This window comes from Elizabethkingia miricola (assembly GCF_001675285.1).
Lineage (GTDB): Bacteria > Bacteroidota > Bacteroidia > Flavobacteriales > Weeksellaceae > Elizabethkingia > Elizabethkingia miricola.
In genome coordinates this window covers 1-115,343 of the sequence record NZ_LSGQ01000028.1, presented here as the reverse complement: position 1 = coordinate 115,343, position 115,343 = coordinate 1, and the positions used below count along the sequence as shown (strand labels likewise).

Here is a 115,343-nt window from a genome sequence, read left to right as displayed (position 1 = left end):
ATATAATAGAAAAAATGAATGGCTTTCAGCTATGATTTTTTAAACCTATAAGGTTCCAAACTTAAGAGAAATCAGAAAATTAGAAATATATGTTAAATAATAAAGCCCCTCGAAAGGGGCTTTATATATGAAGCTTTATGATTAAAATTAATCCTTAGCCATTCTTTCTGCACGTTTTCTTTCTTCTTCGCTAAGAATTTTCTTTCTCATACGAATGAAGTTAGGTGTTACCTCGATACATTCATCATGTTGGATATATTCCATACATTCTTCCAATGAGAATAAGATTTTTGGAGCAATACCACCATCTTTATCTTTTCCGGAAGCACGCATGTTGTTTAGCTGCTTAGCTTCAACAATATTTACAACAAGATCTCCTGGCTTATTTTGTTCTCCTACGATCATACCTGCGTAGATTTCCTCACCCGGATCTACGAAGAACTTACCTCTGTCTTGTAATTTTTCAATAGAATATGCTGTTGCTGGTCCTTGTGTCTTACTTACCAATACACCATTGTTTCTTCCCGGAATAGCACCTTTGAAAGGCTTATACTCTGTGAAACGGTGTGCCATAATAGCTTCACCTGCAGTTGCTGTAAGCATTTGAGAACGCAATCCGATAAGACCTCTTGAAGGGATTTCGAATTCCATATGCTGCATTTCACCTTTAGTTTCCATAATGTGAAGGTCACCTTTTCTTTGTGTAGCAAGATCGATAACTCTTGAAGCAAATTCTTCAGGTACATCTACTACTAAAGATTCATAAGGCTCGCATTGTACACCATCAATTTCTCTAAGGATAACCTGAGGCTGACCAATTGTCATCTCATAACCTTCTCTTCTCATCGTTTCAATAAGAACTGATAAGTGAAGAATACCTCTACCAAATACAAGGAATGTATTCGCGTCACCTGTCTGCTGAACTCTTAGTGCTAAGTTTTTCTCTAGTTCTTTTTCTAATCTTTCTCTAAGGTGGTTAGAGGTAACATATTTACCATCTTTACCGAAGAAAGGAGAATTGTTAATAGAGAATGTCATGTTTAGTGTAGGCTCATCGATAGATGTTCTTGGTAATGGTTCAGGATTTTCAAGATCTACGAAAGAATCACCAATCTGGAAAGCATCGAAACCAACTACAGCACAGATATCACCTGCCTGTACTTCACTAACTTTCTTCTTACCTAATCCTTCGAATACATATAATTCTTTAACTTTTCCTTTTACAATTTTGTCGCCTTCCTGTGCAAGACCAATCCATTGACCTTCTTTAAGACTTCCTCTTACAACTTTACCAATTGCAATTCTACCTAAGAATGAAGAGTAATCTAAAGATACAATCTGCATTTGCAGGTTACCTTCTTCTACTTTAGGTTCCGGAACATATTCCAGAATACCATCTAATAATGGTAAAATGCTATCAGTCTGCTCTAAAGAGCTATTGAACCAACCTTGTTTAGATGATCCGTAGAATGTAGGGAAATCTAACTGCTCTTCAGTAGCATCTAGGTTGAAGAATAAATCGAATACCTGGTCATGAACTTCTTCAGGACGACAGTTTGGTTTATCTACTTTATTGATAACCACCATTGGCTTCAGTCCAAGCTCAAGAGCTTTTTGAAGTACAAAACGTGTTTGTGGCATCGCTCCTTCGAAAGCATCAACCAATAGTACAACACCATCTGCCATTTTCAATACACGCTCTACTTCACCACCAAAATCGGCGTGACCAGGAGTATCGATAACGTTTATCTTTACATCTTTATATGTAACAGAGATGTTTTTTGATAAGATGGTAATACCACGTTCTCTTTCCAGATCATTGTTATCCATGATAAGCTCTCCGCTTTCCTGGTTTTCTCTGAAAATGTGGGTTGCGTGGATAATTTTATCAACCAGGGTTGTTTTACCGTGGTCAACGTGCGCAATAATTGCAATATTTCTAATTTGCTGCATAAAGGATTTTTACGGACGCAAAGTTACGATTTTTCTATTTTTTATTTTTAGTATGAATGAAATTTATTTTTACAGTCTAAAAAAAATCATTAAACATTTTATTATCAAACGCTTGACAATGTATTTGATTGCCTGAACTTGGGTGTTTCCAGAAGCGTTGCAGCAAAAATATCCTCCTGATTTGTCAATCATTTTGTCAGATACTCTTAGGAGAAATCTATTTTATTATAACTTGTTTTTCTTTTTTTATTTGGGAGAATTAAATAAAAATCCAGATAAGTACGGATTTATTCAATTCTTTCTTGAGTCGATTTCGTTTCGAATATTTTTCAGATTTTTTAGGTTAAGTGTAACAATCGGAAATAGTGCCAATGCCACAACAAACAATGGTGTAAATCCTTTCTTTATGGTAATATAGATTGATAATACAAATAATAATGTTAAAAGTCCAATAAACACACTTGTTATAAGCTTTGTTACTTTTTCTTTCTTTCGTAAATCATCTGTACTTAATTCACTTAAATTTTCGTTTTTCATGGCTCTATTTCTTAATTTTTAACTGAATATAAACTTAATTATAATAAATGTAAGTGCTATTGTTTTTTTTAATAAAAAAGCACTCAGTATAATTCTGAGTGCTTTATAAAATTTTAGAGCCTGTTTAAATTTTAATTCAAAATAATATTAGACTTCGACAGGCTCAGTCTGACAGTCTTAAAGGAATATTTTTTGGATGGGCAATGTCACTCTGAGCTTGTCAAAGAGTATTTAAAACAGGCTCTTATATAAGTAATATTATAGATTACTTTCCACAGCACCTATCTTTTCACGATACAAATCAACAGGTTTATCCAGGAGAACAGCAATAACAGTAAGATTTTTGTCCAATCTTTCTTTTGGAACATCAATATAAACAATACCCGGAACTGCACTCCAATATAATTTGTTATAAATACGGTGTGGGATGATGGATCCTTCTCCGGCAATTCTTATTCGTGAAATGTTATTTTTCAGTCCCTTCAATGCTATTGGCCCTGTAGGTGTTCCTTCCACAAATAAGTAAAGTGTTTGTTTATCTTTCGACAATGCACTCATCCCAGAATAATGTCCATCCGGAAGACCTGCTCCTGTTTCATACAGAGCTTCAGCATTTTTACTGATCCAGTTCAACACCTCAGGATTTGTTTTGGATGTTTTCTTTATTTTCATATCCATTCCGTCCTGTGTAATTCCTGCATTGTTGAGGAGATTAGTGCCTTTATGCAATTGATTGGCTATTTCGTAAGCAGATTTCTTTGCCTCCGGATTTTCCAGTACATTCTGAAGAGCAGGTACAGGATCTGTTATTTTGTCTGTTACTTTCACCAGCTCATTAAAGTTAAGCTGTACAACAGTTACATCTTTATCAAACTGCGTATTTGCAAATGAAAGTGTAAGGTTTCCGCTTTGATCCTGGTTATAATTTATTTTAGCATTGGTATCTCCGATAACCTGTGCAGAAACAGGAGCTGAAATTAGCCCATAAATTTTCGCAAAATCTTTTGCCTCTTCCAGATACAGGAATAGCTTTTTACCATCAACAGACAAAGAAGATTTTCCTCTGTAGTTTGCAAAAGGCAGACCCTGACGGGTTGTGTATATCGCATCTGAATTTTTCTTTGTCCATCTTCCAAGGTTTTCAAGGATTTTAACCTGTTCTGCAGGAATGCTTCCATCTGCCTTTGGTCCTATATCGATAAGGAGATTCCCCCCCATACTGATTACATCAGCAAGCGTTCTTACAATCATATTAGGTGATTTGTAATTTTTATCGAAAGGCTGATATCCCCAGGAGTCATTCATTGTATAACACAATTCCCAATATTTACTCTGAGGAGCTACTACAGGTATCCCCTGCTCCGGCGTTTCATAATCGCCGTGATTATTCAAACGCGAATTAATAATAATATTCGGATTATATTTTCTGAGGTTAGCTAGTGTTTGCGGTGCCTGCCATTCTGCTGAAGTATGCTCCCAATCCCCATCAAACCATATTAAATCAGGTTTAAACTGTGTCGACAACTCGCTTAGCTGTCCCTGATAATATTTAATAAAATTCTGCCAGCGTACAGGATCCTTAGCAATATCATAACGCTTCTTTGTACGCGTATTAACGTCGTAATAAGGATGACTCCAATCCGGAAGCGAATAATAAAGTCCTGTTTTCAATCCTGCTTTCTTTAAGTCAGCCACAAAAGGAGCAATCAGATCTTCTTTAGCTGCAGCATCTTTAAAACTGGTAATAGCTTTATCCGATTTCGAATTCCATAGAGAAATTCCGTCATGGTGCCTTGTTGTAATCACTGAATATTTGGCACCGGATTCTTTAATCAGTTTTATCCATTCATCCGGATTATAGCGGGAAGCATTGAATCCTCCCAACTGCTTCATATAATTATCATGATTGATGTAATTATTAAAAAAAGACCAGGATTCTGATATTCCGTTTACAGAATAGATTCCCCAATGGATGAATACCCCTAGTTTGGCATCCCGGAACCATTGCATTTTTGCTTCATCGTTGTTCTTCTTTTCCTGTGCTGCTATACTACCTATACTAAGGCTTAATAACAGTAAGCTGGTAATTCTGTTCTTCATGGTTTTACTTTTTCTGCCTAAAAATAAGCAAAATAAAGGGTTTACAAAGTATTTTTACTTGATGAGGCTTGATAAACCAACTTTTTAGATAAAATTTCCAATTTCATTATAGCCTGATATAGAGTATATTTGCCATAAATCAAACGAAAAAACAGATGAAGTACCGGATCACATTAATACTTTCTTTATTATTTGCCCTGAATATTTTTGCGCAAGAAAACAAAAAAGATCCAAGATATATCCAATATGCAGGTGGATATGGCAGTAATGATGGTGTATACCTTTTTGATGATGGTACTTTTATTTTATATGGATATGCCACAGCTGTATTTGGTGAATATCGTTTTGATAAAGACATATTGCTTTTCTTTCCGGAAAAACGGGAATTGTTTGAGGTATATGCTACACAGAATAAATCCTTAGGCTCTGATATCAGGATTAACTACGCAGGGTTTGAAAGAGGAAATAAAACACTAATCCGGTTTAACAATGCTAATACTGTACAAAATATTTTTAATGACAATCCTAATTGCTTCTCCGGGCCTTTTGTATCCGAAATGCAGAAAAATATAAAAGAATTTACACTTTACAGCCTTGCTGATAAGGAATTCAGCGATATGATAAGACCATATAACGCATGGAAGTATAAGAATGATAAAGGCTATAATGATTTCATATTTGTTTATAACCAACCAAGACCCGAATATGAAAATTTCAGCGGCATAATGCAAACTAATGAAAAAGGAACAACGTTAAAGCTATCTAACTTCGGTGGAGAAAATGGCTATCTAAAATATGAGGAAAAACAAAGCCAATGGAAAGAACTTCTGGATATGAAGAACAGCTATTCGAAATACAAAGAGAAAAAAGAGGACTATATCATTGCCAATAAACATTATAATGTAATTCCTAATCCGGACATGTCAGTTTATAATTATGACTCAGGTTCTAATCAATACATTGGTAAGAATATAGATGAAAACGCGGAATATTATAATGATAACCCGTTTATTGATCCTCGTTATGTCCGGAAATTCTCAAAAACACAACCGGAAACGAGATCCTATAGCAGAATATTAGAAAAAGAGATTCTAAACTCTACAGTATTTTTCAGCAAATGTAATGATGCTTCCGATAAAAGCTACCGTTACAAAGGCCTGCCAAAATCCGGATTAGAAACCCAATACGAAAAAATCCCTCTGACAACTACTCCGCCTCCCCCAATGCCGCTTGCTCCAGTAAAGAAATAATACTGATACAAACACAATCAAATTGATACATTTGTTTATTATCTTTATTCAATCATGAATAATTCAAATGGAGAATAATCAATACTTTCAAAAGCTAGCTGATAAATTACCGGAAGATGGTAAGAATGAATTTATTGCAAAATTAAATGACAGGTGTGAAATCCTTCTTCTGGATAAAAATGAATCTTTAATTACCTTTCAGTCCAACAATCGTAAAATTTATTTCATTGCTGAGGGGAGTTTTGTTCGTAATATCATCACATCAAAAGGAGAGGAAAAAACAGTAATGTTTCATACTGACAGTTTCTGTGAATTTTTCAAATCTTATGACACCATTTATTTTCATCAGAAAACGGCATATGAAATAATTGCAAACGAAAAATCGGTAGTACTGGCTGTTGATTATGATTTTCTCATGCAAGAGATGCAAAACAACATCAAATTTCTTCAGTTTTATATACATAAGACTGAAGAGCTATTTTTAGCAATAGACCTTTTCAGAAATTTTCAATTAGGATTGACAAGTGAGGAATACCTTAAATGGCTATATGAAAACTACAGTTTCTTGTTACAGCGTTTCCCCGCTCAGAACATTGCCAGCTTTATGGGAATAACAAATGTATGGCTGAGTAATCTGAAATCAAAAATCACTTTTTAAATTAATTTAAATAAAATCATTATTCTGTTATTGAACTTTGCATCGTCAACATAACAAAAAGACATGCAATGAAAACGATGAAAAATATTCTGGCTCTTGGAATAGCCTTTTTAGCTGTTAAAAAAATTAATGCTCAGAATGAAATTTTACAAACATCAAAAATAAATACAGAAATGAAAACTTATTCATCAAACAGTGCATGGAAGGAGCTAAATGCGCTTCTTCCGGCAGATTTTCAGATTAAAGACAACTACTTACCTGTTGAAGAAGTATGGGAATGGAAAGGTAATAAAATTCACCTCGATCGTTATCCCAATCCTAATGCCAAATACAGAATATTTCTACATCATGGTGTTGGTACAAACGGAAGACAACTGAACATGATTTTTGGTCATAAAATGGCTGAACTGGGTTATGACGTTGTGGCTATTGATAATCTTGGTTACGGAATGACTGAAGTAAATCAGAAAAATATAACCTATGATGACTGGATACACTGCTTTGCGGATTTTGTAAATGCAGAAACTAAAAGGGATTATAAAAAACCGGTTCTTTATGGATTGAGTGCTGGCGGAATGATTTGTTACAATTCGGCTTGCTTTATGGATGAAGTCTCCGGAATAATCGGAATGTGCTTTCTGAAAAATGATGATAAAACAATAGGAAAAGAAACTGCAAAATTTGGATGGGCGAATTGGCTTACTTTTCCCATCATGAATGGGCTTAGTAAGATAGGTTTTAAAAGAGCCAAAATTCCTATGAAAGCCGTTTCTAAAATGAATTATCTTACCAATAATAAAAAGGCTTTAAAGATATTTTTGAAAGATGATGCTTCAGCCGGAGCAAGTGTACAGTTGCAGTTTATGTATGAATATGCTCATTATAAACTACCCATTCCTGTCAATCAGTTTGACATATGTCCAATCCTGTTGACTCAGCCTGAAAAAGACAAATGGACACCTCTTCATCTTAGTGAAATTACCATGAAGGATATTAAAGCACCTTATACTGTGAAAATCCTAAAAGACGGTGGGCACTATCCTATGGAAGAAACGGCATTAAAACAATTAATTAACGAAGCCGATGTGTTTATTAAGTCTCTATACTAAAATGTATCGTAAGTAATTTATAGTTTAGTCTAAAATGCTGACTGTCCTTAAACATACCAGTCAGCATTTTTTATTAATTAAAGAGTTAATCCCAGAGGTATCTCATAATAACCACATCCGAAGTTTCTTGAAGATCATTAGGAATTTCTTCAAATCCGGCTCTCTTATAAAGATTAAAAGCTTTGGTATTGTCGGGTTTTACTTCCAACTCTACTTTTATATTATTAAACCTGCACTTTGCTTCCAGAATAGTTGCCTGTATAAGCTCCATACCTATACTCTTACCCTGAAATCCTTTTCTTACATACATTTGTAAAATATTACCTGTATTATTTCCAACATTCACAAAAGCACATATCCCCGATAATTCATTATCTATAAATACACCTGTTACAAATCTATCCGGCTTTTGATTTTCAATATCTTCTTCCAGTCGGAGTTTTTCCATTTTCACGGACTCTTCATAACTTGCACTAAATGCCTCCGGGAATGCTTTTAGACTTTCCAGGCGAATCATTCTGTAAGCCTTGCTTTCATTTGGTAAAATATTTCGATATTCAATCATCAGCTTCTGTTTACATATTTTCTTAACAATACCAAATATACTGATCCTCTGCCGAGAAACTATTCTTTTTTGCTATCTAAAACTAATTGTACAGATATATTATTCAGAAAGCAGAACAAAATCTATAAATTGTTAACAATAGATTTAAATAAAAATATTTAATTTTACACAAGCATTAATAAATGCACTCTATGAAAGAAAACTATTGCTTCCGTAAACTGTCAAACTTTATAATATGCCGGAATTGAAAATGCAGGATGCCCAATTGCTTTTAAAAAAGATCTATGCTAATCCTAAGAATTATGATCTGAAAAGCATTGATGGTGTGGTTTCTGGCGGAGACGATCAGGTAAGTTTCCGACTTTACAAAACAAAGGAAAAGGTTGTTTTTGAAGTTATTGTAGATGAATTAATTTTTAAAAACAGCACCGGAGACTGGACGAATTCTTTGATTATGCTGGAGAATGCTATCAGAAAAATAGAAGGGGAAGCAGAGAATTCCAAAATAGAACAAGCTATAGATAAACTCAGGAAATACCTGGCCGAAGAATAAATCAATTTTATAAAGCAGACTTTTTAGTCTGCTTTATTTATATTCATAATTAAAAAGCACAGGAATAATACTTAATATTCCGGACAATAAAAATATATTGCTGTAACCTAACACTTCATTTTCCTTAAAATCTTATTGATATTATCTCCTTATCTTTACAGCACCGAAAGGAGTTACAAGATCAGCCTACTCGCTTACTGTAACAAATATTATATAATTTAGAAGTTAGATATGAGCAGTTTTAAAGATCAATATTTTAAAATAGAAGATTTTCTCGCATTAGTAAAGAATAAACAAGAGCGTTCTGAGGATTATGACCCTGATTTTGCTTATGCAATCTATTCGGAACAGGATATCTTCGAACCCGGGATAACGGTTTATATTGGAGTACCGGCTGATGTAGATGTAGATGGTGATTATGACGATGTATTTCCGGATGTTGTATACGAAAATGGTTTGTTGTATATGTGTTCTGATGAAGATATTCAGGATGTGGTAGATCTTGCTCTACGCCAGCAGCCAGTAGTAACAGATGAACAACTTATAGAAGCACTGAATCATTATCTGGAAAGCGACGATTTTCTGGATTTTTAACCAAACTAAAAGCTCTTTTAATAATGAAAGAGCTTTTTTTATGTCCGATTATCTCAATAGGGTAATTTGAAAAGATTTATACTTTTTTAACAGAGATATCGTTACAACAATCCTTAATTTAGTTACTCTGGAATTTATTTCTATACCGAATTTTGTCTCAGAAAACTAAAGAATATGAAAAAGCTTTTATTAGTTGTAACCAATGTAGGAATGTATGAAAGTGGCAAGCTCAAAACCGGATTATGGCTTAGCGAGCTTACTCATATTTATCATAGTGCAAAAGAACAGGCTTGGGAAATAACCATTGCAAGTCCGCTAGGCGGCCACACACCAATTGACCCGGAAAGTCTGAAGCCCCTTGTGCTGGATAAAATATCAAAACAATACTATGAAAGCGAAATATTCATGACTGCATTGGAACATACCAAAAGTCTATCCGAGGTATCCGAAGAAGTCTTTGACTGTATCTATCTGACTGGCGGCCATGCAACCATGTATGATTTCCCGGATAACATTACATTACAACGGCTTATCCGTAATCAGTATGAGCAGAATAAAATGGTTGCCGCTATTTGCCATGGTGTTGGAGGACTATTGAATGTAAAACTTTCCAATGGTGAATATCTGATCAAAGGAAAATTTCTTACCGGGTTCGATTGGTTTGAAGAAACTCTTGCCAGAAGAAAGAGAGAAGTTCCTTTTAATCTAGAAGCTGCTCTTAAAGAAAGAGGTGCTGATCTGAAAAAAGCCTGTATCCCAATGACGTCAAATATTGTTGTAACCGGAAACCTGATTACAGGACAGAATCCGTTCAGTTCCAAAGAAATGGCAAAAGTTGTTATAGAGCAATTGGGTAAATAAGAATCTATCATTATCACAAACAATAAAAATTATGAAACACACAATTCCGGGTGAAAAAGACCCACAAGTTCTTTCAGAAATCAGAGAATTCCTTAATGCATTAAATAACAGCGGTGGTAAACCTATGGAAACTATGACACCACAGGAAGCAAGACAGGTTCTTATAGATGCTCAGAAATCTGTAGAAGTAGATACCTCAGGTATTGCCGAAACAGAAAGAGAGATTACTCAGGATGGCATTAGCGTTAACATTCATATCATAAAACCAGAACATTCTAAGGACCAGGTACTACCTGTCTTTATGTTTATTCATGGTGGCGGCTGGGTATTAGGAGACTACCCTACACACAAAAGGCTGGTAAGAGATCTGGTTGTAAATAGTGGTGCAGCTGCTGTTTTTGTAGATTATACCCCATCACCCGACGCTCACTACCCTGTTGCCATTAATCAGATTTATGCTGCAACAAAATGGGTGGCTGAAAACGGATCCGAAATAGGTGTAGATGGTAAAAACATGGCTATTGCAGGAAACAGTGTTGGCGGAAACATGACTGCCGTAACCTGTCTGATGGCAAAAGACAAAGGCGGACCTGAAATAAAATTCCAGTTGTTATTATGGCCTGTAGCTGATTCTGATTTTAGCCGTGAATCTTATGAGAAATATGCAGAAGGAAGATTCCTTACTACTAATATGATGAAATGGATGTGGGATAATTATGCACCCGATACAGAAAAGCGAAACGAATATTATGCTTCGCCATTAAAAGCTTCTCTGGAAAAATTAAAAGACCTGCCTCCGGCATTAGTACAGCTGGCAGAAAATGATATTCTGCACGATGAGGGACTAGCCTATGCCCGTAAATTGGATGAGGCAGGTGTTCCTACAACAATACAGACCTTCAATGGATTTATCCATGATTATGGTTTACTCAACCCTTTGGATCACATTGAAGCTGTAAAATTTTCTTCGGAGCAGGCAGCTCTGGGACTGCGGAAAGCATTGTTCTCTTGATAAAATTAAAACACCTGCATTTTGCAGGTGTTTTTTGTTCCTATAAACCAAAGAACAAAATATTAAAATAATAACTTTGTCATAAAGAATATCAGTTAGATGGCACTAATTACTATGCACAAGTATAATCAGGATGATTTTGATGTATTCCGATCTTTAACGGATGATGACGATGTGATGAAATATGTTTCCGGTGAGGGGTTGTCAGAAGAAAAAGCAAAAGCAAAGTTTGCTTCCATTCTTCATGTAAACAGTACACAGAATTCTCTGGGCTATTTTAAAATTTACAATGATCAAAATATATTTATAGGTGACTGTAAACTGGAAAAATACAGACACGATAACTCTCTTCTGGAAATAGGCTACATCCTAAAGAAAGAATTCTGGGGTAAAGGTTATGGTTCTTTAATATGTAAGGAACTGCTCACACTGGCAGAAAAAAACGAACCTGATATGAATATAATCGGGAATATTGATCCGGAGAATATAGCCTCAAAAAGACTATTGGAAAAATCCGATTTCAGAAGTTATAAAACCGATACCATAGATGGTATGCTTACAGAAAGTCTGATTCTGGTAAGGAAATCAGAAGTATAATTAGAGAATAGACTATATAAAACAGTTCATTTCGCTTTTTTACCATTATTTTACGCATTTTTATCAAAACGAATGCTAAACAGGATCGTACATTTGCAACGATCAATTAATTGCAATAGCATATCGGGCTTTTCTAAAAGCATATATTGCTATAAAATTTTTTTTCATCATTTGTGTTTTTGGGACCGCATCAGAAGACGCGGTTCTTTCTTTTATATATACATCCTTCTCTATTTTTATTTAGAACGTGGTAATATAATTATCCTATATAATAATATTGCAAAAAATCTGTTTAACATATTTAGCATATTTTTAAATTTACCTCATTATAGGTCAATATAAATAATCATAAACAGATTATGGAAGATTTTTTGATAGAACCATTTCTACATTCTGATGATAGTCAGCAGTATATCAATACCAAAGAAATTGATGAGTTATTGCAGATCAGACCTACAGAGCTCTTTCAGTCACATAAAACGATGTTCAATATTATTCATCTTTTTACTGAAGGAAAAGGCAGGCTAACTGTTGACTTTAATACATTTGACATTGAAGAAAGGCATATTCTGTTTGTTTCTCAGAATCAGATCAGTCAGTTTCATAATCCGGTTCATTACAAAAGCAAGATTCTGATCTTCACTGAAGATTTTTTTGGAAAGAATGTATTCCAGACACAATTCTTTGGACAGACACATTTATTCAACGATCCCTTGCTACTTCCCTATTTTGATTTAGGAGACAGATACGAAGAAGTAGTTTCTTTATTTAATTTTATAAGCACGGAACTGAGAAGACCTTATAATGAAGTCCAGACGACAATACTCAACAATTATTTATTCAATATACTTCTAATTGTAGAGAGTCTTTGTGAAAGAAAAGATATTAAGCTAATGGTAAATGATGAAAAGCTTTTGGTATCGAAATTTAAATCTATTGTCAATGCCAATCTGAACTGGCAGTATAATCTGGATTATTATACTGAGAAATTAAATGTTGGCCTCAGAACCCTCCAAAATGCATTTCAGCTGACAGAAAAACAAACACCTAAACAATGGCTTATTGACAGAATGATTCTGGAAATTAAGCGAAACCTGATTTATAAGGAAGTCGGAATAAGCTCTATAGCTTATAATTTAGGATTTAATGAAGTAACCAACTTTACTAAATTTTTTAAATCCAAAACCGGACTTACACCGACACAATTCAGAGAGCTTTCTTACTGGTAAAATGATTAAATTAAAAAGGGATGCTTTAGCATCCCAATAGTTTTTAATAATAATAACAGACCATACAGTCTAAATAGGATCTGCATACTCCGCCGCCCGGACAAATTGCACCTTCAATTGATCCATAACAATCATTTTGACATGGATAAATAGAATCATTAGGCTTTTGTGGACCTCCTCCGTTTCCGGTTGTATTCTTCAATTCTTTTCTGGTTAACTTTTTCATAATATAATATTTATTTTGGTTAGTATGTAAATATAATAAATGTTCACCAAAAAGTGATTTAACATAATGAAAATACTTCCTTTTAACTAACATTTGCTTTGCTCATTGTCTGTTTGTAGCTTTTAGGCGTTGTCCCTGCCTCAGTTCTGAAGAAATAAGAGAAATGGGAAAAATTTCTAAAACCCAATTCGAAAGCAATTTCTTTAATTGACTTGTCGGAACTGTGTAACAATTGTTTTGCTTCCAGCAGAACTCTTTCCTTAATAAATGCGGAAGGTGATTTTTTATATTGCTTTCGGCATAATACTCCAAGATAATTAGACGTAATACATAATTCATCAGCATAAAAGGCAACATTCTTCTGGCTTTTATAATATTTATCTACCAGCATATGAAATCTGAAAGCAAGATTGTTCGTATTAACAAGAGCTGAAGTACCATAAATATGTTCCATCCACAGATTAATCATTAACGTCAGAAGTCTTACTCTGGCATCAATAAGCTCCGGAAATACAGGCTCAGAATTGATTTCCTTACGTATCGCACTAAATTCAGCACTAAGTTTTTGATAAATCTCATTATCCGGAAAAATCATTTCATGTTTGTTCAACGGAGAATAGGTATGTTTCAGTGTTGGCGAAAATGTTTCAAGAATAATATCGCTAACAATCAACCGTCTCCCTAATGTATTGGGTGACAGTTTCCAGTTGTAAACCTTCCCCGGAAGATGAATAAACAGCTGCTTTGATTTCAGGGCGTAGCTATTAATATCCGTAATACATTCACCATCCTCACATTCATCAATAATAATAATTGTAAAAGAATGATTCGGAAAGTTATTGAGTTCGGAAGAGGTAATACTATCCTGATATACTACATTTACATTTCCCGGATTATGCAGGTCTGCAAATTTTGAACTATTTTTTGCTGTATTGTTTTCATATGATGCCTTGTCTCCTTTCATTCTGAATTATTACAAATACTAATTTACAACCAAATATTATACTATAACTACTGGTTGGTTTAATCCGGCAATAATAATCATTCTTACATTTAAAACATTCGATTATAAATATCATGCATTGTGATAATCGTATCATAATTTAAACATGGATATGAAGTTTGATACGCCTCAAGCAAAACAATCAGTATATTTGTTTATATGCTTTTAATCAATGCTGAAAGATAAATTCGGAAGAGACATTAATTATTTGAGACTGGCTGTAGTGGATCGGTGTAACCTTCGCTGCACCTATTGTATGCCGGAAAACGGTCTTTCCTGGATAAAGCAGAAGGAGTTGATGACGGATGAAGAAATGATCCGAATATGTTCTGTTTTTACTGAATTAGGCATCAATAAAATCCGTATAACTGGTGGTGAACCCTTTGTGCGAAAAAACTGTATAAACCTTATTGAACAGTTATCTCAATTACAGGGTTTGGATGATCTAAGCATTACAACAAACGGACTTCTTACCCAGGAGTATATACCCCGGCTGAAATCCTTTGGAGTAAAATCTGTTAATCTGAGTCTGGATACATTAGACCCGGACCGTTTTTTTAGTATAACCCGCCGGAAAAGTTTTGATAAAGTAATGAATACTCTGGACAGCTTGATACAGCATCAGATTAAAGTAAAAATTAATGCTGTGGTTATGGAGGATCATAATATTGATGATATAATACCACTGGTATCGCTTACAAGAGAACTCCCTATTGATGTTCGTTTTATTGAAGAGATGCCTTTTAATGGTACAAATGCAGAAGTTTCACTAAAATGGAATTACACCCGGATATTGGATCATATTAAAACCTATTTTCCCGGAATAGAGAAAATAAAGGATCCAAAAAGTTCTACATCTTATAATTACAAAATTCCGGGTTATGCTGGAGATATAGGTATTATTGCAGCTTATACACGCTCCTTTTGTGGTGATTGCAACAGAATACGAATTACACCCGCAGGTGAGCTCAGAACCTGTTTATATTCAAACAATGGTATAAATCTGAAAGACTTGCTGAGAAAAGGCAAGACAGATCAGGAGCTAAAAGATATTATTATAAACAGCATACAACATAAGCCAAAAGACGGATGGGAAGCTGAAAAGTCAAACATTGCATCATCATTAATTCATCAGTCAATGGCTACAATAGGAGGATAACAATGGATATGATTAGTGTACAACAGGCCGAAGAGATTGTTCTCTCCCAATATCGTGATTTTGGGAAAGAGAATATCCCCTATACGCACTCTTTAGGAAGAATCTTAGTGGAAGACATTCTTGCAGATCGTGATTTACCGCCTTTTCACAGACCAACAGTAGACGGCATCGCTATCGACTTTACTGCATACGAAGAAGGCCTTCGATCGTTTAATATAAAAGCCATTCAGTCAGCTGGTGAAGCTTCTGTTCCGATTGATTCACAAACTGAATGTATCGAAATCATGACAGGTGCGGCTTTAGACAATACGTTAAATGCTGTTATCAGATACGAGGATATCACAATTGAGAATGGAATTGCTCACATCAATATTGAAATAAAAAAGGGACAGAACATACACCTTAAAGGAAAAGATAAAAGCGCAGGCGAGGTTTTGGTTAAGGCTAATCAGTTAATTACCCCTGCCATAATCGGAATTGCCGCATCCGTAGGCAAAACTTCTTTATGGGTTAAAAAGCTTCCTAAAATTGCTGTTATATCTACCGGAGATGAAATGATAAGCCCTGAACTAGCTCCCACAGCTTTTCAGTTAAGACGCTCTAACGGAATTACAATACAATCTGTTTTAGAAAAATATAAAATAACAGTAGATCTTCTTCATCTGAATGACGACTATGAAGAGATAAGAAATGAACTTATCCGTTGTATAGATCAATATGATATACTTCTTATGAGTGGTGGTGTATCAATGGGAAAATTTGATTACCTGCCACAAGTATGTGAGGAATTGGGAATAGAAAAATTATTTCATAAAATAAAGCAGAGACCCGGAAAACCTTTTTGGTTCGGTAAAAGCCAGAATCAAAAGCTTGTGTTTGCATTCCCTGGCAATCCTGTTTCGGTATTTATGTGCCTGCACCGGTATTTTATTCCGTGGCTGGAAAAATCTTTGGGAATCCCCCAAAGCTCTCCCTTGTATGCCATACTCGGTAATGACATCGAATTCCCTTTCTCTCTACAATATTTTGCACAGGTAAAACTTCAGATAAATGAGCAGGGACAACTTATTGCAAATATTGTTGACACTAATGGCTCCGGCGATTTTTCTCATCTTGCAGAAACAAATGCTTTTGTGGAATTGCCTTTAGAACAAAATATATTCAGAAAAGGAGAAGTTTACAAAATATGGAAATATAGTTTCTTAAATTTGTAAGAGGCTCAATACCAGAATTAATCAATTATGAATAATCAGCAATGGCAGACCTGGCATACATAAGTGAAATAAGGAATATTCTTGCACAGGCAAGGATGAAAGCTTATCAGTCTGTAAATTCTGTAATGGTTGAAGCCTATTGGCTTATTGGGAAACGTATTGTAGAAGAAGAACAAAACGGAAAAGAGCGTGCAGAATATGGTGAAGCACTACTTAAGAATCTTTCTGTTGCACTCACCAAAGAATTTGGCAAAGGATTCTCCTCTTCTAATCTGAGAAATTTCCGACAATTCTATCTTACCTATTCTGATCCGGAGATTTGCTACACAGTGTGTAGCAAATTAACATGGAGCCATAACAGGCTCATTATGAGAATTGATAGTAATGCTGCACGCAATTACTATTTGAAAGAAGCTTCAGAACAAAACTGGAGTGTGAGAGTATTGGAACGCCATATTAATACCTTCTATTACGAACGCTTGCTCTCTACACAAAATAAAGAAGAAACCGTTCAGTATAGTACCGGGCAAAATAATGATTTAGCAAGAGATTTTATAAAAGATCCTTATGTATTCGAGTTTCTGAATATTCCGGAGCCAATAAGTGCAAGCGAGAATGATATTGAAGCTGCCCTGATTGGAAACTTACAGCAGTTTTTGCTGGAACTGGGCAAAGGATTTTCTTTTATAGGCCGTCAGTTCAGAATAAGTACTGAAACATCTCATTTTTATATTGATCTTGTATTCTATAATTACATCTTGAAATGCTTTGTATTATTTGATCTTAAAATAGCCAAACTAACACATCAGGATGCCGGCCAAATGGATATGTACATCAGAATGTTTGATGATTTAAAAAAGCAGCCGGAAGATAATCCTACTATTGGAATTATACTTTGTACAGAAAAAGATGAGACAGTTGTTAAATATTCGATTCTCAATGAGCATAAGCAACTTTTTGCCACTAAATACTTACCCTATCTTCCTACTGAAGAAGAACTTACTGCAGAAATAAAAAGAGAAAAATTATTTTTAAAACAAAAGCTGGGTAAAACTAAATAAAGCAATCAGAAATGACAGACTTTTCACACCTTAATCAGAAACTGGAACCCTCAATTGTAAACGTCAGCGAAAAGCCTGTTACAAGAAGAAAAGCTATTGCAAAAGCAACAGTTAATATTCCAGAACATATATTACAGAAGTTAAAAGAAGGAGACTTTAAAACCCCAAAAGGTTCTGTATTTCAAACTGCAATTATAGCAGGTATTATGGCAGCAAAGAAAACAGGAGAATTGATCCCGCTTTGCCATCCCATAGGACTTGAAAATTGTGAGATCAGCGTAGATATTAATGATCAGAATGAAATTGAGATTTATTGTACAGCGGAGGTTGAAGCTAAAACAGGAATAGAAATGGAAGCTCTTACAGGTGCCTCTGTAGCGGCATTAACCATATATGATATGTGCAAGGCTTTAAGTCATGATATTTGCATCAAGGAAATTAAATTAATAGAAAAAACCGGCGGAAAAAATGATTTCAGAAGAACAGAATAGAATCCCTTCTATTAACGGGCTTGTTCTTGCTGGTGGCAAAAGCACAAGAATGGGAACAGCTAAAGACCAGCTGAAATGGCACGGAAAAGAACAGCGCTATTATGCTGCAGACTTACTGGCTCCATTTTGCGATGAGGTTTTTATTTCCTGCAGACAAGATCAGTTAGAAAATTTCGATACCAGCTACAATGCACTCACAGATACCTTTCTGAATATGGGACCATTTGGCGGAATACTTTCTGCTCTGCGTTCTCAAAGAGACAAAGCCTGGCTGGTTGTAGCCTGCGACCTCCCCTTACTGGATAAGAAATCATTACAGTTTCTTACAGAATCACGAGATCCTGAGAAAACAGCAACAACCTATGAAAGTCCGTTTGATAGGTTGCCTGAACCTTTAATCACCATTTGGGAGCCTAAAAGTTACCCCATTTTATTAAACTTCTTAGGAATTGGGAACACCTGCCCAAGAAAAGTGTTAATTAATAGTGACACTCTTATTCTGAACCCTCAGAATCCGGATGCCCTGATGAATGTGAACACACCAGAAGAAGCCACGAAAGCACAGCAATTTCTGAATAAAAAAAATTGACATGGAAGATTATTCTGAACGTTATCAATGCCAGATAGCTTTACCCGGATTTGGTATTTCTTCTCAGAAATTATTAAAAGATGCCCGTGTTCTGATTATCGGAATGGGTGGATTAGGTTGTCCATGTGCCCAATATCTTGCATCTTCCGGTATTGGTACTATTGGTATTGCAGATGATGATATTATATCTGTAAGCAATCTGCACCGTCAGATCTTATATACTCCTGAAGATATTGGATTACCTAAGGTCGAAGTCGCCGCCAAAAAACTACAGCAGCAAAATCCATCTGTAAATATTATTCCTCTTAACTTTCGTGTAACCTCTGAAAATGTAATAAACCTCATCTCAGGATATGATCTGATCATCGAAGGTACCGATAATTTCGAAACAAAGTACCTGTTGAATGATGCTTGTGTTCTTACCGGGAAACCTTTGGTCTACGGAGCGATATATCAGTATGAAGGTCAGGTAAGTATTTGGAATATACATAGAGAAGACGGTACCTATAGCCCTAATTACCGTGATGTATTTCCGGATGTGAATGCATCCCAAATACCTAATTGCCGTGAAGGCGGTGTAATTCCTACATTAGCAGGAGTCGTAGGCTGTATGCAGGCTAATGAAGCTATAAAATACTTAACAGGGTCTGAAGATCTTTTAGCGGGAAAACTCTGGATAATGAATGTGAACAATGGCAGAACCCAGATTATTAAATTAAAGAAATCATCAACAGTTCAGATTACAAACCTGATTCAGACAATACCTCTAATTACTTTTGAAGAATTAACCCGGCATTGGGAAGATTTTGAAATAATAGATGTACGCAGTACAAGTGAACATCAAAATTTTAATATAGGTGGAAAAAATATTCCTTTGGAAGGACTGCAGGATCAGCTTAGTTTTATTTCTTCAACCCTGCAGTCTATTGTTGTATATTGTCAATCAGGAAAACGCAGTATGGATGCCGCTAAAAAGATAAAAGATGTATTTCCTGAAAAAGAAATATTTTCTCTAAAGGATGGCATCAATAATGTAAAGCGTAAATAGTCTGACAATAGTATTTTTAATTATTTTCAGGGGTAAATTTATCAATCGATTCCTTACTGACTGGAGTAAAGAAATTAACCAAATTCCCATCAGGATCTCTAAATAGCAACGATTTATTTCCCCAAGGCATGGTTATAGGTTCCTGTACTATATACGGAGACAAATAATCTTTTAAATGTTCATACACGAATTCCACATCATCGATAAAAAACTCTATTATTGCTGTTTGATTTTTAGCAGCCCGAGCCACTTCTTCCCCACCAAAGAATTGTAATGTTCTTGTACTCCCAATAGCCAGTGTTGCTGTTGAAGTTTTTATCTCAGCAAAATCAGGAGTGTATTGTATTGCCTGAATGCCTGTAACCTGTTCATAAAAGTTTATTAAACTGTCGATATTTTCCGTAATAATACGTACTGATACTAAATTCATGTTCTAAAGATTTTAAATTATAACACAAAGGTATATAGCTCTTATGACAGCAGTCTGTCAGCAGGTTTTACCTTAGATTATTTAGTATTCAGAATAGCTACTAAATACATAAAGTTGTATTAGCATACTACTATTCTTAGAGCACGGAGATTTCATCTAGTAGTAAGAGCCTGTTTAAATTTTATTGTTAATGCTCTTCGACAGGCTCAGAGTGACATTGCTTGTCCAAAATAGCTTCCTTTTAGGAGTGTCAGGCTGAGCCTGTCGAAGTCTAATATTTTTTTAATCAAAATTTAAACAGGTTCTAAGATTATTTAAAACATTTAGAAGATTTAGCCATCGGATCGAATACACTTAATAAGCTTAATCTCTTAATGGTTTTAATTTGATATTTAGCATAATCATAGCATTGTACTATTTATAATAATGTAACCCCCAGACATTCTGCTATAAACTTAACATTTAGGAATTTATGAGATTTAGCTATCTGATCAAATGTGCTTAATAATCTTAATTTCTTAATGGTTTTAATTTAATGTCAGCCCTGTTTTAATAAGCAGCCTATTATAAACTTAAATCGTTCAAAATGCTAGTCAATAATTGTCTGCTTCGTTTTCTGCAAAACATCTACATGCTCTCCTGACATTTCATGAATGGTTTCATCAATCATTATGCACATGCTGTTTAGTGCCAGATCATTGGCATCAGTGCCGAAAGGTTCTTCAATTTCATCGGCAATGGCTTCGAAGGCTACAAAAGTGTAAGCAATAAAAACAACAATAAATGGCATAAACCATCCTAAAGAATCTACTAAAGCAAAAGGTAATAAAAAGCAATAGATATAAACGGTGCGATGTAATAAAACCTGATAACTATACGGAATTGGTGTGGAGACAATCCGCTCGCAGCCCCCTACAACGTCTGCCAGTTTATCAAAATTCTCATCAAAACGGGTTTGTTGGATAGAATCTATTCTGTTTTCTGATCTCGCCTGTTGTACCCATTCCGCCATTAGCCTCATCATAATAACAGGTTTATACTTCGATTCTTCAGCTATACTGAACTGTTCTGCTGTAAGTCTGATCTGCAAATCTTCTTTTGGATCTGTGCCTCTTAACTGATGCTTGAGTGCATAAACAAAGGCGCTGACGAGCTGAACAAATTCCGATACAGAAGCTTTATCTGTATCTCCTAAAGTAAGTGCCTGTCGTACCAGCGAACGTGAGGTATTCAATAAAGCACCCCAGAGTTTTCTACCTTCCCAGAAACGCTCATAGCTAACATTATTACGGAATCCCAGAAAAAGCGCCAGTACAAAACCAAATAATGTTAATGGAGCTGTATTAAGCGGAATCTTGAATGAAAATACAGTTCCGTGAAAATAGGCTACTAATAATGATAAAGCAAATAAAATTAATAGTCGTGGTAATAGTGCCGGCAGCACAGAGCCATGCCAGATAAAGAGCATTCTGAACCAATTTTCTTTCTTACGTATGATCATAATGCTTTTAACTGAATGCTATTTGCTAATTTTTCCGATGACCAAAGCCGCTACCTGATAAGAGCTTCGTGCCGGCTTCTTCTCCCCTTCAGCAATAATCCGAAGCGGACCTTTTGCTTCCGGTAAAGGCTTTCCATCTACTTTATCAGCAATAATTATATTTTTATCAGCTATAGAAGGGTCCAATTCCGCAAGAGAAAATAATACCTGATAGCCATCTGTACATTTTACAAGTAAGTATTTTGAAAGATTCTCACCATGCAATTCCTTGCCGGAAGGTACTCCTGCTTTTAATAGAATGTCCTGCAAAGCAACTCCCGAATAAATATGGGTATTGCCATCTTTGTCTTTTAAAGAAGCATTTTTATGCGGCATGCTTGATAAATCGGATAATGAAAGTTCCAGCGGATGTAAAACATCACCATTCACTTTGAGTTTAAAATCCGATTGGCTGAATGCCCAACTGAAAACAAGCAGAAATATTAAAAGCTGTATTTTTTTCATATATAAATAGATTGTAATAAAGAATTTAAGGCCTTTGAATTGCACCCCGATAAAGCATTTCGTCTACCTTTTTATAAACTTCGGGGTCATGTTTTTTTATTTTAATCTTCACATATTTGGAAGCCGGCATATTGCTTTCTTTCACCACATTATTTACCGACACCAATACATTGGTTTCCGGGAAATAGGTTACGGTATTTTTCTCCGGAATTTTATAAGAAACAATAATGAATAAAGGTGCTACCCTTTCGATATTATCATCATAATTGTATAAGTCGACTTTGTCTCCAGCTTTTAATCCGGCTTTGTCAATATCTTTTTGATTCATAAAAATAACCCGGCGTTCATTTTTAATCCCCCTGTAACGATCATCCAATCCGTAGATGGTTGTATTAAACTGATCATGGGTTCTGGTAGTAGCCATCATGTATTCATCAGCAGCAAGTGTGTTATCAGGAATCTCTGTTAATGTAAATGGAGCACGCCCACCTAGCTCTTTAGAGAAATATTGTTCATCCCGTGCAGCATTTGGCAGGTAAAAACCTCCTTTTTGACGAACGCGGATATTATAATCTTCAAAACCAGGTATGCATTGTTCTATATCATCACGAACAGCATCATAACTATCATGATAACGCTGCCAGTTGACAACTGCCTTTTCACCTAAAGTAGCCATTGCCATACGGCAGACTATCTGAGTTTCATTTACCAGATTATCGGAAACAGCATCCAGCATTCCTTTAGAATCCTGAACAACACCCATAGAATTTTCAGTTGATACAATTTGTATTTCTCCGTTTACAATATCTTTATCACTTCGTCCGTAGGTTGGTAAAATCAGTGCTTCTTTACCATGAACCAAATGCCCTCTGTTTAGTTTCGTAGAAACACATACCAGCAAATTTAGCTTTCTTAGCGCATGAGCTGTATAAGTGGTATCCGGTGTTGCGGAGAGAAAGTTACCGCCCATGCAAAACATCACTTTTATCTTTTCTTCATGGATGGCTTTTATTGCCCGAACAACATCGTAACCATGTTTCCTTGGTACTTTGAAACCAAAGAAATTCTCAAGACGGTCAAGCTGTTCGTCGGTAGGTTTCTCATCAATCATCATCGTTCTGTTCCCCTGAACATTACTGTGTCCACGAACCGGACAAAGTCCGCCTCCCTGTATTCCGATACTTCCTTTAAGCAATATAATATTCAGAATTTCACGTAGCATATCTACACCATTTGGCTGTTGGGTAAGCCCCATTCCCCAGCTGATGATAATCCGCTTTTTAAAAGCAATCATTTCAGCAGCCTGGCATAATGCTTCTTTAGAAACTCCTGAAAGTTCGGCTAACTCTTCAAGTTTATAATGATCAAACTGTTTTAAGAATTCTTCATAACCTATGGTTTTCTCTTCTATAAACTGATTATCGAAAACCCTACCCGGATTATTCTTCTCAAATTCGATTAGTAAAAGTTCAAGCGCTTTCAGAAGAGCCATATCGCCATTTATCTTTACAGGCAGATATAAATCAGCCAGCTGAACACCTCCGGTAATAATTTCTTTAACGCTTTGGGGATTGATAAATCCCATTAACCCTGCTTCCGGTAACGGATTTACCGCTATAATTTTAGCACCGTTCTTTTTCGCTTTTGCCAGAGCACTCATCATCCTTGGTGCATTAGTTCCCGGATTCTGACCTATAATGACAATAACTTCGGAATCATGAAAGTCTTCTAAAGTTACTGTTCCTTTGCCAATTCCTATAGTAGGCCGTAATGCAGATCCTGATGTTTCATGACACATATTGGAACAGTCCGGCATATTATTGGTTCCAAACTCCTTTGCAAACAATTGATATACAAATGAAGCTTCATTACTGGTTCTTCCGGAAGTATAAAAAGCGGCTTCATCCGGAGACTCTAACGCATTGAGGTGTTCCGCAATTTTTTTGAAAGCGTGATCCCAGCTAATTGGCTCGTAATGTGTACCGCCTTCTGGTAAATACACAGGATCGGTAAGCCTTCCCATTTTACCAATCTGATAATCGTCTAATTTAGCAAGATCTGACAGTGAATTTTGCTTGAAAAATTCCGGAGTAACCGTTTTCGTTGTAGCTTCTTCGGCTAAAGCCTTTGCGCCATTTTCACAATATTCACCAAGAGCTGAACGTTCATCATCCGGATCAGGCCATGCACAGCTCGGACAGTCGAATCCGCCCATCTGATTCATTTTGAACAATGCCCTCATTCCGCGGACGGGAGTTTTTTCTTCAAACAAATCACTAAATGCAGCCATTACAGCAGGCACGCCTGCAGCTTTATTTTCTACATGGGTAAGCTTAAGGTCAAGTAAAGTAAAAGGATTCTCGGCACTAGGCTCATTGTGAATCTCTTCTTCAATTTTGTTTTTATCAATTCCTTCCATAGCCTTTTTATTTAAGGACGATTAGCATTTAATATTAGGATTCGGATAATTGTCGCTCTGATCTTCCACGGTATTGTCTATACAAACAAAGTCCTTTTCTATCAGAAGCTTTACAATCCCGGACTCTCCATCAAAACCAACTATGTCTGTCATTACGAGCTCCTCAACCATGGCTTCCGGCATTTTCATGACGATTCTGTTTTCAACAAAATCTGCAGAAAGTTCTGTATCATTCGTTCTTTTTACCATATAAATAAACGGACGATCTGCAAACTGAGTTAAACTGGAAACAATCCCATTTTCTCCTAGCTCGTGAACTTCTGACTGAGTAAGACGAAATCTTACTGAATTATCTTTAATTCTTATTTTCATAATAAGTTGTCGATTTTAAAATTACTGCCTGTATGGTAAATATTGAATCGGTTATCCCTGAGAAAACCTAATAAGGTGATATCGAATTCTTTTGCAAGATCAACAGCAAGACTGGAAGGAGCTCCTATTGCTACAACAACAGGAATCCCTGCCATTGCTGCTTTCTGAATAAGTTCAAAACTTGCCCGCCCGCTTAATACCAATATTTTATCTTTAAGGGGTAACTGTTTTGTAAACAAAGCATGACCAATAAGTTTATCCAAAGCATTATGCCTTCCTACATCCTCCCGTAAAGCCAATAAGTTTCCGTTTGAATCAAACATTCCCGACGCATGTATTCCTCCGGTAGAGCTAAAATTACTCTGAAATGAACGAAGCTTATCTGATAACTGATACAAGATTTCCAGAGACAGATTATAATCTTCTTTATCATTGTTGTTAAAAGGGCTTACTGTTCTTATAGATTCTATAGATCCTTTTCCACATACTCCACAACTAGAGGTTGTATAAAAATTCCGATCTGTCTTCATTAGTTGAGGGATAAAGTCATCGACCAACTCAACTATTATAATATTCTCCTGATTTCTGGAACATTCGGCTTGAGGATGTGTTACTTTTATAATTTGCTGATCGCCGGAAATAATACCTTCTGTGAACAAAAAACCTGCAGCAAGTTCTTCATCATATCCCGGTGTCCGCATAGTAACAGATATATTTTTGCTCTGTTTTTGTTCTTTGGGACCATAAGTCACTCTTATTTCCAAAGGTTCCTCCACAGCAATATCATCTGTATAAGAAAAACCCAGGTTGTCCTTAACTTTGATAATCTCTGCTTTTTTTACGGAATTGCTTTCCAGCATATTAGCTTTCATATCTAAAAGAGACTTATATAGTAAATATACAAATTTTTATTCCTCAAAAATCACGGATGCGCAGAAACCCACTCTTCTCCATCCTCAAAAATTTCTTTCTTCCAGATAGGCACCGTTTGTTTTATAGTATCTATAATATAACGGCAGGCATCAAAAATAGCGTCTCTGTGGCCGTCACTTACAACAATAATTACAGCTTCTTCTCCCGGAAACAGAACTCCTGTCCGGTGATGAACTACAATATTCCGCACTGAAAACTGCAATATTGCTTTATCAGCTATTTTCCGGATTTCTTTAATAGCCATAGAATGGTAACATTCATATTCCAGCCGAACGACAGGTTTGTCTTTGGTTTTATTGCGGACTGTTCCTATAAAGTTTGCAATACCACCACTCCCTAAATCGTGAGCAATAGCAAGGCATTCTGTAATATCCAGTTTCTGTTCTGTTATTTTTATATCAATCATATAGCCTATCCCCCGCTTACAGGTGGTATTATTGCGATTTCGTTTGTACTGATTATAATCTGATCATTTTCTGCATATTCATTGTCTACAGCGATAAAATAAGATCTTAGACGCTTTAGTTCAGTATATTCATTTTCAAGTTTAACTTTTAGACTCTGTACTGTTGTGCCTTCTGCAAGATCAATTTCTTTTTCTGTTCCGCCCAGAATATCTTTTGCAATTCCGAATGCTAATATTTTAAGTTTCATTTTACCAGTATTTTATTAACACATTGATCCCTGCTATCAAAACAAGAATAGCTGTCATTCTCTTTATAATCAAAGGATTCCATTTTAATGACATTCTGGATCCTATTTGTCCGCCTATGAATACAGCCAGACATAAACTCAGAATTCTTATGAAATCTATTTCGGATGGTAATTTTGTTAATTGTCCTACAATTCCGGATATGGAATTCACCAATATAAAAACACTGGATGTTGCTGCTATTTTCCGTGGTGTATCCCACTTCATCAAATTTAATAATGGTGAAAGAAAAATTCCGCCACCAATACCTACCAATCCGGATAAGAAACCAATACCACCACCTAAAAGACTATTTCCGGCAACAGAAGATTTTGATTCTTCCGAAATTGTTTCTTCACTTTTTGTTTCGGTTTTTATCCATAATAATACCGCCGCAATGATTAATGTAATCCCTAAAATCAGAAAAAATGTTTCCTGACTTATTTTTAATACAGCACCTATATAAGCCAGAGGAACGCTGACTAATGTAATGGGTAGTATTTTCCGCCAATTAACCTGATTATTTTTGATATAAATATAAACTCCGCCTGTAACAACAATTATATTACAAATTAAGGCTGTTAAACGCATTTCCTTGTATGGCAGGCTGTACATGGCAAGGACAGCAAGATAACTGGATCCACCACCAAAGCCTACGGATGAATAAACAAAGGCAATAATTAAAAAGAATAACAGAAGCTCCCAATGTTCCATAGTCTTTCCGGAGTATTAATTTTACTCTTACAATAATACTGATTTTTGGTACTAACCTGATTAATTGAATGTAAAAGAATGTGTTATAATTTGTGAAAAGAATATCATGCATTGTTTATCTTACCGAAATCGGTAAATCTATAGATTATATTGTTCTTTAACCGAGGATAAACTCTGAATGGATTCAAATACATAGATAAATTGCACAAAAAAACACTCCCTTATGAAAGTGCTTTATGCTTCTGCGAAATATATTTTAAATTACTTTTTCTTCTGAGATATCTCCGGTTATCAGGTCTATTGTCTTGAATGTATGAAGTAAAATTCTATTTTCAAAATAATTCGTTGCGAATCTTCCGCGATACTGATACCCCTCAATTTGGTTTACAATTTCCCCATTCTTAGATTCAATTACAAAATCAGTTCCCCAGTCATTTGCTTTTACATCCTGTGCTTCCACTGCAATAAAAATATTATTATCAGTTATGTATATGTCTGAGGAATTAATACGTCCTATATCATTAAAATCTTTATTCCACTTAATTTTATAATTTCTGTCAAAACAATACAAAATATTAGCTTCTGAAATAACATAAATAAGAGATGAATCAATAGAATACTTAATTCTGCAAATCTTTTCTCTGATTCCAAATTTTTGAATTCCTGTTTTACCTGTTGTAAAGTCAAATGTATAGCAAGTATCTTTTGCCTTTTCACAAGGCATTATAAAACTATTATGTTCCGAATCCAAATCTCCCTTGTAGAGTCTCAATTCTTTAGGAAGTTCAGCAATTATTTCATTTTTAAATATATCAAGACAGAATGTTTTCATTTTATGTGCAGTAACCAATAGTTTGCTTCCTGCTGCATCAAATGCTGTATCAAGAACAAAATATTTATGAGTGTCAAGTAATACATTTTGATTATTACGGTCTATTACTATCAGATCTGTTTTAGAATACTTTGTTTTTGTTGACGGGTAATTTGTGATTGCAATTTTATTTCCATCAGGTGAAACACTTTCGGGTTTCCACTCCGAATATGCTTTTAAATAGATTCTTTCCTGGGTATTAAAATCAAAAAGAAAGAGACCTTCTTCATTATGTGTATTTTTTTTAAAAAGTCCAATTCCGGCATTTCTATTTAATATCATTTTTTATTTGTATGGAGGAGAGTTATAAGAGTTATTCAAATATAAATATATTTACAGATACTTAAAAGCTCATTTATATAATACTATATCAATAACATATACAATTTATTTAAGAATCTGATTTTGTTATATTGTAAAATTGTACCAGCGACGATAAACATCTTGACAAACAAAAATTCCAGCTAATAAGGCCATCAACAAACAATAGTTTATTATAAATTCTAAGTATATCAAAACCATTAAAATAGACTATTTCAAACCTTTTGACGAAAAGAGCATTAAAATATAGTATAACTTTTTTCCTTCTTTAATTATACTCTTGTAATATATTTAATAGCTTCCTGAATATTTTTATCCAATAATAAGTTTTCGAAATTATCTTCCTTTAAAATTACAATATCCGGGGAGATAGTTTTATAATAATTCCCGTTCCTATCGCAGTCATAAGATGTCGTTAAAGCCATATAGCTGCCAAAAGGCAATGAAGATTTTATATTTCCTGTAGTCGCACCAAAAGTTTCTTGTCCTATAAAGATAGTATTCGCTCTCCCTTTAAATGACAATGCAACAATTTCTCCTGAACTTCCGGTTGCAGCACTTGTTATGACAGCAACTTTTGCCTGATCTAATAGTTGACCATGGGGGGTTATGTAAGATACTTTCTTGGAATTGTCGTAATATACTCCTTTATCTAATTTTACTTTATTGATTTGTTTTTTGTCTATATTTAGAGAGCCATTGATATCATTATTCCCTAAAAAATCATATAAAGCAAGTAGCATTGGCCAAGAGTTTCCGCCTGTATTAAACCTCAAATCGATAATCCAACCTTTTAAATTATTTTTGGATTTTAAATCTGCTATTTCATCATAGAGCGGTTGTGCAATTCCATGGACATTTTTCTCACTAATATCTGAAAAGATAATTTTTGGAATCAGTATATAGCCAAATTCATTATTAATTACTTTTGTTTTAAAACTCGGTTTTGACGCATAGGCTTTTTCCCATTCATCACTTAGTTTTTCATTTATCGATTTTATACTTGAACTATAAACCTTGTCTTTATAATAAATGATACAATGCGTGGCGCCAATTTTGTTAAATAATGGTTCAATCTCACTTAAAGAAGAATTGAAATTATCATATTTAGACAGATTTTGATTTGTTTCAGTAATAACTCCTTTCCAGTTTACATCATTTTTATATAAATAACTTGTCTTTAAATTTTTAAATAATTGATTGTAGAATGTATTGATACTATCTTTAGATGATAATTTATTTTGAGCATAAAATTGAACACATAAGTTTAAAAGGAGAATTAATATAAATGTCTTTTTCATTTTTTAGAATCTGTTATTTAGTGATTATAGTTAATTACCAAAAATAATTAATTTATCTATTCACTAAATATCTTTAATAATTAAAAATAAAAGATTCAAGTTAAAAATTGTTTAATTACAGGATATATGGGACATACTAAATTTAAAAACAATATTATATTATTATTTTAGCACTCACTATCACACTAATATGAAAAAAAAGCTACTTTACATTATACTTTTTCTTTTCGGGGTATTTTGCTATTCCCAAAATTATATAAAACCAGTTATAGGGTATTTCCATGCAACAGATATACTATCCAACAGAGTACAAAAGAAAGTTGATAAACTATCTAAATGCCCAGAGAGTAAAGATAAAAATATAGAAATACTATGCTGCGGAGCAAAAAGAGATGTCTATTTTAAAGAAGGAGGAGCTTATCTGTTTCGATTATTACTGAGCCAATATTTACGGTTTCCTGACAATATCAATTTTGGCGAAAATACTTTTACATTTATAATAAAGAAAAATGGCAGAATCGGATCATTTGAAATGATTAAAGAATCTGATAAAAGAGTTGGCAAAATATTGAAAAATACATTAAGAAAGGATACCTTTCAAAACTGGTCACCCGCCTCCTACTATGGTATGAAAGTAAGCTCCAAAGCCACAATGTCAATTTATATTGATACTAATTACTTGAAATATAATGTTCAATAAACTGAATTAGAGTTACATTAAATATAATTTTTCGTAAACATTAAGTATGAATATCTATTGCTGAATTTATATTTCAGCCTTTAATTATTTGGCTTGGATTTCCCGGATCAATCAACTCCTATCTGCTTTACTACAAAATCCATTTGCCTGTCAAACCCAGTCTTCAAATCATTTGGTTCAATTTGTATTTCTATATCCGGCTTGATTCCTTTTGGGTCGTATTGGAAACTTGGAGTTCTCATTTTATACTGAGAAGTAGGTATCCAAACCAATGTTTTAGAATAAGGCAGCACAAATGCTTGTCCACCAGCATTGCTGTAGTTACTTCCCTGAGAATATTCTCCATAAAGTTTTCCAATCTTATGTTCCCGCATCAAAGCCAGTAAATGCCCCGTGGTTGAAAAGCATCCACCATTAATCAAAACTTTGATTTTTCCTTTATAATAATTGGGTTTGTTTTGCTGGATTTCAAACCACCAATAGTCTTCTGCGTCGGTTTCGGTATAACAATTCAGTTCATTTTTACGTTTGGTTTCGGCTATAATAATTTCCTCAATATTATTAGGATATTGGGCATAATGTTTCCATTGCTTTGTTGTATTATACTTTGCTCCGACATAATCAAAGTAGTAATAAGGTTTATTAGTCAAATAAGAAAATAAGTAGTTTGCAATATCAGCAGAGCCACCTCCATTATCCCGCAAATCAATGATTAGGTTTTCGGTTTTCAGACTATCAAGCCGGTTAAAGAAAACGTCCAATTTCTTTTCCGCAACTTTTCTGTCAGCTTCATTATAGCCATTCTCAAAAGAATGGAATTTCAAAATTGCTAAATTGTCTGTCTTAAATTCAGTAGTTAATGGTTCAATACTTTCTTTAATCTCCTTTGTGTAAGTCTCATATGACACTCCATTTAAGTCAATTTTTTGTTTCTGATTTTTTTGGTCCAGATACTCAATTTCAAATTTATTAACCGGATTATAAATGAAATAATAAAAGGGGAAATTTCTAAACCTGGCATTTAATCCTGTTTCATTTTGGCCTTCAAGATGAACATATTTCTGGATTTCATTCACGATTGAGCTGATTTCTTTTCCATTTATTTTTAAAATTCTCAACCCAGCATAATCCTTGTTTTCCGGTGTTGATTTATCTAAATAATATTGATTTTTAATTTTATAAATGCTGAAAGGGAAAACTGCTCTGTCTTTCAATAAATTGCTGATTTGCGTTCTGTCAGCTGTAGTATGCCCGTCTTTTATTTTCGCCATTAAAGTGGCTGTTAATCTATAATAATCAACAATTGACAAATCTGTTTTGATTGATTTTTTTAAATCTATATATGTTTTGTCAAAATTGGCTTTCGAACAAAACATAAACTGTCCGGGATGAATGGTATTGGTTAAATTATAAAGCTCTGCAAACTCAGCCTTTATGCTATCTTTCTTTAAAGTTTTATCTAATAATAAATCTTTTTTCTGTGCGATGCAGAAATTACAAATCAGAATAGTAATCAGTAACGATCTCATTTGATAAGTTTGTTTTGAATTAAAAATGTCTTGATATCTTTTATCACTTCAGTTGGTCTTTCATCTTTCACACCATGCCAGGTATCCTTATAAATCTTATGAGTAATGTATTGCTGATGGTCATTTGTGAGCGCAGTATTTTCATCCTTAAAATTAAACCAGTCATTTTTACTGACAGGGTCGAAAATGAGCATTGGCTTGTTTAGATTACGGTAAATAATTTTAGGATTAAGCTGATGTGTTGACGCCCCAAAAGCTTTTTTCGCTGTAAATGGTGTATAAATAATGGCAATATTTTCTTCCGCAGAATTCTCTCCAGTCAGTTCCTCTGCGGCGGGATTTATTTCATACTTCCCGGCTTCATTTTTCTTAATCCTTGCATATGATGTAAAGATCTCCTTCTTCAGCTTTTCACCCTGCTTTCCTTTTATCCCCCAATTATTGTACATATACCAGTAGGCATCAAATTCGGTATCAAATACCAATGTTTTTTTATTTTTATAATATTGTTTTGTTTCTGCAATATCTTTCTCAATATCTAAAGCTTTCACACCAAAATCCCAGGCTACTGAACCGCCATCTTCCAGAATAAGCGCCTGGACCATATCCGGATAAGCACTATAAAAAGCTGTACTTATACTTCCTCCTCTTGACCAACCACCAATAATTGCTTTTTTTATATTCAACTTATCTAGCAAAAACTTGATATCATCCGCTACATCATATATAGACACATCCTTTTTGGGGATTGAAGTAAATCCGTGTCCATAATAATCAACAGCTATAACATGTAAGTTAAGCTGAACAAGCTGCTCTATGATTTCGTAAAGTTCATAAGCATTGCTATATGTTCCGTGAATCCAAATAAGGGTAGGATTTTTAGTACTTCCCCATTCCAGATAATGCATTTTTGTATTGTTGGTTTGGATATACTTTCCATGCCGCTTTTCATATTGATCAAATTCTGATTTGTATTGTTTATAAACATTAGATTGGATTATAGAATCTTCTTTGATAGAAGTTTGAGCTTGTACGAATCCAATAAACGAACTGATGAGAAAAAAAAGAGTAAGTACTTTTTTCATTTATATTAATATTTAAATGGGTGGACGCAAATATATTTATAATTCTCAATAAAGAGATATATAACAATTAAATATTAAAGAATAAATCGACAAAAAACTAATATTTTAGCTCAATCATAAGATATAACTATGATAATACCGCACGAATTGTTGGGATTTTCTATTACAATAAATTTTTTACACGTCATTACGGTTTCCCGTAAAAGAAAATAAATTATGTTAAATAAATATGTGGAAAATTATTTATAAGTTTAACGAACTGAAAAACAAAAACTTCATATATGAAAAAACATTTATTTTATCCTGCATTATGGGGAATTCTTACACTATCTGTTTTTATATTCCTGTCGTACAGATAGTACCACAACGGAACAAACAGTAGCTTCAAAAGAGAAAATCGTTGCTTTTGAGAGATTTGAAAGACAAAATAATATAATTCAACCAATTGCAGGAGCAAATCAAACTACAACCCCTCAAAAGTATATAAGCTATGCTAAACCTTTTGCAGAGATTATAGCTAATTTTATACAAAATCATCCCGATTATGCAAAATGGATGGATGAATCTGTGGGAGTAATACGGTTGGATGTAGCTTCTCAAACTTTTGGAGAAGATAAAAAAGCTATAATATTTCCTGTAACAGATGGAAATGGAAAAGTAACATCAGCTTGGTATGGTATTATTAATGAAGAAAGAAGCTATGTTAATTTCTCCTACATGAATGATAATTCTGCTAAACTGGCTGACATTAAAAAAGTTTTTCAGAACTACTATGATAAAAAGAATAAAGGCAGTCTATCTTCTGGAGCAATAGCATCAATATCAAAACAAATAAATCCTGTAGCACTAAAAAATGGTAATGAACAAAAGCCTATAGACATTGAAGAAGTAGTGATAACAAAAAAGAATCCAACAACTCCTCCTCCTGATCAATGGGTTCCTAAATACCCTGATGAACCTTCTGGAGGTGGTGGAGCAGGAAGTAGTGGTCCGGGAACTGGTATGAGTGGTGGTTCTAGTACATATGGAGGTAGCATGGCAATGCCCCCTCCTCCTAAAAATCCTATAAATGATTTAAAAAAATATTTGGAATGTTTAGATTCAAGACAACCAGCAAATATTAAAGTATATGCTAATACTACTGGAATGATAGGACATGCTTTTATATCTATTCAACAAGGATTTAACATTAGGACCTTTGGATTTTATCCAGAACAGAGCTTTCCTCAAAATGTTGATGGACCAGGAATCATGGGTGATAATAGTGGAGATCATTATGATGCAGTATTGAATATGGGGTCAGTCTCTCCAGAACAATTACAACATATACTTAGAAAAGCTTCGGAATATAATGATCGAGCATATAGTTTGTATTATAGTAATTGTGCTAACTTTGCTATGGATGTGATGCAAATTATTAAACCTTCTATACAGGAATCTAAATGGGAGAAACCAGGTACTGTTCAAGATCAAATAGAAAAAAATGGAGGAGCGAAGCAAAGTGGCGAAGGACCTGTAACACATGTAAATTGTAATTAATATTATTTATTATGAAAAATATTTTAGCTTTAATCTCAATCATTTCTTTTTTATTAATACCTGGGTTGCATTATGATAGTCTACCTACAGTTTTTTTCTATGTAGTAGATGTTGTATCCTCTTTATTTATGGAAAGTCCCAAAATAAGTATAGTAATGCAATTGATATTAATTATATGCCTAGTCGGATCTTTTATTGTTTTCTTATCTGAAAAGAAAAATAGATACCTGAAAATATTTTGTTTTGCAGTCCTTATGATATTTGCTGTTTATTTTTCTCATGTATGGGATGGCTCACATATTACAACTTGGTTTGTTGTAGATATTTTAGTATTTATAATAAGTTCGTTACTTATAATAAGTAAAGACTTTAAAAAAGAATTACAAAAAGTAAATGTTCATTAAAACTTCATAAACCCCGATTAACCTCGGGGTTTTTCTTTTCCTTACGGTATTCCGTAAAATTTCAAAAATGTTTCTATATACTTTTGAATAGTATTATAAATTCCCAGAAGATTCTTGTCTAGGAATGTGATTTGGTTGGTTCTGAGAAATCGGGGCCTTTTTTATTTAAAAATAGATTGTAAATAATATTTTCGGGGGTACTTTCGGGGGTAAAAATGAAAAACCGCCCTGTTTATCGGGCGGCTTGTAGCCCCATGAGGAATCGAACCTCAACCTAAAGAACCGGAATCTTTAATTCTATCCATTAAACTATGGGGCCTCCCTTATTCGGATTGCAAAATAAGTACTTATTACGGGAATTTGCAATTATTTTCCTTAAAATTCCAGCTTGATTCCGCCAAGTACCTGAGCTCCCATTACTTTGTAGCCTAAATAGTTCTGATAAGATGTTCCGGTTAGGTTATTCCCCATTACAAAAACGCTGATGTTCTTATGTAATTTGTATTCTGCAGAAAGGTTAAGATCTACATATCCGGATACCTTTCTGTCATTTGTTTCAGTAGTTGCATACTGGTTATTGGTACCTAATGGCTGTACATCGAAAGCATTCGCTTTTCTGTCAGTTACAAAAATACCTTTAAAACCAAGGTTTAACTTTTTGTTCAGCATAGAATACTTCGCCCCTAATGTTGTTTGTACAACAGGCTTATAAAATGCATTGTTAAAGTTTTTAAGTGAATAACTCATGTATTTTAATTCCCCTGTAAAGTTTAAGTTTTCCAATGGAAAATATTGAGCATTGATGGTAACTTCACTTAGATTTCCGTTATCATATACAGTGTTAAAAGTATTCAGATAATCGTAAGCATTTCTTTGGGCGGAAGGATCTGTAGAGAACAAGTTATTCGATTTGTAGAATAACATATCATTCAGCTTGCTGTAACCTGCGTTAATGTCATATTTAAAGTTCTGCTCGATATCACCCTTAATACCGAAATAAATATGGTATTTGGTCTCTGTCGGACGAAGCTGAAGATCTGATACCAGGAATGGATTGTCATGTAGCAAATCTGTATAAGTATTTAGTTTAATACCACCATCTACCCCAGCATAAAACTTAACTTCATCTTTTGGTGCAATTAAGATCTCAGCAGTCGGGAACCAATAAAATTTATTATTTCTGGTTCTATCCGTTGTTGCAGTCTGATATTTGGATGTAAGCGATGTAAAACGCGATCCGATTTTCAAATAGTGATTCCCTTTAAAGAAAGTAACTTCAGGTGTAAAGTTTGCCACAAAATGAGTTGACTCATTTTTATTCAGAATATCAAACTGTGTATTTACACCTTGTATCCCGACGCCTAAATCGGCATTCATGTTAATACCGTCAGATGAACTGATGGTAAGATCGTGTTTTGCAAAATTCACCAATGCATCATAGAAATTCTCTTTAGCATTAAAGTGATCTTTGGTAAATGCCGTTTTTACACGGATATCATTCAGATAATTATTAGCATAAAAATCATAATAAGCATTAACACCAAATTTGGTATAGCTTTGCTTAAGGTCTGCATTGTTAGTTGGTTGAATAACATCCTGGTAATTTCCGTAGTAGTTGTAGTTGTTTAGTTCGATACCTGCATCTACATTCAACTTTCCTACTTCACCGTATGAATTTAAGAATACGTTTGCTTCAGTATTCTGTTGTTTAGAATCCCAGTTATAGTACTTTTTTAATCCGCTTGTAGATATATGATGTACATCTGCACCAACCTCCAGATTAGGCTGTATTTCTCCGGAAACATTTCCGTCTACAAGAAATTTACCATAGTTACCATATCCCAATTGGAAATAGTTACGGTTATAGCCTGTATTGAATTTAGGAGAGATATCTTCACCTTTAATAGTAGAAGTTTTGAAATCTGAAATCAAAGGAATATTAGTTACCTGATATTTCAGAGAGTCCTTCCCTTTTGGCGGGAAGTTTTTTTCTGTAGGAACAGAAGTTTTCTTTTTCTCAATTTTCTTTACTTCAGGCTCACGCTTACGATTAAGAACCAGTTTTTCTTCTTTAATCTGTGCATGGGCAGTTTGTACTCCTGCTACTCCTAAAACACCGATAACTGCTATATATTGAATATGTTTTTTCATTCGTATATTTTTATTTTCCGCATTTAGCGGATCATCGCTGCATTAATTTAAAAACTTACTTTTTGATTTGAGATTTCACCTGTTTAGCTTCTGTTACTACATCCGGGAAATCTTTATAATTAGCAATAATCTGATCTACTGTATAAGATGCCTGGTATTTATCTCCTAGTGCCAAATAATTCTTAGCCATTAATACCAAAGATTTAGCTCCCCAGTACTCTTCAGAAGCATAATTATTGGAAAGCTTAAAGATCGTCTCGTTAGAAGACTTAAACGCTTTTCCTTTGTTCTGATAATAAGCTTTTGCATATAGCGCTTCTGCAGCAACCTCCGGGTTAGCAGATTTTTCAAGAGCAGTATAAGCTTTTCTAGCTTCAGAATCATTACCACGCTTCATAGAACTTCTGGCTTTGATAATCTGAGCCTGCTCTTTTACTGAAGGAGAATTTTTAGTATTGGCTAAAACCTGATCTGCATATTTTTCTGCCTGGCTAAAGTCTTCTGCATCTACAGCAATCTTCATCATTTCTGTAACAGCATAGTTCTTGATGCCGGCATTGGATGAATTCACAAGATTTTGAAGATACTTCTTAGCTTCGGCAGGATTGTTTTGTGCAATGTACAACTGAGCTAATCTTACCTGTGCATCTTCCTGATATTCGTTTTGAGTATTTGCAACCTCATTAAGAACAACAACAGCTTTTGTATTATTCTTAGTCTGGTAATAGCTTTCTCCTAGTTCGTATTGTGCCTGATACAGCTTCTCACCTGTCGGACGCTGAGTCAGGTATTTTTCATAATAAGTAATAGCTCCTTTGTAATCTTTATTAGCATAAAGTTTCTGTGCTGTAGAAAGGTTAATCTCATCCAGCTCACCACTGCTTATTTTAACACCCAGAGATGAAGCAAAACTTTGGTAGCCTGCTGTATCTCCGTTTTTAAGATATACGGTCTTAGCTGCAGCTACTACTTTGTCAGCATAAGCTGTCCCTTTGTAAGTATTTCCTAAACTTTTAAATTCAGCAATAGCTTTGTCTGCCTGTCCCAGATCTGCATAGTTCTGCGCTCTGTAGATGGAAGCATTTGCAACAAGATCTTTATCCGGAGAAGTCTTGATTACCTGATTAAAGTAGTCATTCGCCTCAGCATACCTTTCGTCAGATGCATAAGCTACACCGATTTCATATTGAGCATCGTCTGTATATTCACTGTTCTTATAAGTGGAAATAAGTTTCTTCAGAGCAGTAATTTTAGCTTCAGAGTCCCCTTTAAATCCTAAAGACATTGCCTTTTGGAATTGGGTATAATCTGTGCCATCTGCATTTTGATCATAAATAGCAATAGCATCATTCAGCTCGTTGTTTGCGTAATGTGTATCGGCTAAACGAAGCTCGGCATCGTTTTTAAACTCAGCTTTAGGATTTTGCAGATACAACTTAAAGTATTTCTGAGCATCCTCAAATTTTTTGTTCTTAAAGTATGCATATGCCAAATCATATGGCAATTGTTGCTTTTCTTCGAAGTTTACACCAGAGTTATATAGCTTCTGCAAAGTTTCTGTTGCCGAACCATAATCCCCCATTTGGTATTGACTCTGCCCCATCCAGTATTGTGCACGGGCATTGAAGTCTTTGTTGTAGTTGTACTTCAGTGAATATTCAAAAAGCGTTTCAGCTTCAGTAAAGTTTCCTTTATTAAATTCTTCAGTACCTAATAAGAAAGCTGCTTCCTGCTCAATTTTAGCAGTTTCTGCAGACTGGCTTCCCAACTTTTTAATCGCAGAAAGTGTCTCTTTATAGTTGCCGGAATACAGGTAAGACTTTACCAAAAGACCTTTCATCTCCTGAGAATTTCCTGCATTCGGATATTTAGCTAAATAATTCTGAATAACCTGAGAATTGGATTCAAACGGGTTACCGATATCATAACCCAGTTTAGCATATTGCTCGTAAGCCAATTGTTGAACTCTGGAATCATAGTTCATTTGTGAAGCCGAGCGGAATGCTGATAACGCCTCACGTTTCTTTCCTACTTCCAAATATGCATTTCCTAGCTGGTAATATGCATTTTGTGCCAAAGCAGACTGAGAACTGATTAGCTGATTGTAATAACTAACCGCTTCATCATAACGCTTCATCTGTGCCGCTACGAATCCCATTTCGTAAAGATCACTTTCCGAAGGAACACTTTTGCTGTTCAGGTAAGTTTTCAGATAAGGATATGCAGCAGCATAATCCTTTTTCATAAAGTAAGACTCTCCAATAATCTTATTTACTTCTGCAGTATAGTCTTTGGAAATATTCTCATTCAGTAATGATTTCCCTTCTTCTATAGCTTTGTCATAATTCTTTTGATTGAAATATAACTGTACATAGTAAGGCCGGATGGTTTGTGCATACTTCGGATTATCCTTTATAGTATCGAAATACTGGAATGCTTTTTCAGTATTGCCTTCAGCATATTGTAAATGCCCAAGCATATAGGCTACATCCTTTTTACCATCATCATTAGCATTGGCATAAGCTTCATCCAATGCTTCGATAGCTCCCTTAGTATCACCTGTCATAAATTTGGCATAACCCAGTTTCAGGATATACTGTGTATTTTCCTCTTTGCTCAGGTTATACTGATTTACTTTCTTCAGGCTTTCCAAAGCTTTTGGAAAATCCTTTTTTGCCAGATAATAATCTGCTAAAGGACCATTCGCCAATGCAAAATAAGCACTCTTCGGATACTTTTTTGTAAAAGCTTCCAATCCTTCTTCAGAATGATTCTGATTCAGAATTACGCCTATAATATTATCATAGAAAAGGGATGCCTCTTTCTTGGCTCCCTCCGGATTCTGATAAAAATATTGGCGTGCAAATTCGTATTGTGCTGCTTTATAGATTTTATTCTGGTAAAGCTTCTCTGCTAAGGATGTTCTGTACTCTTCTCTATTCTTAAAGAAGGCCGATTGTTGGGCGAATGCAGGAGTTACTGCACCAAAAAGCCCGGCGTAAATGAGAATGTTTTTAGGACTCATTAATAAAAAGTAGGTGTTAAACGTCTTTTTCTACAACGATAAACCAATAAGATTTATTGTAGTAGTGGTATATTTCGGGTAAAAGTACTAAAAACTTAGTGATTGCCATAAACCGTAGTTGTTAAAAAAAGCATAAATTAACTTTATAAAATTGAGTCTGAATAATTTGTAATTTTAGCTGTATCAAAAATTAAGTGTAATAAAAATGCAGCATCATGAAACAAAGTACCGGCATTGCCAATCGATTACGTGAAGTGCTTCTCAACGGACATTGGATAGCCAATACCAACTGTAAAGAACAATTACAACTGATTACCTGGCAGCAAGCTATCCATAAGATTGGAAATCTGAATACCATTGCAGCACTTACCTTTCATCTTAATTATTATCTTTCAGGAGTTTTGCAGGCTTTTAATACAGGAAAACTTGAAATAAAAGATCAGTATAGTTTTGATCTGCCTCCTGTAGAAAATGAAGCAGACTGGCAGAAGCTTACAGATGATTTTATGAGAAATGCAGAAATGTTTGCTGCCAAAGTGGAAGAAATATCTGATGAACAATTACAGGAAGCCTTTATAGATGAAAAGTATGGTACTAACCTTAGAAATATTGAAGGAATGATTGAACATTGTTATTATCATTTGGGGCAGATATCTCTTATCAGAAAGCTTATTACAAACATTTAATTCAGTCTTACTTTACCTAATCTTTATTTAAAATAGCATCTGCTACTCTGCCATTGATTTCCAGATATTTTCTTTCCGGGAATTAACATTATGTTAATTTTTATTAAAGCTTTATTATATTTTATTTTATTTTTGTGCTTCTCAACTATAAAGTCCAACTTATGAAGCAACTTTTCAGAAGGAAAAATATAATCGACCTGGCGTCGAAAAAAGATGGTGAAGATCCATCTGGTCTAAAAAGAATCCTTAGCGTAAGGGACTTAACATTTTTCGGAATCGCAGCCATTATTGGTGCCGGAATATTCAGTACCATAGGCCGGGCTTCTTATGACGGTGGTCCTGCAGTAAGCTTACTATTTCTAATGGTTGCTGTAGCTTGTATTTTTACAGCGCTGTGTTATGCACAATTCTCATCTATGATTCCTGTAAGTGGAAGTGCCTATACTTATGCTTATGCTTCTCTGGGTGAAATTTTTGCCTGGGTTATTGGCTGGGCACTTATTCTGGAATATGCTGTATCGAACATGGTAGTCGCTATTTCCTGGTCCGAATATTTCACTTCTATGCTTCAGGGATTTGGTATAAAGTGGCCCGATTGGCTGGCAATAGATGCAGGTTCTGCATCACGTGCTTACGAGCAGGTTTTACATGCTAAAGTCGGAGAACACCTGCCAAGTAATATTATTGCTGCAGCCAAAACATATGAAACAGCTCCTGTTATTGGAAATTTACATATCCTTTTCGATTTGCCTGCAGGTTTAATTACTGTATTAATTACTGCATTGGTGTTTGTAGGGATTAAAGAATCCAAAAATGTAAGCAATGGTCTTGTAATCCTAAAACTAGGTATTATTGCCTTAGTTATAGTTGCAGGTGCTTTCTTTGTAAAGCCAGAAAACTGGTCTCCTTTTGCTCCAAATGGTGTGGGCGGAATTCTAAAAGGTGTAGCAGCAGTTTTCTTTGCTTTTATTGGTTTCGACTCAATATCCACCACTGCCGAAGAATGTAAAAATCCACAACGCGATATGCCAAGAGCAATGATCTATTCACTGGTAGTTTGTACTGTTTTATATATCATTATATCTCTTGTTCTTACAGGAATGGTGAACTATAAAGAATTGCGTGTAGATGATCCTTTAGCCTTTGTTTTTGGGAAAGTAGGAATGAATTTTATTGCAGGCGTAATCTCTGTAAGTGCTGTTATCGCAATTACCAGTGCTCTTCTTGTATATCAGATCGGACAGCCAAGAATCTGGATGACAATGAGCCGTGATGGTCTTCTAGGAAAGAAATTCGGAAAAATTCACCCTAAATACAAAACACCTAGCTACTCTACTATTATCACCGGTATTTTGGTTGGGCTTCCGGCTATGTTCCTGGATATGCAGTTTGTGGTAGACTTAACCAGTGTAGGTACATTCTTTGCCTTTATTATGGTATGTTCCGGAATCCTATATCTGGATTACAAAGGATACAGCAAAACTGCTAAATTCAAGATCCCATACATTAATGGTAAATATCTGATAGGAATCTTATTGATAGCAACAGGTATCATTGTATATAATAAGTTTGGCATTGCCCAGATTAAAGAGTCTATTGCAGAGAAGCCCTTGCTTGTTATTTTCATAGCGGTATGGGCAGGTCTTGCTATAGCTGCTCTTAAATACAAATTTTCATTAATCCCTATACTTGGTATTTTATTCAATCTGTATCTAATGACAGAACTTGGCTTGTCCAACTGGACAATGTTCCTGATCTGGCTAGCAATAGGATTGGTAATCTACTTTACTTACGGATATAAAAATAGTAAACTGAATAAAAAATATGAGCAGTTGGTTTAACTACAGGTTTCACGATGAAGAAGGAAATGTTGTATTCCTTCGTGGTAAAGAAAACATTGATGAACACATTGCTTCCGGAAAATATTCTCAGCGTTTAGAGATTGCTTACCGTTTCAGAGGAAATGATAGAACAAATCTACCGGACGAAACTATGCTCGGTAAACTGGATAATCTTGAGCATAAATTTGAAAAGGAATTTGCGAAGGATGGCAAAGCTATTTTAGCCCTATCCTTTACCGGTAAAAACAGAAGAGTATGGTATGTATACACTTCCGATGTACACAGTGCAATTGTTGCCATTAATATGGCTGCTAATGTAGAAACAGAGCTGGATATCATACATGATACAGATGAGAATTGGGAGTTTTATAAAAATTTTTATTCAAAAAAATAGCAGAAAGTATTTTTTATATCAAAAAAATATTTACATTTGCTCCGATAAAATATTAACTGCTCCAAAGCAGATTTATAATACATATGAAATTTAATACTAATAATACTAACTGGTGGTGGCTTTCCAAATCTATGTCGGATCTGGACGCTTCCTCTATGTATTATAATTAGGATAAATAATATTAGAAAAGAGTTTAAGACTTCGGCATATTGTGTCGAAGTCTTTTTTTTAACCATACTTACAATATTAAACCATGAATTTTAACCAAAACATTAACATTACAACCAAACATAAAAATTATCTGAGCGACCTGTATACGCCTATAGGAATCTATCTTCGTCTTCGCGACCGTTACCGCGATACGATTCTGTTAGAGAGTGCCGGAAACCAAAATACAAATAACAACTACTCTTTTATCTGTATAAATGCAATTTCCGGTATTGAGGTTAAAAGCCTTACAGAAATAGAAGTTAAATTCCCTAATCAGGCACCCGAAAAATACGAGTTAGGAAGTGAAAAACTCACACAGGTTTTACAGGAATTTTCTAATTGTTTTATTCCGGAAAAATCTGAGCATCCATTGGCAAATCTGGCACAGGGATTATATGGATACACCAGCTACGATGCTGTTCAATTCTTCGATACTGTCAAATTCAAGCCAGCTTCTCCGGAAACCGATATTCCGCTAATGCGTTACAGGTTATATCAATACGTAATCGCCATCAATCATTTCAATGATGAAATGACAATTTTCGAGAATAAAATCAAAGGTCTGGAATCTGATTTCTCTACTCTGGAAACCTTTATCAATCAAAAAAATGCGCCTGTATTTCCTTTTGAAACAAAAGATGAGGAGAAGTCCAACCTTACTGATGAAGAAATGGCTGAATTAGTAGAAATGGCTAAAAAGCATGCGATGAGAGGCGATACTTTCCAGATGGTACTCAGCCGCAGATTCGAGCAACAGTTTTCAGGAGATGAATTCAATGTCTACAGAGCGTTGCGAAATATCAACCCATCCCCTTACCTGTTTTATTTCGATTACGGAAGTTACAAAATCTTTGGTTCCAGTCCGGAAAGCCAGTTGATTATAAAAGATCAGAAAGCAATCATCCATCCAATCGCCGGAACATTTAAGCGTACCGGAAATGTAGAAACTGATCTGGCTTCAGCTGAAGCACTAAGAAAAGATCCAAAAGAAAATGCTGAGCATACAATGCTTGTAGACCTTGCAAGAAATGACCTTAGCATAATGGGTAAAAACACAACAGTATCCAAATTAAAAGAAATCCACTTCTTCTCTCATGTTATTCATATGGTAAGCGAAGTTACTGCAGACGTTGCTGTAGGAACAAATCCTTTTGAAATGATTGCTACAACATTCCCACAAGGAACACTAAGTGGTGCTCCAAAATATATGGCGATGGAACTTATTGATAAATATGAAAAAACTTCCAGAGGTTACTATGGTGGCTGTATCGGATTTGTAGGATTCGACGGAAGCTGTAATCAGGCTATTATGATCCGGACATTACTTAGTAAGAACAATACACTTTATTACCAGGCCGGAGCCGGAGTTGTTGCAAAATCCGATACTCAAAGTGAAGTGCAGGAAGTGAAAAACAAATTAAATGCTCTAAAATCTGCTTTAAAGAAAGCAAATAAAATGGTTAATTATTAATTGTTAATGCTTATGAAAGAAGATAATATCATTAAACAGAAAAGTTTTGATTTTGCGGTTCGAATCATAAAGCTTTATCAGTATTTATCAAGCGATAAAAAAGAATTTATTTTAAGCAAACAGATATTACGAAGCGGAACCAGTGTAGGTGCAATGATAAGAGAAGGTGAACATGCACAAAGTAAGTCAGACTTCATACATAAGCTATCTATCGCTCAAAAAGAAATTAATGAAACGATTTACTGGCTGGAATTATTTCAGGCTACTGATTATCTTTCAGCCCAAGAATTTGAAAGTATTAATGAAGATGCTGTTGAGATCATAAAATTGATAACAAGCATTATTAAAACCACAAAAAATAACATTAACAATTAACCATTGAGAATTAACAATTATGAAGATATTAGTTTTTGACAATTACGATAGTTTTACATATAACCTTGTACAGATCATTGAAAAAATAGTCGGACATTCTGTAGACGTAATCAGAAATAATCAAATCACACTTGCTGAAGTAGATCAGTATGACAAAATCATTCTTTCACCAGGACCAGGGGTTCCTTCTGAAGCAGGTATACTTCTGGATTTGATCAGAGAATATGCTCCAAAAAAAGAAATCTTTGGTGTATGCCTTGGTCAGCAAGCTATTGCAGAAGCATTTGGCGGAAGCCTTATTAACCTTTCAGAAATATACCATGGTGTGGCTACTGATGTACAGGTTATAAAAAACAACACATTACTGTTTAAAAATTTACCTGAAAACTTTGAAGCCGGAAGATACCACAGCTGGGCTGTAGCTAATGAAAACTTTCCTGAAGAATTGGAAATAACAGCCGTAGACGACAAAGGAATGATCATGGCGCTGCAGCACAAAAACTACAATGTTCACGCTGTACAGTTTCACCCCGAAAGTATCCTTACACCACAAGGTGAAACTATTCTTAGAAACTTTTTAAATGCTTAATAATCCATGAAACAGATATTACAATACCTTTTCGATCATCATACACTTTCACGAGCTGAGGCGAAAGCTATACTTAGTGAAATTGCACAAAACAAGTACAATGAAAACGAAGTCACTGCTTTTGTATCAGTATTTCTAATGAGGAATATTACACTTGCTGAATTAGAAGGTTTTCAGGAGGCATTATTACAATTAGCTGTTCCTGCAGATTTAGGAACTAATGATCTTGTTGATATCGTAGGTACAGGCGGAGACGGAAAAAACACCTTCAATATATCAACATTGGCCAGCTTCATTGTAGCCGGAACAGGACAAAAAGTAGCCAAACATGGTAATTATGGCGTTTCTTCTACAAGTGGGGCTTCAAATGTATTGGAAGAATTAGGTTATCAGTTTAAAAACAATGCTGAAGATCTGAAAAAGGATCTGGAAAAAGCCAACATCTGTTTTATCCACGCCCCACTCTTCCATCCGGCGTTGAAAGCCGTAGGACCACTTCGTAAAAACCTTGGGCTTCGTACATTCTTTAATATTCTTGGGCCATTGGTAAATCCGTCAAAACCAAAATATTCCATGATTGGTGTCTACAACCCGGAAATTGCACGTATATACCAATATTTACTTCAAAAACAAAAAGAGAAGTTTATGCTGGTACACGCTTTAGACGGATATGACGAGATTAGCCTTACACAGGATACTAAAATTTATTCTGAAAAAGGAGAAGAAATTTATTCTGCAGAAGATTTACATTTTAAAACGATCACGGCAGATAGTATATTCGGTGGTATAAGTAAGCAGGAAGCAGCAGAAATTTTCCTGAATATCTTAAAGGGTAATGGTTCTTACGAGCAGAATGCTGTTGTATTAGCCAATGCTGCAATGGCTTTAAAGAATACAGGTAAGTACGGAGACTACGATTCTTGTCTGACATTAAGCAGAGAAAGCTTGGAAAGTGGGAAAGCATTTAGAAGTTTGCAACTGTTGGTTAAGAGCTAAAACTCTTATACTATATAGAGTGAAATAACTAATGGTTAATAATTTAACTAACAACCAATAACTGACAACTAAAAAGATGAATATACTTGATAAAATTGTTACTCAAAAACAGCTGGAAGTAGCAGCATCTAAGAAACTTATTTCAATAGAAGAATTAAAAGACAACGCTTTCTTCTCACGTAAGACTTTATCATTAAAAGAAAGTGTAAAAAATAAAAGCGGCATTATTGCCGAATTTAAAAGGAAATCTCCTTCTAAAGGCATTATCAATGATATCCAAAATCCACTCTCTGTTGTCTCATCTTATGAAAAATATGGAGCAAGTGGTATTTCTATTCTTACAGATAGAGAATTCTTCGGAGGATCAAAAGAAGATATATTAGCCGTAAGAGAACATATTAACATCCCAATTCTCCGTAAAGATTTCATGATCGATACTTATCAGTTCTATGAAGCCAAAGCTATGGGAGCTGATGTAGTGCTCCTTATTGCAGCTTGTTTGTCTCCGGAGCAGGTTTCTGAATTTACAGCATTGGCGCATTCATTAAGCTTGGAAGTTCTTTTAGAAATTCATACTGAAGAGGAATTAAAACATTTCAATTCTGATATTGATCTTGTTGGTATTAATAATCGTAATCTAAAAGACTTTAAAGTAGATTTACAGCATTCTGTTAATCTTAAAAACCTTCTTCCAACAGAAACATTATCCGTTGCAGAAAGCGGAATTTACAATACCGAAGACTTCTTATTCTTAAAGGAGAAAGGTTTCGATGCTTTCCTGATGGGAGAATATTTTATGAAAGGAGAAAATCCCGGACAAAATTTCAAAGAATTTTCATCCAATGTAACTATGAAATAATATAACAGTGTAACTATGGGAAATCAAAACTATCAACCGAAACTTAAAGTATGTGGATTAGCACACCGCAGTCAGATTCAGGAATTACAGAAATCCGGAGTTGATTTTATTGGATTTATATTCTACCCAAAATCACCACGTTATGTTCTGAACCATTTGAATTTGGAACAAATATCAGAAATAAAGCATTTGGGAAAGGTTGGTGTTTTTGTAAATGAAGATGTTGCTATAGTCTCTGATATTGCTAAACAGGCACATTTGAATTACATACAGCTGCATGGTGACGAAAATATAGAATATATACTCAATCTGAAAAAGCTTCTTCCGGAAACACAGATTATTAAAGTATTTCGGATTGGTCAGGAGGTAAATACCGAAGTACTTAAATCTAAAATTTCAGAATTTGAGACTTACGCAGATTTGCTTCTCTTTGATACCGACTCAAAAGCTTATGGCGGAACCGGAGAGACATTTAACTGGTCGGTCCTGGATCACTTAGATTTACAAAAACCATATTTGCTAAGCGGAGGAATTTCTTCTGAAAATATAGCCTCAATAGAAAGCTTAAAAACAAAACCTTTTGCTTTGGACATCAACTCCAAATTTGAAAATAGTCCGGGAGACAAGAACTTAGACAAAATACAAGAATTTATACAACATATCCAACATTTATAAAAACTAAAAATGAAATACAAAAATCCTGATCAATACGGATATTATGGAGATTTCGGCGGAGCATTTATCCCTGAAATGCTTTATCCAAATGTAAAAGAATTGGAAGACAATTATCTGGATATTATCAATAGTGATGATTTCAGAAAAGAATATAATGCTCTGCTTAAAGATTATGTAGGGAGGGCTACTCCACTCTATTTTGCAAAGAATCTCAGCGATAAATACCAGACAAATATATATCTGAAGAGAGAGGATCTGAATCATACAGGTGCTCATAAGATTAATAATGCACTAGGACAAGCTCTGCTGGCAAAACGCTTGGGCAAAAACAGAATTATTGCAGAAACCGGAGCTGGCCAGCATGGTGTGGCTACCGCAACGGCTTGTGCTCTATTGGGACTGGAATGTATTGTTTATATGGGCGAAATAGACATTGCCCGCCAGGCTCCAAATGTTGCCCGAATGAAAATGCTTGGCGCAACTGTAATCCCTGCAACGTCCGGAAGCAAAACACTAAAAGATGCTGTAAACGAGGCTTTAAGAGACTGGATTAACAATGCTTCTACAACCCATTATATCATTGGCAGCGTTGTAGGTCCTCACCCTTTTCCGGATATGGTGGCAAGATTCCAGAGTATTATAAGTGAAGAAATAAGATTCCAACTGAAAGAACATATCGGACGCGAGAATCCTGATTACGTTATTGCTTGTGTAGGTGGTGGAAGTAATGCAGCAGGAACCTTTTATCATTTTGTAGATGAACCCGGTGTTGGTATTATTGCTGCAGAAGCTGGCGGCCTGGGTAAATATTCCGGTGAGAGCGCTGCAACTACCTTTTTGGGAACATTAGGAATTTTACACGGCAGTCAGAGTCTTGTAATGCAGACAGAAGACGGACAGGTTATAGAACCTTACAGCATCTCTGCAGGGCTGGATTATCCGGGTATTGGTCCATTTCATGCGCATTTATTCCAGGAAAAAAGAGCAGAGTTTTTTAGTATAAATGATGATGAAGCATTAAAATCTGCTTTTGAGCTTACCAGACTTGAAGGAATTATTCCTGCATTGGAATCTGCACATGCTTTAGCTGTATTGGACCAGAAAAAATTTGATAAAGAGGATGTTGTTGTAATATGCCTTAGTGGACGTGGTGATAAGGATATGGAAACTTATTTGAAGCATTTAGCTTAACTTTTAATCTCTAAACAATGAAAAAACTCAATATATATTTTACTGCCGGAATTCCTCAGCTGAATGACACAGCACAAATAATGAAGACTATTCAGTCTGCCGGTGCCGATATGATAGAAGTGGGAATCCCTTATAGTGATCCTGTTGCAGATGGTCCTGTTATTCAGAAATCCGATGAATTGGCTTTACAAAACGGAATGACCATTGCTAAGCTTTTTGAACAATTGAAGACCGTAAAAGATGAAATCAACATTCCGGTAATTCTTATGGGATATCTGAATCCTGTTTTAAAATTCGGTTTCGAAAAATTCTGCCAGGAATGTCAAATATCTGGTGTCTCCGGATTAATACTTCCCGATTTACCTCCTATAGAATTTGAAAAGAAATATCAAAAGATTTTGGAGCAATATGGTATCAATTTTACTTTTTTGGTGACTCCGGAAACTTCTGATGAAAGGATTCAGTATCTGGACAGCTTAAGTTCAGGATTTCTCTATGCCGTAAGCAGTTCTTCTACTACCGGTACCAATCAGGAGATCAATAATGATGATTATTTCAAACGACTGAAATCTTTAAATCTGAAAAATCAGGTTCTTATTGGTTTTAGTATTAAAAACAAAGCTGACTTCGATAAAGTTGCGCAGCATGCAGATGGTGCCATTATAGGCTCGGCTTTTGTGAAAATTCTTTTGGAGAATGAAAACTGGGAAAGTAAAGCTGCAGAATTTATCAAATCCATTAAATAAAAATACGTCTCAAAAACACACAAAATATATTTCAGCCACTTCTCAAAATATGAAGTGGCTGAAATTTTATCTATCATAGTCATCTGATTTTAATTAACTTAGTAGTAAATTCTATTATCATGGCCCAGAAAATAGATAACTATAAAGATTTTTATAATTTTTACCTTACTGAGCATAAAGATTATACCTGCAGAATATTACACTTTACAGGTACTGCATTAGTATTTATCCTATTGTTCTATTCGCTTTTTTCAGAGAAATATTACCTCCTTTGGTTTGTTCCCGTCGTTGGATATGGTTTCGCCTGGATTGGCCATGCATTTTTTGAAAAGAACAAACCGGCAACATTTACCTACCCTTTATGGAGCCTGATTTCAGATTTCAGACTCTTCTTTGAATTATTAATAAGCAAACAAAAATTTAAATGTTATCAGAACTAATCACGTCTGAATAACATTTCAAATAGTTAAACCACAGCAATGTAATTAAAAAATTCTGTAAGAATTCGGATGCTCTATTAGAACCAGAATATGGATTATATATGGACTAAAACTTCGAAATATATGTCGATTTATAGGATCTGAATCCTACTAATATAAAAGGCTGCTTTAAAAGCGGCCTTTTATTTTTATTATTTATTACTAATTATTCTCTTCCATAACATCCTGTAATGCCCGAAACAAATTAAGAGGATATTCAGCTAAACGATTACAAACATAGAGATACCACTCCTTTCCGTATACAAAATATAATTTGGTAGGATATCCTTCTTCTTTTAATTTGATTAACTGTTCAGTCTGTATACCATATAAGCTTTCAAATTCATAGGTTTCTTTTCCAGGTTTGTATTTATTGATAAGAGCTTTAGCCTCTTGCTGGATTTCATGGTGATGTGTAGCGATAGAACATAAATGTTGTTGAGAAAGCAATTGTTCAACATAATACAGATATTGATTGTCCAAAGCACTACCACGCGAAAGTGATAAATCTTTTTCTGTTTCAAATGCTCCTTTTACCATACGTATTCTTCCCTTCTCTTTAATGATATCTATAAAATCATCTTTTGTTCTATGGAGATATGCTTGCAGTGTTATCGACAAGTTAGAAAAATCTTTGGAAGCTTTTTTATACAATTCTAGTATTGCATCCGTCCGTTCAGTACCTTCTGCACTTACAATAACCTCCTTATCTCCAGCTGCTTTACAAATAGCTGAAATATTTTCAAAACACAAATCTTCTGAAATTGCGAGCCCTATGTGAGATAAATCCAGTGATATCGTAGAGTTTAAATTTTGGTTATGAATTGTCTGACAAATATTTATAAATTCATCTTTTGCTTCCAATGCTTCTTTTACAGTACGTGTGCTCTCTCCCATAAACTCTATAGAGCACTTAAATCCCATAGAATTTTCTTTGGTAACCTTATTGACCGTTTCAGATAAATTTTCACCACCAATGTATCGATTTGCAGCTTTTTTTAATACTTTGAATAATGATTCATTTTGTAATATATAAGCTTTTACATCTTCATTTAATGCTGCTTTTCGAAGTGATTGAGATCCTATTGCCAGTAATTCTTCCATATTCTATAATTATATACTACCGTTTTAAACTGTAATTACTTCTTTGTAAACATTCATTACCTCTTCAGCAATTTCTTTTTCATTAAACTTCTGAACAAACTGAAAAGAATATTCTGCTCTTCTTTTTCCTTCATCAGGATTTTCCCATAAGTGTAATACTTTAGATCTTATATCTTCTGTATTCGTTGGATTTACATAAAGACTATCCGGTCCTCCTGCTTCAGGAAGACAGCTTACATTACTTGTGATAACAGGTGTTTTAGAGAAAAGAGCTTCTATAACCGGAATACCAAAACCTTCATATAAACTAGGATAAATAAATATGTCTGTCAATTGATAGATCTGTGCCAGTTCAGTCATATTCACATTGGTAAGAAAATAGACCTGCCCTTCCATTTCATTCTGGCTTATGAATCTTCTGATTCTCTGGGAATATTTAGTTTCTTTTCCAACAACAACCAATGGAATATCGGTTCCTTTTATTGCTTTTACAACTGAAAATAAGTTTTTACGTTCCTCCACTGTTCCGACATTCAGAATAAAGCGTTCCGGCAGGTTAAATTTAGCCTTTACAATGGTAAATTCGTCTTCTGAAAAACTCTGCTTAAAAGCTTCGTGACATGTCTGATAAATTACTTTTATTTTGGATTCGGGAGTTTTAAAATACTCTATAATATCCTTCTTGGTCTGCTCGCTAATTGCAATAATAAGATCTGAATCTTTTGTTGCTCTCTTAAACTTCCATGTATGTATTTTACGGTCAAAAAAAGAATAGAACTGAGGATATTTGAGAAAGATAAGATCATGAATGGTTACAATCTTTTTTATCTTTTTATTATTCCATTTCATCGGCAGTTCACCGGATAAACCATGAAAAATATCACATCCTTCATTTTGGGCATCTTCTCCCATTTTCATCTGGCGGGCAAGATTACCCTTGCTTATTTTTTTGAAAATAACATTCCCGCGTTCCAAAAGGCTTTTGGTTCTTTCAGACGGATTTTTGGCAAACAATAAATATTCATTTTCCGGGAAATACTCAGCGAGTGTACGTACTAAATCACGTGAATAATTTCCGAGTCCCGATGTGTTATGAAAGAAGCGTTTCGCGTCGTAGCCTATCTTCATTTTTTAGTTATTTCTAAGAAGTCTTTAAAAGTACCAAATGTATATTGATTTTGCTTCAGCCATTGTACAAATTCATCGAATCGTTGTACCATTTTATCACCTGTATTTACAGATGTATAAGAAGGTAAAGCGTAGGCTTTTTTAGTAATATCCATAAATTCCCAAGGGTGAAAATAAATATTAAGATATCCATCCTTTTTTATAGCACGCTTTGCTAAGTATCTGTAAATATTCACAGGGAAATTATGAAATGACAGCCAGAATAAAGGTACTCTCCATGGCGAAACCGAAGCTGGAATTTGAAGTATATTTCCCTGCGGAAAATATCTTCTGCTAACTTTCAGGTTATTATATCTTCCCGGAAGCCATGTAGGATTGACTGACGAGTTATAAGTATAGCCAGCTTTCTCTACTTCTGCAGCATCTACTTCCATCATCCTTGGCATTCTAAGTCCGATAATATCAGTACCAAAGACTTCCTGAAGTCTTTCTCTGGATTTCTTCAAATCTTCAATTGAAAACGCTGAATGATACCAAGTATGCGATGCCAGTTCATGACCGTCTGAAAGCAGTTGCTCAATCAGGTCTTTATTATTTTCTGCAAAAACAACTGTTGAAAAGAAAGTTGCTTTGGCATTATGTTTTTTTAGAATGGCTAATATATTCTGTAATCCGTTTCTTGAAACTTGTAATTGCTCTTCAAACGGGATTGTTCCCTCATATTCCAGAGGCATGTCAAATTCTTCTATGTCAAAACTTAATAGAATCATTTAAAAATTTTTAGATCTTATAATAAATAGGGGTCTGTCTTTAACCTGTTTGAATACCTTTCCCAAATAAATACCTATAATACCCAACATTACTAACTGCAGCCCTCCAAAGAAGACTATTGTCATGATTAGGGATGCCCATCCGGATATTTCACTTCCATTCATAAATGAATAGATAACATAAGGCACATATAGTAGTGATAAAGCGGAAAAGAAAAAACCCAGGTAAGCAGCAAAATATAAAGGTTTTACACTAAAAGAGGTTACTCCCGTTAATGCCAGCTTAAACATTTTGTTTATGGTATACTGACTGATTCCGTTTTCACGATCAGCAGCAACAAATTTTATTCCTTTCTGTTTGTAACCTACCCATTTTACCAATCCACGTATAAAAAGATCAGACTCATGATTTTGTCTTATTTCTTCTATAACTTTTGCATCCAGTAATCTAAAATCTGCCCCCGCTCCCTTCTCTATAGTAAAATCAGACATTGAGGAGATTATTTTATAATAGATATCTGAAGTCAGCTTTTTGCTTAAAGAAATATTTTCATTATACCTTCTAATGGTATATACGATATCATGTCCGTTTTCCCACTCTTTAATAAGCTGCGGAATCAGCTCTGGTGGATGCTGCAGATCACCATCCATAGAGATCACAGCATTCCCATCAGCATTATCCAGTCCGGCTTTCAAAGCTGCCTGATGTCCGAAATTACGGGAAAGCTCTATATACCTTACCTCAGGATATTGAGCAGCAAGGTCTTCAAGAACCTGCTGGGTAGTATCTCTGCTACCATCATTAACAAAGATGATCTCATAAGTATAATCCTTTAATGAAGAAAATACAGCGGCGATACGCTCCCTCATTATAGGAACATTCTTTTCCTCATTATGAGCCGGTATTACAATATTAATTTTCTTCATTTTGTTGCAATTGATAGTTTTTATTAAAATCCTTTGTCAGTAGTTCATAAGTAATTCTAAACCATACAATGCAGCAAGGTAATGCCTTTAAAGAGTATTTTATGATGTAGTTTTGTTTCACATATTTAGGAAATAAATCTGACATGCTAAAACAGGTTAAAATCAAAACAAATAGCATCAGACTATTTACAAAAGTAGTTTTATCTTTCTGAATAAGATACCAGATCATAACTCCGGCAACTGCAATAATATATGTCGGAGATTCGGAACCGGAACTGAACAGTACAGTGAACAGTAAAGTTGAAGCTAATATCATCAGCTGAAAAGCCTGATTTTTATATTGTTTAATCCGAAGGTATGGCAAAGCAAATAATGGTAACCCAACAGCTATAAACCATAAATTGGATATATTGGCATCTCCCATAACTCTCCTTACAATCCCCATTAAGGATATGTCCTGCATGTTTCCCAGAACCTGATTATCATTATTTTTTTTCACCAGCTCAACATACCAATCGGTATAGGACTGCAGTCCAAAATGTACGGATGAATAAAGCATAGGAATAGCCAGAAATGCAGCAGTACCAATAATCAGTGTTACAATAAACCTCTTTTTATTCCTGACAAAGAAAAATGAACTAAGCCCTACTATACCATAAATTTTCACAAAAGTTCCTAAAAGGATAGCAATAGCCGACTGGCTTTCTTTTCTCTGATAAATAAAACAGGCCGACAGTATAATAAGCCCTGTTAATGCAACATTAAATTGAAAACTTACCATAGCAGTAATAAGCTCCTGAAAGCATAACCAGGCGAAAAAAGATTTCATTTTTTCAGAAAGTGGTAATTGCTTTACAGCGTAAATAAATAAACCTACATTGGCAATATTCCATAAAATCATTCCCAGCCAATCCGGTAAAATAGTAAACGGCGCAATAAGAGCACTGAATATTATCCCATAATGATTTTTGTCAGAATGAAAAAGTGGATATTCTAAATAAAGATTTTGTTGAAGGAGGGTATTTCTGAAAACATTTTTAAAGATCAGATAGTTGTTGTATTTAGACGGACCTCCCCTGTATTTGGCAATAGCAGAAAATACAGCAACCAAAATATAAATACTAAAAATATATTTCGGTTGCTCTATGAATTTTCCGTATTTAGACCAAAGTCTAAAAACAGTATTTCGTATCATGTAAAAGAAATCTATACAGCTACATTATGCTCTCTTAAAGCGTCGTTCAATGACGTCTTAAGATCTGTAGATTCTTTTCTTTTACCTATAATAAGGGCGCAAGGAACCTGGAATTCCCCAGCCGGAAATTTCTTTGTATAACTTCCCGGAATAACTACACTTCTCGCCGGAACCCGACCTTTTAATTCTACTGGTTCATCACCGGTAACATCGATAATTTTAGTAGACGCTGTTAGCACAACATTAGCACCTAACACAGCTTCTTTTTCTACATGAACTCCTTCTACAACAATACAACGGGAACCTACGAAACAGTCGTCTTCAATAATAACAGGAGCTGCTTGTAATGGCTCTAATACACCACCGATACCAACACCACCACTCAGGTGAACATTTTTACCAATCTGTGCACAGCTTCCTACTGTAGCCCATGTATCTACCATTGTACCACTATCTACGTAAGCACCGATATTTACATAAGAAGGCATCATAATAACACCCGGAGCAACAAAACTTCCGTGTCTTGCGATAGCATGAGGAACAACTCTTACACCTTTATCTGCGTAGTTTTTCTTTAACGGGATTTTATCATGGAATTCAAAAGGACCAACCTCAATAGTTGTCATCTTCTGAATAGGGAAATACATTACCACAGCTTTCTTCACCCACTCGTTTACCTGCCATCCGTTTTCAGTAGGTTCAGCTACACGCAGCTCTCCCAGATCCAACTGCATAATTACCTCACGAATGATTTCCTGGTTTTCTTTATCTTGTAGTAAATCTCTGTTATCCCAGATTTTCTCAATTGTCTCTTGCAAACTCATAATGCTTAGTATAGTTTTAGTGAATTTAAAGTGACAAATTTAATAAATTTATAAGACTCTTCTGGCACTTAAATAGGCTTTATTCCAATATTTTTCATTCAGTGAAGAGATCATCACCCCTTTGCTTGTAGAAGCATGAATGAAATTGACTTCTCCACCTGTAATTGTATGGACAATTCCAACGTGAGAAACCCGTGAGCCTCCGGAAGTTGCAAAAAATAAAAGATCTCCTGGAATTACATTTTTTATAGAAATTTCTCTGCCTTCACGAGACTGATCTTCGGATCTTCGCGGAAGGTTTACATCCTGACTGTCATATACCGTAGTAATAAATCCTGAGCAGTCCATTCCTGATCTGGTTACGCCACCAAATTTATAAGGTGTCCCCATATAATCTTCTGCAGTACGCAAAAGCTTGTCTACTTTTCGGGAATTACTTCCGCTGAAATTAGAGTTAAGATTTCTTAAGGCATAGTTCTTACCATAGTTTTTTCCACCCGTAGGTCTCTTGGTAACGACCTTGGAAGAAGAACATGAAATAATGAATAAAGAAAAAATACTGAGTAAGAATATCTTTTTTATCATAGACCTAAAATTAAGAAAAATATAGATTACATAGGATTATAACGTATTTTTTTGTGAAAAATTTTGTACACGTCCAAAAAAATATTTACTATTGCAACTGTATCGGGGGATTGGCGCAGTTGGCTAGCGCGCTACACTGGCAGTGTAGAGGTCATGGGTTCGAATCCCATATTCTCCACATTTAATTACAAACAGCTATAACTAAATTAGTTATAGCTGTTTTTTATTTTACGAACTTTACGATTTTTATTATAGCTATACTCCTTCTTTTATTGCGCTTTTATTGCGAGAAAAGCTTATTAATAGAACTATTCAATTAAAACTAATAATACATATTCAGTGAACTATGATGTTGTATTACTAGTTAATTCAAAATAAATATATCACTTCAATTAGAATTATAATTATATTTACAACTCAACCAAATAAATAAATATTATCATGAAAAAAATTCAGAAATCTGAGTTAAGAAAAATCAATGGTGGCCAAGCTTGTTATATGGCACTTTGTCCACAATGCACCAATAATGATGGACCATATTATGCATGCGTCCCAATAGGTTCGAGACCATTCGAAATATGTTGTCCATATGGATAATTAAAACAGCCCTATTTCTAGGGCTGTTTTTTATTTAGGTCTGTCCGATTTTGTTGGATCTATTGTTTCTGATGGATTCACCAAAACTGTTTTAGCCTCTGCAGTTTTAGCGGGTTGTGTTTTTTTTAGCTTAATTTTATTGGATATATTTTTAATTGATACAGATGCATCAGCAATAACTGAATTCTCATCTCTATCAGTTTTGCAGGCAATAGTAGTGCCTAATACAAAAATTGAAAAAATTAGTAGTTTTATGTTCATGTTTATACATTTTGATCGGACGTAAAAATACTAATTCCAATTATACAATTTATATTTAATTACAACTATTGCTGTTTCTTATATAAAAATAACCTTTATTCAGTATATTATTAATTCCTATCAAAGCCTTTTACTACTGAGCTTCCAGATATATTTTATTTACTTATTTGGCTTAAATTAATGAATAAAATATCTTAGACCAAATTCCAAATTCATATTCAATGGTTTATCTTTATAAATAGTTTTAACATCACTTCTGTCATTGAAATAATAACGCATGCCTGGTTCGAAATAGACACCAAAGTTTTTGTAAACCTTATATTGCACACCTAATCCAATATTCATTGAAGTTTGTAATGAATTTATTCTAATTTTTGAAGATGTACTTTCTTTTACCTGGTGATGAACAATATAATCGGTATTCATGATTCCGGATATTGATTTCTCAATTTGTACACCAGCACCCACATAAGTAGTTAAGTTTCCTTTCTGCCAAATATTATAATTAATCTGAACAGGAACACCAATGTATTTTATAACCTGTTCACTTTTTATCTGATTGGCATCCGTACCCGACAAAAGATCTGAAGTAAGTTTTGTATATATGAGTCCGGTTGTAACAGACCATTTATCATTCAACTGATAAGAAACCGACAATCCAATTCTTATTGGAAGCCTGTGTTTAATATTGGTATTAACTTCCTGATTCATGTTTTCAGTTAATATTTCAGATATTGGGCTTTCAGCTGTTTCAACTCCATCATAGGGTAAAGCTTCAAGAGGGCCATTCATAAGAGTGTAGCCTTTTTGAGTAGAAGAGTTAGAGGCTGTCTGTCTTGAAGTAAAATTTAATGACCATTTACTATCAACAATTGATTTACTCTTTACATCATTATTATCTAACTGAACAAATTCTCTTCCCGAAGGTAATTCTGATTTATAGGGACTTGTATCAATTTTATTTTTAATTACTGAGGTCAAAACCAAATCTTCTGATTTGTTAACTATTTCATCCTTCAGTTTATTTATCTGATTATCAATTTTGTTATCTTGTTTTGTATTTTGTTTTTTTAAGCTTGCTTCAATCCGGTCATTTGAATCATACTTTACTTTATTGAAAATAAAATGCGGATTATTTTCCTGATTAGTCTTATAATTTACATCTGATATATTTTTTTCTAATTTATCAAACAGTAATGGCTCTGAAAGGTCGGACTTTTCTGATTTATTTATTACATATTTCTTCGAAACTCTGTGACTAAAGACTTCATTTTCTTCATAAAAAAATATTACAGAAACTAATAAGGCAACTGTAGCAGCAACACCTATAGCATTTATTATATGATTTAATCTGAACTTTGTCTTTTGTTTATCATAATCATTTACATATTCAGGGAATATTTTATTTTCAATACTATCCCATAATCCCTCTGGTGGATTCTCTTCATGACCTTCAATTTTATTCTTCAGGTCTATTAACCATTTGTCTTTCATAGCCCTTTATTTTTTAATTGTTTGCATGTATTAATTTGATTTACAAGCTTTCTTTTTGCTTTATGTAACTGAGATGCGGATGAGCCTTCACTTATAGAAAGTAACTCTGAAATTTCTTTATGCGTTTTACTTTCAAACACATAAAGATTAAAAACAATTCTGTAACCATCAGGTAATGACCTTATCATTGTGAGCAAATCTTCCATAGAAAAATCGGTTAACTCTGGTTCTTCATCATTATCCAAGATTGTAAGCTCTTCATCAGCTGTCGAAAATTCCATTTTTGAAAATTTTCTTATGTATTGTAGGACCTCATTAATAATTATACGCATTATCCAGGCTTTCAGAGAGCCTGGCCCCATATATTTAAAAGAATCTATATTGTGAAACATTTTTATAAAGCCATTTTGCAATACATCATGTATATCATCCTGCCCTTTCAGGTATCTCCTGCATACAGATGTAAGCTCCCTTGAATAAGAATTATATAATTCCTTCCAGGCTATTTGTTCTTTTATAACTAATCGTTTCACCAGCCTTATTTCTGGGTTATCTTCTTGGGGCATCTACAGTATTCTCAAATATTAATGAGTAAAAAGGGTGTACATATACTAGTATAAGTACACCCGAACAAGTCTTTTTTTATCTTATTTTTTCAGCATTGCAAAATTATATACGATCTGATTAAAAGGAGTAACTGCTGCTCCTTCAACAGTTATTTTAGGAGCTCCTAATTCCAGATTAAGATTTTGTGTATTAGTTTTAGTAAATATTCCTTGTTTGATCTGAGCAAATGTAACTGTTACTTTTTTATTTACCCCATCTATTGGAACCTGAAAAGTAAGATCTTTAGGTGAGAAGGCAAGCTCTACTTCCTTTTTTGATTTACTCAACACCGCCGTATAGCTAACTTCATATTTAACTTTACCAATTGAAGCTAATGCCTGATTGGCTTTAGCAGGATCAGAAATTATTGAAGTAATAATCTCTTTCATCGGGAATTCGGTAAATGTAACCACATTTTTTTGAGCTGTAAAGGAAACATTAATTTCACTCTTAGTAGTACCTTGTGATATTCCCAGTTTTCCGGCATAATTACCATTAACATCTTCAACCTTTGGGTCTCCGGGAACAAGGTTTGGTCTTTTATCATTGTCACTTCTGCAATTTGAAAGAATAAAAGGAATACTTAATAAAATGACAAGCTGTAAAAAAGCTTTCAGATTTATGAACTTTTTCATTTGAATTAATTGTTGATTAAAAAATTTCTACTTTGAGTACTCATTTATATAAATGCAACAATTTTAAATCCTTGCCTGACATTTAATAAAAATATTTTCAAACCATTAATATATGCTTATATAGTAATGATAAGTAGTTGAAAACGTAGCATTTAATTTTTTAATAAAATTATATCCCAATTACTAGAATTATGATTATATTTATGCTTACCCAAATAAATATTAGTATTATGAGAAAAATTACAAAATCTGAACTAAAAAAAATCAATGGTGGAAGTGGCACCGGATGTATCAGGATGTTTTGTCCAGTATGTAATGACGGTAATGGCCCTACCAGCGTATGTCTGCCAAGAGGGACAGATCCATATCCCGTATGTTGTCCAAACGGATAAAATAATTAAGCCCTCTTAACTGAGGGCTTTAATTTTAATAATATATACAAAAGAGATTCTCTCCTACTACTCTATTTTTAATTTATATTTTTAAATAATTTCACATTAATGTGATTTATTGTTATCTTTGCAAAGCAATCCGAATTAACACTTAGGTAGAAAAAATTTTAGCTCCGGAAAATAAAGCCTAAATTTTAATAAAGAATCAATCCTTTCTATTTGTTTATTTTTCCGCATTTACTTTAACTACATACAGAATTAAAACACCAATTTCCAAAGTGCTTTGTATTTTATACAGAGCACTTTTTATTAGACAATTCTTGGCATTTTAAAAGACAGCTATTTTATCTTCTTGAAAATTGTTCCACGCTGGATATCCATTTCTAATTCAGAAACTTCTCCTTTGCTATTTAATCTAAAACCAAAATTAAGATCAGGATTCATTTGCTGCGGGAATTCTTCAGTAAATTTTAACCTGAAATAATCATATTGTATATGTTCTAAAGCAAATCGAAATGCCGGAAAAATAGCGTACAGCTTATCACCTTCTTTAACTACCTTAATTACTCCGTAACCTTTATTTTCATATTCACCACAATATGAATCCATGGCATGAGTTGGCCTTTTATTTTCATTGAAAGGTTTAATCTCCTTTTCCGGTTTTGAAATATCATGTATCTCTTTCTCATACCTATAAGGTTTATTATGATCCAAACTCAGCATTCTAAGAGCAAGCATACTGGCAACAGTGTAGGGCAAATCCGTATTATGCTGATTACTGAGAACTACTATTCCAAATCCATCCGCTGGAAATAAAACTACATTAGATGAGAATCCTGAAACAAGTCCTCCATGATATACTCTGTAATGACCATGGAAAATATTTGTATTCCAACCATAGCCATAACCAAATAAATAGTTAGCCTGATCTTTCTTTGCTGGTGGAGTCCCATCGATTATGGCCTTAGTACTTATTGCATTTCTAATATAGTCTTCAGAAATAATCCGTTTTCCTTCAAAACTTCCATAATTCAACCAAAGTTTCAACCAGTTGGCCATATCATTGGCAGAGCTGTTAATTCCCGCTCCCGGATTATCATTCCCAGTTTTCTGGAATAGTACTTTCTCTACTTTATCCTGGTAGATACCATACGGATAAGAGAAATCTTTTTGTTTCACTAATTCATCAACTGATATAATACTATTATTCATTTTTAACGGGCTGAATATTTTCTCATTTATAAGTTTTTCCCATGTACTGTTATATACCTGCTCTGCAACCACTCCCAGAATAATATATCCGAAATTGCTATATATCCAGCTGTTTTTAGGCTCACCATTTGCTTTTAAATATGGAAGTTTATTCAGAAGGTCAATTCTTTTATCCGAAGGAAAAAATATATACGAACCATCTACAGACCCTAACCCACTCCTATGATCTAGCAAATCTTCAATCGTTATGAGATCATTCATCCTGTCTGTAGAAAATTCCAGATGCGGAATATATTTTGAAGGTTTGTCTTTAACAGACAGTTTATTTTCAGTATTTGATATTCCTATCAACGCAGATGTAAAGGCTTTAGTATTACTTCCTATACCAAATAGAGTATTGGTTGTTACCGGAAGTTTATTTTCAAGATCTCGATATCCAAAACCTTTGGAAAAAATTACTTGATCTTTTCTAACGATTGCTACTGATAAACCAACACCTTTATAGTCCTCTAAAATCTTTTGAATTTCCTGATCAGCTCCTTTCAGATTTTCTGTTTGTCCTTGATATAGTATTAAACCAAATACCAAGAAACTAAATAAATATAATCTTTGCTTCATCTTTTTTACTTGATAAATAGACACTTAAATTTAATCTGTAATTATAGACATATACAGTGAAAATAATTTAATAAAACAATATTTTGTATAAATAAATATTGTAACTTTAGTACAGAGTTATATTTTTCATAATATAATAAATGTGATTTGGTGAGTCCCGAGCAATCGGGACTTTTTCATTAAACCATTTTACTATTTAAATCCTTAGAGCCTGTTTAAATCTTAAATCAAAATAATATTAGACTTCGACAGACTCAGTCTGACACCTCTAGAGGAAGATATTTTGGGTAATCCATGTCACTCTGAGCTTGTCGAAGAGTATTAACTACAAATTTAAACAGCCTCTTATACTCCATGGCAGTAACAAAAAAAGCAACTGACTTGCCTGAAGTAGTTGCTGTTTCCTATATAACTAATTAAAATTAACTTTTTATATGCCCTAATACATTGGAGCATAACATAAATATGTTTTAGGTCCTGCTCCGGCTATACTTCTACAGCCCCCTGGCGCACAGCAAAATCCATCGCCGCAGTTTCCATCTTCAGGACACATTCTATATCCGCCATTAATTGCTCTCAAATTTTCTCTTGAAACTTTTTTTAAATTTTTCATATTCTTAATATTTATTTGGTTATGATAAAATTAAATAATAGAAATTGAATAAAAAATAAATATTTCACTTTTTTGTGATCCCTATATAATGTTTTAATTTTTTATTTCTACATATTAGTGACCTAAATAAAACAGCAACTCACTTTCCTGAAGTAGTTGCTGTTTCTTTATAACAAATTATAACTGTATTTCATTCTAGAGTATTACCATTCAATTGGAAAAGGCTCTATTTTTGGACCACTTGTTGGAGGGCTACATAAATAAGTGTCAGGTCCTGCTCCAGCTATACTTCTACAGCCTCCTGGTCCACAACAAAATCCATCACCACAATTTCCATCTTCGGGACACATTCTATATCCTCCATTAATCCCTTTTAGGCTTTCTCTTGAAAGTTTTTTTAAGTTTCTCATATACTTATATATTTATTTGGTTAGGATAAATTTAAGTAATACAAATCGAATAAAAAACAATTATTTCACTTTTATGTGATAAAATTAAATATTTACAATAAAAAAACCTCTGGAAAAGATTCCAGAGGCCTCAAAAAAGTAAAATTTAAAATTATGAATAAGGGGTTTTAATTGTTATTATATTCTTTTAAATAGCCGTCTATAACATCGAAGGCTTTTTTCTCATCTTTCAGATACACTTTTACTTTTAGGTTTGTTGCAGTTGGTGTAGAGAGAAATGACATATATGAGTTATCAATTTCTGCTTCTATACCTGCTTCTTCCAGTTTAGATTTTATTAACTGTACTTCTTGTGGTTTGTCTCCTTCAAAAACCGACACCTTTGTATTCAAATCCATATCAATTTCATTATTAAATCGGTTTAAAATTAATAAAATCATTTCAAAAATGCAAATGATTTACAAAAAAAATAATATTAAATTTTTGAAATAATAGAATTTATAGCAGATAATACTTTATCCAAATCTGCTTGCTGAACATTAAGATGTGGACGGAAACGTATTGACTTTTCTCCACATGGTAAAATCAGAATATCTTCTTCTGCGAATAACTGTTGCTGCACTTTGTTTCTTAGTTCTTTCGAAGGAAAATCTATTGCACACATAATCCCTACCCCTCTTGCATTCGAAAGGTAATCCGGATAACGGTTTTGCAACTGAATAAGACCTTCTATAAGAAATAGTCCCTGTTGCTGCACGTTCTCTAATAAGTTTTCATTTTCAATGATTTCCAGCATTAGCTTCAGTCGAAGCATATCGACAAAGTTTCCGCCAAATGTAGAATTGATTCTTGAAGATTCTTTGAAAACATGATGCTCCACTTCATCCAGTTTTTCTTTACTGGCCAGTATACCACAAACCTGAGTCTTCTTACCAAAACTGACAATATCCGGAACAACACCTATATGCTGGAACATAAACATTTTCCCTGTAATACCGATTCCGGTTTGTACTTCGTCAAAAATTAACAAGATCTCATTTTCATCGCAGATACGTCTTAGTTCCTGGAAAAATTCCGGACGGAAATGATTGTCTCCGCCTTCAGCCTGGATAGGCTCTATAATAATACAGGCAACCTTATAAGGATTGGCCAGAATAGCTTCCTGTATATGTAATAAAGCTTTTCCTTCCTGTTCAATGGTATAAGCCAGATTTTCTTCTGTTACCGGAAAAGTTAATTTCGGATTGATGATTCTTGGCCAGTCAAATTTTGGAAAATACTGATGTTTTCTAGGATCAGCAGTATTGGTTAATGACAATGTATATCCCGAACGTCCATGAAATGCCTGTTGAAAATGAATGACCATTGAAGCTTCAGTCTTACTTCCCTGCAGCCAGTTCTTTCTTGTCTTCCAGTCAAAAGCCGTTTTAAGTGCATTTTCTACTGCTAATGCACCACCTTCTACAAAGAAACAATATTGCAATTCTTCCGGGATAACCACCCTTTCGAATACTTCTAAAAAATCAGCATATTCCTGAAGGTAAACATCACTAAGTGTAGGCTTATAAGTTGCATGTTTTCCCAGCCAGTCCTGATGCTTTAAAATATATGGATGGTTGTAGCCTACAGCTGCCGAAGCAAACATAGAAAACATATCCAGATATTCTTTACCTGAAAGATTATCTACAATTACAGAACCGTGTGACCTTTCAAAATCCATTACCATATCCAGTCCGTCTGCAAGAATATGTCTGCCTAAAGTTTCTTTTACCTGATTATTATCTACAATATTGTTCATTTGATTTGGGTTATATTTTTCGTTAATTAATTACATATTAGTTTTATCTGTAATGTTGTGATGATAATATTTAGGGTTAAATATTAAATTTAATTCCCTGAGCTAATGGTAAATCCTTACCATAGTTAATAGTATTGGTTTGTCTTCTCATGTAATACTTCCATGCATCCGATCCTGATTCTCTTCCGCCACCGGTTTCTTTTTCTCCTCCGAATGCTCCGCCAATCTCCGCTCCGGATGTTCCGATATTTACATTTGCAATTCCGCAGTCGGATCCTGCGTGAGATAGGAATAGCTCTGCCTCTCTCAGATTTTGAGTCATAATTGCTGAAGAGAGCCCCTGCGGAACATCATTCTGCATAGCAATAGCTTCTTCAAGTGTCTTATATTTCATAATATAAAGAATAGGTGCAAAGGTTTCATGCTGTACTATTTCGTATGCATTCTTTACTTCTGCGATACATGGTTTCACATAACAACCAGAAGCATATTCTTTTCCTTTTAGCAGGCCACCTTCAACAATAAATTTCCCGCCTTCTTTTTTGCATTTAGCAATGGAATTCTCGTATTGTTTTACTGCATGATCATCGATTAGTGGGCCTACATGATTTTCCACATCTAATGGATTCCCTATTTTCAACTGACCATAAGCTTTTACCAGTTTGGTCTTAACTTTATCATATACACTTTCATGGATAATCAGTCGTCTTGTAGAAGTACATCTTTGACCTGCCGTTCCAACCGCACCAAATACAGCACCGATAATGGACATTTCCAAATCTGCATTTTCAGTGATGATAATTGCGTTGTTGCCACCTAACTCTAATATAGATTTACCGAAACGTCCGGCAACTTTGGAAGCTACTTCTCTTCCTACAGCCGTAGAACCGGTAAATGATATCAGCTGGACATCTTTACTTTCCACCATCTTCTGGCCTATTACATGATCGCTGATCACCAGATTGGAAATTCCTTCCGGCAGCTTATTTTCTTTCAGAACTTCGGCCATAATATTCTGACAAGCAACAGCGCAAAGTGGTGTTTTTTCTGAAGGCTTCCATATAATAGCATTACCACATATAAGGGCCAATGCTGCATTCCAACTCCATACTGCTACCGGGAAATTGAAAGCTGATATAATTCCTACGATTCCAAGTGGATGATATTGTTCATACATTCTGTGCTGTGAACGTTCCGAATGCATCGTAAATCCGTGTAGCTGGCGGGATAATCCAACTGCAAAATCACAGATATCAATCATTTCCTGTACCTCGCCCCAGCCTTCCTGAAGAGATTTTCCCATTTCATAAGAAACCAGCTTGCCAAGATCCTCTTTATATTCTCTCAGCTTTAATCCGAATTGTCTTATGATTTCTCCTCTTTTGGGTGCAGGCATTAACCTGAACTCAGAAGAAGCCTGCTGTGCAAGTTTGATAATCTTCTCATAATCCTTTTCAGAAGCTGTTTTTACGCTTGCGATTAGTTTACCATCTACCGGCGAACAAGAGTCAATAGATTTCCCGGTTGCAAAAAATTTGGTCCCGGAAGAAGCACCTTTATTGTCTTTAGAGATTCCAAGATGCTGAAGAGATTTTTCGATTTTAAAGCTTTGATTGGTTTTTGCCATTTTAATTATAATTCAGTGTTCGTTCACTAATATAACTATTTTTGGCGATTCCTAACAGTCGTTTACCGATTATTATACTAAATTTAACATCTTTGTCAGAAGAATTACAACATAAAATAGTTGATATTATAATTTTGTTCTTTGTCCCTAATATATTACAACAAAGGTTTTATAATTTAATTTCTGAAATTAAATCTTTTTAGACTTTGATTCATTTATTCTCTAAAATCTTTTTCCTAAAACATCCCTGATTTCAGCCATTTATCCCCCATATAAAGTCAATTTGTTGGTTGCCAATACGAAGACTGATACATTTGTTCAAAAATATAAAATGAAAATCTTCAATCAACTTTTCATATCCTCTACGCTGGTTGTTCTTGTCGGATGCAATTCTAAAAATGAAATTTCTGAAACGAACAAACCTAAAACTCAGATCACACAAAAAGCCATAACATTTGCCGATTTTAAAAAGATAAAAGGAGTAGATAATATACAGGATGTACCATTTCAGCTATTTACCAAACTGGATTCTGTACAGTTTTTTGTATCTCCAGATAAAAATGCTGCTCATCTTAAAAAAGCTAATAATAAACTCGATAATTATTATGGGTTTGAAGAATTTGATGACTTCTACTCTATTCACTTCAGTATTGATAATAATATTTCGAACAGCATCGAAGCTTTTGTCTTAAAATCGGAATTTAAAGCAGCATTTGAATTGACTTTAAAAGGTGTAAATCTTTATGAAATAAGAAGCAGTACGTTTAAAGAATCTGATGACTTTAAAAATAAATCTTTTAATAAATATGGTACAATTGATGAAGTGTCAGAACAGGAATTTAAAACAGCATCAAAAAAGCGAATTGATGAAGCATTGGTGAAAAATCCACACATAACACTGAAAGACAACAACTGGATATATACTGAAAATGGCAAACAAGAAATCATTACACAGCATAAAGATATATCTACAGAGACTGGACCTCTTGCTAATGAATATATAGGACGATCTTCAGCCTTAAACATGGAGGTTTTTAAAGAAAATTCTAACGAAGTTACAGATCCTTACTATTCTTTTTTCAATGTAAAAGATGCAGTGATGTTTGATTTAGCTACAAGTGGCTATCCACAAATCCTTCCTGTTAAGAACTGGGTTTCCTTTGTCTCATCCAATAATGATGTAGGAAGTAATTTTGTGATCAGTAAATACTTTCCACAAACAAAAAAACAAGACAATCTTTTATATGTGAATTTCACCAACTTCAAAATAGCAGATGAAAAAAAAGCATTTTGGGCGGAAAATGATACTTTCTATGCTGAAGTCTTTCCACTAAATTCAGCATCAGCTAAAGGTAAAAAGCAGAAAGCAGCATTTATAAAAATTCAGTTAAAACCGAATTTGCTTTAGTAAAGAGAATGTTTTAAGTTTTATAGTTAATACTTTTCGATAGTTCAACAGGCTAACATCATTTTGAATTAAAATTTTAGCAGTCTCAAAAAATGCTTTTCATTATTAAATAACTGATAAGAATAAGCTAAAAACCCCTGAAATCAGCCAGTGTATATGGAGATAAACTCCAATATCTTTGCTACAGTTATTTAAAGATATACAATGAAAAAAATAAGTTTAACAATTCTTTTTTCTTTACTAAACCTTATCACTTTTGCACAGTCTTTAAAAGTAGTTATTAAACAAGACGGAAAAGTAGTTCAGCCTGTAAATGATGTTTATGAACTTAGAAAATCTCCTTTCCTGTTCGAAATCAATTCTACAAATCTGGAAGGTTTTCTAATTGGAGCAACTACAGACGAGAATATTTACACAGCGGCCTCAAACACTTACAATCCGGAGGTTGCATGGTTTCAGAATACAGGTATGGCAGAAGAGCTGTGCAACAAAGACAAAGAATTGTTTTTAATGGATACTGCACCATCATATTGGTACTATACAGATGCTAAAGATCACCGATTCGACAAAAACCCTAAAGGAAATTTAAAGCAGTGGACTGCTACACGTACTATTACAAGGTTTTATGATATCATGGTAGACCAGCCCATCAGTCTAAAGGATTTTAACGGAAATGCTTACGTATTAATGTATGAGCCGGTATATAATGACGAATATGATTTAATAGATAAGAAAAATCTATTTCGTGCTACGTTGAAATTCAAAGACTAAATTATCACGCACCGAATTAACTTGATTATATAAAAGGCCTGCTTACAATATGTGAGCAGGCTTTTTTATTTTATTCGATAATCAAACCGTATTCTATCGCAAGTTTAATCGCTGAACTAAGATTGGAAGTTTGAAATTTTTCGATAAGATTCTTTCGGTGACTTTCTACTGTATGCGGACTGATGAAAAGCTTTTCTGCCATTTGGTTGGTCGTAAGTCCTTTCGCTGCTTCGGCTAAAATTTCTTTTTCTCTTCGTGTTAGTTTCGGAACCTGATTTAGCCCATCCAGCGATTTCTTTTCCAGGACAGAATTGGTTTGTGAACACAAAAATTGTTTACCCGCATATACAGTATTAATCCCTTCCAGGATTTCGGAAACCGAAGCGTTCTTCTGGATGTATCCTAATGCTCCTTCAGCCAAAGTACTGTTAATTACAGGCAGCTCATTATGAACACTGAGTATTATAATCTGGAGATTTCCATACTTCTTCTTTAGAGGTTTTATGAGTTCGATACTGTTGGTATCTACCAGATTGATGTCTAGCAATAATATATCGATAGCTTGTTTTGCAAGACCTGCATTCATTTCCGAAACGTTTCGGAAACAATCTACAACATCTATTGTATTGCTATTTCCCAAAATATTCTTCAGTCCTTCTAATAGAAGTGGATGATCGTCTGTTATAGCTACTTTTATCATGTTTTTAATGAATAGGTATTTGAAGTTCTATACTGGTGCCAATATTCAATTCGGATATGATATTCATCGTTCCTTTTAAAAATTGGACTCTTGATTCTATATTATGAAAACCAGCGGTTTTTTTTACGTTTAGTCCTTTGTGATCAAAACCTTTACCATTGTCCTCTACTGTAAGGTTGAGTACGTTTTCTTCCTGACTTACTTGAATAATAATTTCGGAAGCATCAGCATGCTTTATGGCGTTATTCACCAATTCCTGAATGATTCTGTAGATTATCAATTGCTTTTCCTCGGACAAGGAATTACGGTAGTTGATAAATTCGGTATGGATATCTAAAGCGCTATTGGATATACGGGAAGCAAACTCCTGGATAGCAACTTCCAAACCATATTTCACTAATAAATCTGGCATTAAATTATGTGCTACACGTCTTAGTTCTTCTACAGCACCATCAATTTGCTTAATTGATTTTGAAATGCCCTCTTCTATATTTTCAGATTGATGAGGATCTAAATAGGAAAGCTGATGTTTGGTACCCGATAGCAGGCCTCCTAAGCCATCATGAAGATCACGGGCCAAACGGCCACGCTCCTGCTCCTGGCCTTCCAGCAATGCTGTAAGTGTTGATATTTTTGAATTCTGTTTCTCTTTTTCCATAGCCAGAGCATGCAACTCGTCTCTTTGTTTCATAGACTTGGCACGTTGCTTATAGGCGTAAAGTAATAAGAGGATTAAAATGATAAAAATGACAATAAAAATAGTGTAGTAGGTATTGATTTTCTCTTTGAAAGCCAATAGCTTCTTATAGTTATTGATGTCATTATTCTTCTGTCTGGTTTCTAACTTTGCCAGACGGAGTTGTTGTTCTTTTTTCTCTGACTCTAATTCTGAAAATTTTAATCGTTCACGTTGATTTTCTTCTACCAGTTTTAGGTTGTTATAGACCTGTTCACGTTGTGCCCTAAGTATATTTATCAACCTGATTTCCTGTGCTTTTTTATCGCTTTCCAGTTGCAGCTTTATATATTTCTGCTCTTGTCTTTCTTTCTCAAACTGCGATTCCAATCTTTTTGTAATATCCAATTTTTCCTGATCATAGACACTTTTGTATTTATCAACATAACTTTTATAATAAACAAGTGCTTCTTTATAATTACCCTGCTCTTCACTAATTCGGGATAGAGATTCCAGAATAGATAATTCTATATTATGGTTTCTGACAGGACTTTTTCCTATTTCCATAGAGGCTTTCAGAAAATAAGACTTAGCTAGATCGTAGTGCTTATTCTGTATGGCCAACTCTGCCAAAATTCCAAACGAAGAAGCGATATGAATAGCATCACCCGTTTCCAGGCTTACTTTATTGGCTAATTGAGCATATTCCATGGCTTTTTCCGGATTAAACTCAGTATATAAATTGGCTAGATTAATGGCAGCATAAGAAAGATTGCTCTTATTAAGCATAGACCCTTTATTTTTGTTAAAGGCCGTAATTGCCTGCACATAATATTGTTCTGCTTTATTCCTAAACTGTTTATCAGAAGGGTTTTGAACATATTTTTGTTCAAACATATACCCCATTCTCATATAGGCATCAAAGATCAGGTTGGGATCATTCTGTTTGGATGCTAATAATAAAAACTGTTTGCTGTATTTTTCTTCCAGCTGATATTCGTTCAGGTCAGAATAAATTGCAGATAGTTCTTTTGCTGTATTTCCGTATCTTCCGTAAAGTGTAGAAGTTGTTGGTGAATTTTCGTAATAATTAATGGCTTTCAGGTAAGCAGCTACGGCATCAGTAATTTTGTTATTACGGGTGAGAATCCAACCTCTTGCATATTCCAGATATCCTTTTGCCTCGTTACTATTTGTTTTTAAACTATAAACCTTTCCCATTTCCAGACTTTTTGAAGATTCTGCTTCTTTGTTATCAAGTCTGTAATTCATTGCCTGAACGGCATATAAAATCGTGGCATATTTCCCATCAGACAGCTTTGTTGCCATGGAAATATTATTTGCTAAAATCTGATAAGATTTCGGTTTGAGGTTATGGAAAAATAAGGCAGTAGCATATTTAGGAGCTATGTTTAACTGCTCCGTTGTCTTGTCTGAAGCATTATTATATTCCTTTTCTAGTTTGCTCAAAGCATCTTGGGCCTGAACAAAAAACGGACAAATAAATAAAGTGAATATAAGTAATAACCTGTACATCAAATCCTTCTCTCTATTAAGATTTATTATATTGAGGAACGTAAATATAGATAAAATACTTTCTAATCAATTTCGAAATCATTTTGTTCAGCGAAAGACTTCCATTTCTGGTATTTCTTTTCATTTTTAAACTCCAAACTTTCGCCATAGTAGTATACCAAACGTTGTGTAGCATATTCGTAAGCACTATAAGCATTAGCTTGTTCGTAGTACTTAATAGCCTTCTTCAAATCTGTTTTTACACCCAAACCTTGTTCATAGAGAATACCATAATAAATACCGGAATAAGTCTGCTCATAATCTTTCTTCAGGTAATCCAGAAGGTTTTTATAATCGCTTAACTGATAATATATTTCTGATATTTTATCATAGTTATAGTAGTACTTTTTCTCTGCCTTTTGGTAAAAGTCCAAAGCTTTATTGTAATCCTGCTTTACATGTTCACCAAAATAATACAGATCACCTAAATTGGTAAGCGCCATTCCGTCACCAAGCTCTGCTCCTTTTTCGTAGGCTTTAATTGCTTTTTTGATATTAAATGAATACCCGGTGCCGTTGTGGTACAAAGCGCCAATATTATTCCAGGCGACTGCATGGTTTTGTTGTGCTGCTTTTTCATAATAGGCTATTCCTTTCTTGGGATCAAATAATTCTTCAATTTCGGGATCGGTAAGTAACAGACCAATTTCTACCCAACTGTCCAAATCATTTTTTTGAGCAGATAATTCAAACAAACGTAATGCTTCCTTATAATTTTGGTCTTCCTTAGCATCAAGAGCCATCTTTTTAATGGTCTCGGCTTCCATGAATTGCTCAGGATTACTACCTGCCCGATCTTTCCAATTATTATAAAAGGAAATAAAGTATTCTAAATCTTTTCCCCGGAATGAATAGCGATCCAGATAAATAGAACCATACTCGGAGAGTTCTACCAGCTGAATGCTTTTATCTTCATTCATCCTGAACATCTTATTCCCCAGATACAGGAACAACAGTCCTTCTTCCGTTCTATAATTTAAAGGATTAGAAATATACTCGTACAGCTTTTCGGACAAACCATTTTCAAAATCAAATACTTGATAGCCATCTTTTTTTTGAACCGATAAAAATCCATTTTCCAAATAATGAATCTGTTTAATATCAAAATGAGGAGCGATTAGCCAAATATTATTTTCGGCATCAAAAAGACCTAATCCGTTTTGGGTTTCCGGTGTAAAGACATTGTGCTTATATTCGATATTCGGTTTTCCGTTTACTTTTGTAATCCGCTCATTTTCCAACAGAAACTGATGTTTCAGGGTATTATAAATTTTCCAGTTTTTATCTTTACAAACCGCCAGACAATCAAAACGTTCTAATAGCATCAACTGATCTGCCTCCTCTATTACAGGATTACCTTTTTCATCTATCAGCCTGCCTTTTTTATCAAACTTATTTGGTTTAACCCAGAAACAGGCACCCGCTTTTACAATGCTTTCTTCAACAAAATCACCCAGATAATTTCCTTCTTTTGTATAATATCTGCGTTTGCTGGTTCCTTTTTGTTTGGTATAAAAAAGCTCCGGAAAATAATCATATTCATAAGGATTATCACTTTCAACAGGAATAATCATCTCTGCAAAATTAGAAACCCCATATTTCTCACCTGTTTCCACACATAAAAATCCATAAGTAATTACTTCAGTTGAGTCATAATCAGGAGGAAGTATCCAAGTATTTGAATAGACTTTTAGAATTCCTGTCTTTCCTTTTATTTTTATTTCGCCCAAAGGCTCTGATTCAAAATCGAAAACATCAAAGGCTTCTTCATAAACCGGAGGAACCAGTTCTTTACCATTACTCTGCAAATAACCGAAAAGCCCTTCTTTTTGGACTACCGATATACCGTAATAATAATCTGCTTCAAAAATATCATCATAAATAGCCGGAGCCAGAATGGTACCTTTTGAGTCTTTCAAACCAAATTTCCCCTCTTCCTCGAATATAGAAGATGCTATTTTCTTGTAAGCAAGCTCTTCAAAATATCCCAATCCGTAATTGATCCAGTCGGTTTGTAAAATATCGAGAAATGACGAATAACCGTATTGTGAAAACAAAGGGTCTAACAGGGAAAGATTCTGAGTTTCTACTGCTTTTTTATACTGCTTGCTTTTCTGCTGAATCTCCACAAGCCATTCCTTTGCCTGTACTTTGTGCTTTTCCTCGCTCATATTGAAAACATCTGTTGCATTCAGTACAAAGGAATCATAAGGCAATGCTTCCAGGAACTCAAACATTTTGTTAACGGGTTCGTAGTAGGCTTTTTTATAATGCAGCTGATAGGTATCAGCCAGTAGATTGAAAAAGTAACGCAGCTGAACAATCCCCTGCTCTTTGTCAGAGAAAAATTCAACACCTTCTACTCTTATATCTTCTGCGATGAGAGGGTATAATAATACAGGAATTTCATAGTTCCATTCGCCTAAATGGGTATCGAATGACTGATTTGTTTTCTGATCGTAGTTGTATAAATAGATACGGTGTGCCATTCGCTAAAATTACCAAATCCGAAAATCTTAAAATATCCCTGTTTACAGTGATTTTGCAGATTTGTATTATTAGCTTAGAGCAACATTCCTTATACTCCCACCCTATTTTAGCATTGTTGTAATGAGCTTATCTCATAGCCTTGGCAAGGTTTGAAACCTTGCCAAGGCTGTATCTAAAGTTTAAAAAATCAAAAATGCAAACTTTCAAAAGCTGTTAGTTATTTATCGCTTGTTGTACCAAAACTTCCGATTTCGATACTGTATTCCAGATTGGGAATTTTATCGAGAAAAGAAATGTTTTTGTCCATTAATTTACCTTTATTTTCAATAGTGAGCTCTTCCAGACTGGTAAGACTGGCTAAACTTTGTAGGGATTCTATCACACCGCTCTGAAAGATATGGAGGTATTTAAGACTCTTAATTTTTGAAATAGCTTCTGTAATGGCTTCAATATTTTTACAAAGACTTAGATCCAGTTCTTTTAAATTATTAAGGTCTTCCAGCCATGAAATGTCGGTTAATGATTTAATCTCGGACAAATACAAGACTTCTAATTTATTAAAGTGAGTGAGTGTAGACCAGTCACAGGAAATACTGCCATCTACAGACAATGTATTTATTATTTCATTTTTGGGAAACTGATAATTTTCTTCTGTAAATTTTTCAATGAAAATAGTTTTTAGCGTTGGATGTGTAAACAGATTTACAAACCGTTTGGAATAAGGTGTGAAAACTTCTTCTAATCGTGTAAAAACAGTCCAGTCAATCAGTTCTTTTCCTTTGTATGTACATTTCCTTATTTCGAGACGTATGGCATTTTTCAGGGCATACAAAATCTCATTTTTGTCAATATTGAAGTTGGAAAAATAGATAATATTGACATTTCCGAAGACTTCTCTGAACTCAGGAAGTCCAAAAATAGCCGTATCACAGGTTTTTCCATCCAGAATAAGATTGAAAATCTGTTTTTCTTTCATTAATGCTAAAATTTCTGTGGCAGAATCTCCGCTTTCTATCACCACAAAATGATCTGGTCTTTCTTTAGCTGTACTTCCTATATACATCTGATATGCACAATTTTAACAGTTATAATATGCTTCAGGAATTTCAACCACCTTTTTCGTCATTTGCTCCAATTGCTGTGCAAATTGATCGAAGAAATAAGTATCTTCTATAAAAACGTACAGATAATTTCCGGTACTAAGATGAACAATAAGATCTGCATACCCTGCTCCTTTTGCCGGAAGAACATTCTGAAAGGTAAAATGTCTAATTTTTTCAAGGTCTAGAATCAATGCAGTATCTATTCCCGCAAATCCGATTTTATGATTTGTATTGTCGATCCAGATACCACTTTTCTCTCCCAATAGTTCTTTTAACTTTAACGGAATATGCTTAACGCCATCATTATCGATATAATTAACTTTCATATCCAAACTGTTATCGAATGGTATTAATCCGGATATTTCCATCACTTCTTCATATTCTTTATTTTCTAAAAAATACCTGTATTCCCTTTTGTTATAGAAATGAAGTGATGTGCTGCCATCGTCATAAGAATACCCCTTATCATAAGTATAGCAAATAGAGGCATTTATACCGTTTGTCAAAACAAATTGCAGATAACATTGGTCTTCTCTTTCATAACCGTACTGACTAATATCAATATCGTCATCAATCCAAAGTTCTCTCAATTGCTGATAACTTTTATCAGTATTCGTTTCATCATACAGGCTTACGAAAAACTCCTGTACCGGGCGATTAGTACTGATATTGTTGGCATATACTTCTAATTGATCGATAAGAACACCTTCTACTCTAACCGGATATGTGAATCTTAAATATCTGGCACCGAAATCGGTAAAATAGACCTCTACAAAGTCTGATCTTTCCAATTGCTCGTATGTAGTATCCCACGATAACATGTGCCTTGGCTCCGCATAAACTTCATAGCCAAAATCGACATCATCCGGATATTCGTCAAGAATCTGATAATTCCGAAGCACTTTTTTTGCCCAGATTTTTACTTTATCATCTTCTTTTCTGGCTTTACATACTGCAAAAAAGATTTCGGAGTCAAAACCAAACCTATCCGAAAGTTCGCGATATACTTCTTCAAAACCCTTCAGCTCGGTAGATATATAGTGTTGATGATCTGCGAAAACAAACAGAAAGGGTACGTCTCCTAAAATATGTACATATGCATATTGTAGTGAATGAAGATTTGCATTCTCAATATTACCATGATCTCTATAAAAAAGTGTATCTCCTTCTATCCAGGTTTCTTTATTCTCCATTTACTGTTCTTATTGCTTTATAATCCATTTTTCGAAAGTTCAGCATCAATTTAACAATCTTCTACTTATCTTTTCTTGTTAGTTTTAACTGCTTTTCATCTTTTACAAGATCGAAAACCATTTCCTTCGATGGATTGAAAATTTGTGTTGGCCTGTCACAGAAATCGGACTTGCTAATGCTGTCAACTTCCATTTTGATCTGGTTAGCTTCCGTAAAATAATACCTGCCGTGCACCTCAGTAAAGCAATCATTCCCACATTCCCATGCGTCATAGCTTCTGAATTTTTCCTCATTTAAAAAGTTGACAGCATGAAAGTTGAAAATAACTGCAGTATCAATTCTTGGAGACATATAATAAGTTTTCCCGCCATCCGGAGCTATAAGTCCTCCTTCATTAACAATCCAGTTGGTATTTTTCAGATAATTTGGGAAATTTGTTTTTTTTCTTTCCTGCTTTTTACAACTGAAGATGATAATCAACAGAGTACTTAAAAACAGGAAAGCTAAATTCTTTTTCATCATTGTGTTTTTTTATGATTACTAAGGTCTGAATTGGTAAGATTTATTAAGATTTTCAAAACCAATTTCTTTTTCAGGAATAACATTCATTTCATCAAAAGTAAGCAAACCATAGGCTCCAGCTGTCGCTCCGTTTGGTAAAGCATATGAATATTCAAAGATTAGTCCTCAGTTGTTTATATTTTTGCAAAGAAATTAAACGTTTGTTCAGCAATAAGCTTTGGGGTTGTATCAGATAAATTCTTGATTCGATCTTCGTACAATTCAATTTTTATTATTTTAACGTCGTTCGGAATTTTATAAGTTTCATCTTTTGTATAATTATAACCCACTACATCAGAACCTTCTTTACCGGGAATCTTTTTGATCTCTACATAGTATCTCAGCGTCATGCTATTACCATTCTGCTCTCCTTTTTCAAAACGAATTTTCCTAACCTGATTAATGTTGAGTCCATCAGAACTTATATTTCCCTGTATCCGAAATTTCAGTATTTCAGCATTTTTGGAAGTCATAACAATCATGGGGTTAAGGCGCTTTGTAACTTCTTTACGGGTTGTATAGTTATGTACAGCTCCTGTTTCCGAAACTTCTCTTGTACCCCGTTTCGGTTCAGAATAAATAGTCGTAATATTCAGTTTCTGAGCATTTGTTTCACAAGCGAACAAAGTCAGAAATGAAGCTAAAATCATGAATTGTTTCACCACTTTATTTTTAATAAATCTTTGATTTAAAGATAATCAAAGCTGTTGTATGAAAATATCCCTGAAAATGGTGGTTTTATAAAATTCCACCAATGATCATATTCTATTGTATTCCTTTTTTGGCGTCTTTCAATATTTTTTCAGCTTTCAGTCTTATTGCTTTGGGTAATAACTTGAAACTTGCATCACTTTCTTCGTGATACTTATCTTCTTCCTGGTATGGAATCCATCCGGTAATTTTTGATTTTGAAAGTGTTTTTTGACCTCTCTTTGTATAGACAATAACTTTCAATGGCTTGGCATCTAATCCGTCTGATTCTCCAAAATAAGTCAGGTAAAACTCTGGAAAACCATCTTTGTCTGCATCGCCAACTTCGCAATAGTTAATGAGGTACATAGGTTGTCCCAGATCTTTTGCAAAATCTTTAAAGGTTATTTGCGGAATTAATCCACCGTGGTCTTCCAGAAAAATTCCTGAGTGTAAATCTTTGGGAATACCATTGAAATAAGTGCCTTTTTCAACTTTTTTTTCATTAAGATACCAAACATAACTTCCATGGTTAGGAACAAAGGAAGTTACGATCATCACGGGATTTCCTTCTAATGGATTTCCAAGTTCTTCAATAATCTCTTTGTATTTTTTATCTGAAGAAAAATATACTCCTGTTCTTATCTGTGCAAAAGATGACATGCTTATTATAAAGGCAACAACAGGTAATAGTTTTCTGAAAATCATAGTGTATATTATTTTGAGTGTATTGTTTAATTATGTTTTTATCCTTGTTCTGAATTGGTTTTATATATTCTGGTTATCTCACTTTTAGTAACCGCTTCGGGATTCAGGGTGTTCAATTAAAATGTTGTAGAAATATAATGCTGCTAAAACTACTACAATAATTCCGAAAATGAGAAACAAAAGGACGTAGTAAAGCGCCTTTTTATGTTTTTTCCGTATAGAATTAATGATAAAATAATGAGTGTAAAAGAAGTTCCTGCTCCTAAAAACAAAGCCAAAGCAGTAAGAATCAAATCTCTTTCCAGGTATAAATCTGCGGATGATAACATGTTTAAATTAAATATTGAGATTAAACTACATGATTATTCTTTGTATTCCTGTCCGGAATAAATATCGATGTAGTAATAAATAGTCTCTCCTGAATCCGTTTTAACATTCACCAACCCATCGGAATTAATAGACTTATAAGCTTTTAATCCTATACTTTTCTTATTCTTATTATCATAAAGTATATACAAACCATCTTTCTCTTTTTGAAGAGCATAGATCTGTTGTTTGGTATCCAAAACGGAAATATTATGGCATTCAGGTTTTATCTCCCAGGATTTTGTTCTACTGTTCCATAGCCCCATGTTTTTTTGCTTTTTTCCGTCTTCAATCCGGATAAGATATAAATCATCCATCCCCCTGTAATAACTTATTTTTCCAAACTTCCAGTTTTTGTCAATGAATTGATCGGGCAAAATCATTTTTCTATCCGGCCAGACCAGATATCCGACCTGATCCAAAACCTTAAAGTTGTAAGTATCGATCGTATCTGTAACATTTCCTTTGGTATCGATATAAAGCCAGTCATATGCCCAGACATCATGATCGTAATTAAAAATCCCTAATAGAAAGTAAGGAGAATTGGTTATGGAATAAACTAAAGAAGTTCTTTTAATAACACCAATCTGTGAAGCTGTAGCTTTTGTTATTTCTTTCGGAAATACCTTTTCGTATTGCGGAAAAGCATACACATCATTGGTTTTACTCTCTGTTAAGAGTTTAGGAATTTCCGGATCGAAGCGTTCTTTATTTACTTCTTTCAATGTTATAGTTTCATTTCCAAATCTGATTGAAAGGGTCTCGGTACCTTTCAAACTATTATGAATTGCTTTTTTCTGACTCAATTCATATAACGTGAAATTTGAATTTGAAGCTTTAATAAAGCGTTTGTCTTCTAATAATTCAGTAATATTATTCTCAATCTTGTTTAAACGTCCTTTTCTGATTTCGTAAAGACTTCCATTCCAAAAAACATGGTTTTCATCTACTGAAACAAAATTCAGGGAATACTCATCTTCCAGGTATGGAACATCCTCGCTAAGTAAGACTTGTTTGGTTTCTAAAACACCTATCTCAACTTTATGATAAGTTTGCTCTTTCTTAACACCGCCTCCCATAATGTTCCAATCCCATTTCCAGGCTGGCATTTTCTTTTCGTACTCAATTTCTTTTTTAAAAAATGTAAGACCATTGATAACATTTACATTGATCTCATCTTTTGAAAAATCTAAAACTATTTTTCCTTTTTCGTCTATAACTGCAGATTCATTTTTTTCATTTCCCACAATTGCAAAGCCTGTAGCTGTAAATAACGATGCAGTCCTGAATTTCTGTTCGATAACAGGTTTCAAACTTGTTTTCTCTACATAGATGAAATTCTTCTGCTTCGTTAAAAACGGAACGATACTTATGCTTTTCATTTTTGAGGAAGTTAATGTTGGATTATCTTTTTTTCCCTGTGCACAGGCGATGAAGGAAGTCAACATAAAAAAACTTCTCAATATTACTGTTTTCATAATCCAAAATTTTATTCATCGTACGAGTCAATATTAAAGAGAAATGGAAAATGATACAATCCCGATTATCAGCTATATTTTTAATGCATACAATCACTAAGTTTGTCAGCGATTATACTCAATCAGAATCTTAATTAGAATTAATACAAATAAGATAAGCAAATATTATAATATTTGCTTATTTTTGTCTTCAATGTATTATTAACATGGAGAATTTACCACAAGAGAATCAATCGAAGTTTAAAAAATGGTTTAAGAGAGTTGGCTGGGCAGGTTTAATCTTCTTTACAGTGAAGGGGCTGGTATGGCTGGTAGTTTTCTACTTTGGTGCCGATGCACTAAAAGGATGCTTTAAGTAGGTATACAAAATAACCTACGCCACTTCCATTATTACCAACAAAGAGCCTACTGAAATAAATATCCAGAGTAGCACACCCTGTACCAAAGGTTTTACACCAACTTTTTTTATTGAGCTTATGCTTAGTCCGGATGCGATTAGGAATAATGTTATATTCAATGCTTTTTTAGCTGTAAAAACCATTATTTCACCAAAAGGTTTGATTTGCGGGAAATAATAAGCCAATAAAATAGCACCAATAAATCCCAGAATAAAGTATGGTATTTTTATTTTTTTCACAGAACCTTTATTCAGTACTGACAATAAAATAGAAACCGGGATAATCCATAAAGCACGTTCCAGTTTTACAGTAGTAGCTATTTTCAGCGCTTCCTCTCCATATTTCTGGGCAGATCCAATAACAGAGCTTGTATCATGTATCGCAATAGCAGACCATAATCCAAACTGATCCTGACTCATATTCAGCTGATGGCCGATAACCGGAAAAATAAGTAATGCCAAGGCGTTCAGAATAAAAATACAGGCCATAGCCACTGAGATGTCTTCATCTTTAGCATTGATAACCGGAGCCAGCGCCGCAATAGCGCTACCACCACAAATAGCTGTTCCGCCTGAAATTAATGTACTCGTAGATTTATTAATCTTCAGATATCTACCTATAATAAGGCCAACGATTAAAGTGAAAAATATTGAAGCTACTGTGAATATTAATCCCTCCTTCCCTACTTTTATAGCTTCTGTAAGGTTCATTCCGAAACCAAGCCCTACAACTGAAAATTGCAACAGATACTTAGCAGCAATAGAGTTATGCTTTATATAAGGATGACCGATAAAAAAGCTTACCACGAATCCTAATATTAAAGCTAATGGTGGTTCCACAAATGGTGTAACACAAAAGATAAGCAATACAAAGAATAGTATTTTCTGAAGTAATGTTGCTTGTTTCATAATTTTAAATTTTATGAAGCAAAGCTCGGGATTAAACATTCCAAAAACTAATCAAAAAATATTATAATCTATAACTTTTTGTTATACTTATAAAAGAAATCTAAAAACAGTTTGGGTATGCCATCAAAGTTGCCATGCATGTAGACAGCATTGAATTTTCTTTTGATGCTAAAGTTCTCTATCTCCAGTACTTTAAACTTACCAGATAGCAATTCGTTTTTAAGAGAATGAATCGAGAGAAAACCAATACAGTCACTATATTCTAAAAATGTTTTGATACTCTCTGTACTTCCTAACTGAGCCTGAACTTTAAGATCTTTTAAACGTATTTGATTTTTATTAAAAATATCTGCTATAACATCGAGACTACCTGAGCCGTTTTCACGAAGAACAAAATCCTGTTCTCTAAGCTCGTTAATACTGATTTCTTCCTGAGCAAATAATGGATGATTCCGGTGTACAACAGCAACGATCTCATCATCCATTACAGGCTCATATTTCAAACTGGACTTTCCGGAATGTCCCTCGATAAAGCCCAGATCAATTTTACTTTCCTGTAATTCTTTTTCAATTTCTTCAGTATTGGCATTCAGCATCTGGATGATAATCTGAGGATGTTTTTGTTTGAACTCAGCCAAGACTTTCGGAAGTATATACTGCCCGATTGTAGTACTTGCTCCTATATTCAGCCCTCCATTAAAGCTTCCTTTCAACTCATTTACTTTATACTGAGCCTCTTCATATACTTTCAGCAACTGCTGCGCATATTCATAGTATATTTTTCCGGCCTGAGTTAATTCAACTCTTGCATTCTTACGTTCGAAAAGGCTAACTCCAAGCTCCCCTTCCAGTTCTTTTATATTTTTGGTAACCGCAGGCTGAGTAATAAAGTTGAGCTGGGCTGCTTTGGTAAAGCTTTTATGTTCTGCTGCCGAACAGAATATCTTTAAACGAAAATCCACTTTAAAAATTAATAATTACAGAAATGAATATATTTAGTTACCACTCTCAGGTTTGTCTATTATATACCATGCATTAATACGGTCAGGCTCGCCAAAATAGGCAACTCTTATAATTTCTTTCAGCTTAGCGCCCAATCTTTCCATAGCAATACGCGAGCGTTTATTATCTTCACCTACATGGAAGTTTATTTTGTCCACATACTGAAATATATAATCCATCATCAGATGTTTTACTTTTGGATTGATACCTGTCCCCCAGAATTTAGTTGCATAGAAAGTATACCCTATAAAAATACTGTTATCCTCTTCATTATAATCATAAAAGCGAGTGCTTCCCGCCAATTCTCCGGACTTATTATCGTAGATGAGATAAGCAGCATGACTTTCTAAAGCTCCCTGAAAAAAGGTTCTGAATACTTCTTTCTGATATCGGGTCGGATTCGGATGCTGTTCCCATACTTTAGGATCAGAGGCTATTTTATAAATCTTTTCGAAATCTGATTCATTAACCAGAACAAGTTTTACATCATCATTTTCCAGAACTTCAGGAATAGGAACAGTTGTCATTTGGTTTGTCATTATTTTTAAAGTTAAAAGCGGGCTTTCGCCCGCCTGTATGTTTTATTTTTTCTCTGCAGTTTTTCTTGCGTCACTGTCGATTTTCTTAATGCTCTTCAGCTGTTCAGCAATAAGATTGACAGCCGATTCATTGGCAACTTTTACAGGCAGCTTTACCTGAATATCGTCCCATAAAATCTCAATATCTGTTTGCGAAGCATTAACTGGTGTAAGGTTAATTGTAAAAACTTCTGTCTTACTCGTAAGTGTTTTAACCGGAACGGTTATTCTTGCAACATCATCACTTTCTTTATAATCGTATGCTCCCCAGTTTCCGACACCTTTATTCAGAATAAGAACCCATTCTTTAGCTTTAGGAATAGCATAAAAAGCATAAGTCCCTGCCTTTATGTATTTGTCGCCAAATAAAATATCCTGCCCAAATGAAATTAAGGTTGCAGAATTAGCTCCCAAACGCCATACTTTGTCATAAGGTTCTAAACCTCCAAAAATTTTTCTTCCGTTAAGGAAAGGTCTTCCGTAATCAACTTTGATTTTAGAAACTGAGAACTGTTGTTCTGTAGCGGCTCTTGGACTGGCAACAGGTAAAGTATACTGTGAATAAGCCAGAACACTTGTAAATAAGGCTAAACTAAAGGCGAGTTTTTTCATTAGGAAATTTTTATTTAAAAGTAAAAAACATTTTGCAAACGCCCGAATAAAAACAGGTTTTCTTTTATTGAAATATAAATTACAAAATACCTTTATTTATCTTAAAATTAAATGAGTAGTTTTGAACCGCGTTATCAAGCGTATTTTAATAATTTATGAAAGCCGAAAAACTACAGATTGAACAACTTACAACCGACAGATTAATCCTTATTCCGTTTACAAAAGAAATGTGTGAAAATATTTTGAATAATAACTACTGTGATCTGGACACATTAAACATAAAGAGAGGAATAAACTGGCCCGATACAGATTTTCTGGAAACACTTCCCCGAATCCTGAATAATTTATCTTTAGTAAATGGACCTACCGGATTTGAATCCTGGATGATTATACGAAAAGATACCAAAGAAGTAATTGGTGATGCTGGTTTTAAAGGCTACAACAGTGCGGAGCAAAATGCAGATATAGGTTACGGAATAAAAAAAGAGGAAAGAAGACAGGGCTATGCAGAAGAAGCTGTTAATGCACTTATCCAATGGGCTTTTTCAACCGGAATTATTAAAGAAATAACTGCACGAAGCTATATTGATAATTATGCTTCTGCGTTATTACTTACAAAATTAAGCTTCGTAGAAACAGAAATGGACGAAGAAATGTTCTATTGGTCATTGAAATAATAAAGAAGTTTATTAAAATAAAAAAGCTGCTAATTTCTTAGCAGCTTTTTATTTATCAATAAGTTTTTGATTACATTTCCTGCATTTGGAAAGTCATAGATTCTATTACTTTTACCAAAGCTTCTACAGTATCCATGGATGTTAAACATGGTACACCGTTTTCAACGCTTGCTCTACGGATTCGGAAACCATCTCTTTCGATCTCTTTTCCTTTAGTCATCGTATTTACCACAAACTGGATTCCTCCTTTCTGGATCAGGTCGATTAAATCTTCTTCAGCAGAGTCATCTACTTTATTTACCACCTCAGCACGAACTCCGTTTTCTTCGAAGTATTTAGCTGTTCCGTTTGTTGCATAAATCTTGTACCCAATATTCGCAAATCTGGAAGCTAAATCAAATGCTTCAGGCTTATGTTTATCAGCTACAGTGAACAATACTGCTCCATGTAATGGCACTTTTCTTCCTGCAGCGATTAAACCTTTATACAGTGCTTTTTCCAGAGTAATATCTTTCCCCATTACCTCACCTGTAGACTTCATCTCAGGTCCTAAGGTAATATCTACTTTGTGAAGCTTGCTGAAAGAGAATACCGGTACTTTTACAAAGATTCCTTCTTTGTTTGGTACCAGACCATTTTCATAACCTTGTTCTTTAAGACTCTTACCAAGGATTGCTTTTGTAGCGATATTTGCCATCGGTACTTCGGTAATTTTACTTAAGAATGGTACTGTACGGCTGGATCTTGGATTAACCTCGATTACATATACATTTCCTTCGCTTAGTACATACTGAATGTTCATTAATCCAACTACTTTAAGTCCTTTTGCAAGGCGGATGGTGTAGTCTACAAGATCATTAAGATTTTCCTGGCAGATATTTTGTGGCGGATAAACTGCGATAGAGTCTCCGGAGTGGACACCTGCTCTTTCAATATGTTCCATAATCCCTGGAATTACCACTGTTTCTCCATCACAGATAGCATCTACTTCAACCTCTTTACCTGTTAGGTAGCGGTCGATTAGTACCGGCTGTTCCGGGCTTGCTTCTACAGCAAATTCCATGTAATGTTCCAGTTCGCTTTGCTTGTATACAATTTCCATTGCACGTCCTCCTAACACGTAGCTTGGACGCACCAAAACCGGATATCCAATTTCGTTAGCAATCTTAACTGCATCTTCCTTAGAGAAGCATGTTTTACCTAGTGGCTGTGGAATTCCAAGCTCCTGAAGTGCCTGTTCGAATTTATCTCTGTTTTCAGCTCTGTCAAGATCTTCTAATGAAGTCCCCAGAATCTGAACACCATGTTTAGCTAATTTATCAGCAAGGTTAATCGCTGTCTGACCTCCAAACTGTACGACAACTCCTTTAGGCTTCTCAAGGTCGATAATGCTCATTACATCTTCCTCCGTTAATGGTTCGAAGTATAATTTGTCCGAGATAGAGAAGTCTGTAGAAACTGTTTCCGGGTTGTTGTTGATAATGATGGCTTCGTAACCCATCTCTTTAATCGCCCATACAGAGTGTACCGTTGCGTAATCAAATTCAACCCCTTGTCCGATACGGATAGGTCCAGAACCTAATACGATGATCTTTTCTTTATCTGTTACAACACTTTCGTTTTCCTCTTCATAAGTTCCGTAGAAGTATGGTGTTTCAGATTCAAACTCTGCTGCACAAGTGTCAACCATTTTGTATACCGGAATGATTCCGTTCTCCTTACGGAATTTGTAAACTTCATCCTGAGTTACATTCCAAAGGTGAGCAATGTTCACATCGGAGAATCCAAGTTTCTTAGCCTCTTTTAGAACTTCAGCATTCTTAACATTCTCAGCTATAGTTTTTTCAAAGTCTACAAGCTTTTTGAATTTCCATACAAAGAACTTGTCTATCTTACTCCACTCTACGATTTGCTCCCAAGAGTAACCTCTTCTTAAAGCATCTCCTATAATGAACATTCTCTCGTCGTCAGCTACACGAATTCTTCTTTCAATATCAGCCGGAGTTAAAGCATCTGCTGCCTTAGTTTTCAGACCCAAGTGCTGTATTCCTGTTTCCAGTGAGCGGATAGCCTTCATAATAGACTCTTCGAAGTTTCTTCCGATAGCCATTACTTCTCCTGTTGCCTTCATCTGTGTAGAAAGCTTTCTGTCTGCTGTTTCGAATTTATCGAACGGGAAGCGAGGAATCTTTGTTACCACGTAGTCTAATGCAGGCTCGAAGCAAGCATAAGTTTTACCGGTAACCGGGTTCATCATTTCATCCAGTGTAAGACCAACTGCGATTTTTGCAGCAAGCTTTGCGATAGGATATCCTGTTGCTTTTGAAGCTAAGGCAGATGAACGGCTAACTCTTGGGTTAACCTCGATAATATAGTAATCGAATGAATGCGGGTCTAAAGCTAACTGTACATTACATCCCCCCTCAATTCCAAGGGCGCGGATAATTTTCAGAGAAGCATTTCTTAGAAGCTGATATTCTCTGTCGGATAATGTCTGGGATGGTGCCACTACGATAGAGTCTCCTGTGTGGATACCTACAGGGTCGATATTCTCCATGTTACAAACTACGATGGCGTTGTCGTTTGCATCACGCATTACCTCGTATTCTATTTCCTTGAATCCGGCAATAGATTTTTCGATAAGACACTGTGTAACCGGACTGTATTTAAGACCATTAGCTGTAATTTCTTTTAGCTCTGTAGCATTAGATGCAATACCACCACCTGTTCCACCAAGTGTAAAGGCTGGTCTTACAATTACCGGGTAGCCGATATTCTGAGCAAATTCTAATGCGCCTTGTATTGTTGTTACAATTTCAGATTCAGGAACTGGTTCTTTCAGTTCTCTCATTAGTTCGCGGAACAAGTCACGGTCTTCAGCCTGATTAATTGCTGAAAGTTTAGTTCCTAAAACTTCTACTTTGCATTCTTCTAGGATTCCTGAATTTTCAAGTTCCACCGCCATGTTAAGACCCGTCTGACCTCCTAAAGTAGGAAGTAAAGCGTCTGGTCTTTCTTTACGGATAATTCTGCTTACAAATTCCAGAGAGATAGGCTCGATATATACTTTATCTGCAATCTCTACATCTGTCATAATTGTTGCAGGGTTAGAGTTTACCAATATTACTCGGTATCCCTCTTCTTTTAGTGCCAAACAAGCCTGCGTTCCTGCATAGTCAAATTCTGCAGCCTGTCCGATGATAATAGGTCCGGAACCAATTACCAAAATAGTTTTTATATCTGTACGTTTTGCCATCTTAGTGAACTTCTTTTTTAGATTTAAACTCATTCATCATATCAATAAACTCATCAAATAGATAGTTTGCATCTTCAGGACCTGGACTAGCTTCCGGGTGATACTGAACCGAGAAGCAAGGATGTATTTTGTGTTTTACACCTTCGTTGGTTCTGTCATTTAGTGCTATGTGAGTTTCTTCAAGATCAGTATTCTTTAAAGATTCCTGATCTACAGCATAACCATGGTTTTGAGAGGTAATGCTTACTTTATTTGTTTTAAGGTCTAATACAGGGTGATTTCCTCCTCTGTGCCCAAATTTCAATTTGAATGTCTTTGCTCCACAAGCTAGGCTTATCAGCTGATGCCCCATACAAATTCCAAAGATTGGAACTTTTCCTAAAAGACCTCTGATCATTTCAAGAGCATGTGGTACATCTTCCGGATCACCAGGACCGTTAGACAACATAATCCCATCCGGGTTAATCATCATGATTTCTTCGGCTGTGATATCCTGAGATACAACTGTTACATCACAATCTCTCTGAGTGAGTTCTCTAAGGATTCCCAGTTTTGCACCAAAGTCTACTAAAACTACTTTTAACCCTCGTCCCGGGCTTGCATAGTTGGTTTTGGTAGATACAGCTTCAATCTGGTTAGTTGGGAATGTTGTAGCTTTTAGCTTTTCAACAACAGCTTGTTCATCTGCATTCTCATCAACGATTTTTCCTTTAACAACACCTTTGCTACGGATAAGTCTCGTAAGCTTTCTGGTATCGATTCCGGAGATTCCACTCAGGTTTTTGTGCTTAAAGAATTCATCCAGATCCATTTGGCTGCGGAAGTTAGAAGGGAAATCACAAACTTCTTTCACAATTAATCCTTTCATAGCAGGTTCGATAGATTCATAATCGTCTCTGTTGATACCGTAATTCCCAATTAACGGATATGTCATACATACGATCTGACCACAATATGAAGGGTCTGAAATAAGTTCCTGATAGCCGGACATACCGGTATTAAAAACTACTTCTCCTTCTGTGTCTACATTGGCACCGAATCCCACCCCGTGGAAAACTTCGCCACTTTCTAATATTAGCTTTTTCTTCATTTTATTTTCCTGTACAATGTACAATCCATGTTGTACACTATATTTTTATATTAAATTATTTGCTTTCTTCTTTTCTTACTTATATAGTTTTGAATGTGTAGCCTTTTGCTTCCAGCTCGTCTTTTAAAATAGCCATTCTTGCAAAAACACCGTTCTTCATCTGAGTGAAGATTCTTGAGCGTTTACATTCTACGAGAGTATCATCTATTTCCACGCCTCTGTTTATTGGAGCCGGATGCATGATAATAGCATTAGGTTTCATTGTTTTCTCGCGCTCTAATGTCAACCCGTACCTCTTATGGTATTCTGCATCTGTATAGCTCATCTTATCATCATGCCTTTCATGCTGGATTCTAAGAAGCATTAGTACATCCACATCTTTTATAAGCTCATCCAAAGGTTGATAAGTACCATTGATAATAGCGCCTTCATCAAACCATTTGGATGGACCTGAAAAGCTAACCTTTGCTCCCAGTTTTCTTAAAGCCTGAGCATTTGAGTTGGCAACACGGCTATGCTTCACATCGCCCACGATACCAACCTTTAGTCCTTCAAAGCTTCCAAACTCTTGTTTGATTGTCAACAAATCCAACAATGACTGACTTGGATGGTTTCCTTTACCGTCACCACCGTTGATGATCGGAATATTAATATTTTCCAGCTGATCAAAGTAATGGTCTTCTTTATGACGAATGACCACAATGTTTACCCCTATAGATTCTATTGTTTTTACAGTATCATATAAGCTTTCTCCTTTGTTAACCGAACTCGTCATTGCTTCAAAAGGCACGACTTGTAGTCCGAGTTTTCTTTCAGCCATATCAAAACTTGTTTTGGTACGGGTACTGTCTTCGAAGAACATGTTTGCGCAAAAGCAATCACCTACAATTTTAGCTTGTTTACCATTAGCAAATTCAGCAGCTTCTTCGAGAATTTTTTCAATCTTTTCTGTACTTAGTTCGGTTATTGTTAGCATATTATCTATAGTTTAAGCATAAAAAAAACGAAGACCAAAAAGCCTTCGTTTTAAAAAATAAATATCTTTATGGCTGGTAAGCCATCAAATTTCACGTCTTGTACTTGTATAGTAGGGTGCAATGTTTCCATTGGGTGCAAATATACAACAAAATTTTAATGCTAAACAAATAATACTCCTTAAAAAAGGTTAAATTTTATCATAAATATTGGTTATAAAAGATTTATCCGCTTAAAAGGCATATTAACAGAAAAGTTATATCTGCAATTACTGAAAAATCACTAACTTTCTTCTTCGAATTGATTAAAAACAAAAATCTATAATCCATGAGTAACAACTATAAGGTGCACAACCTTCCTGAGTATTTTAAACAGTATAAAAAATCCATTAAAAACCCTAAAAAATTCTGGGACAAAATTGCAGACGAAAACTTCGTATGGTACCAAAGATGGAGCAAAGTTTTGGAATATGACATGGAAGAAGCCGACATCAAATGGTTTAAAAATGCAAAACTGAATATCACTAAAAACTGTCTGGACAGACACCTTAATGAAAGAGGAGACAAAACGGCTATAATCTGGGAACCAAACGACCCCAAAGAAGAGGCTCAACATATCACTTACAAAGATCTGCATGAAAGAGTATGCAAAATGGCCAATGTACTAACTGAACTGGGAGTAGAAAAAGGCGATCGTGTATGCATATACTTACCTATGATTCCGGAACTGGCAGTAACAATGCTTGCCTGTGCAAAGATGGGGGCTGTACATTCTGTTATTTTTGCCGGCTTTTCTTCTTCAGCCATAGCTTCCAGAGCACAGGATTGTGGCGCTAAAGTAATTGTATGTTCGGATGGCAGCTATAGAGGGAACAAAGCCCTCGACCTTAAAGGTATTGTAGATGAGGCTTTGGATAATCATGACACAGGCATTGACAAAGTATTGGTGGTAAAACGTACCAATACTGAGGTTAAAATGAAAGAAGGAAGAGATTTCTGGTTGGATGATTATTACGAAAAAGCATCTTCCGATTTTGTTACCAAAGTAATGGATGCAGAAGATCCGTTATTTATACTTTATACATCCGGTTCTACCGGTAAGCCAAAAGGCATGTTGCATACATGTGCAGGATACATGGTATATACGGCTTATACCTTTAAGAATGTATTCGATTATCAGGAAAATGATATTTACTGGTGTACCGCAGATATAGGCTGGATCACAGGACATTCTTATATATTATATGGTCCTCTGTGTAATGGTGCTACCACTATTATTTTCGAAGGAGTTCCTAGCTATCCGGAAGCAGACCGCTTCTGGCAGGTAGTTGAGAAACATAAAGTAACCCAATTCTATACTGCGCCAACAGCTATCCGTTCTCTGGCTAAAGAGACCTCCGAATGGGTAGACAAGCATGACCTTAGCAGCCTAAGAGTTATCGGTTCCGTTGGTGAACCAATTAACGATGAAGCATGGCACTGGTATAATGACCATGTAGGAAAGAAAAAGTGTCCTATAGTAGATACCTGGTGGCAAACGGAGACTGGTGGTATCCTTATATCCCCTATTCCATTTGTTACACCTACTAAACCTACCTACGCAACTTTACCGCTTCCGGGAGTTCAGCCTGTATTAATGGATGATAAGCGTAATGAAATTACCGGAAATCAGGTTACCGGAAACCTTTGTATCCGCTTTCCTTGGCCGGGAATAGCGCGTACAATATGGGGAGACCACCAACGTTATAAAGAAACTTATTTCTCAGCTTTTCCTGGCAAATATTTTACAGGTGATGGTGCATTAAGAGATGAAGTTGGCTATTACCGTATTACAGGGCGTGTAGATGATGTTATTATTGTATCAGGGCACAACCTGGGTACTGCACCAATTGAAGATAGCATCAACCTTCACCCTGCTGTTGCTGAATCTGCAATCGTAGGTTACCCTCATGATATTAAAGGAAATGCATTATACGGCTATGTAATCCTTAAAGAAACTGGTGAAAACCGTGATAAAGATAATCTGAAAAAAGAAATCAATCTCCTGATTGCAGATAGTATTGGTCCAATTGCCAAACTGGACAAAATTCAGTTTGTGTCGGCACTTCCAAAAACCCGTTCAGGAAAAATTATGAGAAGGATTTTAAGAAAGATCGCTGAAGGAGATTTCAGTAATTTCGGGGATATCTCAACATTATTAAATCCTGAGATTGTAGAAGAAATAAAGAATGAACGTATTGAATAATATTTTATTACTATTATATAATATTTTTTAATAACTTTATAGAGGATTAAAAAAATCTTTGCCATGTCTAATATCATAACCGGATTATTTAATAATCAACGCGACTACAAAAAACTGGAGACCGACCTGGAAAACTCCGGATTTAGTAATTCAGATTATATTGTATATCTGAACGAAGATGTGAATGCTAATTATATGGCCAGCGTTGTGATCAAAACCGATAGTGAAGCTGAAAAAGCTAAACTGGTTTTCGATCAGAATAATGTGCTAAAAGTTTATTGGTTTGAAAATATGACCATTGACGATGCTAAAAGTTATGAAAATCTGAAAAAAGAAATCGATGTAAGGAATAAATATCAGATTCATAGCTTTCCAGATCTTAAGTTTAAGTCTTCAAGTGAAGGAATGGGATCTGAAGTTAAATCTTAATTTTTTTTACTACTCTTAATGAATTACTCCGCAGGATTTTTCCTGCGGTTTTTTTTATTTCGCTCTTCATATTTAGCAACTAAATTACACGTATTCGTTTTTTAATAGGTTACATTCATTTGATTTCCTTTATCTTTGATTGTATATACTAGTTTATGAAGAAGATTCTTTTTGGAGCAGCAATACTTTCAGTATTTATAGCCAATGCCCAGCAAAAAACCTATGCCAATCCTGTAAATGTAGATTATGGCTACACGCCTATTCCTAATTTTGCAACACAGGGAAAGCACAGGGCTACTGCCGATCCTGTAATCGTTACTTTCAAAGGAAAATATTTCATGTTTTCGACAAACCAGTGGGGCTACTGGTGGAGCGATGATATGCTGAACTGGAAATTTGTCTCCCGTAAATTCCTTCTTCCACAACATAAGGTATATGATGAGTTGTGTGCACCAGCTGTCTTTGTAATGAAAGATGCTATGTATGTTATTGGTTCTACTCACAATCCTGATTTCCCTATCTGGAAAAGTACAGATCCCACAAAAGACAACTGGGAAATTGCTGTAAAAGAATTTAAAGTAGGTGCATGGGATCCTGCCTTCCATTATGATGAAGATACAGACAAGCTTTATTTATACTGGGGCTCCAGTAACGCCTACCCTATTTTGGGAACAGAGATTAATACCAAGACTTTACAATCTGAAGGTTATGTAAAACCTCTTTTAGGGCTAGAGCCTTCAGAGCATGGCTGGGAAAGATTTGGAGAATACAATGACAACACCTTTTTGCCACCTTTTATAGAAGGCGCATGGATGACTAAGCATAATGGAAAATATTACCTGCAGTATGGTGCTCCGGGAACAGAATTCAGTGGTTACGGAGATGGTGTCTATGTAAGCGACAAACCATTGGAAGGTTTCACTTACCAAAGCCATAATCCTTTTTCTTACAAACCTGGCGGATTTGCCAGAGGAGCCGGACACGGCGCTACATTTGAAGATAATTACAAAAACTGGTGGCATATTTCTACTATAGTTATATCGACTAAAAACAACTTTGAAAGGAGAATGGGTATCTGGCCTGCCGGATTCGACAAAGATGATGTTATGTACACCAATACAGCCTATGGTGACTATCCTACTTACCTTCCACAATACGCACAGGGAAAAGACTTCAGCAAAGGGCTTTTTGCCGGATGGATGCTGCTCAATTATCAGAAGCCTGTTCAGGTTTCCTCTACTCTAGGTGGCTTTCAGCCAAATCTCGCAGTAGATGAAGACATTAAAACCTATTGGAGTGCAAAAACAGGAAATGCCGGAGAATGGTATCAGACAGATTTAGGTGATATCTCTACAGTCAACGCCATACAGATCAATTATGCCGATCAGGATGCCGAGTTTTTAGGCAAAACACTAAACAAGATGCATCAGTATAAGATTTATGCTTCTAATGACGGAAAATCCTGGAAAACAATTGTAGACAAAAGCAGAAACCAAAAAGATGTACCACACGATTATATAGAACTGGAAACTCCGGTGAAAGCACGTTTTCTGAAAATGGAAAACCTGAAAATGCCTACAGGAAAGTTTGCTTTAAGTGGATTCCGTGTATTTGGTAAGGGAGCCGGAGAAAAACCATCGGCAGTAGAAAACTTTGCTGCACTCCGAGCAGAACCAAGAAAAAATGCTGATAGAAGAAGTGTATGGTTTAAATGGAAACAAAATGATCTGGCAGATGGTTATGTTATCTATTTTGGTAAATCTCCGGACAAATTATACGGAAGCATTATGGTGTATGGTAAGAATGAATATTACTTTACCGGAGCCGATAAGAGCGATGCCTATTACTTCCAGATTGAAGCATTTAATGCTAATGGCATTTCGGAAAGAACACCGGTAATGAAATCAGAGTAAAAAATGGCTGTACTACAGATAATTTTTGAAATTTTATCGGTATTGGCAGTCGCAAGTGTGCTGATTCCGTTTATTAAAAACGATTACTGGACCTTTCGGATTTTTGATTACCCAAGATTTCAAAAATTCGTTATTCTTATTACCCTTTCCATAGTTTGGCCTTTCATATTCCAGGAACCTAATAACTTTCAGAAAGCTCTTTTAGGGCTTCAGATTTTATGCGTTCTTTATCTCGTTTATCTCATTCTTCCCTATACCTTTTTAGGCAAGAAAATGATTGACAGAACAGTTCCGAAGTCTGGAGAGAAAGCATTGAATTTATTGGTTTGTAATGTCTATCAGGATAACACTAATCACACAAAACTTTGCCAGCTAATCGAATCCAAAGATCCGGATATTGTATTTCTTCTGGAAACAGATAATCAATGGAAAACTGGCCTAAAAAAAGCTACAGATAAATATACCTATAAAATTGAAGTACCGTTAGATAACACTTATGGTCTATTGTTTTACTCGAAGTTAAAATTAATACATTCAGAAGTCAGATATCTGGTCAGTAAAGAGATTCCTTCAATCATCGCAGATGTAGAATATAATGACAATGTGGTACGGCTTTATGGTATACATCCCACGCCCCCGGTTCCGCAGGAAAATGAAGAAAGCACTGAACGAGACGCCGAAATTCTTCTGGTAGGTAAACAGGCAAAAGAGTATGCAAAACCAGCTATTGTTTTTGGGGATTTGAATGACGTTGCCTGGTCGCACATTACAAAATTATTTCTAAAAACAAGTGGATTATTAGATGCCCGCAGAGGCCGTGGAATGTACAATACTTTTCATGCAAAATACTGGTTTCTGAGATGGCCTCTTGATCATTTTTTTATAAGTCCGCACTTCCGTTTAGTCAATATGAAAGTTGAAAAATCTGTTGAATCCGATCACTTCCCTATTAGTCTCTCTTTAGTCATAAGATCACAGGATAAGAGTGAAAAATTTGATGTTAATGCTGAAGATCATGCTGAGGCACAGGAAAAAATTGAAGAAGGTCTGGAAAAAGGAGATGCAAATAATTAAAAACAAGCATTTTGATTTACATTAAAGTAGATAGATAAATAAATTACCCTAAAGCTTTCTGAAAAAACAGATAAATCCATACATTTGTGTTATGAAAATAGCATTCCTCGGGCCTCAAGCCTCATTTACCCAGCTAACCGCTACCCAAATTTTCCCAAATGAAGAACTGATTCCACAATCCAGCATTCTGGACTGTTTTCTGGCGGTTAAAAATGATTTGGTAGACAAAGCTGTAGTTCCTTTAGAAAACTCTATTGAAGGAACTGTTTCTATGACTCTGGATTATCTGTACGACACCAGTAATATTGTTATAGAAGCCGAAGCTGTAATGCCTATTTCACATCAGTTGATGATTCATCCTTCTCATGATAGCAATGAGGAAATTGAGAAGATTTATTCACATCCTCAGGCACTTGCGCAGTCTTACCACTTTCTGAACAAAAATTATCCTGAAGTGGTAAAACAGGAATTTGCATCGACAGCCGCTGCAGCTAAAAAGGTTTCAGAAACTCCTGAACGCAAAATTGCGGCGGTAGCAAACTCTTTTGCAGCAAAATTATATGGTTTAAAAATCATCAATAGCAATATTCAGGATTTTGAACAAAACCATACCCGTTTTATTGTTATTTCTAAGAAAAAGGCTGATTGGACAACCGAACTGCCAAAAGTAACGGAAAAGACAAGTCTTTTGGTAACACTTCCTGAAGATCATGCCGGAGGTTTGCATCAGGTATTGTCTGTTTTTGCATGGAGAAAACTAAACCTTAGCAAGATAGAATCCAGAACCCTTAAGACTGGTTTAGGAAATTACTTCTTCTTCATCAATATCGATGGTCCCTGGAAAGAAGTATTGATTAAAAATTCATTTGAAGAACTGGAAAGTATTGGCGCTAATATAAAACCTTTAGGCCATTACTCAGAGTATATGCTGGAAAGCTAGTTTAAGTACGAAATACAAAGTTAGAAGTACGAATTTAGAAATAAGAATATTCTTGACTTCGTGCTTCTAACTTCTAATCTATTTATATTTTCCCTTCCATTTCTTTTCCTGTTCTGCATCTATTTTCTTCTCGGTAGAGTTATTCCCCGGATTATAGAATTTTGTTCCGGAAAACCCTTCAGGTAAGAATTCCTGATCTACAAAACTACCCTCGTAGCTGTGAGCGTACTTGTATTCTTTTCCGTAATCCATTTCTTTCATCAATTTGGTAGGTGCATTTCTCAAATGCAGCGGCACAGGAAGATTTCCAGTTTGCTTTACCAAGCTCATAGCATCGTTAATTGCCATATAAGCCGAATTACTCTTTGGCGACACTGCCAGATATACCGCACATTCGCTTAGAAGAATTCTTGCTTCCGGATTACCGATGACATTAATTGCCTGAAAACAATTATTAGCCATAATAAGAGCATTTGGGTTTGCCAATCCAATATCTTCTGAAGCAGAAATAAGCATCCTGCGGGCAATAAATTTAATATCTTCCCCTCCTACCAGCATTCTGGCCAGCCAATAGACAGCACCATTAGGATCTGAACCTCTTATGGATTTTATAAAGGCAGAGATAATATCATAATGCTGCTCTCCATTTTTATCATAGAGTGCCATATTTTCCTGAAGAACACTTAGTACATCTTCATTCTCAATTTCTGTCTTCTTACTATGGAGAAACTGATTCAGTACAATTTCGACAGAATTAATAAGCTTTCTGGCATCACCACCGGAATACTGGATAAATGCTGCTTTATCTTTTAAGCTGAATTTTGTTCCGGAATCTTTATTGTATCGCTCGACAGCAACATCTGCAAGGTTTTCAAGCTTTTCATAATCTAAAGCTTTTAAAACATAAACCTGGCTTCTTGACAGCAATGCTGATACTACTTCAAAGCTTGGATTTTCGGTCGTTGCTCCGATCAAAACAATCCAGCCTTTTTCTACAGCATGCAACAAACTGTCCTGCTGACTCTTATTGAATCTGTGGATCTCGTCGATAAACAGAATTGGACTTTTGCCTGAGAAAAGATTCTGCTGCTTGGCCTGTTCTATAACTTCACGTACATCTTTGACACCCGAGGACACGGCACTGAGTTTGAAAAATTTCCTTCCGGAATTCTCTGAAATAATCTCTGAAAGCGTTGTCTTCCCAGTTCCCGGAGGGCCCCAGAATATTATAGAATTAAGTGTATCATGCTCTACCATTTTACGTATAGGGCCATTTGGACCGGTTAAATGTTCCTGCCCGATAACTTCATCTAAATTCTTTGGTCGCAGTTTTTCTGCTAAAGGGATATTTGTGCTCATGAAATCAGAATAGAAAGCATAATATTTAATGCTTTAAGTTTCCAAATTTACAGAAATTTCGCCTATTTTTGTGAGTATTAAAGTCGAGAATGTTAAATAAAATACTGATTTTCCCTTTCGTTATGCTGATAAGATTTTATCAGTATGCTATATCACCATGGCTGGGAAAAAACTGCAGATATACACCCACATGCTCGCAATATACACTTGAAGCATTAAAAATACACGGCCTGTTTAAAGGAGGGTATCTGGGTGCCAAAAGAATACTAAGTTGCCATCCATGGGGAGGCAGTGGCTATGATCCTGTTCCCAAGAAACATAAATGTTAATAATAAACTATCTATAAATGAACAATATTCTTCTAAGAATCTACTTATTCGTTTTTGCGTTGTTCGCTCAGGGACTATTCTCTCAGAATCACACTGACGGATTATCCGACGGAACACTGATTGTAAACAAAGAGAAAAAAATACCTGTGAAAATCTTTGCCACTACATCCGGCAGGGATTTCGGAAGCTTCGCTCAGAAACCCCAAAACAGTAACATTCTGATTATTCTGAACAGTTCTGTAAACGAGTATGCTTCTACTCCTGTTTTCGAGGAATATAAAATTCATGGTTACAAGCTTTTGAATAAAAAATTCCAACCGGCAGACACCAGTAATCCAAAAGATTACAAATATTTCTATAAGCCTCTGAATCCGCAAAATGATATAGAGGAAGGGGCGAAAGCTGAACTGGAAACTCCATATAAGATATGGGATCCTTCTGTAGGATTTAAGTTAGGGCCTATTACATTACACTTCTACAGCTTAATGTTCGTTTTTGCATTTGGATTTGGTTATATCCTGATGAAAAGAATATTCAAGATAGATGGTGTAGACCAGAAATACCTGGATCCCCTTTTTACATGGACTTTAATTGGTACAATACTAGGTGCTCGTTTAGGACACGTTATTTTCTATCAGCCAGAATTATTCAAACAAGACTTCTGGTCTGTGTTTTTACCTATTCAGACAAAACCTGAATTCAAGTTTACCGGATTCTCGGGTCTTGCCAGTCATGGTGCTACAATAGCCCTAATCCTTACAACACTTTACTATTCCTATAAAATTATCAAAAAGAATCCTTTCTGGGTTTATGACAGACTTGGAATTGTAGTTGCTCTAGGTGGTGCTTTTGTAAGAATGGGGAACTTCTTCAACTCTGAGATTATCGGGAAACAGGTAGACCCTAATTCTCCTTTCGCAATATTATTCCCTCAGCAGAGCAGCGAATATGGTATTACTGTACCTCGCTACCCTAGCCAGTTATTTGAGGCAATAGGTTACGTTCTTTTATTTATCCTTCTTTGGTACCTTTACCGTAAGACTGATAAGAAATATCAGCAAGGATGGCTATTTGGCTTGTTCTTCATTATCTTATGGGCAATCAGATTCTTTGTAGAATTCCTTAAAGAGCCTCAGGGAGATGAGTTTATTCAGTTTGCCGGACTTAATACCGGACAGGTTTTGAGTATTCCTTTTATGCTTGCAGGCTTTGCTATTATGCTTTATTCTAAAAAAAATAAACTGGAAAAATAATTTTTCATTACTTTTGTTGTACAAATAATAAACAAAGCACTATGGGATTTATAAAAGAATTTAAAGAATTTGCAATTAAAGGTAATGCCTTTGATCTGGCAGTAGGGGTAATTATTGGTGGAGCATTCGGTAAAATTGTTACCAGTGTAATCGATGACCTTGTAATGCCAATTGTTGCTGCTATCGCAGGAAAACCTGATTTCAGCAGTATTTATTTTGCAATGGGAAAAGGCTCCGAGCTTATCCCGGCAGGCGCTACTTTGGCTAAGGCTAAAGAACTGGCACCAGATGCAGCAATTTTTGCTTATGGTAACTTTATTACAGTTGCTATCAACTTTTTACTATTAGCTTTTGTAGTATTCTTAATGGTTAAGAGTATTAACAAAATGAAAAAGAAACAAGCAGACGAGCCTGCAGCAGAACCATCTTCTACTGACAAGCTATTGATGGAAATTCGCGATCAATTAAAGAAGAACTAATTACTCTTCTAATCAGATAAAGAAAGGCCGGAATATATTCCGGCCTTTTTTGTACGGTTTTATTAATGGTGAAAGCTATAAAACTAATACAAAAGTTTAAAAAATTTAAACAGTAAATAAATCTTAACTTTCTTTTAAATAAACCTATAAGGTTTGTATATTTTTAATTTTTAAAACAAAAAGACCGAAAGAAAACTTCCGGCCTTTTGTATTTTTATACTGAATGTATTTACGATAAAATTTCGTTGATCTGATCTGCTAATTCTTCTCCAATACGATCCTGAGCTTCTAATGTAGCTGCCCCGATATGCGGAGACAAAGAAATCTTAGAATGTGCTAATATCTTATCTGAAGGAGCTGGCTCATTTTCGAATACATCCAGACCGGCAAAGCGTACTTTACCTGAGTCCAGAGCTTCAATTAGCGCCTCTTCATCTATAACACCACCTCTGGCACAATTAATAAGCATTACACCATCTTTCATCATATCAAGTTGCTCTTTCCCGATTACAAAACCTTTTTGTGCAGGAACATGCAATGTAATAATATCAGCTTCTTTTAGTATCTGTTCAATCGGTTCAGTAATAATATCTACATTGATAGACTGACCATTATAGAAGTCTACTTCGATATTTGCTTTTCCTACAAATGTATCGGCAGCAATCACTTTCATACGAAGTCCAAGAGCAATTCTTGCTACTTCAATACCAATTCTGCCCATACCAATAATTCCTATTGTCTTACCACGCAACTCTATACCACCAGCATAAGCTTTTTTAAGCTTTTCGAACTCGGTATTTCCTGAAGCCGGCATTTGTCTGTTGGAATCATAAAGGAAACGAATTCCGGAGTATAAGTGAGCGAATACAAGCTCTGCAACGGATTCAGAAGATGCTGCCGGAGTATTAATTACTTTTATCCCTTTTTCTCTGGCATATTCTACATCTATATTGTCCATTCCGACACCTCCTCTTCCGATAATCTTTAAAGAAGGACAATTGTCAATAATATCCGTGCGTACCTTTGTTGCACTACGGACTAATAAAACATCGATCTGATTGGTATTAATGTAGGAGATTAGTTCTTCCTGCGGAACTTTATCTGTGATGACCTGAAAGCCATAATTAATTAGTTTTTTTATTCCACTCCCTGAAAGCCCATCGTTGGCTAAAATCTTTTTCATATTAATCTTTAAAAACTTTTATTTTCACTTTCTTTTCTATCATATCTGTAAACTTTCCTTTGTAGCGTGTAGCCTTTACCAGGTGGTTATCTATCCAATGGTAATTCCCACCTCTTGGCTTGCCCAAAAGAACACTATGAAACTTAAATCCATTATCTCTCAGCCATGTTTCGGTAATTTCCCGTAAATCCTCGGTTCTGGATGTAAAAAAGCAAATCTGGTGCCCTTCGTCGTACCATCTGTTGATGGTTGCAAGCGCGTCCGGAAACGGCTTACATGTTTTCATCCTTTCCGGTTCTTCATTCGGGACATCGTCCGTAATCGTTCCGTCGATATCAATAAGATAATTGATAACTCCATCTTTCAGCATCGGGCTGAGATGGTCTTTGAATTCTAGTTCCATAGTTTTAGTTTAACGTTCATATCTCGCTTAAAATTGTCCTCCTCCTACGGCTCTGTAAAAATTAGCAGAAGCCACCAACTGTTGCAGTTTATCATTTACTCCAGCAAGTTGTGCTGCCAGTAAATTCTGCTCAGACGTTAATACATCGGTATAATTAGTTTTAGAAGTATATTTTAGCAACTCCATATTGAAATCAACAGCCTTCGCCAGTGTTTCAATTTGTTGCTTTCTGGTGTTTTCTTTAGCTACAGCCATTTGGTATGAATACAAAGCATTCGATACTTCAGTTCCGGCTGTAATTACGCTTTTCTCATAAGTAAGATAAGCTTGCTCTTTTTGAGTTTCAGAAACCTTAACCTGAGTTCTTTTGGTTCCTTTACCTAAAATAACCTGGCTAAGAGCTCCGCTGGCGGAATACATAAAGGAATCTCTGAATAAATCCTTTATTTTCAGAGAAGACAGTCCAAATGCTGCCGTGATGTTAAGCGCAGGAAAAACATCTGCTTTAGCCACATTCAAAGCTTCAAATGTCTGCTGATAGTTGTACTCTGCCATCTGCACATCCGGTCTGTTTCTTACCATCTGTAAAGGAACTCCTGTTTTCAGATCTGAGTAAACAGCTTGTCCGTCTATGCTGCTTCTTTCAATTTCTAAAGGCGGCTCGCCCATCAGCAGAGACAGCGCATTTTCGGTAGTTTTAATATTCAGTTCAATATCCGGAACCGAAACCTGTGCAGCATATAAATTGGCCTCACTCTGAGCAACATCTGCTCCCGTTAAGATTGCACCTTCTTTTAATGCCTTAATGGTTTCAAGTTGTTTCTTTCTGATATCGATAGTCTGATTGGTTATTTCAAGCTGCTTGTCAAAAGCCAACAACTGATAATAAAGCGTAGCTGCCTGTGCTACCAATTGGGTCTGAACAGCTCTTTTGGATGCATCACTGGATAAAAGCGTTGCATAAGCAGCTCTCTTAGCAGAAGCCAGCTTGCCCCAAACATCGATTTCCCAACCGGTATTAATACCTAATTGAAAGTTTTCAATATGATGTGTAGGGAAAAGCGGATTAACCTGTGCTGCCGGACTATTTTTTGAGATCGTAGCTGTCGGACCTCCGTTTATAGTTGGCAAAAAGGCCATCTGACTTTGTTTGAAATAAGCGTCAGATTGCTGAATTCTGGAAATTGCAATTTTCAGATCCAGATTATTCTGAACTGTTTTTCTGATAATATTCTGTAGATTGGCATCCGTGAAAATCTTATCCCAGGATACGTTTGCAGTAGACAAACTATCCTGAGCATTGATTTCTTTACCATATAATCGGTTTAGCTTTTCATTTGAAATTTCAGGTTTATGGTACGGATCGGTTACTTTACATGAAACAACCAGCATCGACGCAGCACCTGCAAAAAGCCATATATTATTTATTCTTTTCATGTTTTAATCTGTTAGTTTTGGTACATCCGCACTTTCTTCGTTCTTAATAGAAATCTTCTCGTGTAAGAACTGGAACACGACAAATAATACTGGTATAAAGAATACTCCGAAGATTGTTCCGAAAAGCATCCCTCCGATCGCCGCAATACCAATAGCATTGTTACCAACTGCTCCAGCTCCCGCAGCAATGGCCAATGGTATAAGACCAAATACAAAGGCAAAAGATGTCATAAGGATCGGACGTAATCTTTGCTGTGCTCCTCTTAGTGCAGCTTTACCAATAGATAAACCTTTTAATCTTGCTGCATGGGCAAACTCGACAATAAGAATCGCGTTCTTCGCCAATAGACCAATAAGCATGATCAGGGAAATCTGTGTATAAATGTTATTAGATGTTCCGGTAATCCAGGTAAAGAATAATGCACCTGCTAAACCAAATGGCAATGATAGCATTACGGCAAACGGAAGCATATAACTTTCATACTGTGCACAAAGAAGGAAGTATACGAAGATACAACATAGTGCAAAGATGATAACCGTTTGACTACCCGCGCTCATTTCTTCTCTTGTTAACCCGGAAAACTCATATCCATAACCAGATGGTATTACCTGTGCAGCAACTTCCTGAACAGCCTGGATAGCATCACCCGAACTGTATCCCGGATTTGGTGTACCATTTACCGTAACAGCAGTAAACAAGTTGAAACGGCTGATACTCTGTGGTCCGTATACTCTCTTCAGTGTAACGAATCTGCTTACCGGCGCCATAGCACCTGTACTGCTTCTTACTTTCATTACATCAAAGCTTTCTACGTTTGCTCTCTGATTAGGTGGTGCCTGATAAATTACACGGTACTGTTTACCAAACAAGTTAATATTGGAAGCGTATACCCCACCAAAATATCCTTGAATTACATTCAATACATCTGATACCGAATAACCTGCATTTTTAATGGATGCTACATCCACATCAATAAGGTATTGTGGAAAGTTAGGGTTAAATGATGTATAAGCATTTTGTATTTCCGGTCTTTTCTTTAGAGCATCGATGAAGTCATTGGTTACTTTATTCAGATCATCAATTGTACCTCCCTTCTGATCCTGAAGCTGCATTTCAAAACCTGCAGCGTTACCAAACCCCTGAAGAGTTGGTCTTCCGAAGAAAATAATACGTGCATCTTTAATACCTGCAGTTTGCGCATACAGTTTTCCAAGTACAGCATCCTGAGATTCACCTTTACCGGTTCTCTGTGCCCATGGTTTCAATTTTACAATGACCATCCCGTAGTTACTACCCGTACCACTGATCATCCCCCTTCCGGAAATTTTCATAATGTGGTCTACTTCTGGCATTTTAGATACTACTTTCTCAATCTGTGACAATACTTCTTCGGTTCTTTCCTGTGAAGCTCCTAATGGCAAAGCAATATCCGAGAATATCCCTCCCATATCTTCACTTGGTACGAAAGCTTTAGGTGTAGATACCATCAGCCAGCCAAATAACCCTGCAAAACCTAATAAAGCAATTAATGTAAGCCACTTCCTTCTAAGAAGGAAACTAACACCATGAGTATACTTCATTGTAGTCGCTGTAAATGCAGTATTGAAGTTGGAGAAGAAACGCTGCATAATATTTTTCTTATGCTCCTCACCATGATCTGCATGTGGCTTAAGGAATATTGCACAAAGCGCAGGACTCAGCGTTAATGCATTTACTGCCGACAGTACAATAGAAATTGCAAGTGTTAAACCAAACTGTTTATAGAAAACCCCGGCAGAGCCACTGATAAAACTCACCGGTACGAATACTGCAGACATTACAAGTGTAATACTGATGATAGCTCCGGAGATGTCATTCATCGCAGAAATAGCTGCACGCCTAGGTGATTTTTCACCCTGCTCTAACTTGGAATGAACGGCTTCAACGACGACAATAGCATCATCCACAACAATACCTACTGCAAGAATTAATGCGAATAAGGTAAGAAGGTTGATCGTAAATCCAAAGAGATTCAGGAAGAAGAAAGTACCGATAATTGCTACTGGTACAGCTATCGCCGGAATCAATGTAGATCTCCAGTCCTGAAGGAATATAAATACAACGATGAATACAAGGATAAAGGCTTCAAATAAGGTATGAAGTACTTTTTCAATTGAGGCATCCAGGAATTCATTGGCATTTACCATTGTTGTATAGGTAATTCCCTTAGGGAAAGATGTTGAGGCATTGTCTAATACTGCCACACAACCGTTGATAACTTCCTGGGCATTGGATCCTGCCGTCTGTGCTACAGCAACCCCGATAGCAGCCTGTCCGTCTGTAAAGGTATTCCCGGAATAATCCTGAGCTCCTAATTCTATTTTGGCAACATCTTTAAGTCTTAAGACTTGTCCGCCAATATTTCCTTTTAATACTATATTCTCAAATTCGGCTGTACTGGTAAGACGGCCTTTATATTTCAGTGTGTATTCAAAACTCTGTTTTCCCTGCTCTCCCATTTTACCCGGGGCAGCTTCAATGTTTTGCTCATTAAGGACTGCACCAATATCACTAGGAACTAGCCCATAAGCAGCCATTTTATCAGGATCCAGCCAGATTCTGATAGAGTAATCTTTTGTCCCGAATACGGTTACATCACCAACCCCGTTTACCCTTTTCATTCTTGGGATGATGTTGATGTTGATGTAGTTCTGTAAAAATACCTGGTCGTATTGCGGATTATCACTCTTCAGTGTATAAATTAATACGTTGGAACTCTGTCTTTTTACAACCGTTACCCCGGCCTGCGTTACTTCACGGGGTAGTAAACTATTGGCACGGGAAACCCTGTTTTGTACGTTTACTGCAGCAATATCAGGATTTACACCTTGCTTGAAGAATACAGAAACAGATGCTGATCCTTCGTTGGTTGCAGAAGAAGACATGTAGGTCATCCCCTCTACACCATTAATTTGCTCTTCCAGCGGAATAATAACACTCTTTAGTACTACATCCGCATTCGCTCCCATGTAGTTGGCATTCACAACTACTGTGGGCGGAGCAATGTCAGGATATTGAGATACCGGCAGACTCACAATACCTAAAATACCTAATATCACAATGATAATAGATATTACGGTAGAGAGTACCGGTCTTTCTATATATTTTCTAAACATAATTTTAAATGAGATTATAAGGATTCCTCCTTATGATTAATATTAGTTAGCTTTTGGAGTAATAGCGGTAAGACTGGTTTGTTTAGGAACAATTTCAGTTCCGTCTTTCAGTATACCAACTCCTTCCACAACAACTTTATCACCAGCCTTAAGTCCAGATTCCACGGCATAGCTTACACCATCCGGAAGACGAACTACTTTTACTTCTGTTGATTTTACTTTGTTGTCAGCTCCTACTATATAAGCAAAGGTTTTACCCTGCATTTCGTAAGTAGCTTTCTGTGGAATAATAATTACTTTTTCCAGATAGGTAGGGAGCTTAAGCGTAGCACTGTATCCACTTCGGATAAGTCCGTTTTCGTTTGGAAAAGTCGCACGCATCATAAATGATCCGGTCTGAGGATCCACCTGACCGCTCATAGATTCGATTTTTCCTTTTTCTCTATATTCACTACCATCTGATAAAACTAAACTAACATTAGGTGCATTTTTCAGCTTCTCTGTAATACTTCCTCCTGTTGCATGTTTCAGAAATTCTAATACTTCTTTTTCGTTAGCCGAGAAATAAGCATAAATACTTCCGATATTAGATACCGTCGTTAACGGCTCCTGTGTAGCACTGTTTACATAACTACCATGACGATATGGCAATGTTCCTACATAACCGGTTACCGGGCTGGAAATCATTGTATAACCTTCATTCACTTTGGCATTTGTTAAATTAGCCTGTGCCTGTGCAAGGTTAGCCTGCTTTGCCTGTAATGCCAGCTGAGCAGCCTGAAGTTCGTACTTGGAAATGATATCCTTATCTACCAATGGTTTGGTCTTCGTTACCTGCATCTGAGCTGTAGCAACATCTGCCTGCGCACTTCTTATGGCAGCTTCTGCAACCCTTACCTGCTGCTCATACTGTGGATTTCGGATTCTGAAGAGAGCCTGTCCCTGCTTCACATATGCCCCTTCATCTATATAAATATCTTCTATAAATCCATCAATTTTCGGACGTATTTCGATATTTTGTTTTCCCTGCAAACGTGCAGGAAACTCTTCATAGACTGTAGCTGGCCCTTGTTCTACTGTTATGAACTGGTATGGTTGAGGTTTTTGTTGCTGCTGTGCCGCAGCCGCTTTTGGGTCTCCTTTACCGCAAGAAACATTCAGTGTTAACAAAAACAAACCTGATGCTGCGATAAGTGTATTTTTCTTTATCGTCATAATAAATATTAGTTTTCAAGCAAACAAATTTATTAAAAAAACATCCAAAAATTATAAGTTTAACGAATATTTTGATTAGGAAAATCAATTGATTATAGCTATTTTTGCTCCTAAATGGAAGAGAAAGTTGTACTTGTAAACCCAAACGATGACGTACTGGGTGTAATGGAAAAGATGCAAGCCCACCAGAACGGGCTATTACACAGGGCCTTTTCAGTATTTTTGTTTAATCAGGAAGGCAAAATGCTATTACAGCAAAGAAGTTCAACCAAATACCACTCTCCTGACAAATGGACTAATGCATGTTGTTCGCATCCTCGCGAAAATGAGACTTATTTAGATGGTGCTAAAAGAAGAATCCATGAAGAATTAGGTATCAATTGTGAACTGGAAGAAAAATTCCATTTTATTTATAAGGCAGATGTAGGACAAGGTTTATGGGAACATGAACTGGACCATGTTTTCATCGGAACTTATAATGGTGAATACCAGTTAAACCCTGATGAAGTTTCTGCTATACGTTTCGTTACCATGGAAGAGCTGGACGAAGAGATTGCTAATAAGCCCGAGCTTTTCACAGAATGGTTTAAAATTATCTGGGACGAATACAGACACCACCTATAACAGACAATCAACAAAATTATAAATCGAAATAATATTTTAAAATGAAAAGAACAGCACTTTTTGACAAGCATGTTTCTCTTGGTGCCAAGATCGTTCCTTTTGCTGGCTTCGAAATGCCTGTACAGTATTCCGGAGTTACTGAAGAACATTTTGCGGTACGTGAAAAGGCCGGTATGTTTGACGTAAGTCACATGGGACAATTTTTTATTGAAGGACCGGGAAGTAAGGAACTTCTTCAAAAAGTTACCACTAATAATGTAGATACATTAGAAGATGGTAAAGCACAATATTCTTGCCTTCCGAATGAAAATGGCGGAATTGTAGATGATCTTATTGTATACAAGATTGCTGATGAGAAATACTTTGTTGTAGTAAATGCTTCCAATATTGATAAAGACTGGAATCACATTTCTAAATACAACACTTTTGGTGCTAAGATGACGAATGCATCAGATGACATGTCTCTTATTGCTATTCAGGGGCCTAAAGCGACTGAAATTTTACAGAAGTTAACAGATACTCAGTTAGCTGATATTCCTTACTACAACTTCACTATTGGTGCTGTAGCAGGTGTTCAGGATGTAATTATTTCCAATACAGGTTATACAGGGTCAGGAGGTTTTGAAATTTATTTCAAAAACGAAAATGCTGAAAAATTATGGGATGCATTGACTGAATCCGGAGAAGAGTTTGGAATGATTCCTTGCGGATTGGCTTCCAGAGATACACTAAGACTGGAAAAAGGATTCTGCCTGTATGGTAATGATATAGATGATACAACCTCTCCTATTGAAGCTGGTCTTGGCTGGATTACTAAATTCGATAAAGATTTTGTTTCTAAAGAAGTTTTTGCAAAACAAAAAGAAGAAGGTATCACCAGAAAACTTGTAGGTTTTGAAATGCAGGAGAAGGCTATTCCAAGACATGATTATGAAGTAGTAGATGCTGAAGGTAATGTTATTGGTAAAGTAACTTCCGGAACAATGTCCCCAATGAAAAAAATTGGAGTTGGATTAGCTTATGTTGCAAAGCCTCACTTCAAATTAGGCTCTGACATTTTCATCAGAATCCGTAACAAAGATATCCCTGCAAAAGTTGTAAAACTTCCTTTTGTATAATAGATTACAAATAGCCTGAAAAGGTCATAAATTAAGAATACCCGGAAATTTCCGGGTATTTTTTTATCATAAAATCAGAGATTAAACTTATGCATAAGCGCAACAAGTTCGGCTGTACTCTGGACTTTTAGTTTCCGGTTGATATTTTTTCTGTGAGTTTCCACTGTAAAAACACTTAATTCGAGCAATGTTGCTATTTGTTTGGTAGCATTCCCCTCTTTTATCAAATGTATAATATCCATTTCTCTTGGAGATAATTTATAATGCAGTAAAAAAGGATCCTGATCTTTCATCATATTATTTATCAAAATGTCCTTCGCTACAGGAGGTAAAAAAGTCTGAACCCCATTCTTAGCATTTACAATAGCTTCTTTCAATACTGCAGCTGTCACATCTTTCATAATATATCCTGTAGCTCCAATTTCTTTTGCCTGAGTCATCAACTGGAGGTTGTAATACATACTGATAAACACAATCTTCATTTTCGGGTACAAAGACAAAACTTTTTGTGCTGCTTCTATTCCGTTTAAATAAGGCATATTAATGTCCATCAGAATAATATCTGCAAAAACTGTATTCAGCTTCTGCATAAGCATTTTGCCATCAGTTACCTTACCTGTAACTCTGAACCCCTCCAGAGAATGTACAAGCTGCTCCAGCCCATCGGCAAAAAGAGCATGATCATCCGCTATTATAACGTTTGTAATATTCATTATTGTGTATTTTTCAACGGAACAACAATAATTACAGTTGTTCCTTGTTTATTGTAATCGGTATTTATTTGCCCTCCCAGAAATGCTACACGTGAGTGTATATTTTTTAATCCAATTCCTTTAAGATTATTGTGGTCGTTGAAACCTATACCATTATCTTCAAAAATCAGTGTTACATTTTCATCAGCAATTATCAGATCTATATTAGCCTGAGAAGCTTTTGCATGTTTAATTGTATTGTTGATTAATTCATTTATTATCCTGTACAGTATGACCGATTGTATTTCATTCAATTGCTTATCTTCCCCATCTATATTAAGCCAGAACCGTATAAGAGCAAAACTATTCAGCTCATCAGTTCTGTTCTTTAAAGTCTGGAAAAGACCAATTGTCGAAAAATCTTTGGGTAATAAATCATGAGAAATATTTCTGAGATCAGCCAATGCTTTCTGTGTAATTTCAATGCTCCGTTCATTATGGGGATTATTTATTATATCATGCTGATTGGTAATATGAAGCAATAAAGTACTAAGGGTAGCTCCTAAATCATCATGCAAATCCTGCGCTAGTCTTTTACGTTCTTCTTCCTGAGCAGCAATTATGTTTTGTGTCATCTCAAGTTTCTGGTTTGTAAGTTTTATTGCCAGCTCTTTTTTCTCTTTTTTAAGAACAGAATATCGGTAAATAATACCTGCAAAAATAATCAGTGATTCTATAATTAAACCAATCTGAATACTTGTTGGCGGGGATACCAAAACGGATAAATCATTAGTGGTAAGAATAACATAACAGGTTTTGAAAATACTAGCTGCCAGAAAACATACTGCAGCCAAATAAAACCATCCTGGCCGGAATCCCTGTTTTACCCGTAAAATAGCAGCCCATATTATAGAGATAGCAATTCCGGCAATTGCAATCAGATACAGATTACCCGTTATTTTGATTGCTTTCTGTTGTTCAGAAGACCATAAATCTAATCCGATTTTTGAGATCAGTGAAAAAATTAAAAGCCATTTAAAAAGGTTTAGTATATAATATGACTTGATACTATTTCTTTTCAGTTCCAAAAAAGCAATACCCAATTGTGCCATCAAAATCATGGTTACTGCACCGGCAGAAAACTGAGATATACTGAATATTAGCGGACAATGGGGGAAAAGAAACTGATAATCAGCACCAACACTACTAAGCACCCAAAACAATGCAGCCATTACATAAGCGGCGTACAAATAATGTATTCTGTCCCCCAGAGAAATTCCAAGACACAAATTGATTACCGTATTAAAAAACATAATACCGACAATCACACCTATGATAATATACAACCGCTGCTCTTCTTCTTTAAAAAGTTTATTGCTAATTAACTCCGGAGTTGTACTGAACCGCTCTCCTATTCGTTCAGCCATAATTAAAAAAACAGCAGACTCTCCGGTTTCTAATCTAATAGGAAAAACAAAGTCATGATAAGGGTAATCCCGTGTATCAAATTCTGATTCGGCGCCAGTTTTCATAAACCTTTTAAAACCCGATGAAGTAAGCCTGTAGGCTTCTACATTATTAAGAAAAGGGTAATTGAATTTATAAAAAAGATTATTCTCCGATCCGGATGTATTCTTTATTGTAAATGTAAGCCAGTAATAGTTTCCGGCCACTCCTGAATTTATACTGACTTCAGGAGCAAGTTTTTGTCCTTTTCCATTTTTTAGCAACTGATAAGCTTTATCTGCCGATAATTTTTCTTTTGTCTGAAACCAATATAAATAATTATTAACAGGATATCTGTCTATTCCTGTTACAGCTAAAGTATCATTCACAGATGAAGCATAAACCGGCTGATTTATGCAACAACATAAAAGCAGAAGAACAGCACTTAAATATTTATGGTATAACAACTTCATATTCTGTAAAGTTGATAAAATTTCAGATTATATCTATTACCCAAAAACAGGTAGGTAAGATTATTATTAAAGTTACTCTAAATATACAAAATTGCATAGCTTACTGATACCTGCTTTTGGGTATTGTCCTCCCTTCTCTGCCAAATTAATTTTGTTAGCAGATACCTTTCTGTTATGATCAAAATATATTTTTTTCTGGTTTTATTTTTTTCTGGTTCTCTAATATTATATGCCCAAGAAAAATACCCTTCCGAGTCTAAAGTCTATATCGGGGCGCAAGCCGGTTCTCCATTATTTTGGGGAGATCTTTCTTCTACGGGAGAAAAATTTCGTCCCGGCTATGGCGGAGGCTTATTTGCTGGTTACAGATTTACAGACTGGCTGGCTATTGAGGTCAATACAGATTATATGACCGGTAATATTGGAACTTCCAAATGGCAGACCAATGATTTAATAGACAACCAGGGTGTTATACACTACACTCAGGGGAGTTATAAGCTGGGAGATATTTACAGTAAAATTCGGCTTTCCAGATATGGATTGCGTTTGCCAGTACAGGTATTAAAAATTTTCAGAAATAGCGGAAAATTTAACATAGAAATTGCCCCTCATTTTTTTATCAATGATTTTTCTACAGGAATCTACAACATAAAAAGCAATCAAAAGCTAACAGACGGTACTAAACCCAAATCATTAAGTTACTCTATGGGTGGGGATCTTGGATTTTCATACAGAATTAATAAACAGACAAAACTGTTTCTGCGCTCATCATTCAGTTGGTTAAACGATGATAAATACGACGGGATTAGTACGTATCCGGCATGGAAGGAAAATTTAATGCTTTATACGTCCATTGGCGTTAGCTTCGATATAAACACTCAATAAATAATAATTAAACTATTTGTAACCAATACCATACTATTATGAGCACTAAATTTATTTTCTCTATATGGATGTTTTTGCTGCTGTCTGTCACCTCCTGCCAGCGCACAGACTTCGATGAAATTATGCGCAAACAACAGCAGCAACAAGATCAATTAAACAGCCAGGCAGCACGTATAGCAGCTCTGGAAGCTGCTGTAAAACTCATGAATACTGATATTACTGCCCTAAAAGCAATTACCTCCGCATTGCAACAAAATGTAAGTATTATATCCTACAAAGCGACCTCCACAGGATATACACTTACTATGAGTAATGGTACTACAATTAACCTGAGCAATGGAAAAGACGGAACCAACGGTACGAATGGTACAAATGGAAAAGATGGTGTAAATGCTCCGGCTATAGGAGTAAAACAAGATACCGACGGTCTTTACTACTGGACTTTGGACGGAAACTTTATAATACAAAACGGTAATAAATTACCGGTTACAGGTAAAGACGGGCAAAACGGTTCTAATGGCAGTAACGGCAGCAATGGTACAAATGGTATAACACCTTTATTACAGGTGAATACTACAGCCAATCAATGGATGATAAGCTATGATAATGGAAACAGCTGGCAGATTGTGCGGGACTCCTCAGGAAATCCGGTGCCTGCAACCGGACCATCTGGTCCGAGTGGTCCTACCGGTCCAACAGGCCCACAAGGTCCATCCGGTATACCAGGATTTAGTATTGAAGAAGGTGATGGTATAATAACAGTTACCTATCTGGGAAATTCTTATACATTGGTAAAAGCACAGTGGCAAATTTCCTCTGGAAACTGGCATACCTTATTTGTAAGCCCCGAAGGCAATCTGTATGGGACAGGACAAAACAGCTATGGACAATTAGGTCTTGGTGACAACAATAATCGAAATACCCCTGTATTTATAATGAATAATGTACAGGCAGTAGCCGCAAACGGCTTACATTCTTTAATACTAAAAAAAGATGGCACATTGTGGGCTACAGGTTATAATTATGACGGTCAATTAGGTACCGGGAATAACACCACTCTAAATACACCTGCTCTCATAACAAATAACGTCAAAGCCATAGCTGCCGGTGTCAATTCTTCTTATGCTATTAAAAATGATGGATCTTTATGGTCAACCGGCAATAATCAGTTTGGACAGCTGGGAATTGGAAATCAGCAATACCGCAATGTTATGACCATGGTCACCAATAATGTGGCTGCTGTTTCTGCTACCTACGCTCATACACTTATCCTAAAAACGGATGGTTCTGTCTATGGAACAGGAGCTAATAGCAGCTATCAGCTAGGATTAAGTGACACCAGTAATCAGCTTTATCCGGCCTTTATTACTAATAATGTAAAAGCTGTAGCCACAGGCTACCAAACTTATTCTGTAATTCTAAAAAGAGACAACACTGTTTGGGCTACAGGAGCTAATTTGGCTGGTCAATTAGGTACAGGAAACAATACTCCGCTAAACCAATTTGTACAGGTTGCTGATCAGGTAAAAGCTATAAGTCTGGGTACAAGCCACACTATGATACTCAAAACGAATAACACCTTATGGACCACAGGATCCAATATCTATGGACAACTGGGTATAGGAAGTACAATTAATAGCAATCAATTTACTATGGTTACCGATAAAGTGGCCTTAATAAATGCGGGAGCACAACACTCGGTTATCATGAAAACAGATGGTAGTTTCTGGGCTGCCGGATATAATGATTCCGGACAATTGGGACTAGGTACCACAGGTTCTAATATTACAAGTTTTACTAAAGTAAGTATGCCATAGTAATAATTAATTGTGTTTACTTAAATATTTTTTATAAAAGAGCACCACGAA

At 35.3% G+C, this 115,343-nt stretch carries 110 protein-coding genes and 2 tRNA genes; 49 read left to right on the top strand and 63 right to left on the bottom strand.

Annotation, left to right across the window (positions count from 1 at the left end):
• Positions 1-147: 147 nt before the first annotated feature.
• From typA to ATE49_RS13215, 3 genes are all read right to left on the bottom strand, one after another.
• Positions 148-1,953, bottom strand: coding sequence for a translational GTPase TypA (typA, locus tag ATE49_RS13225; protein WP_034868407.1), 1,806 nt, complete (start codon positions 1,951-1,953; stop codon positions 148-150).
• A 291-nt stretch (positions 1,954-2,244) separates the two neighbouring features.
• Positions 2,245-2,490, bottom strand: coding sequence for a redox-active disulfide protein 2 (locus ATE49_RS13220; protein WP_065082579.1), 246 nt, complete (start codon positions 2,488-2,490; stop codon positions 2,245-2,247).
• Positions 2,491-2,748: 258 nt separating this feature from the next.
• Positions 2,749-4,590, bottom strand: coding sequence for an alpha-L-fucosidase (locus ATE49_RS13215; protein WP_065082578.1), 1,842 nt, complete (start codon positions 4,588-4,590; stop codon positions 2,749-2,751).
• A gap of 155 nt (positions 4,591-4,745) precedes the next feature.
• Here ATE49_RS13215 and ATE49_RS13210 point away from each other — a divergent pair, with 155 nt between their 5' ends.
• The 3 genes from ATE49_RS13210 to ATE49_RS13200 all read left to right on the top strand — a co-directional run bounded on the left by ATE49_RS13210 (position 4,746) and on the right by ATE49_RS13200 (position 7,607).
• Positions 4,746-5,840 carry a hypothetical protein gene (locus tag ATE49_RS13210; RefSeq protein ID WP_065082577.1) on the top strand — a complete coding sequence of 365 codons (1,095 nt, stop codon included), beginning with the start codon at positions 4,746-4,748 and terminating at the stop codon, positions 5,838-5,840.
• 67 nt (positions 5,841-5,907) lie between these two features.
• Positions 5,908-6,498 carry a Crp/Fnr family transcriptional regulator gene (locus ATE49_RS13205; RefSeq protein ID WP_065082576.1) on the top strand — a complete coding sequence of 197 codons (591 nt, stop codon included), beginning with the start codon at positions 5,908-5,910 and terminating at the stop codon, positions 6,496-6,498.
• 68 nt (positions 6,499-6,566) lie between these two features.
• On the top strand, positions 6,567-7,607 hold the full coding sequence (locus tag ATE49_RS13200; RefSeq protein WP_081278478.1) for an alpha/beta hydrolase: 1,041 nt from the start codon (positions 6,567-6,569) through the stop codon (positions 7,605-7,607).
• A gap of 85 nt (positions 7,608-7,692) precedes the next feature.
• On the opposite strand, the gene ATE49_RS13195 is transcribed toward ATE49_RS13200, so the two are convergent.
• Positions 7,693-8,172 carry a GNAT family N-acetyltransferase gene (locus ATE49_RS13195; RefSeq protein WP_260256188.1) on the bottom strand — a complete coding sequence of 160 codons (480 nt, stop codon included), beginning with the start codon at positions 8,170-8,172 and terminating at the stop codon, positions 7,693-7,695.
• A 235-nt stretch (positions 8,173-8,407) separates the two neighbouring features.
• Between ATE49_RS13195 and ATE49_RS13190 the strand changes: the two genes are divergently transcribed.
• The 6 genes from ATE49_RS13190 to ATE49_RS13165 all read left to right on the top strand — a co-directional run bounded on the left by ATE49_RS13190 (position 8,408) and on the right by ATE49_RS13165 (position 13,018).
• Positions 8,408-8,725 carry a hypothetical protein gene (locus tag ATE49_RS13190; protein WP_059154069.1) on the top strand — a complete coding sequence of 106 codons (318 nt, stop codon included), beginning with the start codon at positions 8,408-8,410 and terminating at the stop codon, positions 8,723-8,725.
• 231 nt (positions 8,726-8,956) lie between these two features.
• Positions 8,957-9,319, top strand: coding sequence for a DUF7716 domain-containing protein (locus ATE49_RS13185; protein WP_065082574.1), 363 nt, complete (start codon positions 8,957-8,959; stop codon positions 9,317-9,319).
• Between the two features lie 174 nt (positions 9,320-9,493).
• Complete coding sequence (locus ATE49_RS13180; protein WP_065082573.1) at positions 9,494-10,180, top strand: type 1 glutamine amidotransferase domain-containing protein; 687 nt, start codon at positions 9,494-9,496, stop codon at positions 10,178-10,180.
• Positions 10,181-10,211: 31 nt separating this feature from the next.
• On the top strand, positions 10,212-11,192 hold the full coding sequence (locus ATE49_RS13175; protein ID WP_065082572.1) for an alpha/beta hydrolase: 981 nt from the start codon (positions 10,212-10,214) through the stop codon (positions 11,190-11,192).
• A gap of 99 nt (positions 11,193-11,291) precedes the next feature.
• Complete coding sequence (locus ATE49_RS13170; protein WP_065082571.1) at positions 11,292-11,789, top strand: GNAT family N-acetyltransferase; 498 nt, start codon at positions 11,292-11,294, stop codon at positions 11,787-11,789.
• A 359-nt stretch (positions 11,790-12,148) separates the two neighbouring features.
• Positions 12,149-13,018 carry an AraC family transcriptional regulator gene (locus ATE49_RS13165; protein WP_065082570.1) on the top strand — a complete coding sequence of 290 codons (870 nt, stop codon included), beginning with the start codon at positions 12,149-12,151 and terminating at the stop codon, positions 13,016-13,018.
• 43 nt (positions 13,019-13,061) lie between these two features.
• Here the strand turns inward: ATE49_RS13165 and ATE49_RS13160 are convergent, their stop codons facing one another.
• Together ATE49_RS13160 and ATE49_RS13155 are read right to left on the bottom strand one after the other, a co-directional pair.
• Positions 13,062-13,244 (bottom strand): hypothetical protein, encoded by a 183-nt coding sequence (locus ATE49_RS13160; protein ID WP_065082569.1) that lies wholly within the window; start codon positions 13,242-13,244, stop codon positions 13,062-13,064.
• Positions 13,245-13,326: 82 nt separating this feature from the next.
• Positions 13,327-14,208 (bottom strand): helix-turn-helix domain-containing protein, encoded by an 882-nt coding sequence (locus tag ATE49_RS13155; RefSeq protein WP_065082568.1) that lies wholly within the window; start codon positions 14,206-14,208, stop codon positions 13,327-13,329.
• 211 nt (positions 14,209-14,419) lie between these two features.
• On the opposite strand from ATE49_RS13155, the gene moaA reads away from it, so the two are divergent.
• Genes moaA through ATE49_RS13125 form a run of 6 tightly spaced genes read left to right on the top strand, consistent with a single transcriptional unit; the run spans position 14,420 to position 19,809 of the window.
• Positions 14,420-15,406 (top strand): GTP 3',8-cyclase MoaA, encoded by a 987-nt coding sequence (gene moaA, locus ATE49_RS13150; RefSeq protein ID WP_065082567.1) that lies wholly within the window; start codon positions 14,420-14,422, stop codon positions 15,404-15,406.
• Positions 15,407-15,414: 8 nt separating this feature from the next.
• Positions 15,415-16,620 (top strand): molybdopterin molybdotransferase MoeA, encoded by a 1,206-nt coding sequence (locus ATE49_RS13145; RefSeq protein WP_065082653.1) that lies wholly within the window; start codon positions 15,415-15,417, stop codon positions 16,618-16,620.
• 41 nt (positions 16,621-16,661) lie between these two features.
• On the top strand, positions 16,662-17,681 hold the full coding sequence (locus ATE49_RS13140) for a PDDEXK nuclease domain-containing protein (RefSeq protein WP_065082566.1): 1,020 nt from the start codon (positions 16,662-16,664) through the stop codon (positions 17,679-17,681).
• Positions 17,682-17,692: 11 nt separating this feature from the next.
• Positions 17,693-18,172: a cyclic pyranopterin monophosphate synthase MoaC gene (gene moaC / locus ATE49_RS13135; protein ID WP_065082565.1), complete on the top strand. Its 480-nt coding sequence runs from the start codon at positions 17,693-17,695 to the stop codon at positions 18,170-18,172.
• The gene (locus tag ATE49_RS13130) at positions 18,150-18,761 is read left to right on the top strand and encodes an NTP transferase domain-containing protein (protein WP_065082564.1); all 612 of its coding nucleotides are present in this window, start codon (positions 18,150-18,152) and stop codon (positions 18,759-18,761) included. The genes moaC and ATE49_RS13130 overlap by 23 nt, the downstream gene beginning before the upstream one ends.
• Position 18,762: 1 nt before the next feature.
• Positions 18,763-19,809, top strand: coding sequence for a HesA/MoeB/ThiF family protein (locus ATE49_RS13125; RefSeq protein WP_065082563.1), 1,047 nt, complete (start codon positions 18,763-18,765; stop codon positions 19,807-19,809).
• A 16-nt stretch (positions 19,810-19,825) separates the two neighbouring features.
• Here ATE49_RS13125 and ATE49_RS13120 read toward each other — a convergent pair whose 3' ends face one another.
• The 11 genes from ATE49_RS13120 to ATE49_RS13070 form a co-directional block, all read right to left on the bottom strand.
• The gene (locus ATE49_RS13120) at positions 19,826-20,239 is read right to left on the bottom strand and encodes a VOC family protein (RefSeq protein WP_065082562.1); all 414 of its coding nucleotides are present in this window, start codon (positions 20,237-20,239) and stop codon (positions 19,826-19,828) included.
• Between the two features lie 589 nt (positions 20,240-20,828).
• Positions 20,829-21,740, bottom strand: a complete 912-nt coding sequence (locus tag ATE49_RS13115; RefSeq protein ID WP_065082561.1) for a bestrophin family protein — start codon at positions 21,738-21,740, stop codon at positions 20,829-20,831.
• 18 nt (positions 21,741-21,758) lie between these two features.
• The gene (locus ATE49_RS13110; RefSeq protein WP_065082560.1) at positions 21,759-22,244 is read right to left on the bottom strand and encodes a molybdopterin-dependent oxidoreductase; all 486 of its coding nucleotides are present in this window, start codon (positions 22,242-22,244) and stop codon (positions 21,759-21,761) included.
• Between the two features lie 25 nt (positions 22,245-22,269).
• A complete protein-coding gene (locus ATE49_RS13105; protein ID WP_065082559.1) occupies positions 22,270-24,663 on the bottom strand; it encodes an FdhF/YdeP family oxidoreductase in 2,394 nt (797 codons plus the stop codon).
• A 21-nt stretch (positions 24,664-24,684) separates the two neighbouring features.
• Positions 24,685-25,035 carry a DUF7009 family protein gene (locus ATE49_RS13100; RefSeq protein ID WP_034868346.1) on the bottom strand — a complete coding sequence of 117 codons (351 nt, stop codon included), beginning with the start codon at positions 25,033-25,035 and terminating at the stop codon, positions 24,685-24,687.
• Positions 25,032-25,907 carry a formate dehydrogenase accessory sulfurtransferase FdhD gene (gene fdhD / locus ATE49_RS13095; RefSeq protein ID WP_034868344.1) on the bottom strand — a complete coding sequence of 292 codons (876 nt, stop codon included), beginning with the start codon at positions 25,905-25,907 and terminating at the stop codon, positions 25,032-25,034. The genes ATE49_RS13100 and fdhD overlap by 4 nt, the downstream gene beginning before the upstream one ends.
• A gap of 50 nt (positions 25,908-25,957) precedes the next feature.
• A complete protein-coding gene (locus ATE49_RS13090; protein WP_065082558.1) occupies positions 25,958-26,374 on the bottom strand; it encodes a molybdenum cofactor biosynthesis protein MoaE in 417 nt (138 codons plus the stop codon).
• A gap of 5 nt (positions 26,375-26,379) precedes the next feature.
• Positions 26,380-26,622, bottom strand: coding sequence for a MoaD/ThiS family protein (locus ATE49_RS13085; protein ID WP_065082557.1), 243 nt, complete (start codon positions 26,620-26,622; stop codon positions 26,380-26,382).
• A gap of 1 nt (position 26,623) precedes the next feature.
• Positions 26,624-27,373, bottom strand: a complete 750-nt coding sequence (locus ATE49_RS13080) for a sulfite exporter TauE/SafE family protein (RefSeq protein ID WP_065082556.1) — start codon at positions 27,371-27,373, stop codon at positions 26,624-26,626.
• Between the two features lie 256 nt (positions 27,374-27,629).
• On the bottom strand, positions 27,630-28,526 hold the full coding sequence (locus ATE49_RS13075) for a hypothetical protein (RefSeq protein WP_065082555.1): 897 nt from the start codon (positions 28,524-28,526) through the stop codon (positions 27,630-27,632).
• Positions 28,527-28,837: 311 nt separating this feature from the next.
• The gene (locus tag ATE49_RS13070) at positions 28,838-29,866 is read right to left on the bottom strand and encodes a S41 family peptidase (RefSeq protein ID WP_065082554.1); all 1,029 of its coding nucleotides are present in this window, start codon (positions 29,864-29,866) and stop codon (positions 28,838-28,840) included.
• 190 nt (positions 29,867-30,056) lie between these two features.
• On the opposite strand from ATE49_RS13070, the gene ATE49_RS13065 reads away from it, so the two are divergent.
• Positions 30,057-30,566: a hypothetical protein gene (locus tag ATE49_RS13065; protein WP_059333764.1), complete on the top strand. Its 510-nt coding sequence runs from the start codon at positions 30,057-30,059 to the stop codon at positions 30,564-30,566.
• A gap of 107 nt (positions 30,567-30,673) precedes the next feature.
• Here ATE49_RS13065 and ATE49_RS13060 read toward each other — a convergent pair whose 3' ends face one another.
• Positions 30,674-32,095 carry a S41 family peptidase gene (locus ATE49_RS13060; RefSeq protein WP_065082553.1) on the bottom strand — a complete coding sequence of 474 codons (1,422 nt, stop codon included), beginning with the start codon at positions 32,093-32,095 and terminating at the stop codon, positions 30,674-30,676.
• Entirely contained in the window at positions 32,092-33,180 is a 1,089-nt protein-coding gene (locus tag ATE49_RS13055; RefSeq protein ID WP_065082552.1) for an alpha/beta fold hydrolase, read from the bottom strand. The genes ATE49_RS13060 and ATE49_RS13055 overlap by 4 nt, the downstream gene beginning before the upstream one ends.
• A gap of 555 nt (positions 33,181-33,735) precedes the next feature.
• Here ATE49_RS13055 and ATE49_RS13050 point away from each other — a divergent pair.
• On the top strand, positions 33,736-34,719 hold the full coding sequence (locus tag ATE49_RS13050; RefSeq protein WP_065082551.1) for a hypothetical protein: 984 nt from the start codon (positions 33,736-33,738) through the stop codon (positions 34,717-34,719).
• A gap of 11 nt (positions 34,720-34,730) precedes the next feature.
• Complete coding sequence (locus tag ATE49_RS13045) at positions 34,731-35,123, top strand: hypothetical protein (RefSeq protein ID WP_065082550.1); 393 nt, start codon at positions 34,731-34,733, stop codon at positions 35,121-35,123.
• A 247-nt stretch (positions 35,124-35,370) separates the two neighbouring features.
• Here the strand turns inward: ATE49_RS13045 and ATE49_RS13040 are convergent.
• The 3 genes from ATE49_RS13040 to ATE49_RS13030 form a co-directional block, all read right to left on the bottom strand.
• A tRNA-Arg gene (locus ATE49_RS13040) sits at positions 35,371-35,442 on the bottom strand.
• Between the two features lie 56 nt (positions 35,443-35,498).
• Complete coding sequence (locus tag ATE49_RS13035; RefSeq protein WP_065082549.1) at positions 35,499-37,274, bottom strand: porin family protein; 1,776 nt, start codon at positions 37,272-37,274, stop codon at positions 35,499-35,501.
• A 55-nt stretch (positions 37,275-37,329) separates the two neighbouring features.
• Positions 37,330-40,299: a tetratricopeptide repeat protein gene (locus tag ATE49_RS13030; protein ID WP_065082548.1), complete on the bottom strand. Its 2,970-nt coding sequence runs from the start codon at positions 40,297-40,299 to the stop codon at positions 37,330-37,332.
• 215 nt (positions 40,300-40,514) lie between these two features.
• Between ATE49_RS13030 and ATE49_RS13025 the strand changes: the two genes are divergently transcribed.
• The 12 genes from ATE49_RS13025 (at position 40,515) to ATE49_RS12965 (ending at position 50,772) form a co-directional block, all read left to right on the top strand.
• Complete coding sequence (locus ATE49_RS13025; protein WP_065082547.1) at positions 40,515-40,985, top strand: DinB family protein; 471 nt, start codon at positions 40,515-40,517, stop codon at positions 40,983-40,985.
• Between the two features lie 161 nt (positions 40,986-41,146).
• On the top strand, positions 41,147-42,826 hold the full coding sequence (locus tag ATE49_RS13020) for an amino acid permease (RefSeq protein WP_078794969.1): 1,680 nt from the start codon (positions 41,147-41,149) through the stop codon (positions 42,824-42,826).
• The gene (locus ATE49_RS13015) at positions 42,810-43,220 is read left to right on the top strand and encodes a DUF695 domain-containing protein (protein ID WP_065082546.1); all 411 of its coding nucleotides are present in this window, start codon (positions 42,810-42,812) and stop codon (positions 43,218-43,220) included. The genes ATE49_RS13020 and ATE49_RS13015 overlap by 17 nt, the downstream gene beginning before the upstream one ends.
• A gap of 253 nt (positions 43,221-43,473) precedes the next feature.
• The gene (locus ATE49_RS13005) at positions 43,474-44,901 is read left to right on the top strand and encodes an anthranilate synthase component I family protein (RefSeq protein ID WP_065082544.1); all 1,428 of its coding nucleotides are present in this window, start codon (positions 43,474-43,476) and stop codon (positions 44,899-44,901) included.
• Between the two features lie 6 nt (positions 44,902-44,907).
• Positions 44,908-45,276 (top strand): four helix bundle protein, encoded by a 369-nt coding sequence (locus tag ATE49_RS13000; protein WP_065082543.1) that lies wholly within the window; start codon positions 44,908-44,910, stop codon positions 45,274-45,276.
• A 19-nt stretch (positions 45,277-45,295) separates the two neighbouring features.
• Positions 45,296-45,865 (top strand): anthranilate synthase component II, encoded by a 570-nt coding sequence (locus ATE49_RS12995; RefSeq protein ID WP_065082542.1) that lies wholly within the window; start codon positions 45,296-45,298, stop codon positions 45,863-45,865.
• 6 nt (positions 45,866-45,871) lie between these two features.
• Complete coding sequence (trpD, locus tag ATE49_RS12990) at positions 45,872-46,861, top strand: anthranilate phosphoribosyltransferase (protein WP_065082541.1); 990 nt, start codon at positions 45,872-45,874, stop codon at positions 46,859-46,861.
• A 76-nt stretch (positions 46,862-46,937) separates the two neighbouring features.
• On the top strand, positions 46,938-47,720 hold the full coding sequence (trpC, locus tag ATE49_RS12985; protein ID WP_065082540.1) for an indole-3-glycerol phosphate synthase TrpC: 783 nt from the start codon (positions 46,938-46,940) through the stop codon (positions 47,718-47,720).
• A 15-nt stretch (positions 47,721-47,735) separates the two neighbouring features.
• Positions 47,736-48,395, top strand: a complete 660-nt coding sequence (locus tag ATE49_RS12980; RefSeq protein WP_065082539.1) for a phosphoribosylanthranilate isomerase — start codon at positions 47,736-47,738, stop codon at positions 48,393-48,395.
• Between the two features lie 9 nt (positions 48,396-48,404).
• Positions 48,405-49,586 (top strand): tryptophan synthase subunit beta, encoded by a 1,182-nt coding sequence (trpB, locus tag ATE49_RS12975; RefSeq protein ID WP_065082538.1) that lies wholly within the window; start codon positions 48,405-48,407, stop codon positions 49,584-49,586.
• A 17-nt stretch (positions 49,587-49,603) separates the two neighbouring features.
• A complete protein-coding gene (gene trpA / locus ATE49_RS12970) occupies positions 49,604-50,332 on the top strand; it encodes a tryptophan synthase subunit alpha (protein WP_065082537.1) in 729 nt (242 codons plus the stop codon).
• A gap of 119 nt (positions 50,333-50,451) precedes the next feature.
• Positions 50,452-50,772: a DUF962 domain-containing protein gene (locus tag ATE49_RS12965; RefSeq protein ID WP_065082536.1), complete on the top strand. Its 321-nt coding sequence runs from the start codon at positions 50,452-50,454 to the stop codon at positions 50,770-50,772.
• Between the two features lie 201 nt (positions 50,773-50,973).
• On the opposite strand, the gene ATE49_RS12960 is transcribed toward ATE49_RS12965, so the two are convergent.
• From ATE49_RS12960 to ATE49_RS12930, 7 genes are read right to left on the bottom strand one after another with little or no spacing between them, the layout of a single operon-like run.
• A complete protein-coding gene (locus ATE49_RS12960; RefSeq protein WP_065082535.1) occupies positions 50,974-51,915 on the bottom strand; it encodes a proline dehydrogenase family protein in 942 nt (313 codons plus the stop codon).
• A gap of 24 nt (positions 51,916-51,939) precedes the next feature.
• Positions 51,940-53,043, bottom strand: coding sequence for a glycosyltransferase family 4 protein (locus ATE49_RS12955; RefSeq protein ID WP_065082534.1), 1,104 nt, complete (start codon positions 53,041-53,043; stop codon positions 51,940-51,942).
• A complete protein-coding gene (locus ATE49_RS12950) occupies positions 53,040-53,813 on the bottom strand; it encodes a polysaccharide deacetylase family protein (protein ID WP_065082533.1) in 774 nt (257 codons plus the stop codon). Before ATE49_RS12950 ends, ATE49_RS12955 begins: the two co-directional genes overlap by 4 nt.
• Positions 53,814-54,740: a glycosyltransferase family 2 protein gene (locus ATE49_RS12945; protein ID WP_059154110.1), complete on the bottom strand. Its 927-nt coding sequence runs from the start codon at positions 54,738-54,740 to the stop codon at positions 53,814-53,816.
• Entirely contained in the window at positions 54,727-55,935 is a 1,209-nt protein-coding gene (locus ATE49_RS12940) for a glycosyltransferase family 87 protein (protein ID WP_065082532.1), read from the bottom strand. The genes ATE49_RS12945 and ATE49_RS12940 overlap by 14 nt, the downstream gene beginning before the upstream one ends.
• A gap of 11 nt (positions 55,936-55,946) precedes the next feature.
• Positions 55,947-56,759, bottom strand: coding sequence for a 2,3,4,5-tetrahydropyridine-2,6-dicarboxylate N-succinyltransferase (locus tag ATE49_RS12935; protein ID WP_035592102.1), 813 nt, complete (start codon positions 56,757-56,759; stop codon positions 55,947-55,949).
• Positions 56,760-56,807: 48 nt separating this feature from the next.
• Positions 56,808-57,344, bottom strand: a complete 537-nt coding sequence (locus ATE49_RS12930; protein ID WP_065082531.1) for a C40 family peptidase — start codon at positions 57,342-57,344, stop codon at positions 56,808-56,810.
• A 104-nt stretch (positions 57,345-57,448) separates the two neighbouring features.
• On the opposite strand from ATE49_RS12930, the gene ATE49_RS12925 reads away from it, so the two are divergent.
• Positions 57,449-57,522, top strand: a tRNA-Ala gene (locus ATE49_RS12925).
• Between the two features lie 449 nt (positions 57,523-57,971).
• Here ATE49_RS12925 and ATE49_RS12920 read toward each other — a convergent pair.
• The 4 genes from ATE49_RS12920 to ATE49_RS12905 all read right to left on the bottom strand — a co-directional run bounded on the left by ATE49_RS12920 (position 57,972) and on the right by ATE49_RS12905 (position 60,937).
• The gene (locus ATE49_RS12920; RefSeq protein WP_065082530.1) at positions 57,972-58,202 is read right to left on the bottom strand and encodes a hypothetical protein; all 231 of its coding nucleotides are present in this window, start codon (positions 58,200-58,202) and stop codon (positions 57,972-57,974) included.
• 177 nt (positions 58,203-58,379) lie between these two features.
• A complete protein-coding gene (locus tag ATE49_RS12915; protein WP_065082529.1) occupies positions 58,380-59,696 on the bottom strand; it encodes an outer membrane beta-barrel protein in 1,317 nt (438 codons plus the stop codon).
• The gene (locus tag ATE49_RS12910) at positions 59,693-60,262 is read right to left on the bottom strand and encodes an RNA polymerase sigma factor (RefSeq protein WP_065082528.1); all 570 of its coding nucleotides are present in this window, start codon (positions 60,260-60,262) and stop codon (positions 59,693-59,695) included. Before ATE49_RS12910 ends, ATE49_RS12915 begins: the two co-directional genes overlap by 4 nt.
• 81 nt (positions 60,263-60,343) lie before the next feature.
• Positions 60,344-60,937: a DUF4840 domain-containing protein gene (locus ATE49_RS12905; RefSeq protein WP_065082527.1), complete on the bottom strand. Its 594-nt coding sequence runs from the start codon at positions 60,935-60,937 to the stop codon at positions 60,344-60,346.
• 230 nt (positions 60,938-61,167) lie between these two features.
• Here ATE49_RS12905 and ATE49_RS20245 point away from each other — a divergent pair, with 230 nt between their 5' ends.
• Positions 61,168-61,329: a hypothetical protein gene (locus tag ATE49_RS20245; RefSeq protein ID WP_155759309.1), complete on the top strand. Its 162-nt coding sequence runs from the start codon at positions 61,168-61,170 to the stop codon at positions 61,327-61,329.
• Between the two features lie 339 nt (positions 61,330-61,668).
• On the opposite strand, the gene ATE49_RS12900 is transcribed toward ATE49_RS20245, so the two are convergent.
• From ATE49_RS12900 to amaB, 6 genes are all read right to left on the bottom strand, one after another.
• A complete protein-coding gene (locus ATE49_RS12900) occupies positions 61,669-63,159 on the bottom strand; it encodes a serine hydrolase (protein WP_065082526.1) in 1,491 nt (496 codons plus the stop codon).
• Between the two features lie 439 nt (positions 63,160-63,598).
• Complete coding sequence (locus ATE49_RS20240) at positions 63,599-63,772, bottom strand: bacteriocin-like protein (protein WP_155759308.1); 174 nt, start codon at positions 63,770-63,772, stop codon at positions 63,599-63,601.
• Positions 63,773-63,975: 203 nt separating this feature from the next.
• On the bottom strand, positions 63,976-64,182 hold the full coding sequence (locus ATE49_RS12895) for a bacteriocin-like protein (RefSeq protein WP_034868276.1): 207 nt from the start codon (positions 64,180-64,182) through the stop codon (positions 63,976-63,978).
• Between the two features lie 167 nt (positions 64,183-64,349).
• Positions 64,350-64,580 carry a putative signal transducing protein gene (locus ATE49_RS12890; protein ID WP_059324365.1) on the bottom strand — a complete coding sequence of 77 codons (231 nt, stop codon included), beginning with the start codon at positions 64,578-64,580 and terminating at the stop codon, positions 64,350-64,352.
• 77 nt (positions 64,581-64,657) lie between these two features.
• Entirely contained in the window at positions 64,658-65,980 is a 1,323-nt protein-coding gene (lat, locus tag ATE49_RS12885) for an L-lysine 6-transaminase (RefSeq protein ID WP_059155794.1), read from the bottom strand.
• A gap of 76 nt (positions 65,981-66,056) precedes the next feature.
• Positions 66,057-67,607 carry an L-piperidine-6-carboxylate dehydrogenase gene (gene amaB, locus ATE49_RS12880; protein ID WP_065082525.1) on the bottom strand — a complete coding sequence of 517 codons (1,551 nt, stop codon included), beginning with the start codon at positions 67,605-67,607 and terminating at the stop codon, positions 66,057-66,059.
• Positions 67,608-67,938: 331 nt separating this feature from the next.
• Between amaB and ATE49_RS12875 the strand changes: the two genes are divergently transcribed.
• On the top strand, positions 67,939-69,015 hold the full coding sequence (locus tag ATE49_RS12875; RefSeq protein ID WP_065082524.1) for a resolvase: 1,077 nt from the start codon (positions 67,939-67,941) through the stop codon (positions 69,013-69,015).
• Positions 69,016-69,219: 204 nt separating this feature from the next.
• Entirely contained in the window at positions 69,220-69,786 is a 567-nt protein-coding gene (locus ATE49_RS12870) for a hypothetical protein (protein WP_065082523.1), read from the top strand.
• A 70-nt stretch (positions 69,787-69,856) separates the two neighbouring features.
• Here the strand turns inward: ATE49_RS12870 and ATE49_RS12865 are convergent, their stop codons facing one another.
• From ATE49_RS12865 to ATE49_RS12830, 8 genes are all read right to left on the bottom strand, one after another.
• Positions 69,857-70,486, bottom strand: coding sequence for a response regulator (locus ATE49_RS12865; RefSeq protein ID WP_034868262.1), 630 nt, complete (start codon positions 70,484-70,486; stop codon positions 69,857-69,859).
• A gap of 4 nt (positions 70,487-70,490) precedes the next feature.
• Complete coding sequence (locus ATE49_RS12860) at positions 70,491-72,698, bottom strand: ATP-binding protein (RefSeq protein ID WP_065082522.1); 2,208 nt, start codon at positions 72,696-72,698, stop codon at positions 70,491-70,493.
• A 62-nt stretch (positions 72,699-72,760) separates the two neighbouring features.
• The gene (locus ATE49_RS12855) at positions 72,761-75,226 is read right to left on the bottom strand and encodes a tetratricopeptide repeat protein (protein WP_065082521.1); all 2,466 of its coding nucleotides are present in this window, start codon (positions 75,224-75,226) and stop codon (positions 72,761-72,763) included.
• Between the two features lie 218 nt (positions 75,227-75,444).
• Complete coding sequence (locus ATE49_RS12850) at positions 75,445-76,290, bottom strand: leucine-rich repeat domain-containing protein (protein ID WP_065082520.1); 846 nt, start codon at positions 76,288-76,290, stop codon at positions 75,445-75,447.
• Between the two features lie 15 nt (positions 76,291-76,305).
• Positions 76,306-77,523 carry a hypothetical protein gene (locus ATE49_RS12845; protein ID WP_065082519.1) on the bottom strand — a complete coding sequence of 406 codons (1,218 nt, stop codon included), beginning with the start codon at positions 77,521-77,523 and terminating at the stop codon, positions 76,306-76,308.
• A gap of 61 nt (positions 77,524-77,584) precedes the next feature.
• A complete protein-coding gene (locus tag ATE49_RS12840; protein WP_260256186.1) occupies positions 77,585-78,043 on the bottom strand; it encodes a hypothetical protein in 459 nt (152 codons plus the stop codon).
• Positions 78,044-78,219: 176 nt separating this feature from the next.
• Positions 78,220-78,747, bottom strand: a complete 528-nt coding sequence (locus tag ATE49_RS12835; protein ID WP_260256185.1) for a hypothetical protein — start codon at positions 78,745-78,747, stop codon at positions 78,220-78,222.
• 103 nt (positions 78,748-78,850) lie between these two features.
• Positions 78,851-79,483, bottom strand: a complete 633-nt coding sequence (locus ATE49_RS12830) for a hypothetical protein (protein ID WP_065082516.1) — start codon at positions 79,481-79,483, stop codon at positions 78,851-78,853.
• 204 nt (positions 79,484-79,687) lie between these two features.
• On the opposite strand from ATE49_RS12830, the gene ATE49_RS20420 reads away from it, so the two are divergent.
• Positions 79,688-79,873 (top strand): hypothetical protein, encoded by a 186-nt coding sequence (locus ATE49_RS20420; RefSeq protein WP_155759307.1) that lies wholly within the window; start codon positions 79,688-79,690, stop codon positions 79,871-79,873.
• Here ATE49_RS20420 and ATE49_RS12825 read toward each other — a convergent pair.
• Complete coding sequence (locus tag ATE49_RS12825) at positions 79,846-81,327, bottom strand: hypothetical protein (RefSeq protein WP_065082515.1); 1,482 nt, start codon at positions 81,325-81,327, stop codon at positions 79,846-79,848. The two genes, ATE49_RS20420 and ATE49_RS12825, sit on opposite strands and share 28 nt — an antisense overlap.
• Positions 81,328-81,533: 206 nt before the next feature.
• Here ATE49_RS12825 and ATE49_RS20390 point away from each other — a divergent pair, with 206 nt between their 5' ends.
• Positions 81,534-81,686, top strand: a complete 153-nt coding sequence (locus ATE49_RS20390) for a hypothetical protein (RefSeq protein ID WP_009084707.1) — start codon at positions 81,534-81,536, stop codon at positions 81,684-81,686.
• A gap of 14 nt (positions 81,687-81,700) precedes the next feature.
• Here ATE49_RS20390 and ATE49_RS12820 read toward each other — a convergent pair whose 3' ends face one another.
• From ATE49_RS12820 to ATE49_RS12805, 4 genes are all read right to left on the bottom strand, one after another.
• The gene (locus ATE49_RS12820; RefSeq protein WP_065082514.1) at positions 81,701-82,633 is read right to left on the bottom strand and encodes a YeiH family protein; all 933 of its coding nucleotides are present in this window, start codon (positions 82,631-82,633) and stop codon (positions 81,701-81,703) included.
• 68 nt (positions 82,634-82,701) lie between these two features.
• Positions 82,702-83,595, bottom strand: coding sequence for a LysR family transcriptional regulator (locus tag ATE49_RS12815; protein ID WP_065082513.1), 894 nt, complete (start codon positions 83,593-83,595; stop codon positions 82,702-82,704).
• Between the two features lie 33 nt (positions 83,596-83,628).
• Positions 83,629-84,174: a GNAT family N-acetyltransferase gene (locus ATE49_RS12810; protein ID WP_065082512.1), complete on the bottom strand. Its 546-nt coding sequence runs from the start codon at positions 84,172-84,174 to the stop codon at positions 83,629-83,631.
• Between the two features lie 42 nt (positions 84,175-84,216).
• The gene (locus ATE49_RS12805; protein ID WP_065082511.1) at positions 84,217-84,825 is read right to left on the bottom strand and encodes a DUF2911 domain-containing protein; all 609 of its coding nucleotides are present in this window, start codon (positions 84,823-84,825) and stop codon (positions 84,217-84,219) included.
• Positions 84,826-84,980: 155 nt separating this feature from the next.
• Between ATE49_RS12805 and ATE49_RS12800 the strand changes: the two genes are divergently transcribed.
• Complete coding sequence (locus ATE49_RS12800; RefSeq protein ID WP_065082510.1) at positions 84,981-85,502, top strand: GNAT family N-acetyltransferase; 522 nt, start codon at positions 84,981-84,983, stop codon at positions 85,500-85,502.
• Between the two features lie 70 nt (positions 85,503-85,572).
• Here the strand turns inward: ATE49_RS12800 and carB are convergent, their stop codons facing one another.
• The 3 genes from carB to ATE49_RS12785 form a co-directional block, all read right to left on the bottom strand.
• Positions 85,573-88,758: a carbamoyl-phosphate synthase large subunit gene (carB, locus tag ATE49_RS12795; protein WP_065082651.1), complete on the bottom strand. Its 3,186-nt coding sequence runs from the start codon at positions 88,756-88,758 to the stop codon at positions 85,573-85,575.
• A gap of 1 nt (position 88,759) precedes the next feature.
• A complete protein-coding gene (locus ATE49_RS12790; protein WP_065082509.1) occupies positions 88,760-89,848 on the bottom strand; it encodes a carbamoyl phosphate synthase small subunit in 1,089 nt (362 codons plus the stop codon).
• A 79-nt stretch (positions 89,849-89,927) separates the two neighbouring features.
• On the bottom strand, positions 89,928-90,824 hold the full coding sequence (locus ATE49_RS12785) for an aspartate carbamoyltransferase catalytic subunit (RefSeq protein WP_059155768.1): 897 nt from the start codon (positions 90,822-90,824) through the stop codon (positions 89,928-89,930).
• A 326-nt stretch (positions 90,825-91,150) separates the two neighbouring features.
• On the opposite strand from ATE49_RS12785, the gene acs reads away from it, so the two are divergent.
• The 5 genes from acs (at position 91,151) to pheA (ending at position 97,423) form a co-directional block, all read left to right on the top strand.
• A complete protein-coding gene (acs, locus tag ATE49_RS12780) occupies positions 91,151-93,067 on the top strand; it encodes an acetate--CoA ligase (RefSeq protein ID WP_065082508.1) in 1,917 nt (638 codons plus the stop codon).
• 63 nt (positions 93,068-93,130) lie between these two features.
• Positions 93,131-93,496, top strand: a complete 366-nt coding sequence (locus tag ATE49_RS12775) for a hypothetical protein (protein WP_034868220.1) — start codon at positions 93,131-93,133, stop codon at positions 93,494-93,496.
• 155 nt (positions 93,497-93,651) lie between these two features.
• Positions 93,652-95,409, top strand: coding sequence for a discoidin domain-containing protein (locus tag ATE49_RS12770; protein WP_065082507.1), 1,758 nt, complete (start codon positions 93,652-93,654; stop codon positions 95,407-95,409).
• A gap of 3 nt (positions 95,410-95,412) precedes the next feature.
• The gene (locus ATE49_RS12765; protein WP_065082506.1) at positions 95,413-96,483 is read left to right on the top strand and encodes an endonuclease/exonuclease/phosphatase family protein; all 1,071 of its coding nucleotides are present in this window, start codon (positions 95,413-95,415) and stop codon (positions 96,481-96,483) included.
• A gap of 91 nt (positions 96,484-96,574) precedes the next feature.
• Positions 96,575-97,423, top strand: a complete 849-nt coding sequence (gene pheA, locus ATE49_RS12760) for a prephenate dehydratase (protein ID WP_059155763.1) — start codon at positions 96,575-96,577, stop codon at positions 97,421-97,423.
• A gap of 78 nt (positions 97,424-97,501) precedes the next feature.
• Here pheA and ATE49_RS12755 read toward each other — a convergent pair whose 3' ends face one another.
• Positions 97,502-98,782, bottom strand: a complete 1,281-nt coding sequence (locus ATE49_RS12755) for a replication-associated recombination protein A (RefSeq protein WP_065082505.1) — start codon at positions 98,780-98,782, stop codon at positions 97,502-97,504.
• An 89-nt stretch (positions 98,783-98,871) separates the two neighbouring features.
• Here ATE49_RS12755 and yidD point away from each other — a divergent pair, with 89 nt between their 5' ends.
• The 3 genes from yidD (at position 98,872) to mscL (ending at position 100,843) form a co-directional block, all read left to right on the top strand.
• Positions 98,872-99,111 (top strand): membrane protein insertion efficiency factor YidD, encoded by a 240-nt coding sequence (gene yidD, locus ATE49_RS12750; RefSeq protein WP_059155761.1) that lies wholly within the window; start codon positions 98,872-98,874, stop codon positions 99,109-99,111.
• Positions 99,112-99,518: 407 nt separating this feature from the next.
• A complete protein-coding gene (gene lgt, locus ATE49_RS12745) occupies positions 99,519-100,364 on the top strand; it encodes a prolipoprotein diacylglyceryl transferase (protein WP_034868492.1) in 846 nt (281 codons plus the stop codon).
• A 41-nt stretch (positions 100,365-100,405) separates the two neighbouring features.
• On the top strand, positions 100,406-100,843 hold the full coding sequence (mscL, locus tag ATE49_RS12740) for a large conductance mechanosensitive channel protein MscL (RefSeq protein ID WP_034868209.1): 438 nt from the start codon (positions 100,406-100,408) through the stop codon (positions 100,841-100,843).
• 229 nt (positions 100,844-101,072) lie between these two features.
• On the opposite strand, the gene ATE49_RS12735 is transcribed toward mscL, so the two are convergent.
• The 5 genes from ATE49_RS12735 to ATE49_RS12715 are packed head-to-tail and all read right to left on the bottom strand — an operon-like array spanning position 101,073 to position 108,237.
• On the bottom strand, positions 101,073-102,026 hold the full coding sequence (locus tag ATE49_RS12735; protein WP_065082504.1) for a D-2-hydroxyacid dehydrogenase: 954 nt from the start codon (positions 102,024-102,026) through the stop codon (positions 101,073-101,075).
• Between the two features lies 1 nt (position 102,027).
• The gene (locus ATE49_RS12730) at positions 102,028-102,429 is read right to left on the bottom strand and encodes an LNS2 domain-containing protein (RefSeq protein WP_009084664.1); all 402 of its coding nucleotides are present in this window, start codon (positions 102,427-102,429) and stop codon (positions 102,028-102,030) included.
• Positions 102,430-102,456: 27 nt separating this feature from the next.
• Positions 102,457-103,866 (bottom strand): TolC family protein, encoded by a 1,410-nt coding sequence (locus ATE49_RS12725; RefSeq protein ID WP_065082503.1) that lies wholly within the window; start codon positions 103,864-103,866, stop codon positions 102,457-102,459.
• 3 nt (positions 103,867-103,869) lie between these two features.
• Positions 103,870-107,022, bottom strand: a complete 3,153-nt coding sequence (locus ATE49_RS12720) for an efflux RND transporter permease subunit (RefSeq protein ID WP_065082502.1) — start codon at positions 107,020-107,022, stop codon at positions 103,870-103,872.
• Between the two features lie 42 nt (positions 107,023-107,064).
• The gene (locus ATE49_RS12715) at positions 107,065-108,237 is read right to left on the bottom strand and encodes an efflux RND transporter periplasmic adaptor subunit (protein WP_065082501.1); all 1,173 of its coding nucleotides are present in this window, start codon (positions 108,235-108,237) and stop codon (positions 107,065-107,067) included.
• 114 nt (positions 108,238-108,351) lie between these two features.
• Here ATE49_RS12715 and idi point away from each other — a divergent pair, with 114 nt between their 5' ends.
• Together idi and gcvT are read left to right on the top strand one after the other, a co-directional pair.
• Positions 108,352-108,861, top strand: coding sequence for an isopentenyl-diphosphate Delta-isomerase (gene idi / locus ATE49_RS12710; protein WP_059155756.1), 510 nt, complete (start codon positions 108,352-108,354; stop codon positions 108,859-108,861).
• Positions 108,862-108,902: 41 nt separating this feature from the next.
• Positions 108,903-109,979, top strand: coding sequence for a glycine cleavage system aminomethyltransferase GcvT (gene gcvT / locus ATE49_RS12705; RefSeq protein ID WP_065082500.1), 1,077 nt, complete (start codon positions 108,903-108,905; stop codon positions 109,977-109,979).
• Positions 109,980-110,053: 74 nt separating this feature from the next.
• On the opposite strand, the gene ATE49_RS12700 is transcribed toward gcvT, so the two are convergent.
• The gene (locus ATE49_RS12700) at positions 110,054-110,692 is read right to left on the bottom strand and encodes a response regulator transcription factor (RefSeq protein ID WP_185154899.1); all 639 of its coding nucleotides are present in this window, start codon (positions 110,690-110,692) and stop codon (positions 110,054-110,056) included.
• Positions 110,692-112,590, bottom strand: a complete 1,899-nt coding sequence (locus tag ATE49_RS12695) for a sensor histidine kinase (RefSeq protein WP_260256184.1) — start codon at positions 112,588-112,590, stop codon at positions 110,692-110,694. The genes ATE49_RS12700 and ATE49_RS12695 overlap by 1 nt, the downstream gene beginning before the upstream one ends.
• A 174-nt stretch (positions 112,591-112,764) precedes the next feature.
• Between ATE49_RS12695 and ATE49_RS12690 the strand changes: the two genes are divergently transcribed.
• Together ATE49_RS12690 and ATE49_RS12685 are read left to right on the top strand one after the other, a co-directional pair.
• The gene (locus tag ATE49_RS12690) at positions 112,765-113,475 is read left to right on the top strand and encodes a porin family protein (RefSeq protein ID WP_065082498.1); all 711 of its coding nucleotides are present in this window, start codon (positions 112,765-112,767) and stop codon (positions 113,473-113,475) included.
• A gap of 38 nt (positions 113,476-113,513) precedes the next feature.
• Positions 113,514-115,292: a PL29 family lyase N-terminal domain-containing protein gene (locus ATE49_RS12685; RefSeq protein WP_260256183.1), complete on the top strand. Its 1,779-nt coding sequence runs from the start codon at positions 113,514-113,516 to the stop codon at positions 115,290-115,292.
• The last annotated feature ends 51 nt before the right edge of the window (positions 115,293-115,343 follow it).

Excerpts from the sequence above, each read along its gene's own strand:
- ATE49_RS12810 (WP_065082512.1), bottom strand. The coding sequence starts at position 84,174 with ATGACAAACCAAATGACAACTGTTCCTATTCCTGAAGTTCTGGAAAAT.
- ATE49_RS13075 (WP_065082555.1), bottom strand. The coding sequence starts at position 28,526 with ATGATATTAAATAGAAATGCCGGAATTGGACTTTTTAAAAAAAATACA.
- trpC (WP_065082540.1), top strand. The coding sequence starts at position 46,938 with ATGAATATACTTGATAAAATTGTTACTCAAAAACAGCTGGAAGTAGCA.
- ATE49_RS12765 (WP_065082506.1), top strand. The coding sequence starts at position 95,413 with ATGGCTGTACTACAGATAATTTTTGAAATTTTATCGGTATTGGCAGTC.
- ATE49_RS12870 (WP_065082523.1), top strand. The coding sequence starts at position 69,220 with ATGAAAAAAATAAGTTTAACAATTCTTTTTTCTTTACTAAACCTTATC.
- ATE49_RS13100 (WP_034868346.1), bottom strand. The coding sequence starts at position 25,035 with ATGAAAATAAGAATTAAAGATAATTCAGTAAGATTTCGTCTTACTCAG.
- ATE49_RS12875 (WP_065082524.1), top strand. The coding sequence starts at position 67,939 with ATGAAAATCTTCAATCAACTTTTCATATCCTCTACGCTGGTTGTTCTT.
- ATE49_RS12820 (WP_065082514.1), bottom strand. The coding sequence starts at position 82,633 with ATGAAACAAGCAACATTACTTCAGAAAATACTATTCTTTGTATTGCTT.
- ATE49_RS13140 (WP_065082566.1), top strand. The coding sequence starts at position 16,662 with ATGGCAGACCTGGCATACATAAGTGAAATAAGGAATATTCTTGCACAG.
- ATE49_RS13085 (WP_065082557.1), bottom strand. The coding sequence starts at position 26,622 with ATGAAACTTAAAATATTAGCATTCGGAATTGCAAAAGATATTCTGGGC.
- ATE49_RS13215 (WP_065082578.1), bottom strand. The coding sequence starts at position 4,590 with ATGAAGAACAGAATTACCAGCTTACTGTTATTAAGCCTTAGTATAGGT.
- ATE49_RS12840 (WP_260256186.1), bottom strand. The coding sequence starts at position 78,043 with ATGAAAAAGAATTTAGCTTTCCTGTTTTTAAGTACTCTGTTGATTATC.
- ATE49_RS13155 (WP_065082568.1), bottom strand. The coding sequence starts at position 14,208 with ATGAAAGGAGACAAGGCATCATATGAAAACAATACAGCAAAAAATAGT.
- typA (WP_034868407.1), bottom strand. The coding sequence starts at position 1,953 with ATGCAGCAAATTAGAAATATTGCAATTATTGCGCACGTTGACCACGGT.
- ATE49_RS13195 (WP_260256188.1), bottom strand. The coding sequence starts at position 8,172 with ATGATTGAATATCGAAATATTTTACCAAATGAAAGCAAGGCTTACAGA.
- trpB (WP_065082538.1), top strand. The coding sequence starts at position 48,405 with ATGAAATACAAAAATCCTGATCAATACGGATATTATGGAGATTTCGGC.
- ATE49_RS13045 (WP_065082550.1), top strand. The coding sequence starts at position 34,731 with ATGAAAAATATTTTAGCTTTAATCTCAATCATTTCTTTTTTATTAATA.
- ATE49_RS12695 (WP_260256184.1), bottom strand. The coding sequence starts at position 112,590 with ATGAAGTTGTTATACCATAAATATTTAAGTGCTGTTCTTCTGCTTTTA.
- moaA (WP_065082567.1), top strand. The coding sequence starts at position 14,420 with ATGCTGAAAGATAAATTCGGAAGAGACATTAATTATTTGAGACTGGCT.
- ATE49_RS20420 (WP_155759307.1), top strand. The coding sequence starts at position 79,688 with ATGTTTTTTCCGTATAGAATTAATGATAAAATAATGAGTGTAAAAGAA.
- ATE49_RS13125 (WP_065082563.1), top strand. The coding sequence starts at position 18,763 with ATGGAAGATTATTCTGAACGTTATCAATGCCAGATAGCTTTACCCGGA.
- ATE49_RS12700 (WP_185154899.1), bottom strand. The coding sequence starts at position 110,692 with ATGAATATTACAAACGTTATAATAGCGGATGATCATGCTCTTTTTGCC.
- ATE49_RS12850 (WP_065082520.1), bottom strand. The coding sequence starts at position 76,290 with ATGTATATAGGAAGTACAGCTAAAGAAAGACCAGATCATTTTGTGGTG.
- ATE49_RS12785 (WP_059155768.1), bottom strand. The coding sequence starts at position 90,824 with ATGCTAACAATAACCGAACTAAGTACAGAAAAGATTGAAAAAATTCTC.
- gcvT (WP_065082500.1), top strand. The coding sequence starts at position 108,903 with ATGAAAAGAACAGCACTTTTTGACAAGCATGTTTCTCTTGGTGCCAAG.
- ATE49_RS13060 (WP_065082553.1), bottom strand. The coding sequence starts at position 32,095 with ATGAGATCGTTACTGATTACTATTCTGATTTGTAATTTCTGCATCGCA.
- lat (WP_059155794.1), bottom strand. The coding sequence starts at position 65,980 with ATGAACAATATTGTAGATAATAATCAGGTAAAAGAAACTTTAGGCAGA.
- ATE49_RS12995 (WP_065082542.1), top strand. The coding sequence starts at position 45,296 with ATGAAGATATTAGTTTTTGACAATTACGATAGTTTTACATATAACCTT.
- amaB (WP_065082525.1), bottom strand. The coding sequence starts at position 67,607 with ATGGCAAAAACCAATCAAAGCTTTAAAATCGAAAAATCTCTTCAGCAT.
- ATE49_RS20245 (WP_155759309.1), top strand. The coding sequence starts at position 61,168 with ATGAGAAAAATTACAAAATCTGAACTAAAAAAAATCAATGGTGGAAGT.
- trpA (WP_065082537.1), top strand. The coding sequence starts at position 49,604 with ATGAAAAAACTCAATATATATTTTACTGCCGGAATTCCTCAGCTGAAT.
- ATE49_RS12915 (WP_065082529.1), bottom strand. The coding sequence starts at position 59,696 with ATGAAAGACAAATGGTTAATAGACCTGAAGAATAAAATTGAAGGTCAT.
- trpD (WP_065082541.1), top strand. The coding sequence starts at position 45,872 with ATGAAACAGATATTACAATACCTTTTCGATCATCATACACTTTCACGA.
- ATE49_RS13120 (WP_065082562.1), bottom strand. The coding sequence starts at position 20,239 with ATGAATTTAGTATCAGTACGTATTATTACGGAAAATATCGACAGTTTA.
- ATE49_RS13025 (WP_065082547.1), top strand. The coding sequence starts at position 40,515 with ATGAAACAAAGTACCGGCATTGCCAATCGATTACGTGAAGTGCTTCTC.
- ATE49_RS12960 (WP_065082535.1), bottom strand. The coding sequence starts at position 51,915 with ATGGAAGAATTACTGGCAATAGGATCTCAATCACTTCGAAAAGCAGCA.
- ATE49_RS12735 (WP_065082504.1), bottom strand. The coding sequence starts at position 102,026 with ATGAAAAAGATTTTAGCCAACGATGGGCTTTCAGGGAGTGGAATAAAA.
- ATE49_RS12830 (WP_065082516.1), bottom strand. The coding sequence starts at position 79,483 with ATGATTTTCAGAAAACTATTACCTGTTGTTGCCTTTATAATAAGCATG.
- ATE49_RS12905 (WP_065082527.1), bottom strand. The coding sequence starts at position 60,937 with ATGAAAAAGTTCATAAATCTGAAAGCTTTTTTACAGCTTGTCATTTTA.
- ATE49_RS12895 (WP_034868276.1), bottom strand. The coding sequence starts at position 64,182 with ATGAGAAACTTAAAAAAACTTTCAAGAGAAAGCCTAAAAGGGATTAAT.
- ATE49_RS13035 (WP_065082549.1), bottom strand. The coding sequence starts at position 37,274 with ATGAAAAAACATATTCAATATATAGCAGTTATCGGTGTTTTAGGAGTA.
- ATE49_RS13080 (WP_065082556.1), bottom strand. The coding sequence starts at position 27,373 with ATGGAACATTGGGAGCTTCTGTTATTCTTTTTAATTATTGCCTTTGTT.
- ATE49_RS12800 (WP_065082510.1), top strand. The coding sequence starts at position 84,981 with ATGAAAGCCGAAAAACTACAGATTGAACAACTTACAACCGACAGATTA.
- ATE49_RS13065 (WP_059333764.1), top strand. The coding sequence starts at position 30,057 with ATGAAAAAAAAGCTACTTTACATTATACTTTTTCTTTTCGGGGTATTT.
- ATE49_RS12860 (WP_065082522.1), bottom strand. The coding sequence starts at position 72,698 with ATGTACAGGTTATTACTTATATTCACTTTATTTATTTGTCCGTTTTTT.
- ATE49_RS13165 (WP_065082570.1), top strand. The coding sequence starts at position 12,149 with ATGGAAGATTTTTTGATAGAACCATTTCTACATTCTGATGATAGTCAG.
- ATE49_RS13070 (WP_065082554.1), bottom strand. The coding sequence starts at position 29,866 with ATGAAAAAGACATTTATATTAATTCTCCTTTTAAACTTATGTGTTCAA.
- ATE49_RS12965 (WP_065082536.1), top strand. The coding sequence starts at position 50,452 with ATGGCCCAGAAAATAGATAACTATAAAGATTTTTATAATTTTTACCTT.
- ATE49_RS13170 (WP_065082571.1), top strand. The coding sequence starts at position 11,292 with ATGGCACTAATTACTATGCACAAGTATAATCAGGATGATTTTGATGTA.
- ATE49_RS13105 (WP_065082559.1), bottom strand. The coding sequence starts at position 24,663 with ATGGAAGGAATTGATAAAAACAAAATTGAAGAAGAGATTCACAATGAG.
- ATE49_RS12855 (WP_065082521.1), bottom strand. The coding sequence starts at position 75,226 with ATGGCACACCGTATCTATTTATACAACTACGATCAGAAAACAAATCAG.
- ATE49_RS12685 (WP_260256183.1), top strand. The coding sequence starts at position 113,514 with ATGAGCACTAAATTTATTTTCTCTATATGGATGTTTTTGCTGCTGTCT.
- yidD (WP_059155761.1), top strand. The coding sequence starts at position 98,872 with ATGTTAAATAAAATACTGATTTTCCCTTTCGTTATGCTGATAAGATTT.
- ATE49_RS12945 (WP_059154110.1), bottom strand. The coding sequence starts at position 54,740 with ATGAAGAAAATTAATATTGTAATACCGGCTCATAATGAGGAAAAGAAT.
- ATE49_RS12770 (WP_065082507.1), top strand. The coding sequence starts at position 93,652 with ATGAAGAAGATTCTTTTTGGAGCAGCAATACTTTCAGTATTTATAGCC.
- ATE49_RS12730 (WP_009084664.1), bottom strand. The coding sequence starts at position 102,429 with ATGGAACTAGAATTCAAAGACCATCTCAGCCCGATGCTGAAAGATGGA.
- ATE49_RS12725 (WP_065082503.1), bottom strand. The coding sequence starts at position 103,866 with ATGAAAAGAATAAATAATATATGGCTTTTTGCAGGTGCTGCGTCGATG.
- ATE49_RS12845 (WP_065082519.1), bottom strand. The coding sequence starts at position 77,523 with ATGGAGAATAAAGAAACCTGGATAGAAGGAGATACACTTTTTTATAGA.
- ATE49_RS12825 (WP_065082515.1), bottom strand. The coding sequence starts at position 81,327 with ATGAAAACAGTAATATTGAGAAGTTTTTTTATGTTGACTTCCTTCATC.
- ATE49_RS12900 (WP_065082526.1), bottom strand. The coding sequence starts at position 63,159 with ATGAAGCAAAGATTATATTTATTTAGTTTCTTGGTATTTGGTTTAATA.
- ATE49_RS13050 (WP_065082551.1), top strand. The coding sequence starts at position 33,736 with ATGGATGAATCTGTGGGAGTAATACGGTTGGATGTAGCTTCTCAAACT.
- ATE49_RS12720 (WP_065082502.1), bottom strand. The coding sequence starts at position 107,022 with ATGTTTAGAAAATATATAGAAAGACCGGTACTCTCTACCGTAATATCT.
- ATE49_RS13030 (WP_065082548.1), bottom strand. The coding sequence starts at position 40,299 with ATGAGTCCTAAAAACATTCTCATTTACGCCGGGCTTTTTGGTGCAGTA.
- ATE49_RS13180 (WP_065082573.1), top strand. The coding sequence starts at position 9,494 with ATGAAAAAGCTTTTATTAGTTGTAACCAATGTAGGAATGTATGAAAGT.
- ATE49_RS13185 (WP_065082574.1), top strand. The coding sequence starts at position 8,957 with ATGAGCAGTTTTAAAGATCAATATTTTAAAATAGAAGATTTTCTCGCA.
- moaC (WP_065082565.1), top strand. The coding sequence starts at position 17,693 with ATGACAGACTTTTCACACCTTAATCAGAAACTGGAACCCTCAATTGTA.
- ATE49_RS13160 (WP_065082569.1), bottom strand. The coding sequence starts at position 13,244 with ATGAAAAAGTTAACCAGAAAAGAATTGAAGAATACAACCGGAAACGGA.
- ATE49_RS20390 (WP_009084707.1), top strand. The coding sequence starts at position 81,534 with ATGGAGAATTTACCACAAGAGAATCAATCGAAGTTTAAAAAATGGTTT.
- ATE49_RS12910 (WP_065082528.1), bottom strand. The coding sequence starts at position 60,262 with ATGCCCCAAGAAGATAACCCAGAAATAAGGCTGGTGAAACGATTAGTT.
- ATE49_RS13015 (WP_065082546.1), top strand. The coding sequence starts at position 42,810 with ATGAGCAGTTGGTTTAACTACAGGTTTCACGATGAAGAAGGAAATGTT.
- ATE49_RS13055 (WP_065082552.1), bottom strand. The coding sequence starts at position 33,180 with ATGAAAAAAGTACTTACTCTTTTTTTTCTCATCAGTTCGTTTATTGGA.
- ATE49_RS13205 (WP_065082576.1), top strand. The coding sequence starts at position 5,908 with ATGGAGAATAATCAATACTTTCAAAAGCTAGCTGATAAATTACCGGAA.
- ATE49_RS12805 (WP_065082511.1), bottom strand. The coding sequence starts at position 84,825 with ATGAAAAAACTCGCCTTTAGTTTAGCCTTATTTACAAGTGTTCTGGCT.
- ATE49_RS13130 (WP_065082564.1), top strand. The coding sequence starts at position 18,150 with ATGATTTCAGAAGAACAGAATAGAATCCCTTCTATTAACGGGCTTGTT.
- ATE49_RS12950 (WP_065082533.1), bottom strand. The coding sequence starts at position 53,813 with ATGATTCTATTAAGTTTTGACATAGAAGAATTTGACATGCCTCTGGAA.
- ATE49_RS12790 (WP_065082509.1), bottom strand. The coding sequence starts at position 89,848 with ATGAAGAAAAAGCTAATATTAGAAAGTGGCGAAGTTTTCCACGGGGTG.
- ATE49_RS13175 (WP_065082572.1), top strand. The coding sequence starts at position 10,212 with ATGAAACACACAATTCCGGGTGAAAAAGACCCACAAGTTCTTTCAGAA.
- pheA (WP_059155763.1), top strand. The coding sequence starts at position 96,575 with ATGAAAATAGCATTCCTCGGGCCTCAAGCCTCATTTACCCAGCTAACC.
- ATE49_RS13090 (WP_065082558.1), bottom strand. The coding sequence starts at position 26,374 with ATGATTGATATAAAAATAACAGAACAGAAACTGGATATTACAGAATGC.
- ATE49_RS12940 (WP_065082532.1), bottom strand. The coding sequence starts at position 55,935 with ATGATACGAAATACTGTTTTTAGACTTTGGTCTAAATACGGAAAATTC.
- ATE49_RS20240 (WP_155759308.1), bottom strand. The coding sequence starts at position 63,772 with ATGAAAAATTTAAAAAAAGTTTCAAGAGAAAATTTGAGAGCAATTAAT.
- ATE49_RS13145 (WP_065082653.1), top strand. The coding sequence starts at position 15,415 with ATGATTAGTGTACAACAGGCCGAAGAGATTGTTCTCTCCCAATATCGT.
- ATE49_RS13115 (WP_065082561.1), bottom strand. The coding sequence starts at position 21,740 with ATGATCATACGTAAGAAAGAAAATTGGTTCAGAATGCTCTTTATCTGG.
- mscL (WP_034868209.1), top strand. The coding sequence starts at position 100,406 with ATGGGATTTATAAAAGAATTTAAAGAATTTGCAATTAAAGGTAATGCC.
- ATE49_RS12930 (WP_065082531.1), bottom strand. The coding sequence starts at position 57,344 with ATGATAAAAAAGATATTCTTACTCAGTATTTTTTCTTTATTCATTATT.
- ATE49_RS13005 (WP_065082544.1), top strand. The coding sequence starts at position 43,474 with ATGAATTTTAACCAAAACATTAACATTACAACCAAACATAAAAATTAT.
- ATE49_RS13190 (WP_059154069.1), top strand. The coding sequence starts at position 8,408 with ATGCCGGAATTGAAAATGCAGGATGCCCAATTGCTTTTAAAAAAGATC.
- ATE49_RS12980 (WP_065082539.1), top strand. The coding sequence starts at position 47,736 with ATGGGAAATCAAAACTATCAACCGAAACTTAAAGTATGTGGATTAGCA.
- idi (WP_059155756.1), top strand. The coding sequence starts at position 108,352 with ATGGAAGAGAAAGTTGTACTTGTAAACCCAAACGATGACGTACTGGGT.
- acs (WP_065082508.1), top strand. The coding sequence starts at position 91,151 with ATGAGTAACAACTATAAGGTGCACAACCTTCCTGAGTATTTTAAACAG.
- ATE49_RS13000 (WP_065082543.1), top strand. The coding sequence starts at position 44,908 with ATGCTTATGAAAGAAGATAATATCATTAAACAGAAAAGTTTTGATTTT.
- ATE49_RS12865 (WP_034868262.1), bottom strand. The coding sequence starts at position 70,486 with ATGATAAAAGTAGCTATAACAGACGATCATCCACTTCTATTAGAAGGA.
- fdhD (WP_034868344.1), bottom strand. The coding sequence starts at position 25,907 with ATGAAAGCTAATATGCTGGAAAGCAATTCCGTAAAAAAAGCAGAGATT.
- ATE49_RS12890 (WP_059324365.1), bottom strand. The coding sequence starts at position 64,580 with ATGGATTTGAATACAAAGGTGTCGGTTTTTGAAGGAGACAAACCACAA.
- ATE49_RS12920 (WP_065082530.1), bottom strand. The coding sequence starts at position 58,202 with ATGAACATAAAACTACTAATTTTTTCAATTTTTGTATTAGGCACTACT.
- ATE49_RS13110 (WP_065082560.1), bottom strand. The coding sequence starts at position 22,244 with ATGAAAAAAATACAGCTTTTAATATTTCTGCTTGTTTTCAGTTGGGCA.
- ATE49_RS12935 (WP_035592102.1), bottom strand. The coding sequence starts at position 56,759 with ATGAGTTTGCAAGAGACAATTGAGAAAATCTGGGATAACAGAGATTTA.
- carB (WP_065082651.1), bottom strand. The coding sequence starts at position 88,758 with ATGGCAAAACGTACAGATATAAAAACTATTTTGGTAATTGGTTCCGGA.
- ATE49_RS13220 (WP_065082579.1), bottom strand. The coding sequence starts at position 2,490 with ATGAAAAACGAAAATTTAAGTGAATTAAGTACAGATGATTTACGAAAG.
- ATE49_RS12690 (WP_065082498.1), top strand. The coding sequence starts at position 112,765 with ATGATCAAAATATATTTTTTTCTGGTTTTATTTTTTTCTGGTTCTCTA.
- ATE49_RS12715 (WP_065082501.1), bottom strand. The coding sequence starts at position 108,237 with ATGACGATAAAGAAAAATACACTTATCGCAGCATCAGGTTTGTTTTTG.
- ATE49_RS13210 (WP_065082577.1), top strand. The coding sequence starts at position 4,746 with ATGAAGTACCGGATCACATTAATACTTTCTTTATTATTTGCCCTGAAT.
- ATE49_RS13020 (WP_078794969.1), top strand. The coding sequence starts at position 41,147 with ATGAAGCAACTTTTCAGAAGGAAAAATATAATCGACCTGGCGTCGAAA.
- ATE49_RS13200 (WP_081278478.1), top strand. The coding sequence starts at position 6,567 with ATGAAAACGATGAAAAATATTCTGGCTCTTGGAATAGCCTTTTTAGCT.
- ATE49_RS12755 (WP_065082505.1), bottom strand. The coding sequence starts at position 98,782 with ATGAGCACAAATATCCCTTTAGCAGAAAAACTGCGACCAAAGAATTTA.
- ATE49_RS12955 (WP_065082534.1), bottom strand. The coding sequence starts at position 53,043 with ATGAAGATAGGCTACGACGCGAAACGCTTCTTTCATAACACATCGGGA.
- ATE49_RS12775 (WP_034868220.1), top strand. The coding sequence starts at position 93,131 with ATGTCTAATATCATAACCGGATTATTTAATAATCAACGCGACTACAAA.